At 62.4% G+C, this 112,959-nt stretch carries 111 protein-coding genes, 1 tRNA gene, 1 other RNA gene and 1 pseudogene (2 of these 114 only partly in view); 57 read left to right on the top strand and 57 right to left on the bottom strand.

Translation table 11 applies throughout. From position 1 onward, the window contains the following. The 3 genes from PHAMO_RS08550 to PHAMO_RS08540 form a co-directional block, all read right to left on the bottom strand. A protein-coding gene (locus PHAMO_RS08550; protein ID WP_002728408.1) for an efflux RND transporter periplasmic adaptor subunit crosses the window boundary here: on the bottom strand, positions 1-745 show its 5' portion. 419 nt of this gene lie to the left of the window's left edge; only the first 745 of its 1,164 coding nucleotides appear in the window; it begins with the start codon at positions 743-745; the stop codon falls past the left edge of the window. After that, positions 742-2,004: a TolC family protein gene (locus PHAMO_RS08545; protein ID WP_002728406.1), complete on the bottom strand. Its 1,263-nt coding sequence runs from the start codon at positions 2,002-2,004 to the stop codon at positions 742-744. The genes PHAMO_RS08550 and PHAMO_RS08545 overlap by 4 nt, the downstream gene beginning before the upstream one ends. Positions 2,005-2,705: 701 nt before the next feature. Beyond that, a complete protein-coding gene (locus PHAMO_RS08540; RefSeq protein ID WP_155801620.1) occupies positions 2,706-3,443 on the bottom strand; it encodes a hypothetical protein in 738 nt (245 codons plus the stop codon). Between the two features lie 319 nt (positions 3,444-3,762). On the opposite strand from PHAMO_RS08540, the gene PHAMO_RS08535 reads away from it, so the two are divergent. The 20 genes from PHAMO_RS08535 to PHAMO_RS08440 all read left to right on the top strand — a co-directional run bounded on the left by PHAMO_RS08535 (position 3,763) and on the right by PHAMO_RS08440 (position 22,589). Then, positions 3,763-4,212, top strand: a complete 450-nt coding sequence (locus PHAMO_RS08535; RefSeq protein ID WP_002728403.1) for an RrF2 family transcriptional regulator — start codon at positions 3,763-3,765, stop codon at positions 4,210-4,212. Between the two features lie 392 nt (positions 4,213-4,604). Further along, a tRNA-Asp gene (locus tag PHAMO_RS08530) sits at positions 4,605-4,681 on the top strand. Between the two features lie 172 nt (positions 4,682-4,853). Further along, complete coding sequence (locus PHAMO_RS08525; RefSeq protein WP_002728401.1) at positions 4,854-5,219, top strand: NADH-quinone oxidoreductase subunit A; 366 nt, start codon at positions 4,854-4,856, stop codon at positions 5,217-5,219. After that, positions 5,216-5,776 (top strand): NuoB/complex I 20 kDa subunit family protein, encoded by a 561-nt coding sequence (locus PHAMO_RS08520; protein ID WP_002728398.1) that lies wholly within the window; start codon positions 5,216-5,218, stop codon positions 5,774-5,776. Before PHAMO_RS08525 ends, PHAMO_RS08520 begins: the two co-directional genes overlap by 4 nt. Positions 5,777-5,801: 25 nt before the next feature. Continuing rightward, on the top strand, positions 5,802-6,410 hold the full coding sequence (locus PHAMO_RS08515) for an NADH-quinone oxidoreductase subunit C (RefSeq protein ID WP_002728396.1): 609 nt from the start codon (positions 5,802-5,804) through the stop codon (positions 6,408-6,410). A gap of 4 nt (positions 6,411-6,414) precedes the next feature. Then, positions 6,415-7,593, top strand: coding sequence for an NADH-quinone oxidoreductase subunit D (locus PHAMO_RS08510; RefSeq protein ID WP_040566477.1), 1,179 nt, complete (start codon positions 6,415-6,417; stop codon positions 7,591-7,593). Beyond that, positions 7,590-8,198 (top strand): complex I 24 kDa subunit family protein, encoded by a 609-nt coding sequence (locus PHAMO_RS08505; protein ID WP_002728392.1) that lies wholly within the window; start codon positions 7,590-7,592, stop codon positions 8,196-8,198. Before PHAMO_RS08510 ends, PHAMO_RS08505 begins: the two co-directional genes overlap by 4 nt. Further along, a complete protein-coding gene (gene nuoF / locus PHAMO_RS08500) occupies positions 8,198-9,481 on the top strand; it encodes an NADH-quinone oxidoreductase subunit NuoF (RefSeq protein ID WP_040566475.1) in 1,284 nt (427 codons plus the stop codon). The genes PHAMO_RS08505 and nuoF overlap by 1 nt, the downstream gene beginning before the upstream one ends. A 15-nt stretch (positions 9,482-9,496) precedes the next feature. Further along, positions 9,497-11,563: an NADH-quinone oxidoreductase subunit NuoG gene (gene nuoG / locus PHAMO_RS08495; RefSeq protein WP_002728387.1), complete on the top strand. Its 2,067-nt coding sequence runs from the start codon at positions 9,497-9,499 to the stop codon at positions 11,561-11,563. Beyond that, entirely contained in the window at positions 11,556-12,575 is a 1,020-nt protein-coding gene (gene nuoH / locus PHAMO_RS08490; RefSeq protein WP_040566471.1) for an NADH-quinone oxidoreductase subunit NuoH, read from the top strand. Before nuoG ends, nuoH begins: the two co-directional genes overlap by 8 nt. 15 nt (positions 12,576-12,590) lie before the next feature. Further along, entirely contained in the window at positions 12,591-13,079 is a 489-nt protein-coding gene (gene nuoI / locus PHAMO_RS08485) for an NADH-quinone oxidoreductase subunit NuoI (protein ID WP_002728384.1), read from the top strand. A gap of 16 nt (positions 13,080-13,095) precedes the next feature. Continuing rightward, the gene (locus tag PHAMO_RS08480) at positions 13,096-13,704 is read left to right on the top strand and encodes an NADH-quinone oxidoreductase subunit J (protein ID WP_002728382.1); all 609 of its coding nucleotides are present in this window, start codon (positions 13,096-13,098) and stop codon (positions 13,702-13,704) included. Positions 13,705-13,709: 5 nt separating this feature from the next. Further along, complete coding sequence (nuoK, locus tag PHAMO_RS08475) at positions 13,710-14,021, top strand: NADH-quinone oxidoreductase subunit NuoK (protein WP_002728380.1); 312 nt, start codon at positions 13,710-13,712, stop codon at positions 14,019-14,021. A gap of 7 nt (positions 14,022-14,028) precedes the next feature. Next, positions 14,029-15,960, top strand: coding sequence for an NADH-quinone oxidoreductase subunit L (nuoL, locus tag PHAMO_RS08470; RefSeq protein WP_002728378.1), 1,932 nt, complete (start codon positions 14,029-14,031; stop codon positions 15,958-15,960). 18 nt (positions 15,961-15,978) lie between these two features. Beyond that, entirely contained in the window at positions 15,979-17,493 is a 1,515-nt protein-coding gene (locus PHAMO_RS08465; protein WP_002728376.1) for an NADH-quinone oxidoreductase subunit M, read from the top strand. A gap of 12 nt (positions 17,494-17,505) precedes the next feature. Further along, positions 17,506-18,957, top strand: a complete 1,452-nt coding sequence (nuoN, locus tag PHAMO_RS08460; RefSeq protein ID WP_002728374.1) for an NADH-quinone oxidoreductase subunit NuoN — start codon at positions 17,506-17,508, stop codon at positions 18,955-18,957. After that, positions 18,954-19,724 (top strand): biotin--[acetyl-CoA-carboxylase] ligase, encoded by a 771-nt coding sequence (locus tag PHAMO_RS08455; RefSeq protein WP_002728373.1) that lies wholly within the window; start codon positions 18,954-18,956, stop codon positions 19,722-19,724. The genes nuoN and PHAMO_RS08455 overlap by 4 nt, the downstream gene beginning before the upstream one ends. Before the next feature lie 18 nt (positions 19,725-19,742). Then, positions 19,743-20,525, top strand: a complete 783-nt coding sequence (locus PHAMO_RS08450) for a type III pantothenate kinase (protein ID WP_002728372.1) — start codon at positions 19,743-19,745, stop codon at positions 20,523-20,525. After that, the gene (locus tag PHAMO_RS08445) at positions 20,522-22,183 is read left to right on the top strand and encodes a ribonuclease J (protein WP_002728371.1); all 1,662 of its coding nucleotides are present in this window, start codon (positions 20,522-20,524) and stop codon (positions 22,181-22,183) included. Before PHAMO_RS08450 ends, PHAMO_RS08445 begins: the two co-directional genes overlap by 4 nt. Positions 22,184-22,292: 109 nt before the next feature. After that, entirely contained in the window at positions 22,293-22,589 is a 297-nt protein-coding gene (locus tag PHAMO_RS08440; RefSeq protein ID WP_002728370.1) for a hypothetical protein, read from the top strand. Between the two features lie 104 nt (positions 22,590-22,693). Here PHAMO_RS08440 and PHAMO_RS08435 read toward each other — a convergent pair whose 3' ends face one another. Further along, positions 22,694-23,512 (bottom strand): hypothetical protein, encoded by an 819-nt coding sequence (locus PHAMO_RS08435; protein ID WP_002728368.1) that lies wholly within the window; start codon positions 23,510-23,512, stop codon positions 22,694-22,696. Positions 23,513-23,609: 97 nt separating this feature from the next. Between PHAMO_RS08435 and PHAMO_RS08430 the strand changes: the two genes are divergently transcribed. From PHAMO_RS08430 to PHAMO_RS08415, 4 genes are all read left to right on the top strand, one after another. After that, a complete protein-coding gene (locus PHAMO_RS08430) occupies positions 23,610-26,282 on the top strand; it encodes a bifunctional acetate--CoA ligase family protein/GNAT family N-acetyltransferase (protein ID WP_002728366.1) in 2,673 nt (890 codons plus the stop codon). Between the two features lie 126 nt (positions 26,283-26,408). Then, the gene (locus PHAMO_RS08425; protein ID WP_002728364.1) at positions 26,409-28,268 is read left to right on the top strand and encodes a thiamine pyrophosphate-dependent enzyme; all 1,860 of its coding nucleotides are present in this window, start codon (positions 26,409-26,411) and stop codon (positions 28,266-28,268) included. A gap of 13 nt (positions 28,269-28,281) precedes the next feature. Beyond that, positions 28,282-28,914, top strand: a complete 633-nt coding sequence (locus tag PHAMO_RS08420) for an indolepyruvate oxidoreductase subunit beta (protein WP_002728362.1) — start codon at positions 28,282-28,284, stop codon at positions 28,912-28,914. 109 nt (positions 28,915-29,023) lie between these two features. Further along, positions 29,024-29,422, top strand: a complete 399-nt coding sequence (locus PHAMO_RS08415) for a response regulator (protein ID WP_002728360.1) — start codon at positions 29,024-29,026, stop codon at positions 29,420-29,422. Between the two features lie 23 nt (positions 29,423-29,445). Here the strand turns inward: PHAMO_RS08415 and hemP are convergent, their stop codons facing one another. The 13 genes from hemP to PHAMO_RS08355 all read right to left on the bottom strand — a co-directional run bounded on the left by hemP (position 29,446) and on the right by PHAMO_RS08355 (position 41,388). After that, positions 29,446-29,592 carry a hemin uptake protein HemP gene (hemP, locus tag PHAMO_RS18975; protein ID WP_081504491.1) on the bottom strand — a complete coding sequence of 49 codons (147 nt, stop codon included), beginning with the start codon at positions 29,590-29,592 and terminating at the stop codon, positions 29,446-29,448. Positions 29,593-29,609: 17 nt separating this feature from the next. After that, a complete protein-coding gene (locus PHAMO_RS08410; RefSeq protein WP_155801619.1) occupies positions 29,610-29,792 on the bottom strand; it encodes a hypothetical protein in 183 nt (60 codons plus the stop codon). Positions 29,793-29,859: 67 nt separating this feature from the next. Next, the gene (locus PHAMO_RS08405) at positions 29,860-30,171 is read right to left on the bottom strand and encodes a hypothetical protein (RefSeq protein ID WP_040566469.1); all 312 of its coding nucleotides are present in this window, start codon (positions 30,169-30,171) and stop codon (positions 29,860-29,862) included. After that, positions 30,168-30,629: a hypothetical protein gene (locus tag PHAMO_RS08400; protein ID WP_002728354.1), complete on the bottom strand. Its 462-nt coding sequence runs from the start codon at positions 30,627-30,629 to the stop codon at positions 30,168-30,170. The genes PHAMO_RS08405 and PHAMO_RS08400 overlap by 4 nt, the downstream gene beginning before the upstream one ends. After that, positions 30,622-31,752: a PepSY-associated TM helix domain-containing protein gene (locus tag PHAMO_RS08395; protein ID WP_002728352.1), complete on the bottom strand. Its 1,131-nt coding sequence runs from the start codon at positions 31,750-31,752 to the stop codon at positions 30,622-30,624. Before PHAMO_RS08395 ends, PHAMO_RS08400 begins: the two co-directional genes overlap by 8 nt. Positions 31,753-31,834: 82 nt before the next feature. Further along, the gene (locus PHAMO_RS08390; RefSeq protein WP_235720817.1) at positions 31,835-34,201 is read right to left on the bottom strand and encodes a TonB-dependent siderophore receptor; all 2,367 of its coding nucleotides are present in this window, start codon (positions 34,199-34,201) and stop codon (positions 31,835-31,837) included. 137 nt (positions 34,202-34,338) lie between these two features. Beyond that, on the bottom strand, positions 34,339-35,271 hold the full coding sequence (locus PHAMO_RS08385) for a FecR family protein (RefSeq protein ID WP_002728348.1): 933 nt from the start codon (positions 35,269-35,271) through the stop codon (positions 34,339-34,341). 6 nt (positions 35,272-35,277) lie between these two features. Further along, on the bottom strand, positions 35,278-35,790 hold the full coding sequence (locus PHAMO_RS08380; RefSeq protein WP_235720816.1) for a sigma-70 family RNA polymerase sigma factor: 513 nt from the start codon (positions 35,788-35,790) through the stop codon (positions 35,278-35,280). Positions 35,791-35,909: 119 nt separating this feature from the next. After that, the gene (locus tag PHAMO_RS08375) at positions 35,910-37,922 is read right to left on the bottom strand and encodes a sensor histidine kinase (RefSeq protein ID WP_002728344.1); all 2,013 of its coding nucleotides are present in this window, start codon (positions 37,920-37,922) and stop codon (positions 35,910-35,912) included. 42 nt (positions 37,923-37,964) lie between these two features. Further along, entirely contained in the window at positions 37,965-38,489 is a 525-nt protein-coding gene (locus PHAMO_RS08370) for an adenine phosphoribosyltransferase (protein ID WP_002728342.1), read from the bottom strand. Between the two features lie 57 nt (positions 38,490-38,546). After that, complete coding sequence (locus PHAMO_RS08365) at positions 38,547-39,536, bottom strand: glycosyltransferase family 9 protein (protein ID WP_002728340.1); 990 nt, start codon at positions 39,534-39,536, stop codon at positions 38,547-38,549. After that, positions 39,533-40,165 (bottom strand): phosphoribosylglycinamide formyltransferase, encoded by a 633-nt coding sequence (gene purN, locus PHAMO_RS08360; protein ID WP_002728339.1) that lies wholly within the window; start codon positions 40,163-40,165, stop codon positions 39,533-39,535. The genes PHAMO_RS08365 and purN overlap by 4 nt, the downstream gene beginning before the upstream one ends. After that, complete coding sequence (locus PHAMO_RS08355) at positions 40,162-41,388, bottom strand: DUF1015 domain-containing protein (RefSeq protein ID WP_040566465.1); 1,227 nt, start codon at positions 41,386-41,388, stop codon at positions 40,162-40,164. The genes purN and PHAMO_RS08355 overlap by 4 nt, the downstream gene beginning before the upstream one ends. A 113-nt stretch (positions 41,389-41,501) precedes the next feature. Between PHAMO_RS08355 and ssrA the strand changes: the two genes are divergently transcribed. The 3 genes from ssrA to PHAMO_RS08345 all read left to right on the top strand — a co-directional run bounded on the left by ssrA (position 41,502) and on the right by PHAMO_RS08345 (position 44,161). Further along, positions 41,502-41,822, top strand: a transfer-messenger RNA (tmRNA) gene (gene ssrA / locus PHAMO_RS18970). Between the two features lie 65 nt (positions 41,823-41,887). Next, positions 41,888-42,394, top strand: coding sequence for an SspB family protein (locus PHAMO_RS08350; protein WP_002728337.1), 507 nt, complete (start codon positions 41,888-41,890; stop codon positions 42,392-42,394). 150 nt (positions 42,395-42,544) lie between these two features. Next, positions 42,545-44,161, top strand: a complete 1,617-nt coding sequence (locus PHAMO_RS08345; RefSeq protein ID WP_002728336.1) for a fumarate hydratase — start codon at positions 42,545-42,547, stop codon at positions 44,159-44,161. 38 nt (positions 44,162-44,199) lie between these two features. Here PHAMO_RS08345 and PHAMO_RS08340 read toward each other — a convergent pair whose 3' ends face one another. Both PHAMO_RS08340 and recA read right to left on the bottom strand, forming a co-directional pair. Beyond that, entirely contained in the window at positions 44,200-44,811 is a 612-nt protein-coding gene (locus PHAMO_RS08340) for a ribonuclease HII (RefSeq protein ID WP_002728335.1), read from the bottom strand. Positions 44,812-44,875: 64 nt separating this feature from the next. Further along, positions 44,876-45,955, bottom strand: coding sequence for a recombinase RecA (gene recA, locus PHAMO_RS08335; protein WP_002728334.1), 1,080 nt, complete (start codon positions 45,953-45,955; stop codon positions 44,876-44,878). A gap of 174 nt (positions 45,956-46,129) precedes the next feature. On the opposite strand from recA, the gene PHAMO_RS08330 reads away from it, so the two are divergent. Together PHAMO_RS08330 and PHAMO_RS08325 are read left to right on the top strand one after the other, a co-directional pair. Continuing rightward, positions 46,130-46,813 carry a TetR/AcrR family transcriptional regulator gene (locus PHAMO_RS08330; RefSeq protein ID WP_002728332.1) on the top strand — a complete coding sequence of 228 codons (684 nt, stop codon included), beginning with the start codon at positions 46,130-46,132 and terminating at the stop codon, positions 46,811-46,813. 96 nt (positions 46,814-46,909) lie between these two features. Further along, the gene (locus tag PHAMO_RS08325; protein WP_002728326.1) at positions 46,910-47,413 is read left to right on the top strand and encodes a hypothetical protein; all 504 of its coding nucleotides are present in this window, start codon (positions 46,910-46,912) and stop codon (positions 47,411-47,413) included. A 150-nt stretch (positions 47,414-47,563) separates the two neighbouring features. Here PHAMO_RS08325 and PHAMO_RS08320 read toward each other — a convergent pair whose 3' ends face one another. From PHAMO_RS08320 to epmA, 7 genes are all read right to left on the bottom strand, one after another. Continuing rightward, a complete protein-coding gene (locus PHAMO_RS08320) occupies positions 47,564-49,114 on the bottom strand; it encodes an alginate export family protein (protein WP_002728324.1) in 1,551 nt (516 codons plus the stop codon). Positions 49,115-49,509: 395 nt separating this feature from the next. Next, a complete protein-coding gene (mltG, locus tag PHAMO_RS08315; protein WP_002728322.1) occupies positions 49,510-50,487 on the bottom strand; it encodes an endolytic transglycosylase MltG in 978 nt (325 codons plus the stop codon). 78 nt (positions 50,488-50,565) lie between these two features. Then, positions 50,566-51,825: a beta-ketoacyl-ACP synthase II gene (fabF, locus tag PHAMO_RS08310; RefSeq protein WP_002728320.1), complete on the bottom strand. Its 1,260-nt coding sequence runs from the start codon at positions 51,823-51,825 to the stop codon at positions 50,566-50,568. 82 nt (positions 51,826-51,907) lie between these two features. Next, positions 51,908-52,141: an acyl carrier protein gene (locus tag PHAMO_RS08305; protein WP_002728310.1), complete on the bottom strand. Its 234-nt coding sequence runs from the start codon at positions 52,139-52,141 to the stop codon at positions 51,908-51,910. Positions 52,142-52,284: 143 nt separating this feature from the next. Further along, the gene (fabG, locus tag PHAMO_RS08300) at positions 52,285-53,022 is read right to left on the bottom strand and encodes a 3-oxoacyl-[acyl-carrier-protein] reductase (protein WP_002728308.1); all 738 of its coding nucleotides are present in this window, start codon (positions 53,020-53,022) and stop codon (positions 52,285-52,287) included. Between the two features lie 25 nt (positions 53,023-53,047). Continuing rightward, entirely contained in the window at positions 53,048-53,989 is a 942-nt protein-coding gene (fabD, locus tag PHAMO_RS08295; RefSeq protein ID WP_002728306.1) for an ACP S-malonyltransferase, read from the bottom strand. Positions 53,990-54,073: 84 nt separating this feature from the next. Beyond that, the gene (epmA, locus tag PHAMO_RS08290) at positions 54,074-55,132 is read right to left on the bottom strand and encodes an EF-P lysine aminoacylase EpmA (RefSeq protein ID WP_002728304.1); all 1,059 of its coding nucleotides are present in this window, start codon (positions 55,130-55,132) and stop codon (positions 54,074-54,076) included. A 21-nt stretch (positions 55,133-55,153) separates the two neighbouring features. On the opposite strand from epmA, the gene PHAMO_RS08285 reads away from it, so the two are divergent. Continuing rightward, positions 55,154-56,203, top strand: a complete 1,050-nt coding sequence (locus PHAMO_RS08285) for a lysine-2,3-aminomutase-like protein (protein ID WP_002728303.1) — start codon at positions 55,154-55,156, stop codon at positions 56,201-56,203. Between the two features lie 34 nt (positions 56,204-56,237). Here the strand turns inward: PHAMO_RS08285 and PHAMO_RS19390 are convergent, their stop codons facing one another. The 8 genes from PHAMO_RS19390 to bioB all read right to left on the bottom strand — a co-directional run bounded on the left by PHAMO_RS19390 (position 56,238) and on the right by bioB (position 62,547). Beyond that, positions 56,238-56,414, bottom strand: coding sequence for a FeoB-associated Cys-rich membrane protein (locus PHAMO_RS19390; RefSeq protein WP_155801618.1), 177 nt, complete (start codon positions 56,412-56,414; stop codon positions 56,238-56,240). A gap of 4 nt (positions 56,415-56,418) precedes the next feature. Further along, the gene (gene feoB / locus PHAMO_RS08280) at positions 56,419-58,335 is read right to left on the bottom strand and encodes a ferrous iron transport protein B (protein WP_002728302.1); all 1,917 of its coding nucleotides are present in this window, start codon (positions 58,333-58,335) and stop codon (positions 56,419-56,421) included. 4 nt (positions 58,336-58,339) lie between these two features. Then, a complete protein-coding gene (locus tag PHAMO_RS08275; protein WP_002728301.1) occupies positions 58,340-58,633 on the bottom strand; it encodes a FeoA family protein in 294 nt (97 codons plus the stop codon). A 93-nt stretch (positions 58,634-58,726) separates the two neighbouring features. Further along, positions 58,727-59,203, bottom strand: coding sequence for an EamA family transporter (locus PHAMO_RS08270; RefSeq protein ID WP_162136953.1), 477 nt, complete (start codon positions 59,201-59,203; stop codon positions 58,727-58,729). Between the two features lie 94 nt (positions 59,204-59,297). After that, a complete protein-coding gene (locus tag PHAMO_RS08265; protein ID WP_002728299.1) occupies positions 59,298-60,347 on the bottom strand; it encodes an enoyl-CoA hydratase/isomerase family protein in 1,050 nt (349 codons plus the stop codon). A gap of 68 nt (positions 60,348-60,415) precedes the next feature. Then, positions 60,416-61,075 (bottom strand): GntR family transcriptional regulator, encoded by a 660-nt coding sequence (locus PHAMO_RS08260; RefSeq protein WP_002728298.1) that lies wholly within the window; start codon positions 61,073-61,075, stop codon positions 60,416-60,418. A 230-nt stretch (positions 61,076-61,305) separates the two neighbouring features. Continuing rightward, positions 61,306-61,431: a type B 50S ribosomal protein L36 gene (gene ykgO / locus PHAMO_RS08255; protein ID WP_021130908.1), complete on the bottom strand. Its 126-nt coding sequence runs from the start codon at positions 61,429-61,431 to the stop codon at positions 61,306-61,308. A gap of 123 nt (positions 61,432-61,554) precedes the next feature. After that, positions 61,555-62,547 carry a biotin synthase BioB gene (gene bioB, locus PHAMO_RS08250; RefSeq protein WP_235720815.1) on the bottom strand — a complete coding sequence of 331 codons (993 nt, stop codon included), beginning with the start codon at positions 62,545-62,547 and terminating at the stop codon, positions 61,555-61,557. A 96-nt stretch (positions 62,548-62,643) separates the two neighbouring features. Between bioB and PHAMO_RS08245 the strand changes: the two genes are divergently transcribed. From PHAMO_RS08245 to PHAMO_RS08205, 9 genes are all read left to right on the top strand, one after another. After that, positions 62,644-63,822: an aminotransferase class I/II-fold pyridoxal phosphate-dependent enzyme gene (locus tag PHAMO_RS08245; RefSeq protein WP_002728295.1), complete on the top strand. Its 1,179-nt coding sequence runs from the start codon at positions 62,644-62,646 to the stop codon at positions 63,820-63,822. Then, entirely contained in the window at positions 63,819-64,451 is a 633-nt protein-coding gene (locus PHAMO_RS08240; RefSeq protein ID WP_002728293.1) for an alpha/beta fold hydrolase, read from the top strand. Before PHAMO_RS08245 ends, PHAMO_RS08240 begins: the two co-directional genes overlap by 4 nt. Further along, positions 64,448-65,230 carry a methyltransferase domain-containing protein gene (locus tag PHAMO_RS08235; RefSeq protein ID WP_002728291.1) on the top strand — a complete coding sequence of 261 codons (783 nt, stop codon included), beginning with the start codon at positions 64,448-64,450 and terminating at the stop codon, positions 65,228-65,230. The genes PHAMO_RS08240 and PHAMO_RS08235 overlap by 4 nt, the downstream gene beginning before the upstream one ends. Next, positions 65,227-65,841, top strand: a complete 615-nt coding sequence (gene bioD / locus PHAMO_RS08230; protein ID WP_002728289.1) for a dethiobiotin synthase — start codon at positions 65,227-65,229, stop codon at positions 65,839-65,841. Before PHAMO_RS08235 ends, bioD begins: the two co-directional genes overlap by 4 nt. A gap of 23 nt (positions 65,842-65,864) precedes the next feature. Next, a complete protein-coding gene (locus PHAMO_RS08225) occupies positions 65,865-67,181 on the top strand; it encodes an adenosylmethionine--8-amino-7-oxononanoate transaminase (RefSeq protein WP_002728287.1) in 1,317 nt (438 codons plus the stop codon). Positions 67,182-67,208: 27 nt separating this feature from the next. Continuing rightward, positions 67,209-68,216: an efflux RND transporter periplasmic adaptor subunit gene (locus PHAMO_RS08220; protein WP_002728285.1), complete on the top strand. Its 1,008-nt coding sequence runs from the start codon at positions 67,209-67,211 to the stop codon at positions 68,214-68,216. Between the two features lies 1 nt (position 68,217). Next, positions 68,218-69,468 carry an ABC transporter permease gene (locus PHAMO_RS08215; protein ID WP_002728283.1) on the top strand — a complete coding sequence of 417 codons (1,251 nt, stop codon included), beginning with the start codon at positions 68,218-68,220 and terminating at the stop codon, positions 69,466-69,468. Continuing rightward, entirely contained in the window at positions 69,465-70,151 is a 687-nt protein-coding gene (locus tag PHAMO_RS08210) for an ABC transporter ATP-binding protein (RefSeq protein ID WP_002728281.1), read from the top strand. Before PHAMO_RS08215 ends, PHAMO_RS08210 begins: the two co-directional genes overlap by 4 nt. A 143-nt stretch (positions 70,152-70,294) precedes the next feature. Then, positions 70,295-71,095 carry a TOBE domain-containing protein gene (locus PHAMO_RS08205; RefSeq protein WP_002728279.1) on the top strand — a complete coding sequence of 267 codons (801 nt, stop codon included), beginning with the start codon at positions 70,295-70,297 and terminating at the stop codon, positions 71,093-71,095. 67 nt (positions 71,096-71,162) lie between these two features. On the opposite strand, the gene PHAMO_RS08200 is transcribed toward PHAMO_RS08205, so the two are convergent. The 6 genes from PHAMO_RS08200 to thiE all read right to left on the bottom strand — a co-directional run bounded on the left by PHAMO_RS08200 (position 71,163) and on the right by thiE (position 75,788). Next, positions 71,163-71,951 (bottom strand): gamma-glutamylcyclotransferase family protein, encoded by a 789-nt coding sequence (locus tag PHAMO_RS08200; RefSeq protein ID WP_002728277.1) that lies wholly within the window; start codon positions 71,949-71,951, stop codon positions 71,163-71,165. Between the two features lie 66 nt (positions 71,952-72,017). Further along, on the bottom strand, positions 72,018-72,290 hold the full coding sequence (locus PHAMO_RS08195) for a DUF4236 domain-containing protein (protein WP_002728275.1): 273 nt from the start codon (positions 72,288-72,290) through the stop codon (positions 72,018-72,020). Positions 72,291-72,371: 81 nt separating this feature from the next. Then, on the bottom strand, positions 72,372-72,557 hold the full coding sequence (locus PHAMO_RS08190; protein WP_155801615.1) for a hypothetical protein: 186 nt from the start codon (positions 72,555-72,557) through the stop codon (positions 72,372-72,374). After that, entirely contained in the window at positions 72,554-74,293 is a 1,740-nt protein-coding gene (locus PHAMO_RS08185; RefSeq protein ID WP_002728273.1) for a bifunctional diguanylate cyclase/phosphodiesterase, read from the bottom strand. The genes PHAMO_RS08190 and PHAMO_RS08185 overlap by 4 nt, the downstream gene beginning before the upstream one ends. A gap of 209 nt (positions 74,294-74,502) precedes the next feature. Continuing rightward, the gene (locus PHAMO_RS08180; protein WP_040566461.1) at positions 74,503-75,084 is read right to left on the bottom strand and encodes an LOG family protein; all 582 of its coding nucleotides are present in this window, start codon (positions 75,082-75,084) and stop codon (positions 74,503-74,505) included. A 2-nt stretch (positions 75,085-75,086) separates the two neighbouring features. After that, entirely contained in the window at positions 75,087-75,788 is a 702-nt protein-coding gene (gene thiE / locus PHAMO_RS08175; protein WP_002728270.1) for a thiamine phosphate synthase, read from the bottom strand. A 123-nt stretch (positions 75,789-75,911) separates the two neighbouring features. Between thiE and PHAMO_RS08170 the strand changes: the two genes are divergently transcribed. Beyond that, positions 75,912-76,247 carry a hypothetical protein gene (locus PHAMO_RS08170; protein ID WP_002728267.1) on the top strand — a complete coding sequence of 112 codons (336 nt, stop codon included), beginning with the start codon at positions 75,912-75,914 and terminating at the stop codon, positions 76,245-76,247. Here the strand turns inward: PHAMO_RS08170 and PHAMO_RS18475 are convergent. Together PHAMO_RS18475 and PHAMO_RS08160 are read right to left on the bottom strand one after the other, a co-directional pair. After that, entirely contained in the window at positions 76,175-76,606 is a 432-nt protein-coding gene (locus PHAMO_RS18475; protein WP_002728254.1) for a hypothetical protein, read from the bottom strand. The two genes, PHAMO_RS08170 and PHAMO_RS18475, sit on opposite strands and share 73 nt — an antisense overlap. After that, the gene (locus PHAMO_RS08160; protein ID WP_002728252.1) at positions 76,603-78,147 is read right to left on the bottom strand and encodes a CYTH and CHAD domain-containing protein; all 1,545 of its coding nucleotides are present in this window, start codon (positions 78,145-78,147) and stop codon (positions 76,603-76,605) included. Before PHAMO_RS08160 ends, PHAMO_RS18475 begins: the two co-directional genes overlap by 4 nt. 387 nt (positions 78,148-78,534) lie before the next feature. On the opposite strand from PHAMO_RS08160, the gene PHAMO_RS08155 reads away from it, so the two are divergent. The 4 genes from PHAMO_RS08155 (at position 78,535) to metF (ending at position 83,402) form a co-directional block, all read left to right on the top strand. Next, a complete protein-coding gene (locus PHAMO_RS08155) occupies positions 78,535-79,881 on the top strand; it encodes an SPOR domain-containing protein (protein WP_002728250.1) in 1,347 nt (448 codons plus the stop codon). A 151-nt stretch (positions 79,882-80,032) separates the two neighbouring features. After that, on the top strand, positions 80,033-81,388 hold the full coding sequence (gene glmM / locus PHAMO_RS08150) for a phosphoglucosamine mutase (RefSeq protein ID WP_002728248.1): 1,356 nt from the start codon (positions 80,033-80,035) through the stop codon (positions 81,386-81,388). A gap of 179 nt (positions 81,389-81,567) precedes the next feature. After that, positions 81,568-82,512 (top strand): ArsR/SmtB family transcription factor, encoded by a 945-nt coding sequence (locus tag PHAMO_RS08145; protein WP_002728246.1) that lies wholly within the window; start codon positions 81,568-81,570, stop codon positions 82,510-82,512. Next, the gene (gene metF, locus PHAMO_RS08140; RefSeq protein WP_002728244.1) at positions 82,509-83,402 is read left to right on the top strand and encodes a methylenetetrahydrofolate reductase; all 894 of its coding nucleotides are present in this window, start codon (positions 82,509-82,511) and stop codon (positions 83,400-83,402) included. The genes PHAMO_RS08145 and metF overlap by 4 nt, the downstream gene beginning before the upstream one ends. A gap of 66 nt (positions 83,403-83,468) precedes the next feature. Here the strand turns inward: metF and murI are convergent, their stop codons facing one another. Next, complete coding sequence (murI, locus tag PHAMO_RS08135) at positions 83,469-84,293, bottom strand: glutamate racemase (RefSeq protein ID WP_002728241.1); 825 nt, start codon at positions 84,291-84,293, stop codon at positions 83,469-83,471. Between the two features lie 161 nt (positions 84,294-84,454). Between murI and PHAMO_RS08130 the strand changes: the two genes are divergently transcribed. Then, positions 84,455-85,468, top strand: coding sequence for a cyclic nucleotide-binding domain-containing protein (locus PHAMO_RS08130; RefSeq protein ID WP_002728239.1), 1,014 nt, complete (start codon positions 84,455-84,457; stop codon positions 85,466-85,468). Positions 85,469-85,477: 9 nt separating this feature from the next. Here the strand turns inward: PHAMO_RS08130 and PHAMO_RS08125 are convergent, their stop codons facing one another. From PHAMO_RS08125 to PHAMO_RS20450, 6 genes and pseudogenes are all read right to left on the bottom strand, one after another. Beyond that, positions 85,478-88,024, bottom strand: a complete 2,547-nt coding sequence (locus PHAMO_RS08125) for a flagellar hook-basal body complex protein (RefSeq protein WP_002728237.1) — start codon at positions 88,022-88,024, stop codon at positions 85,478-85,480. Between the two features lie 15 nt (positions 88,025-88,039). Continuing rightward, positions 88,040-88,939, bottom strand: coding sequence for a flagellar hook assembly protein FlgD (locus PHAMO_RS08120; RefSeq protein ID WP_002728235.1), 900 nt, complete (start codon positions 88,937-88,939; stop codon positions 88,040-88,042). A gap of 12 nt (positions 88,940-88,951) precedes the next feature. Further along, positions 88,952-90,727, bottom strand: a complete 1,776-nt coding sequence (locus PHAMO_RS08115; protein WP_002728234.1) for a flagellar hook-length control protein FliK — start codon at positions 90,725-90,727, stop codon at positions 88,952-88,954. 168 nt (positions 90,728-90,895) lie between these two features. Then, complete coding sequence (locus tag PHAMO_RS08110; RefSeq protein WP_002728232.1) at positions 90,896-91,633, bottom strand: competence/damage-inducible protein A; 738 nt, start codon at positions 91,631-91,633, stop codon at positions 90,896-90,898. A gap of 28 nt (positions 91,634-91,661) precedes the next feature. Then, entirely contained in the window at positions 91,662-92,096 is a 435-nt protein-coding gene (locus PHAMO_RS20455; protein ID WP_456085332.1) for a (deoxy)nucleoside triphosphate pyrophosphohydrolase, read from the bottom strand. Positions 92,097-92,174: 78 nt separating this feature from the next. Further along, positions 92,175-92,672 (bottom strand): annotated as a pseudogene (locus PHAMO_RS20450) (GNAT family N-acetyltransferase); the annotation flags it as partial. A 197-nt stretch (positions 92,673-92,869) separates the two neighbouring features. Between PHAMO_RS20450 and PHAMO_RS08100 the strand changes: the two are divergent. The 9 genes from PHAMO_RS08100 to gyrB all read left to right on the top strand — a co-directional run bounded on the left by PHAMO_RS08100 (position 92,870) and on the right by gyrB (position 104,483). Next, positions 92,870-94,495 carry a tetratricopeptide repeat protein gene (locus tag PHAMO_RS08100; RefSeq protein ID WP_002728227.1) on the top strand — a complete coding sequence of 542 codons (1,626 nt, stop codon included), beginning with the start codon at positions 92,870-92,872 and terminating at the stop codon, positions 94,493-94,495. 67 nt (positions 94,496-94,562) lie between these two features. Further along, the gene (asnB, locus tag PHAMO_RS08095) at positions 94,563-96,473 is read left to right on the top strand and encodes an asparagine synthase (glutamine-hydrolyzing) (protein ID WP_002728224.1); all 1,911 of its coding nucleotides are present in this window, start codon (positions 94,563-94,565) and stop codon (positions 96,471-96,473) included. 106 nt (positions 96,474-96,579) lie between these two features. Continuing rightward, positions 96,580-97,683 carry an LPS export ABC transporter permease LptG gene (gene lptG / locus PHAMO_RS08090; protein WP_002728222.1) on the top strand — a complete coding sequence of 368 codons (1,104 nt, stop codon included), beginning with the start codon at positions 96,580-96,582 and terminating at the stop codon, positions 97,681-97,683. Between the two features lie 2 nt (positions 97,684-97,685). Next, on the top strand, positions 97,686-98,399 hold the full coding sequence (locus PHAMO_RS08085; protein ID WP_002728220.1) for a phosphatase PAP2 family protein: 714 nt from the start codon (positions 97,686-97,688) through the stop codon (positions 98,397-98,399). A 136-nt stretch (positions 98,400-98,535) separates the two neighbouring features. Then, positions 98,536-99,156, top strand: a complete 621-nt coding sequence (locus tag PHAMO_RS20305) for a cold-shock protein (protein WP_002728218.1) — start codon at positions 98,536-98,538, stop codon at positions 99,154-99,156. A gap of 270 nt (positions 99,157-99,426) precedes the next feature. Then, entirely contained in the window at positions 99,427-99,618 is a 192-nt protein-coding gene (locus PHAMO_RS08075; RefSeq protein WP_040566458.1) for a hypothetical protein, read from the top strand. Between the two features lie 93 nt (positions 99,619-99,711). Beyond that, complete coding sequence (dnaN, locus tag PHAMO_RS08070; protein ID WP_002728216.1) at positions 99,712-100,830, top strand: DNA polymerase III subunit beta; 1,119 nt, start codon at positions 99,712-99,714, stop codon at positions 100,828-100,830. Then, the gene (gene recF, locus PHAMO_RS08065) at positions 100,827-102,011 is read left to right on the top strand and encodes a DNA replication/repair protein RecF (RefSeq protein WP_002728215.1); all 1,185 of its coding nucleotides are present in this window, start codon (positions 100,827-100,829) and stop codon (positions 102,009-102,011) included. The genes dnaN and recF overlap by 4 nt, the downstream gene beginning before the upstream one ends. A gap of 9 nt (positions 102,012-102,020) precedes the next feature. Next, positions 102,021-104,483, top strand: coding sequence for a DNA topoisomerase (ATP-hydrolyzing) subunit B (gene gyrB / locus PHAMO_RS08060; protein ID WP_002728214.1), 2,463 nt, complete (start codon positions 102,021-102,023; stop codon positions 104,481-104,483). Between the two features lie 636 nt (positions 104,484-105,119). Here the strand turns inward: gyrB and minE are convergent. From minE to minC, 3 genes are read right to left on the bottom strand one after another with little or no spacing between them, the layout of a single operon-like run. After that, positions 105,120-105,386 carry a cell division topological specificity factor MinE gene (gene minE, locus PHAMO_RS08055; protein ID WP_002728212.1) on the bottom strand — a complete coding sequence of 89 codons (267 nt, stop codon included), beginning with the start codon at positions 105,384-105,386 and terminating at the stop codon, positions 105,120-105,122. Further along, a complete protein-coding gene (gene minD, locus PHAMO_RS08050) occupies positions 105,383-106,195 on the bottom strand; it encodes a septum site-determining protein MinD (protein WP_002728211.1) in 813 nt (270 codons plus the stop codon). Before minD ends, minE begins: the two co-directional genes overlap by 4 nt. A gap of 25 nt (positions 106,196-106,220) precedes the next feature. Continuing rightward, positions 106,221-106,946, bottom strand: coding sequence for a septum site-determining protein MinC (minC, locus tag PHAMO_RS08045; protein WP_002728210.1), 726 nt, complete (start codon positions 106,944-106,946; stop codon positions 106,221-106,223). A gap of 175 nt (positions 106,947-107,121) precedes the next feature. Between minC and PHAMO_RS19385 the strand changes: the two genes are divergently transcribed. Continuing rightward, positions 107,122-107,433 (top strand): hypothetical protein, encoded by a 312-nt coding sequence (locus PHAMO_RS19385; RefSeq protein ID WP_155801614.1) that lies wholly within the window; start codon positions 107,122-107,124, stop codon positions 107,431-107,433. On the opposite strand, the gene PHAMO_RS08040 is transcribed toward PHAMO_RS19385, so the two are convergent. Further along, positions 107,412-108,185, bottom strand: a complete 774-nt coding sequence (locus tag PHAMO_RS08040; protein ID WP_002728209.1) for an alpha/beta fold hydrolase — start codon at positions 108,183-108,185, stop codon at positions 107,412-107,414. The two genes, PHAMO_RS19385 and PHAMO_RS08040, sit on opposite strands and share 22 nt — an antisense overlap. Before the next feature lie 172 nt (positions 108,186-108,357). Here PHAMO_RS08040 and PHAMO_RS08035 point away from each other — a divergent pair, with 172 nt between their 5' ends. Further along, positions 108,358-108,909: a GGDEF domain-containing protein gene (locus PHAMO_RS08035; RefSeq protein WP_002728208.1), complete on the top strand. Its 552-nt coding sequence runs from the start codon at positions 108,358-108,360 to the stop codon at positions 108,907-108,909. Beyond that, positions 108,906-109,850 carry a sensor domain-containing diguanylate cyclase gene (locus tag PHAMO_RS08030; RefSeq protein ID WP_002728207.1) on the top strand — a complete coding sequence of 315 codons (945 nt, stop codon included), beginning with the start codon at positions 108,906-108,908 and terminating at the stop codon, positions 109,848-109,850. The genes PHAMO_RS08035 and PHAMO_RS08030 overlap by 4 nt, the downstream gene beginning before the upstream one ends. Before the next feature lie 27 nt (positions 109,851-109,877). On the opposite strand, the gene PHAMO_RS08025 is transcribed toward PHAMO_RS08030, so the two are convergent. The 4 genes in view from PHAMO_RS08025 to PHAMO_RS08010 are tightly spaced (each overlapping or abutting the next) and all read right to left on the bottom strand, a layout consistent with a single transcriptional unit that may run on beyond the window. Then, the gene (locus tag PHAMO_RS08025) at positions 109,878-110,516 is read right to left on the bottom strand and encodes a PqiC family protein (RefSeq protein ID WP_002728206.1); all 639 of its coding nucleotides are present in this window, start codon (positions 110,514-110,516) and stop codon (positions 109,878-109,880) included. Continuing rightward, the gene (locus tag PHAMO_RS08020) at positions 110,513-112,138 is read right to left on the bottom strand and encodes a PqiB family protein (protein ID WP_040566457.1); all 1,626 of its coding nucleotides are present in this window, start codon (positions 112,136-112,138) and stop codon (positions 110,513-110,515) included. Before PHAMO_RS08020 ends, PHAMO_RS08025 begins: the two co-directional genes overlap by 4 nt. After that, positions 112,128-112,763: a paraquat-inducible protein A gene (locus PHAMO_RS08015; protein ID WP_002728204.1), complete on the bottom strand. Its 636-nt coding sequence runs from the start codon at positions 112,761-112,763 to the stop codon at positions 112,128-112,130. Before PHAMO_RS08015 ends, PHAMO_RS08020 begins: the two co-directional genes overlap by 11 nt. After that, positions 112,760-112,959, bottom strand: partial view of a paraquat-inducible protein A gene (locus tag PHAMO_RS08010; protein ID WP_002728203.1) — the 3' portion only. The gene runs 412 nt beyond the window's last position; 200 of the gene's 612 nt are visible here — the last part of the coding sequence; the start codon falls outside the window, past its right edge — the gene reads right to left on this strand; it ends in the stop codon at positions 112,760-112,762. The genes PHAMO_RS08015 and PHAMO_RS08010 overlap by 4 nt, the downstream gene beginning before the upstream one ends.

The following is a 112,959-nucleotide window of genomic DNA, read 5'->3' as shown; positions in this document are numbered from 1 at the left end:
GCGTTGCGGCAAGATCGGCATCAACGCGGGCCTCGACCCAAACCGTCGAGGTATCGGCCACCTCGAACAATGGCTTGCCAGCCTCGACCATTTCTCCGATGCGGAATGAATCCGCGGTGACGATTCCGGCTTGCGGTGCCGTCAGAGTGAAAATACCAGGGGTACGGTTGTGGCCGTCCCGTGCCAGCGACTCGATCTGTGCCGACGACAGGCCGTAGGTCAGGAGACGGGCGCGAGCCTGCTGGCGTCCGACCTCGGCCTCGATCCAGCGCTTGCCCGCAACGATGTCACGCCCCAGATCCTGAACCCGTCGCCATTCGCGCTCGGCGAGGAGGAAGCTGGCCTGAGCGTCGGCGACCTCGACGCTGAAGAGGGTGGCAAGAGCCTGCCCCTGGCGCACCGACTGCCCCAAAACCGCCTGCCGGTTCTGAATTACTGCGGGAACACGGCTGGAGACCAAACTGGATCGATAGCGGTTGGGTTGGACTTCACCCGGAAATGACATCTCGCTGGAAAGGGATCTGCGCTCTACTGTCGCGATCACGATTCCTGCGGCTTCACGTTGTTGGGGCGAGAGCACCAACGCGGAGGATGCCGACGCGGGAGGATTGGCGGGAGAGACAGCATCCTGATTTGACGGTAGCGCGGGTGCGGGAGACATGGCCGCCCCTGCCACTGTGATCGCCGTTCCGATCAGAGCCAACCCCAGCAATGTCGCGATCGCACGTTTGGAAACATGTTTCATGGCGCAACCCCCATAAAGGTCTCAAAGCCGTTGGACGCCTTGAGGACAGTGGCGAGAGAGGTCCAGGCCGATGTCTTGAGTTCGCTCCCCTGCTGGGCAACGCGGGCGGTTTCGCGAATTTGGATGAAGTAATCGGTGGCAGTGATTTCTCCGCCAAGCCACATCCGCTCCATCAAGGCGGCTTGCTGTTCGATCGGGGCGGTCGCTTGTTCCTGCCACATTTTCCAACCCCGGTGTGCCTCGACATAAGAGGATCGGGCCGCCGCCAGTTCTGTTTTGATCTCGCGCCGTGCCGCGGCTTCGGCCGCCTCCGCAGTCACCAAACCGCGACCGGCGGAACGGACCTTAGCCGAACCGGAATTGAGCACAGGAATCGGCACCGATACCCCGAAAGTCACGAGAGTCGCATCGCCCTCGCTCCCGCCGCCCAACCGGAACGTCGGATCGGGAATGCGCTCAGCTTCGGAGAGATGAAGTTCTGACCGTGCCATCTCGATTCGCGCCCGCAAGGCGCGAAGGGTCGGATGGCGATCCAGGATGTCATCGATATCCTCGCCCACCACGCTGTCTTCCGCAGGCAACCGAGTCGGCAATGCGGCGATTTCGTCAGGGGCGCATGCACAAAGGCCACGAACCTCCTCGCGGGCGCGGGCCAGATCGACTCTGGCGTCGGCGCGGGTCCGGGTGGTTTCCGCCAGGGCCAGACGGGCCAGCGACAGGTCTGCGGCCGAACTGTCTCCGGCCTTGCGTTGCCGCTCGGCTAATTTAACGAAACTCACCATTGCCGCTTCCTGCCGCGCGGCCAGCGCCTCCGTGTTCAGCGCACCCTGATAGCGCGCCAGACGAATAAGGGCTTCTGACACCAAGGCTAATCGTGCTTCCGCTTCCCCTGCATTGGCGACATCCACGCCGCGAACGCCGATTTCGCTCCGCCGCTGCTGTTTGACGCCGAAATCCGTGGTCAGGGACACTTCCACGACACGGGTCCACGTTGTCTCCCCCGCACCATTATTCGCACTCGCCGGTGTCTGCTTATGCTCTCCGTTGAATCCCAGCTCGGGATTATAGAGTGGTTGGGCGAGAACTTCGGCATCGGCCCGCGCTCGTTCGACTTCGCTTCGGGCTTGATACGACCGGGGATGTTCGGCCAGAACCTTCTCCAGATACGGCGTCACCACCACCAAGGACGGATCGACAGCATACGACGGTCCAGAGAAAAGCATTTGGCCGACAGCCAATCCGACCGTGCAGTACAACATCGTTCGGCCGAATCTCGTTGGCGGCTTTGCATTGACAGCCGATGGCTTCGCTCTTGATTTCATGATGACTTTCAAACGCAGGGCGATCATGTGGAGTCCAATGGACAGCACCGATCCGCAGGGATCGGTCACGCATTGTCTAACATGAACGAAGTGACCCTGGTCTGAACGCCACGTTCATTGTTCATTAATGAATGAAACAATTGAGTAAGCACAAACCCTTATGATTAAACTACATCAGGCGATCGCACTAAGATCGATTATCAATATCGATTCCATTTGAAATTTTTGAAAATTGTAATTTCAGTGTGATTTTTATTTTATCGTTCGCGCCATTAAAATCGAAAAATGGCTTCCGCTAGTAATACGAACACTTCCGGAAACAGGAGGTCATACCGGCCACCCCCCGATTTGACCCATTGGACGATTGGTATGAGATGCGAGGGTGAAATGGTTGTTCAGCCTGGGTTCCGAGATATCGAGCACCATCTCATCGGCCGACTGAAAAAGCTTTCGGCGGCGGAGCGATCCGGCGAAAGGCGACCGTCCAAGCTTCGACGTCGTGCTGAAATTTGCTGCGCAGCTGCAATCACTGCACAGTCTGGCACCACACTGGCCCGCCAGCCTTATAAAGTTATGGCAGAACGCTGAACCCGTAAAAAAGGAAGGCGGAGGCAGTCATCAACCGCCTCCGTCTCCGATCACACCTCGATATTAACCGACGTAACAGTAGAGACTTCGACGACGGTCAAAGACGCAGAGACGCTAGATGACAATGTATCGTCACCGACAGCGCTCGATTGCTGCGGAGACGATTCGGAAGACCCATCAAGCGAGATGCCGAAAGCCGATGCCGCCTTGAGAACCTCACGATTCGCCTTCTCGATTTCCTCGGACTCACGGCTACCGGGAATAACGAGCGTGCGAAGCTTTTCCAAAATCTTCTTCGCCAGCTGCAATAATTCCCGGACCTGATCTTTAATGGAATCGTCGCCTTCATTTGTGGCTGGCGACGCCACCGATACAGTCTGCGGCGAGAGTTCGGCGGGGGAAGTGTTCCCCTCCGTCGCTCCCTCGGCTGCCTGAGCGGTCGTGACGGGAGCAGTCGCAGCCACGCCGCCTGCGGCATCCCCAGAAGACGCGGAGGGATTGGCCGTGACCTGTACCATGCCGCCGCCACTCCCTGCGGCGGCGTTACCGAGGCTGCGCGCGATCTCGGCGACCTCACGGGCGATGGCCTTGATGATGCGCGGATCGGTCGTTGAACCCGCCAGCATCTTAAGAAGTTTAAGACGCTGTTTCTTGGCTTCGAGATCCTTGGTTGTGGCAAAGGTCTGGGCGTCCTTTGCTCCCTGGGCCAATTTATTCGAAATATCCAGGGCATCCTTATAGCGGCTCAACGCGTCAGGCTCCGCCCGTTCGAACACTTCGGCCTTCACCGGAGCCAGCTTTATGCTACCGAAAAGGGCGGATCCGCCAACACTCTGGGATGTAACGGGAAAACTGATATTGGGCATTCTAACCCCCATCGTTGTTCCGGGACTTCTTCCCGACCACCCAAAGATAGCAAATTCACATCGAACAAGAAACTGTCGCGTACTAAGAGCAGAAGGCCAATCGCGACACACCCCTTCGGCGGCCGTTCCAATCCGGTCTGCGTGCCTGAGTCCAGACCAAACCAATCGGTTTTGCCGATTCGGGCATTGACAGCCGCCACCCGGATCGCTTCTTCTTACGGTCTATCAACTGGGTGTAGTGATGCTGTCAAGCAAGGCGAAGTACGGGTTAAAGGCAATGGTTCATCTGGCCGAGCGCGAAGGACGGGGGCCGGTTCTCATCGCCGAAATCGCCGAGGCCGAGCGTATCCCGAAGAAATTTCTCGATACGATCCTGCTTGAACTGAAGAATCACGGCTTGCTTTCAAGCAAAAAAGGCAAGGGGGGGGGCTACACCCTGGCCCGTCCGGCCGAGCGAATCATGGCCGGTGAAGTCATCCGCATCCTAGATGGTCCGCTGGCTCCGGTGCCATGCGTCTCGCGTTCGGCTTACCGCCCATGTCCGGATTGTCAGGACGAAGCAACCTGTGCCGTCCGCGGCGTAATGCAGGATGTGCGCGATGCGATGGCCGCCATCGTCGATAACACAACCCTGATCGACATGTCGAAACGGCGCGGACGGATCGAACCTGTTCTGATGTACGATATCTGATCCTCCAGACATCGTTGCGTCACATGGCCTGGAATGCAAAGGGGGAGGCGACCCTCCACCCTTATGAGTAGGCAATCAAGGCGCATGCGATCGCTTTTCCATCCCCCCGCCCGCTCCCAACAACACTTTCTTACGCGAAAGCGACGGGATACTAAGACTTACTGCGAGATTTATCAAATTAACTCAAAATAATATTTGTGGTATTGTAGATTGAGTTATATACAGTCCAGTTAATGACCTTAGCCTGTACCGAGGATAGAAAGGTCGCTTTTCGCATGTAGGTATTTGTCACGAGTGCCGAAGCGAAATTATCACAGTGCCTGCGTTGTTTGCTTGACAGCATGCGAGCACTGCATTAGACCGACTCTTCCCGTACCGGTGTCCGGAACGGAGGGGGTGTAGCTCAGTTGGTTAGAGCGCCGGCCTGTCACGCCGGAGGTCGCGGGTTCGAGCCCCGTCACTCCCGCCACCCGGCCCCATAAAGTCCGGGGGTGGGTTCGGAGTTGAATCGGTCTCAACAGGGATCGTCATCAAGCGGTAGCGGCGGCGACGTCGGTTCTGCTTCCGCTTGTGACAAAGCGGGCGTTGGATATGTACCAGACGATCCTCGTGGTGGAGCAACATGGGCCGGGGAAGGAATGATGGACGCTTGGCTGGTCGAATATCTGCCGATCCTCGTCTTCTTCGGCATCGCGATCGTGATTGCCGGATTGTGTATCGGCGGTTCGTGGCTGGTGGCGCGGCAAAAGCCCGACGCCGAGAAGGCCACGCCCTATGAATGCGGATTCGAACCTTTTGGCGATTCACGAACCCGTTTCGACGTCCGGTTCTATCTGGTCTCGATTCTCTTTATCATTTTCGATCTTGAAATCGCGTTCCTGTTCCCCTGGGCGGTGACCCTGGGGAAAATCGGATTGTTCGGCTTCTGGTCGATGATGGTCTTCCTGGCGGTTCTGACCGTCGGGTTTATCTATGAATGGCGCAAGGGAGCCCTGGAATGGGAATGAGCGGGGAGTCACCGGCGGCCCTGCCTGCGGGCGGAGCCCGGCTTTTGCCTCCCGGTCCGCAGCAGGATGCCCTGCTGGCCGCCGTCACCGATGAAATATCCAACAAGGGATTCGTCGTTGCCAATGTCGATGCGCTTGCCGCCTGGGCCCGCACCGGCAGCCTGTGGCCGCTGACGTTCGGTCTGGCCTGCTGCGCCATCGAAATGATGCACGCCGCCTGTTCGCGCTATGACATGGATCGTTTCGGCGTGGTGTTCCGTCCCACGCCACGTCAGGCCGATGTGATGATCGTCGCCGGCACGCTGACCAACAAGATGGCTCCGGCGTTGCGCCGCGTGTACGACCAGATGGCCGAACCACGTTGGGTGATCTCGATGGGATCGTGCGCCAATGGCGGCGGCTACTACCATTACAGCTACTCCGTGGTGCGCGGCTGCGACCGCATCATCCCGGTGGACATCTATGTTCCGGGGTGTCCGCCAAGCGCCGAAGCCTTGATTTACGGCATCCTGCAATTGCAAAAAAAGATCCGTCGCACCGGCGCGATCTCCCGCTAGCGATCGAACGAAGGACCGCCGAACCATGACGCAAGCGCTGAAGGATTTGGGCGAGCTTATCGCCGCCGCTTTGCCGCAGGACGTACGCCGGGCCGAGGTCAATCGCGTCGGCGAGCTGACTCTTGACGTCACCGCCGCCTCAATCCTCTCGGTCCTGACCTTCCTGCGCGACGATCCCGCCTGTCAGTTCAAGCTGTTGCTGGACGTTTGCGGCGTCGATTGGCCCGGCCGTGACCCGCGTTTCGACGTCGTTTATCACCTGCTGTCGATGAAGCACAATCAGCGCATCCGGGTGAAGCTGGCCACCGATGACGACAGCCCGGTTCCGTCGGTCACCGGCTTGTTCAGCTCGGCCGGCTGGTTCGAGCGCGAAGTGTGGGATATGTTCGGAATCTTGTTCTCGGGCCATCCCGATTTGCGGCGGATTCTGACCGATTACGGGTTCGAGGGTCACCCGCTGCGCAAGGATTTCCCGCTGACCGGCCATGTCGAGGTCCGCTACGACGACGAACAGAAGCGCGTCGTCTACGAGCCGGTGCGGCTGGTTCAGGATTTCCGCAGCTTTGATTTTCAATCGCCGTGGGAAGGTGGTGCCCCCCTTCCCGGCGACGAGAAGGCCGGGGGGAGAGTCTGACGTCATGGCCGAGACCCGGATCGAGACCTATTCGCTGAATTTTGGACCGCAGCATCCGGCTGCGCACGGCGTGCTACGCCTGATCCTTGAAATGTCGGGCGAGGTGGTCGAACGCGCCGACCCTCATATCGGCCTGCTCCATCGCGGCACGGAAAAGCTGATCGAGCACAAAACCTACCTTCAGGCTGTGCCCTATTTCGACCGGCTGGATTACATCGGCACGATGAATCAGGAGCACGCCTTCGTCCTGGCAACGGAACGGCTGCTGGGGCTGGAACTGCCGCCGCGTGCCCAATACATCCGCACGCTCTATTGCGAAATCGGGCGGGTGCTCAACCACCTCATCAGCATCTGTTCCTATATCTTCGACGTCGGCGGCATGACGCCGATGCTGTGGGGATTCGAGGAACGCGATAAGCTGATGGAATTCTACGAGCGGGCCTGTGGCGCCCGTCTCCACGCCAATTACTTCCGCCCCGGCGGTGTTGCGGCCGATCTGCCGCAAGATCTGTTTGACGATATCGGCGCCTGGACCCAGACCTTCCCCTCGGCGCTCGACGATATCGAGTCGCTGGTGACCGAAAACCGCATCTTCAAGCAGCGCACCGTCGATATCGGCATTGTCACGCCGGAACAGGCGTTGGATTGGGGCTTCACCGGCCCCAACCTCCGTGCTTCGGGTATTGCCTGGGATCTGCGCAAGGCCCAGCCGTATGAGGTTTACGACCAGCTTGAGTTCGACATTCCAGTCGGCAGCAACGGCGATTGCTATGATCGCTTCCTGGTCCGCGTTCTGGAGATGCGCCAAAGCGTCCTGCTGATCCGTCAGTGCCTGGAGCGGATGCCCGGCGGGCCGGTCAAAGTGGATAACAACAAGGTAACGCCACCGCCGCGCGCAGAAATGAAGCGCTCGATGGAGGCGCTGATCCACCATTTCAAGCTGTTCACCGAGGGTTTCCACGTCCCTGCCGGAGAGGTTTATGCCGCCGTCGAAGCCCCCAAGGGCGAGTTCGCGGTCTATCTGATCTCCGACGGCAGCGGCAAACCTTACCGTTGCAAAATCCGGCCACCGGGGTTCGTCAACCTTCAGGCTCTCGACATGATGTCGAGAGGCCATATGCTGGCCGACGTGGTGGCCAATATCGGCTCCATCGACATTGTTTTCGGCGAGATCGACCGATGAGCGACAGTCCCGCAGAACCCGCCGCGTTCGCCTTCACCCCGGAAAGCGCCGAGCAGGCCCGCGCCTTCATCGCCCGCTATCCCGCCGGACGCCAACAGAGCGCGGTGATGCCGCTGCTCGATCTGGCCCAGCGCCAGGAAGGCTGGGTCAGCCGCGCCGCGATCGAGATGATTGCGAACATGCTGGAGATGGCCCCGATCCAGGTCGAGGAAGTCGCCACCTTCTACACGATGTATAATCGCCGTCCGGTCGGGCGTTTCCACGTCCAGATCTGCACCAACCTGCCTTGCATGCTGCGCGGGTCGGATGCCGTGATCGATACGGTGTGCGAGACGTTGGGAATTGGCGTCGGTGAGACCACGCCCGACGGATTGTTCACCGTGTCCGAAGCGGAATGCCTGGGGGCCTGCGTCAACGCCCCGGTTATCCAGATCAACGACGATTATTACGAGGATCTCGATCCCACCAGTACCCGTGCGGTGCTGGAGGCTCTCGGACGCGGCGAAACTCCGCGAACGGGGTCGCAGACCGGCCGCCAGACCTCGTGTCCCGCCGGTGGTCCGACCACCCTGATCCCCCCCGCCTCTGCGACGGAGAGTGCGTGATGCTGCGCGACCGCGACAGGATCTTCACCAATCTCTACGGCTTCCACGACTGGCGTCTGAGCGGTGCCCGTGCGCGCGGCGATTGGGACGGTACCCGTGACTTGCTGGCCAAGGGCCGCGACTGGGTGATTGAGGAAATGAAGACCTCGGGCTTGCGCGGCCGTGGCGGCGCGGGCTTCCCCACTGGAGTCAAATGGTCGTTCATGCCCAAGGTCGAGGGCAGCCGACCGCATTACCTCGTCATCAACGCCGACGAAGGCGAACCCGGTACGTGCAAGGACCGTGACATCCTGCGCCACGAGCCGCACAAGCTGGTCGAAGGCGCGTTGATCGCCGGGTTCGCGATCGGCGCTCGGGTCGGCTACGTTTACATTCGCGGCGAGTTCGTTCGCGAGGCCCAGAACCTTCAGGCTGCGATCGACGAAGCCCGCGCCGCCGGTTTGCTCGGCTCCAACGCCTGCGGATCGGGCTGGCCGTTCGAACTGTATATCCATCGTGGGGCCGGGGCCTATATCTGCGGCGAGGAATCCGCCCTGATCGAAAGCCTGGAAGGCAAAAAGGGGCAGCCACGCCTGAAACCCCCCTTCCCTGCCGGTGTCGGCCTCTATGGCTGTCCGACCACCGTCAACAACGTAGAATCGATCGCAGTAGCCCCAACGATCCTGCGGCGCGGCGGTGCGTGGTTCGCGGCGCTGGGGCGGCAGAAGAACAGCGGAACCAAGGTGTTCTGCATCTCCGGCCACGTCAACACGCCCTGCAACGTCGAAGAAGAAATGGGCATATCGCTGCGCGAGTTGATCGAGACTCACGCGGGCGGCGTGCGCGGTGGCTGGGACAATCTGCTGGCGGTGATTCCCGGCGGCTCATCGGTTCCGGTGCTGACCAAGGACATTTGCGATACCGTCCTGATGGATTTCGACAGCTTGCGCGACGTCCGTTCGGGCCTCGGCACTGCTGCCGTCATCGTGATGGACAAATCGACCGACATCGTTCGCGCCATCTCTCGGCTGTCACGCTTTTACGCGCATGAAAGCTGCGGTCAGTGCACGCCGTGCCGTGAAGGCACCGGCTGGCTGGCCCGGATCATGGCGCGGATGGTCACCGGCGATGCCGAACCGCACGAGATCGAGCGGCTAGACCAATTGACGCGCCAGATCGAAGGACACACCATCTGCGCACTTGGCGATGCTGCTGCCTGGCCGATCCAGGGACTGATTCGCGCCTTCCGCCCCGAGTTGGAGCGCCGCATTGCGGAACGCCAGGCTCGGGACAGGGCCGCTTGAGGACGGAATGAACACATGCCCAAGCTGACCATCGACGGCAGGGAAATCGACGTCGAATCCGGAACCACGATTCTCCAGGCGGCGGATCGTCTGGGCATCGAGATTCCGCGATTCTGCTACCATGAACGGCTGGCAATCGCCGGCAATTGCCGGATGTGCCTAGTCGAAGTCGAGAAAGTGCCGAAGCCGGTCGCGTCCTGCGCGATGCCTGTCGCCGATGGCATGGTGGTACGGACCAACACTCCGGTGGTGCGCAAGGCGCGTCAGGGGGTGATGGAATTCCTGTTGGTCAACCATCCGTTGGATTGCCCGATCTGCGACCAGGGTGGCGAATGCGACCTGCAAGATCAGGCGGTAGCCTATGGGTCCGACCGCAGCCGCTACGAGGAAACCAAGCGCGCCCAGCCGGACAAGGATTACGGCCCGCTGATCGCCACCCATATGACCCGATGCATCCAGTGCACCCGCTGTATCCGCTTCGCCGCCGAAGTGGCGGGAACGCCGGTGCTGGGCGGTCTGGGGCGAGGCGAGCATCTGGAAGTCACCCGCTATGTCGGGCAGACCGTATCGTCGGAACTGTCGGGCAATTTGATCGACCTGTGTCCGGTCGGGGCGCTGACCAACAAGCCCGCCGCATTTACCTACCGCTCGTGGGAGCTGCGTCAAACCGAAACCATCGATACGATGGACGGGTTGGGTGCGGCGATCCGGGTTGATTCGCGCGGCAACGAAGTGATCCGGGTGCTGCCCCGAATCAACGAAGACATCAACGAGGAATGGCTGGGCGACCGTTCGCGCTTCGCCTGCGACGGACTCAAGCGTCAGCGTCTCGACCGTCCCTATGTCCGCCGCGACGGCAAGCTGACTCCCGCGACCTGGCCCGAGGCATTCGCCGCCATCGCCGCCCGGCTCAAGGGGCTGGAAGGCAGCGCCATCGCCGCTATCGCGGGCGACCAGACCGATGCCGAGACGATGGCCGCGACCAAGGATTTGCTGACCGCCCTTGGCTCGGGCAATCTGGACTGCCGTCAGGACGGCGCGAAACTCGACCCATCGGCTCGCGCCTCGTACCTGTTCAACAGCACCATTGCCGGAATCGAGCAGGCCGACGCCCTGCTGCTGATCGGGACCAATCCCCGCATCGAGGCTCCGGTGCTGAACGCCCGCCTGCGCAAACGCTGGCTGGAACAGGGATTGAGCGCCGCCGCGATCGGGCCGAAGGCCGACCTGACCTTCGCCCACGATTGGCTGGGCGATTCGCCTGCGTTGCTGGCCGAAATCGCCGATGGTCGCCATCCCTTCCTCGCCACCTTGAAAGCAGCGAAGCATCCGGCCCTGATCCTTGGGCAGGGGGCGCTGGCTCGCACCGATGGCGCGGTTATGCTCGGTCTCGCCCGGCGGATCGCCGAAGCGGCCGGGATGATCCGAGAGGATTGGAACGGCTTCAACGTCCTTCACACCGCCGCCGCACGGGTCGGTGGACTTGACCTTGGCTTCGTGCCGGGGCCGGGCGGACGCGATCTTGCCGCAATCACGGCCGGAGCCGCCTCGGGCGCGGTGAAAGCTCTGTTCCTGCTGGGAGCGGACGAGATTGAGATGGGCGCCCTGGGCGATGCCTTCGTTGTCTATCTCGGCAGCCATGGCGATGCCGGAGCGCACCGCGCCGACGTCATCCTGCCGGGTGCCGCCTATACCGAGAAAGACGCCTCCTACGTCAATACCGAGGGCCGCCTCCAGCGCACCCGCCGGGCGGTGTTCCCCCCCGGCGAGGCCAAGGAAGATTGGCGGATAATCCGAGCATTGTCGGAAGTTCTAGGGCATACCCTGCCGTTCGATTCGCTGGAGCAGGTACGAGCGCGGCTGGTCGAGATCAACCCGATCTTCGCTCATCCGGGTAGCCTTAACCGCGCCGCATGGGAACCGTTCGGTATCGCCGGAACCCCCGAGGATCGGCCCCTGGCCTCGATCCTCGACAGCTATTACATGACCGATCCGATCAGCCGCGCCTCATCGACCATGGCCGCCTGTATTGCGGCATTCGGCGGCGGCTGCAATCACCATAGGGCGGGACACCATGCTTGACCTCGTGGCTGCGCAGTTTCCACCGCTCCTTTGGGATCTAATCGTCATCGTCGCGAAGATCATCGCGATCTTCTTGCCGGTGCTGATCGTGATGGCCTATCTGGTCTATGCCGAGCGCAAGATCATCGGCTCGATGCATCTGCGCAAAGGGCCGAACGTGGTCGGGCCGTTGGGGCTTCTCCAGCCCTTCGCCGACGGCATCAAGCTATTCTTTAAGGAAACCGTGCTGCCGAGCAGCGCGAACCGAGGAATTTACCTCCTCGCGCCAATGATCACCTTTATCGTTTCGCTGGTGGTGTGGGCGGTGATTCCCTTCGGCGACGGGATGGTGCTGGCCGATATCAATGTCGGTATCCTGTACGTTCTCGCGGTGTCGAGTATGGGCGTCTATGGCGTGGTGATGGCTGGATGGGCCTCGAACTCGCGCTATGCTTTCCTCGGCGCATTGCGGTCGGCCGCGCAGATGGTGTCCTACGAGGTCTCGATCGGGCTGATCATGGTTTCGGTGCTGCTGACCGCCGGCTCCCTGAACCTGTCGGCAATCGTCCGGGCTCAGGAAGGGATGTGGTTTGTCCTGCCGCACCTGCCTCTGTTCGTGCTGTTCATCGCCTCGGGTCTGGCAGAAACGAACCGCTCTCCGTTCGATTTGCCCGAATGCGAGTCCGAACTGGTCGCCGGATATAACGTTGAATACTCGTCCATGCCGTTCGCGCTGTTCTACCTGGGCGAATATATCAATATGCTGGTTGTCGGAGCGATGACCTCGATCCTGTTCCTGGGGGGCTGGCTGGCACCGTTTGGCTGGACCTTCCTGCCGGGGCCGGTTTGGTTCTTCGCCAAGGTCTGCCTGGTGATGTTCATTTTCATCTGGGTCCGGGCGACCTTTCCGCGCTACCGCTATGACCAGCTGATGCGGTTGGGATGGAAGGTGTTCCTCCCCTTCTCGCTGATCTGGGTCGTGTTGACCGCCGGCACGCTGACCGCCCTCGGCCAGTTGCCCGGACAGGGATAGGAGAGAGCCCGACCGATGTCGTTCATTGACCGCACCGCGCGCGCCTTCCTGCTGATCGAGCTGTTCCACGGCCTGTCGGTAACCTTCCGTTACCTGTTCAAGCCCAAGGTGACGATCAATTATCCGTATGAGAAAGGCTTTCTCAGCACCCGGTTCCGCGGCGAGCACGCTCTGCGCCGTTATCCCAACGGTGAAGAACGCTGCATCGCCTGCAAGCTCTGTGAAGCGGTGTGCCCGGCCCAGGCGATCACGATTGAGGCCGAACCCCGTGAAGACGGATCGCGGCGCACCCTGCGCTACGATATCGACATGACAAAATGCATCTATTGCGGTCTGTGCCAGGAGGCATGCCCGGTCGATGCGATCGTCGAGGGTCCAAACTTTGAATATGCCACCGAGACGCGGGCGGAACTGATGTACAACAAGGCCAAACTTCTCGCCAACGGTGATCGCTGGGAGGCTGAACTGGCCTTCCGTCTTTCCGCCGAAGCTCCCTATCGCTGAAGGGGGGAAACCCGGAATGTCGACAGCGTTGATTTTCTATCTCTTTGCAGGCCTGACGGTCGCAAGCGGCGCGATGGTCGTGTCCGCCCGCAATCCGGTTCATTCTGTTTTGTGGCTGATCCTGTGCTTCTTTAATACGGCGGGGCTGTTCCTGCTGCTGGGAGCCGAATTCCTGGCGATGGTTCTGGTCATCGTCTATGTCGGCGCGGTGGCGGTGCTGTTCCTTTTCGTGGTGATGATGCTTGACGTCAACCGGGCCGAGCTACGCGCCGGATTCCTGCACTACCTGCCGCTTGGCGGGTTGGTGGGGGCGGTGCTGTTGGGCGAACTGGTTGCGGTGGCCTTTGCCTGGAGTCCGAGTGAATCGTCCGAAGCGCTGACGCGCGCGCCTTTGCCCGACCCGTTGAAGGTAACCAACACTCAGGCGCTGGGGCATCTGCTCTATACCGATTATGTGTTCCTGTTCCAGACGGCAGGGCTGATCCTGCTGGTGGCGATGATCGGGGCGATCCTGCTCACCCATCGCCGCCGTAGCGGAGTGCGCCGCCAGTCGATCGCCGATCAGGTCGAGCGGACACCGCGTTCGGTCGAATTGCGTAAGGTCCAGTCAGGACGGGGGCTTTGACCGTGATGTTTGAAATCGGCCTCTCCCACTATCTGACCGTCGCGGCAATCCTGTTCACCTTGGGGGTGGTCGGAATCTTCCTCAACCGCAAGAACGTCATCATCATCATGATGTCGATCGAGCTGATTCTGCTCGCGGTCAACCTCAATCTGGTGGCGTTCTCGTCCGTCCTGCACGACCTTGTCGGGCAGGTTCTGGCGATGTTCGTGCTGACGGTGGCTGCCGCCGAAGCCGCCATCGGCCTTGCCATCATCGTTGTCTTCTTCCGCAGCCGCGGCACTATCGCGGTCGAGGACATCAGCCAGCTCAAGGGATAGCCGTCAGATGACCGTCATCGCCACCGTTTTCCTGCCGCTGCTGGGGGCCGTTGCCGCCGGCCTGTTCGGCCGCGTCATCGGCGCGCGGGGAGCCCAGATCGTCACCACCGGCTTGCTGGTGATGGCCGCGGTCTCGGCTGCCCTGGTGTTCGACCGGGTGGCGCTGGGCGGCCAGACCGAAACCGTGATTCTGGCCGACTGGATCCGCTCCGGCGGCCTGGATTTGTCCTGGGCCTTGAAGGTCGATACACTGACGGCGGTGATGCTGGTGGTGGTGACCTGGGTCTCGGCGGCGGTCCATCTTTATTCGATCGGCTACATGGCCCACGATCCGTCGATCCCGCGGTTCCATGCCTATCTGTCGTTATTCACCTTCGCAATGCTGATGCTGGTGACCGCCGACAATCTGGTTCAGTTGTTCTTCGGCTGGGAAGGTGTCGGTCTGGCTTCGTACCTGCTGATCGGGTTCTGGTACGAGAAGCCCTCGGCTTCGGCGGCGGCGATCAAGGCATTCATCGTTAACCGGGTCGGCGATTTCGCCTTCCTGCTGGGAATCTTCGGATTATTCGCCCTGTTCGGAACCATCGGTCTCGACGCGATCTTCGCCGCTGCCGCCGCTAAGGCAGGCGTGACCACGACCGTGCTGGGGCTGAAAGTCAACGCGATCACCGTCTGCTGCCTTCTGCTGTTCGTCGGTGCGATGGGCAAATCGGCCCAGCTTGGCCTGCACACCTGGCTGCCTGACGCGATGGAAGGACCGACCCCAGTGTCCGCCCTGATCCATGCCGCGACGATGGTGACCGCAGGCGTATTCCTGGTCGCGCGGATGAGTCCGTTGTTCGAACTGTCGGACGCCGCCCTGGCGGTGGTGACAGTGGTTGGCGCGGCAACGGCGATTTTCGCCGCCACCATCGGCTGCGTTCAGAACGATATCAAGCGGATCATCGCCTATTCGACCTGTTCCCAGTTGGGCTACATGTTCTTTGCCCTTGGGGTGTCAGCCTATCAGGCTGCAATTTTCCATCTGATGACCCACGCTTTCTTCAAGGCGCTTCTGTTCCTTGCCGCCGGATCGGTGATCCACGCGATGAGCGACGAGCAGGATATCCGCCGGATGGGCGGTATCTGGAAGCACGTCAAGGTCACCTGGGCGCTGATGTGGGTCGGCTCGCTGGCGCTGGCCGGGATTCCGTTCTTCGCCGGGTATTATTCCAAGGACATAATCCTGGAAGCCGCCTGGGCCGCAGGCACGCCGGTCGGACAGATCGCTTACTGGGTTGGAATTCTGGCGGCAGTGCTGACCGCGTTCTATTCCTGGCGTTTGCTGCTGTTGACCTTCCATGGCCGTCCGCGTGCCGATGAGCAGGTGATGGCCCATGTCCATGAAAGCCCGGCGGTGATGATCGTACCGCTGCTGTTCCTGGGCGCGGGAGCGATGTTTGCCGGGTGGATCGGCTATGATCTGTTCGTCGGTCCGGCCAGCCATGACTTCTGGGGCCGCGCCCTGACCGTTGCGGACATCCATCCGGCGCTCGACAACGCCCATCACGTCCCCGGCTGGGTGGCGCTGATGCCGACGGTCGCAGCGGCAGGAGGAATCGCGGTCGCGTACCTGCTCTATGTGTTCGCGCCCGCTTTGCCGGGCATTCTGGCGCGGACATTCCCGGCGCTACACCGCTTTCTGCTGAACAAGTGGTATTTCGACGAATTGTACGACGCCGTGCTGATCCGACCTGCTTTTCGCCTTGGGCGAGGATTATGGAAGGGCGGCGACGGAGCCTTGATCGATGGCCTTGGGCCCGACGGGGTGGCGGCGACCAGCATGAGAATGGGACGTAAAGTGGCAGCAACCGAGACCGGCTATCTGTTCCACTATGCGTTCGCCATGCTGATCGGGGTGGCGGGTCTCGTCACCTGGTACATGGCTATCAAGAATTAAGGACGGGGAAGAGGACCCATGACCGACTGGCCGCTTCTCACGCTAACGACGTTTCTGCCTTTGTTGGGCGCGTTGTTCATTCTGACCATCCGGGGTGAGACCGAGGTGGTGGCGCGCAATGCCCGCAACGTCGCTCTGCTGACGGCACTGGCCACCTTTGTGGTGTCGCTGTTCATCCTGGGGCGTTTCGACGCTGCCTCGCCCGATTTCCAGTTGAAGGAGACCGCCGCCTGGTTCCCCGGCACCACCATCGCCTATTCGCTTGGAATCGATGGGGTGTCTCTGTGGTTCGTGCTGCTGTCCACCTTCCTGACCCCACTCTGCATCCTCTCGACGTATCGGGCGGTACACGAACGGGTCAAGGAGTACATGGTCTGCTTCCTGGTCCTTGAGACCATGATGGTGGGGATGTTCTGCGCCCTTGATCTGGTGCTGTTCTACCTGTTCTTCGAAGGCGTGCTGATCCCGATGTTCATCATCATCGGGGTGTGGGGCGGACAGCGGCGCGTATACGCCGCTTTCAAATTCTTCCTCTATACCCTGCTCGGCTCGGTGCTGATGCTGGTGGCAATGCTGGTGATGTATTTCGAGGCGCAGACCACCGACATTCCCTCGCTGATGGCTCATTCCTTCCCGATTGAGATGCAGAAATGGCTCTGGATGGCCTTTTTTGCCTCGTTCGCAGTCAAGGTGCCGATGTGGCCGGTCCATACGTGGTTGCCCGACGCCCACGTCGAAGCGCCGACCGCCGGATCGGTGATCCTGGCTGGCGTGCTGCTGAAGATGGGGGCTTACGGCTTCCTGCGCTTCTCCCTCCCGATGCTGCCCGATGCCTCGGTGTTCTTCACCCCGCTGATCCAGGTTTTGTCAGTTGTGGCCGTGATCTACACCTCTTTGGTTGCGCTGGTTCAGGAGGATATCAAGAAGCTGATCGCCTACAGCTCGGTTGCCCACATGGGCTATGTCACGCTGGGCCTGTTCGCGATGACGCCGCAGGGAGTCGAGGGTGCGCTGATACAAATGCTGTCGCACGGCGTGGTCGCGGCGGCGCTGTTCCTAGGCGTCGGAGTGATTTATGATCGCCTCCACACGCGCGAGATCGCGCGGTTTGGCGGTCTGGCGACGAGAATGCCTCTTTACGCCGCTTTTTTCATGCTGTTCACCCTGGCGTCGATCGGGCTGCCCGGAACTTCCGGCTTTGTCGGTGAGTTCCTGGTCCTGATTGGAGTGTTCCAGGTTGACCGACTCGTGGCCGTTCTGACCGCGACCGGTGTGATTCTGGGAGCCGCCTACATGCTGTATCTGTACCGCCGGGTATTCTTTGGCCGGCTGGTGCACGAGGATCTGAAGATGCTGCCCGACCTCAGTGCCCGCGAGATTTTGGTCTTTCTCCCGCTGGCGGTTTTGGTGATATGGATGGGTGTGCATCCAGCAACCTTCCTCGACCCGATGCACGCCTCCGTGGCCAAGCTGATCGACAATTTCGAACTCGCCAAGGCGGCTCAGGCCGGTTTGGCGGCGGCGACACGCTAGGGGGATGGCGACGTGACCGTGACTCTCGACATTCTTCCCGTGCTGCCCGAATTATTCGTGGCGTTATGCGGCCTGATCCTGGTGCTGATCGGGGTGTTCCGCTCCGGCGATCCCACCCGCCCGATTGCGACCCTCAGCATCATGACGATGGTGACGGCGATGTTGCTGGTCTGGGCGCTTGGCCCCGACCGTCAGACCGGGTTCGGCGGTCTGTTCGTCGCTGACCGCTTCGCCGCGTTTGCCAAACAGCTGATCCTGCTCGGCTCGATCCTCTCCACTGCCCTGGCGATCCCGTTCCTTGAGCGCGAGAAGACCACCCGGTTTGAATATCCGGTGCTGGTTCTGTTCGCGACCCTGGGCATGATGGTGATGGTCTCGGCCAACGACTTCATGTCGTTGTATATGGGATTGGAGTTGTCGAGCCTGCCGCTCTATGTGCTGGCCGCATTCCATCGCGACAGTCCCCGTGCGGCCGAGGCCGGCGTGAAGTATTTCGTACTGGGAGCACTGGCCTCGGGCCTGCTGCTCTATGGCATTTCGCTGTTGTACGGTTTTTCCGGCACCACTTCGTTCCTTGGACTGGCCCGCTCGTTCGAGGATCTGTCTGGCCCGCCGGCCGTGGGGATTGTCGTCGGGCTGGTGTTCGTCGTCGCCGGTCTGGCCTTCAAAGTGTCGGCGGCCCCCTTCCACATGTGGACGCCCGACGTTTATGAAGGAGCGCCAACCCCGGTTACCGCCTTCTTCTCGGTGGCACCGAAGATCGCCGCTCTCTGTCTGCTGACCCGCGTGATGGTCGAACCGTTCGCGGCAATGACCGATCAGTGGCGGCAGGTGGTGGTGGCCCTGGCGGTGATTTCGATGCTGGTCGGTGCTTTTGCCGCCCTGACCCAAAGCAACATCAAGCGCCTGATGGCCTACAGTTCGATCGGACATGCCGGATACATCCTGGTCGGGCTGGCGGCTGGATCGGTGTTGGGGGTTCAGGCCATCCTGATCTACCTGACGATCTACCTGTTCATGAACATCGCGGTGTTCGCTGTCATCCTGTCGATGCGACGGATGGGCCGCCATGTCGAGGGGATCGCCGATCTGGCCGGACTGTCGAAGACGAATCCGGCAATGGCCTTCGTCATGGCGGTCCTGATGTTCTCAATGGCGGGCATCCCGCCATTGGCCGGATTCTGGGGCAAATTCTACGTCTTCATGGCGGCGATCGAGGCCGGACTGTACCCACTGGCCGTCGTTGGCCTCGTGACGAGCGTCGTTGCGGCCTATTACTATCTGCGTATCGTCAAAGTGATGTATTTCGACGAGCCGGTTGAATCGTTCGACCATCCCATCGGTTCGGCTCCGGTGGTGGCGATGAGCGTCGGAACCATGGTCGTTCTGGGCTTCACCTTCCTGCCTGCCCCGCTTGTTACGGGCGCCAAGGCAGCGGCGGCGGCGCTGTTTCCCACCGGATGAGCCCGTCCCTCCCCGATCTGCCGGAACCGTTCAGACTGCTGGCGCTAGAGCAGGTCGGAAGCACCAATGACGAAGCCCGCAGGCTGGCCGAACGCGGAGACGCCCGTGATCTTCTGGTCGTAACCGCAGAGTCTCAGACAGCCGGTCGCGGCCGCCGTGGCCGTACCTGGGTCAGCCCGGCAGGCAATCTTCACGCCTCGTTGCTGATCCGTCAGTCCGGCCCGCTCGGGCGATCCGCCGAATTGGGCTTTGCCGCTTCGGCCGCGCTGGCTGGTGCTTTGGCTGATCTGGTTCCAACGGCTGCGTTTCGCTGCAAATGGCCGAACGACGTGATGGTCGTCACCGACGGTTCGACGCCAAATGCCAAGATCGCCGGGATGCTGCTGGATAGTGGTGGCGATGGCTGGCTGGTGCTGGGATTCGGCGTCAACATCGCCGTGGCACCGCCGCCCGAGGTGGTGATGCAGACGGCGACGGCGCTGGCCGATCTCGGCTGGACAGGTGGACCAGAACCGATTCTGGCCGGATTTTGTCGGCGGTTCGGGCCGTTGTTGGCGGCGTGGCGAGCAGAGGGATTTGCTCCGGTGCGTCAGGCATGGCTGGACCGGGCACTGGGCTTTGGCGAAACTGCCGTGGTCCGGCTGGAGACAGAGACACTGACCGGTTGTTTTACCGCGCTTGACGACGATGGCGCGCTTGTGCTCGATCAAGGGTCGGCCGGGTGTCGCCGCATTCTGGCGGGAGACGTGTTCTTCCCTACTTCGTGAGCCCAGGAGACTGTTATCATGTTGTTGGCCATCGATTCGGGCAACACCAACATCGTTTTCGCGGTATTCGAAGGAGACCGTTTGCGCGGCGAGTGGCGAACCTCGACGAATACCGAGCGCACCGCCGACGAATTGGGCGTATGGCTGACCCAGTTGCTGACGATCGAAGGCTTGCGGCGACATGACATCGACGCAACGATCATCGCCAGTGTTGTTCCGGCGATGGTGTTTCACCTGAAGACTCTCTGCCGACGCTATTTCGGCTCCGAGCCGTTGGTGGTCGGCGATGAAGGCGTTGATCTCGGTCTGGCGATCCTGCTCGACCGTCCCGAGGAAGTCGGTGCCGACCGGCTTGTCAACGCGGTGGCGGCGCATCGCCGCTACGATGGGCCGCTGATCGTGATCGATTTCGGCACCGCCACCACCTTCGACGTTATCGACGCCGCTGGTAATTATTGCGGCGGAGCGATCGCGCCGGGCATCAACCTGTCGCTTGAGGCGCTGCACATGGCTGCGGCCAAGCTGCCGCGCGTCGCCATCGGACGGCCCCGTAATGTCATCGGTAAGGCGACGGTGCCGGCAATGCAATCTGGAATTTTTTGGGGCTATGTCAGCCTGATTGAGGGATTGGTGCGGAGAATTAAGGACGAGTTTGGAACCGAGATGATGGTGGTGGCAACCGGCGGACTCGCACCGCTGTTCGCTGACGCCACGCCGGTGATCGGGGCGCTGGACGCCGATCTGACCCTGCGGGGCCTGCTGGAGATCCATCGCCGTAATGCCAGACCGGCTGCCCGATGACCTACTTCCCCGAAGGTAACGAGCTGTATTATCTGCCGCTGGGCGGCGCGGGTGAAATCGGCATGAACCTGTCGCTGTACGGCTATGACGGACAGTGGCTGATGGTCGATCTGGGCGTCACATTCGGCGACGATTCGATGCCGATGGTCGATGTGGTGATGCCCGATCCCACCTGGATCGAAGAACGGCGTGAGGACCTGGCCGGGCTGGTGCTAACCCACGGCCACGAAGATCACCTGGGGGCTATTCAATATCTGTGGCCACGCTTGCGTTGTCCGGTCTTCGCCACCCCATTCGCGGCAGCAATCCTAAAGGGAAAGTTGCACGAGGTGGGGTTGCAGGACATCGTGCCGATTACCGTGATCCCGCCGGGTGGACGTTTTACCGCCGGGCCGTTCGCGGTCGAGATGATCCCGGTCACACACTCGATCCCCGAAGCGCAATCCCTGGCGATCACCACCCCAGCCGGAACGGTGGTGCATACCGGCGATTGGAAGTTCGATCCCGATCCCCTCGTCGGGCCGCCGACCGACTTTGAGGCATTGCGCCGTGTCGGACGCGAGGGAGTTCTGGCTCTGGTCGGCGATTCGACCAACGTCTTCACTAAGGGCCATTCCGGCTCGGAATCCGAAGTGCGCGGTAGCCTGATCGAGCTGTTCGGCCGCTATAACGGGCGGATCGCGGTCTCGTGTTTCGCCACCAATGTTGCCCGGCTGGAAAGCATCGCGATTGCCGCCGCCGCCAACGACCGGCACGTTGCCCTGGTCGGGCGTTCGTTGTGGCGGATTGAACGCGCCGCCCGCGAAACCGGGCACCTGACCGATCTGCCGCCGTTCCTGACCGAGCACGACGCAGGATACCTGCCCAAGGATAAGGTGCTCTATCTCTGTACCGGCAGCCAGGGAGAACCGCGTGCCGCGCTGGCCCGTATCGCCGCCGGGGACCATCCCCATGTCGTGCTGGGTAAAGGCGATGTCGCGATCTTCTCGTCAAGAATCATCCCCGGCAACGAGAAGGGAATTTTCCGACTCCAGAACGACCTGATCCGTCTGGGTGTCGAGGTGGTGACGGACAAGGAAGCCTTTGTGCACGTCTCGGGCCATCCCGGCCGCGAGGAAGTCGAAGAGATGTACCGGCTGTTGCGGCCGCGCATCGCGGTTCCCGTTCATGGCGAAGCCCGCCATCAGCAGGAACACGCCCGTCTGGCACTCGAAATGGGAGCGGAGCAGACCGTCGAGCTGTCCGACGGCGCGCTGTTGCGATTGGCTCCCGGACCAGCCGAAGTGATCGACAACATTCCAACCGGCCGTCTGTGCCTGGACGGGCCGCGTCTGGTGTCGCTCGATTCGGAGATTCTGCGCAATCGCCGCCGGATGGTATTCAACGGATCGGCGGTGGTGACGGTGGTGATCGACAAGACAGGTCGTTTGCTGGGCGATCCTCAACTCACCGCGCTCGGTCTGCTTGACGCGGCCCACGAAGCCGAAGAACACGCTGCCGTAATCGAAGCGGTGATCGCCGGAATCGAAGCCTTACCAGTCAAGGCCCGCCGTGACGATGCGGTGGTGCGCGAGGCGGCGCGGCTGGGTGTCCGGCGGTCGTTGCGCGACAGTCACGGCAAGAAGCCGATCACCGAGGTTCATCTGGTCCGGGTGTAACCCCACGCGAGGGCGGCGGCGTCTTGATCTTTCGGACCTGCCGCCCCCGTGCTAAACAGGCAATCGTGATCGACGACGACGCACGCCCGACCTTGGCGGAGACCTCTTCATGACTCGTGCCGGATATGCCCTGCCCCGCCGCTGGGCCGCCGCCTTGTTTGCCCTGACGGCGGTGGCCGGACTGTCGGCTTGTGCCGAGATCACTCGCTTCGAGCATAGTGACGGCACTACGCTTTATCACGTCAATTGCCGGGACGGGATGAACCTGTTCGAAAGCTGCCAGGATGCAGCGTTGCGGGTCTGCCCGAACGGTTATACCAAGGCCGACGTCGAGCTTACCTTGGGCTGGAACCAGGAACGCAACCGGAAACTGCACAACGCCGACAATTTTTTCGTCTGTAAATAATGAACTGCCCCTCGCCGGGCGGCTGCATCCGCACATGGGGCGCACGCGCCAAGCACCAACCGGGAAGACCGGCTCCCGGTGGTGCAAGCGACTTTTATTAAGCCTCAGCCGAGTCCCTTCAGCCCCAGCAACAGCTTATCGACACCTCGGAAGGCGGCCGCCAGTTCGACGTGAGCCTCGCGCATTGCCCCTGCGTCGGGGCAGGGGTGACCGCCGATACGGTTGGCCTGGAGCATCCTGAGGGCTGCGGCGAAGGATTGTCCCTTAACAAAAGCGGCGACATGATGGACCGCGCCGTAATGCACCGACAGATGGCCGGCCAACTTGTCGGGCAGCAGATAGAGCGAGCCTTGGGCCGACCGCCAGCCGCAATCGAAATCAGCCAGCGCCGCAACCGCAGAAACGAACGACACCCCGGCGTCTGCATTCGGCGGCGACGGCACCGCCGCGAAAGCCTGACGCCGCGCCTCAAGTTCGATTGCCAGGGTCGCAGCAATGGCGCGGCGGCGGCGGGACAGGTCGCGGCCTTGAAGCGTCACCGCAACCGCCATTCCGATCAAACCGGCAATCACCGCGCCAACAAGCAGCATCAGAGCCTGAACCCACGCCGCCAGCGGAGACGCAACGTCGGCGGCGGCAACGACAACCGGCTCAGGCGGCGACTCAAGCGGAGCGGACGAAGCGGCAGGAAGCGGCTTGACCGACTGCGGTGTCGGCTGCGGGATCGGGGCCGATGGCACGGCGGCGGGTTGCGGCGAGACGGGGCGCACCATCGGCGGAATCACAGTGCTATTGCCCTCGGACGGCGGCGCAGCGGCCGGAACAGTCAGAGGCTGAGACAGCACTGGCCCACCCCCGTCTTCCGCCATAGCGGCGAAGGGAAGTAGGGAAAAGGCCAGAGCAAGGACAGCCACATTGCGCATTAGAACACCATCTAGCAGACTGGGACGGACGGCCCGAGCAGCACCATAGACGATGGCGGCGCGGGCGTGAAGGCCGGAAGAAAAGGGTTTTCAGGACATGAGCATACGCAATTTGTCCCACCTGTTCGAGCCCTCCTCGGTGGCGGTGATCGGGGCCTCCGACCGCCCCCTGTCGGCCGGAGCGGTTGTTATGCGCAACTTGCTGACCGGCGGGTTCAAAGGGCCGATCATGCCGGTCAATCCCCATCAGCAGGCGGTGGCCGGAGTCCTGGCCTATCCTCGGGTCGAAGCCTTGCCCATCGTCCCCGATCTGGCGGTGCTGTGCACTCCGGGCGCCAGCGTGCCCGAATTGGTCGGACAATTGGGGCGGATCGGCACCCGCGCCGCCGTGGTCATCGCCACCGACGTTGATCGTCCGGCGATGCTGGCCGCCGCCCGCCAACACGGAGTCCGGATTCTCGGCACCGGCAGCCTGGGAGTTCTGGTGCCGCGCATCGGATTGATGGCCAGCTTCTCGCACCTTCAGGCGCTGCCGGGCAAAGTGGCGCTGGTCTCGCAATCGGGCGAGCTGTGCGGTGCGGTGCTGGATTGGGCGCGTCCGCACGGAATCGGCTTTTCCCATTTCATCAGCCTGGGCAACGGCGACGATATCGATTTTGCCGACGTGCTCGATTACCTCGCCAACGACGACCAAACCCGCGCGATTCTGCTTTATATCGAGCAAATCCGACGCCGGGGCGATCTGGTCGCCGCCGCCCGCGCCGCCGCCCGCAACAAGCCGCTATTGCTGGTGCGGGTGCCGGATCATCTTGAGATCCGCCGCCCCGGCGCGTTTTTGTCCGAGGCTCTGGCCACCCCCGAGGAATGCTTCGATGCGACAGTCCGCCGTTCTGGCGCACTGCGGGTCGGCGATGTCGATGAATTGTTCGGCGCGGTCGAGACCCTGGCGCGGGCGCGGGCCGTTCCCGGCAACCGGCTGGCGGTCGTGTCAAACGGCGGCGGCATGGCGATGATGGCCCAGGCCGAGATGGACGAACCGGGCGGCCCTCGACTTGCCGTACTGTCGGACCAGACTCGTCAGAAGCTCACCACGCTGCTGCCTGCGGGAACACCGATAGGCAATCCGCTTGATCTTGGTCTTGATGCCGACGCCAAGCGCTATGGCGAGGCGGTGCGAACCTTGACCGAAGCCGAGGAAATCAACGCGGTTCTGGTCGTGCACGCCCCCAACGCGATGGCCGACCCTGTCGCCGCCGCCCAGGCAGTGATCGAGACGCAAAAGCGTCAGCATGGTGCGGTGCTGACCGCCTGGGTTGGCGAAGAAGCCGTAGCCCCAGCGCGGCGACTGTTCGCCGAAGCCGGGTTACCGACTTATGCCACCCCTGGACAGGCAGTCCGAGCCTTCCGCCATCTGGTCCATTACCGCCGGAACCAGACGATGCTGATGGAAACGCCGCCATCGCAATGGGAGGGGTTTGCCGAGGCGCGGGTTCTCGCCCGTCCGATCGTTGAACGCGGTCTGTTAGCCCCCGAGGGGATGCTGATCGATTCCGAGGCTCGCGCCCTGCTTGCCGCCTATGGCATTCCGATCCAGGCGGCAGAGCGCGCCGCCTCCCCCGAAGAGGCAGCCGCTGCCGCCGAACGGTTGGGCTTTCCGGTCTCGCTGACGCTTGATCGACCGGACCTTGCCCGCAAGACCGAGGCCGGAGCCATCGCCCTGGGGCTGGATACCGCCGAGGCGGTCCGAACCGCCGCGTTGGGCATTCGCCGCCGCGTTGCCGCCGACAATCCCGAAGCCAACAACGCCGGCTTTACCGTCCAGCGCTCGCTGTATCGCCCCGAGGCCCGACTGCTGATCGCCGGAATTGCCTGCGACCCACTGTTCGGACCCGTGATCGTGTTCGGCGAGGGGGGACGCGCCGTCGAAGTCCCGCGCGACCATACGGTTGGCCTGCCGCCGCTGAACCTGCCGCTCGCCCGCAGCATGATCGGACGAACCCGCATCGCCCGGTTGCTGAAGGCCAGCGAGACCCGCCCCGCCGCCGACCGCGATGCTGTCGCCGAGGTTCTGGTGCGGCTGTCGCGGATGCTGGCCGACAATCCCGAAATCGTTGCCTGCGACATCAACCCGCTCTTCGCCGACGATGAAGGCGTGGTGGCTCTGGACGCGCGGGTTCGGGTCCGGTCGTGGGAAGACAGCGACCGCCGCCGTTTCGCCATTCTGCCCTACCCGGCCGAGTTGGAAGAAAACGCGACGATGAAGGATGGAACCCCGATCCAATTGCGGCCGATCCGCCCCGAGGACGAACCGGCCCATGCCGATCTGATCGCGAAGATGACGCCACAAGATTTGCGAATGCGCTTCTTCGGGCTGGTGCGCGAGGTCCAGCATTTCCAGTTGGCCCGGATGACTCAGATCGATTACGAACGCGAGATGGCCTTTATCGCCACCCGCTACGATGCCGAGGGAAATCAGGAAACCCTTGGGGTGGTGCGCACGGTGGTCGATCCCGACAACCAACGCGCCGAACTAGGCATTCTGGTGCGGTCGGATCTGAAAGGCACCGGGCTGGGCCATACCTTGCTCGATAAGATCATCCGCTATCAGCGGGTCCGGGGGACCGGCCAGATCTTCGCTCAGATCATGAGTGAGAATATGGCGATGCTGCGTCTGGCCCGCCGCGCAGGATTCCGACCCCACCCGTCCGGGGAGCATGAAGTCATCGAACTGGTGCTCGACCTTCAGAACGGCCCGCCCGAGGCGAGTTGAACGCGATGACACCCGGCGCTCATTCCGCTTCCGGTTATAAGAGCGCCGGTGTAGGCTCCGAACCCTCCCGGCTCCGGCCATCGCCCGATCCGGACTTCTAGGGGACGTCTCGAAGGAGCTTTCTGCATGTCCGCCGCCGTCCAGGCACAGCCGCACACCCGCCTTCTTTTGTCGGGGAACGACGCCATCGCCCGAGGCGTCTGGGAAGCTGGAGCAAAGATCGCTTCCGCTTATCCTGGTACCCCCTCGACCGAAATTCTTGAAAGTCTGGCGCTTTACCCCGACCTCTACGCCGAATGGTCGGTCAACGAGAAAGTCGCGCTGGAAGTCGCGATCGGCGGCTCGATGTCCGGGGCGCGGTCGTTCTGCGCCATGAAACATGTCGGCCTGAACGTCGCGTCGGATGCGCTGATGACGATCACTGTCGCCGGCGTGGTCGGCGGTCTGGTGATCGCCGTGGCCGACGATGTGGGAATGAGTTCGTCGCAGAACGAGCAGGATTCCCGCTATTGGGGCCGCTTCGCTCATCTGCCGATTCTAGAGCCTGCGGATTCCCAAGAAGCCTATGAGATGGTCAAGTACGCCTTCGAATTGTCCGAGGCGTGCAATACCCCCGTCCTGCTGCGTCTGACCACGCGCGTCTGTCATGTCAAGGCGGTGGTTGAGATCGGCGAACGGGTGGTCCACGACATCACCGGGTTCGCGTCCGATCCGCGCCGCTGGGTGATGACCCCGGCCAACGCCAAGGGGCAGATCCCCGCCCAGATCGCCCGCGAGACCAAGCTGTTGGCCTTGGCCGAATCCTCGCCGCTGAACCGGCTGGAAGACGGCAAAGACCGCCGCATCGGCTTCGTCACCTCGGGGCCGGCTTATATGCATGTCCGCGAGTGTTTTCCCGACTCTCCGATCCTGAAGCTTGGCTTCACCTATCCGGTACCTGTTGGTCTGGTGGAAAAGATGGCCTCGGGCGTTGCTCATCTGGTGGTGGTCGAAGAAACCGAACCGCTGATGGAAAACGATCTGAAGGCCGCCGGTCTGTCGCGCATCCATGGCAAGGATCTGCTGCCCCGCCTGGGCGAGCTGACTCCCAACGTGCTGGTGCCCGCGATCAACGGACTGGTCGGCGAGCCGCTGCCCAAGGGCAGCGTCTATCCGAAGATCGATCCGTTCCCCCGCCCGCCGACGATGTGCCCGGCCTGTCCGCACATGGGCGTCTACTACTCGCTGTCGCGGCTGCGTAAGCAGGTGCAGATTTCAGGCGATATCGGCTGTTACACCCTGGGGGCCGGGCATCCGTGGAACGCGCTCGACACCACGATCTCGATGGGCGCGTCGATGGGCATTGCCCTCGGCATGGACAAAGCCCGTTCTGCGGAAACCAAGGACAAGGGCGTGGTCGCGGTGATCGGCGATTCGACCTTCCTGCACATGGGCATGCAGGGCCTGCTGGATATCGTCTATAACCGTGGCAACGTCACCACGATCATCCTCGACAACCGCACCACGGGAATGACCGGCGGCCAGAACCACCCCGGAACCGGCAAAAGCCTCACCGGCGAGGACGCGCCCAGGATCGATTTCGCCAAGCTGGTCGAGGCTTTGGGCGTCGCGCCCGAACGCATCCGCACCGTCGATCCCTATCTTCTGCCGGTGGTGTTCAAAACCATCAAGGAAGAGATCGCCGTTACGGCCCCGTCGGTTATCATCACCACCCGCCCCTGCGTGCTGTCGGAATTCTATGATCGCCAGCCGCCGTTCCGGGTCATCGACGAGACCTGCACCGGCTGCGGCAACTGTATTAAGGTCGGCTGTCCGGCGATCACGGTCAAGCGTACCGAGACCCGGAACCGCGCCGACGGCACCAGCCACGAGCTGAAATTCACCACCATCGATACCGCGATGTGCACCGGTTGCCGGATGTGCGTCGAGTCGTGCGGGCCAAAGGCGATTGTGCCGGCTCAACCGACCGCGGTCGCGCAGCAATAAGGGCGCTTCAGGCATGAATGACGTGATCACTAATATTCTGATCTGCGGCATCGGTGGCCAGGGCGTGATGACCGCCGCCGAGATTTTGGCTCAGGCGGCGATGGCCCAGGGATTCGACTGCAAGAAATCCGAAATCGCCGGCATGGCCCAGCGGGGCGGCGTCGTCACCAGCCACGTCCGGTTCGGCCGCAAGGTGTGGTCGCCGGTCATCACTCCGGGCACCGCCGATCTGTTGGTGGCGTTCGAAGTGGCCGAAGGCTCGCGCTGGGCCGACCATCTCCGACCCGGCGGCACCGCAATGGTCAACACCATCCGACTTGCCCCGCCGATCGTATCGTCCGGGCTGTACAAGTATCCGGCCGATCCGGTGGCGCAAATGCGCGCCGCCGGGGTTCCGGTGATCGAGGTCGATGCAGGAACCATCGCCCGCGATCTGGGCAATCTGCGGCTGGTCAACACGATCATGCTGGGAGCGATCGCCGACCACCTGCCCTTCCCCGCCACCGAGTTGGAAGAACAGATCGTCGGCCGCTTCCGTGAGCGCAAGCCCGCGATGGTCGAAGTCAACCAACGCGCGTTCGAGGCGGGACGACAGGCGTCGCAGCGCGGCAATGCCGACGTGACGGCACGGGCGGTCAATTGCTGACCACCTGCTAGGGCTTCCGTCCGACCTGTTTCCGTCCATACCGAGACAGGTCGGGCGCAACCCCTCCGGTTTGCTTGGTCGCCCGCTCAATCGCCGTGAGGAAATCGTGGTGTCAGCCGCCATCGCCCTCGATCGTCTGAAGATTCTGATCATCGACGATCAGGACTTTATCCGCGCCATCCTCCGCAAGATGCTGGGCCAGATCGGCATTGCCACCGTGCTCGAAGCCCGCGATGGGATCTCGGGCCTCGACGCCACCAACCGCGACCGCCCGGATCTGGTGATCTGCGACGTGCGGATGCGTCCGCTTGACGGGTTCGGCTTTGTCCGTGCACTGCGCACCCAGACAGAGAACGCGACGATTCCGGTGATCCTGCTGACCGCCCACACCGATGAAGCCACTCAAGCTCTCGCCCAAGAGATCGGCGTCGATGCCTTTCTGGCAAAGCCGGTGCTCATCCCCGCTCTCAAGGACACGATTACCCAGGTCCTTAGCCAGCGGGGATGAAACAACATCAAGAACACACAGACTTATTTTGTAAGGATTAGCTTGTTCTGCCTGGTAACCCTGAGAACATAATCAGAGCCATCGTGTTCGATAATGATGTCCCGACGATTCAACAACAGGATATCGCAGCGAATTCGCTGACGATCAGCGTTCCCCAGGAGGCAGCTCATATTTGCTCCTCCTTATGTCAGGGCATGACCAACCCCTGGGTTTGAAGTTTGGTCTGGTCGCGGCGATACGCGCTCTTGCGGTCTTCCTCGATGGAAAGATTGGTCTGGTGCAAGGTGGCGTGGACATCCATCCACTTCATATCGGTCGGGGCCAACGCCCAGTTCAGCGCGATAGTGTCTTCGGCGGTTTTGCGCTTCACCAATGGGTTCGACATCGTGACGTCGGTGTCCGTTAAGGGCTGCGGCCCATATCGGCACTGGCGCGGCCTACTTGATCGAGTCGTGTTCGATCTCGACGGTCTGACCTGGCCCCGCATCGAACAAGACATAGAAATCCTGGTCGGGACGCGGAAAAGACAGGGTTGAATCCGAGCCTAACCGGCCCTTGACCAGCACCTGCTCGTCATAGGAAATCACGTCCAACACGACACCGGGTGCCTTGGACCCGTCAGAAAAACCACCGGTACATTTCACGATACCGGCATCGATCATTCTGCATTTGCAAACGGGATAATGCGCCTCGGCGGCGGGTGCGAACAGAAAGACGGCGACTGTCAGCAACAAGACACGGCAGATCATTTGCCGGAGCCTCCCAAAATTTCCCTTAACGGAACGACGGCCTGATGCAGCGTTCCATTCCATGTCTCGACCGTCAGCCACAGATCCTCGGAACCGGACAGTTCATCCGGCAGCATGACGTCGGCATGCTGTTCGTAGGCGCCGCCTTCGGCCAGGGCACCCAGGGTGCGAAGACTGCGCGGCTTGCCCACGCGCAAGAACACGCCACGGATGGTATCCATGTCGCCGGGACGAAACGTCACGGTGTATTCCTTGATACGCTCCCCCCAGGCGCCTCGATCAGGCGGCTGATCCTCGGTAACCAGCCCCAAAGAGAATGGACCGGCGACCACCTGACGGTGAATCTCCGCGACATGCGGCAAAGGTTTGTCCGCGAAATACGCGGGCAAGAACGGAAGCGGCACCAGTATAACCAGAGCGCTGAGATGGAACTTGCCACGGAGCCAGAGGTTACGCATGAGACGTTTCCTTGGCGGCCCGCGTCCGCCGCCATTCGGCAGTGGCCCGAAGCGTGCGCTTGGTCCAGATCATCATGCCGCTGAACACCAGCAGGGTCAGCAGCAAGCCGAAGGCGAACCACACCAGCTTGACCGGCAGACCGCCAAAATCGCCAGTGTGCAGGGCTCGCATAACGATACTGGTCAGGTGTACCGGCGAACGGTCAAAACCACCGGAAACGTCCATCACCTGATAGGTCAGAGGATTGACCTGGATCGTATCGGGCAGCAGCGGCGCTTGGCCGCTTGATCCGCTGACCTCTGCCGGAACAAAGGCGACGGCAGGCAAAATCACCCGGCGCAGCCGCATGTCGGGCACGGCAGCGAACGCGGCCGCCAGGATGGCGTCGAGGTCGGAGCGAGGTGCGGTCTCGACCACCGGCAGATCGGCGCGCGCGACCAGTACCGGCGGCTTTCCTCCACCCAGCGGCATGCCAAGATCCCACAGCACCACAGTGACAAGGAACCACAGACCGGTGACCGACATCAGAGCCAGGAACCAGATCGACCACGTGCCGCCAACACGGTGCAGATCGCCCCACATCACCCGAGCGCCTTGGCTGAAACGGATACGGGGACGGTAAAACGAACGCCAGAAACGCTTATACACCACCAACCCGGTGATCAGCGCCCCCAGCAGGGGAATGCCGAGCAACGATACCGCGTACCAGCCGATCGGATAGATCAGCAACCAGCCATGCAAGGCGCGGAAGAATCTCTGGAACGACGCACCGGAAGAGATCCCTTGCACCACGCCACGGACAGGATCGACCCAGGCGGAAACAGAGGTCCCATCGGGAACGTCCATACGGATTTCGACCGCGATATGGGAGCCTCCCCAGGATACCGAGCTGACCCGCCCATCCGGCACCGCCGCCTCGGCTGCCGCCACCAGTGCCTTGACCGGCATTGCCGGGCCGTCGCCGCTGGCCCGCATGGCCGGATTGAACAACCACATGATCTCGTGACTGAACACGGCGATCGACCCGGTCAGACAGACGAAAAATAGAAACGCCCAGATCGGCATCGCCAACCAGGAATGCCACAGGAACCACAGGCGTGTCCGCGATTTGGCATCGCTCATGGAATTACCCTGAGCTTAAATTCGGTCATGTTGATTTTCCACACGAAAAGTCCGGGGTGACATCGCCACCCCGGCATCTGCATCAGAATTTCCGCGCCAACCGGGCAGTGACGGTTAACGGCTCGTTCAGATAACAACTCTCTCCGTTAGTATCTTTGCTGCAACTATATTCAACCTGCCTGTCAAACAAGTTCTTTACATTCATCGATACGCGCCAATCCTCGACGTCATAGCGAACCATGGCTTCGTCGATAAGCTGCGGCGCGGTTGACATGTCTCCTGCCGAACTTGTGGTCCGGCCGACAAAGCGTAGGCCACCACCAAATCCCAAACCGGCAAGATGCCCCTCCTGGACCGTGTAATCCGTCCACAACGACGCGGTATGAATGGGGGTATCGGCCTGCTGACGTCCGACTGCACCGGGAACGGTGCTTTTGGTGATCTCAACCGGATTATAGCTGTAAGAGGCGATGGCCTTCAGCCCATCGGCCAACCCCATGGTCAAGCCGACCTCAACCCCGCGCGAGGTCACTTCACCAGTTTGCACATCGCATCGGCTGCCGTTGCAGAAGTGGCTCGCATCCGGGTCCTGGGTCAGAACATTCTGCTTAACCAGATCGAACAGCGCCACGGTTGCCATAAGATTCGTGCCCGGCGGCTCGTACTTCACACCGATCTCGTACTGGCGTCCGGTGGTGGGTTCGAATTTTGCGCCACCCCAGCCACTGCCGGATTGCGGCTCGAAGGATTCGGCGTAACTGGCATAAGGCACCAGCCCAAACCCCGTCTTATAAGCCACGCCCAACCGGCCGGTGAACGTGTCCTGGTAGCCACTGCCGCCGGAGGTTCCAGCCAGATCCTGGCGTCCGCCGATCTGGAACACCCATTTCTCTCCGACCTCGATCTGATCCTGGGCATAAAGACCGGGCGAGCGGATATCGCCTTTACTGAAAGAGTTCGCGGTCGCCACGCTGTGATTGCCGTAGACCGGATTGAACAGGCTGATTCCATTGTCGCTCGCCGAGCCGAATAGTTCGTCCCGATCCTGATACAGGTAATCGACACCCCCCAACAGGGTATGCTTGGTCGAAAATAGAGACAGCTTCTTCTCGACACGGGTATCCAGCGTATAAACGTTAGCATCCTGTTTATAGGCATAATTGCCGCGACTGATCGTCTTGCCATCGGCCTGAACGCTGCCGGGCCATGTCTGGCGATAATCCAGTTCGAGGTTGGAATAGCGTGCGGCCACGCTGAACTTAAGCGTCTCATCGACCGCGTGTTCAGCCTGAACGGTCAGATGTTTTTGTTCCTGGTGATAGCTGTCGTAATCCGGTTCGCCCAGATAGGTGGACGGATTGGACCGTCCCGCCGCCGTGCGATAGCTCATGCGCGGCCACCACCCCCGACTGTCGTCTTCCTGATAGACGGCGGACAGGGTGACGAAGCTGCCCTCCACCGGCTTCCAGGTCAACGAGGGCGCGAACAGCTTGCGGTCGTTCCGGTCGTGATCGATCCCATTCAAGCCGTCGCTATCCTGCATCGCCGCGTTGAGCCGATACAGCCACTGCTTCTTCGCGTCCAACGGCCCAGTGATATCGGCATCGGCCCGCTTCCAATCGAAAGAGCCGTATTCGACCGACGCTTCGCCCGCCTGGGTTTCCTGCGGACGCTTGCTGACGGCATTGACGAGGCCGCCGGGTTCGTTCTGCCCATAAAGAACCGAGGCGGGACCGCGCAGGACCTCGACACGCTCCAGCAGGGCTGAGTCGATTTTCTGCCAGCTTTGACCGCTGACTTTCATGCCGTCGCGGTAGAACGTGGTGGTGACGGGGAAGCCCCTCATGCTGTACCAGGAGCTTCGCGTATCGCCGGTCGCTCCATAGCTCAGATTGACGCCCGGAGTGTATTTGATGGCGTCTTCCAAGGTCTGGACATTGCGCGTCCGCATCTCTTCCGCGCCAATCACGCTGATGCTCTGTGGCGTTTCGAGAATGGGCGTGTCGGTCTTGGTGGCGGTGGCCGTGCGTTTGGCGACATAGCCCTGAATCGGACCATACGCATTTTCGGCCGTCTGGGTCGCGCCTTCCACCGTCACCGGGTCCAAGGTCATGGCTCCGTCAGAGGACGTGCTCTCCAGCACCGCCGTCCGGCTGTCGGTCATCCGCCAGACCACGCCCGTCCCGCTCAACAACCGGACCAACGCTTGCTTGGCCGTCATGCGCCCGGACACGCCGGGACTGGAACGCCCGGCCAAAGTGGCCTGATCGACCGATATTTGCCAGCCGGACTGGCGGCCAAAAGCCATCACGGCGGCGTCAAGGGACTGGGCTGCGATATTGAAATCCACACTCTCGCTCGCCTGGGCGATCTGCTGCCGTCCCCCCGCCTCCGCCGCGTATGCGGCGCTAACATTCAGGACCGCCAGCGCCGTACTGGCCATTAACATGCCCCGAAACATTCCCTGAATCACCTGAACCACGCTCGGTCCCCTCTCCTGCCGCAGTCGATAGTGCGAAGCAATCGCATTGTTCGAGGAGGTGACGAAGCTGAGGCCGCTTTCGTTTCATGGCAGAGAAAATTATTTCAGGAGGCAGACACCATCAGCAGATAAGGAGTCAGCCGCCGGACGGTGCCGCCATAGGGACTGACCAGGGCACGCAACGCCCGCTCGGGATTGCCAAGATCGTAGATGCCGGTGACGCGATGACCGCCCAGAGCGGAATCGGTGAGGAGAATGAAGCCGGAATAGTGGCGACGGATCGAATCGACCACGGCCGACAATGTCTGATCGCCGACGACCAGACGGCCCCGCCGCCACGCCGCCACGTCGGCGGGATCGATCGGGCGATGCCGAACCTCCCCTGACACCAGATCGATTGCAACTTTCTGACCGGGAACCAGCCGGATTTCCTCCCCGTGGTAACCGACGATCACAGATCCTTGGGCCACCGCGACCGATGTCGTTTCTTTCCCTAAATCCACCCCAAAAGCGGTTCCGGTAACGGTCACCGTCACCCCATCCCCGCGAACCACGAACGGACGGGTTCGATCCGGCGTTACCTCGAAAAAGGCTTCTCCGCGCAACAGCGAAACAGAACGATCATTGGCGGAAAACTGGTGACTGACCGCACTGTCTCCTCCCAGAACGACACGAGAGCCGTCATCGAATCGCACTTGTTCGCTCTGCCCCGCCATGGTCACGAGATCCGACCGCAATCGAAGATATAGGGATGGGAGCAGCGCGACCGCCGCCAGACAGGCAGCGAGAGCCAAAGCGGCATAACGCAGCCGCCTGGGACATCGGGGGGAGGCGGCGACATCCGGGGAGATGGTCTCGACCGCTTTCCAGGCTTGGCAGGCCAGACGCCATGCGACCTGATGACGAGGATCGGCCGCCAACCAGACCTGCAACGCGGCTTTTGTTCCCTCGTCTCCATCGGCATCCTGGATACGGAACAGCCAGTCGGAAGCCTGCTCGAAAATGCTGTCGGGAATGGAATGATCGGTGCTGCTCATGACAGTTCAGTCCTGGGCATCGTGCAAACGGCGCATCATATGGACCATGGCATCACGCACCAATCGGTGAGCCGTTGCGGCAGAGACCTCCAGACGCTGCCCGATTTGCAGGAAGGACAACCCGTCGAACCGGTGCAGTTCAAAGGCTTTGCGCGTGCGTTCGGGTAGTTCGGACAGCGCGGCCTCGACCCGGCGCAGATGGTCGCGTCCCACTGCCACCTCTTCCGGCGACGGAGCCAGGGGTTCAAAGCCACAAACGACCGCCTGGGCCTCGTCGCGTCGGGCCTCGGCCGACACCCGGCGCACGCAATCCAAAGCGGTGTTGCGGACAACCCGGTACAGATAAGCGAGAGGCTGGCGCAACGCGCCATCCTCCGGCTCGCATCTCGAAAAGCGCAGAAAAGAATCCTGCACGACATCTTCGGCCCGCGCACGGCAGCCAACGATGGGAGTAGCGTAATCCACCAAAGCCGAGCGATGACTCACGTAAAGGTCGAGTTTTACTTTATCGTACTTCACATTAGTGTCCATCCAGGCGCCAAACAACGGCTGCCCGCCGTCCAGAACAGGGACGTGACCCTAACAACATTGAGATTGATTATCAACATCGACGCCTGCCGCAGAACGGCAGGCCGATATCAGAGAGTGGCGCTGTCCGATGCGACGATACGCGCGGCGGGAAAGACAACGGTGGCGACAGTCCCCCGACCGGATTCGCTGTCCAGTGTCAGCAAACCGCCATGGGCTTCGACCAAGGCCTTGGTCAAGGGCAGGCCAAGACCGCTGCCCTCATACTTACGCGACAGGCGGGCATCGGCCTGAACGAACGGCTCCATCACCCGCTCCAGTTCGTCCGGGGTCATCCCGATCCCGGAATCGCTCACCTCGATAATAAAGCCGTCCGTGCCCGTCCGCGCCGAGATGGTGACGCGCCCGCCGTCATCGGTGAATTTGACCGCATTCGATAGCAGGTTAAGGACGATCTGGCGCATTCGTCGCTCGTCGGCCAGCAGCAGCGGCAGGCGCTCGGGCAAATCGGGGGTGATCGTCAGCCCGGCATTCGCCGCCCGTCGCGCCAACATCCGCACCGAGCCGCGCACAATACCACCGACATCGACCAGGGTTTCGGCCAGATCGGTCATTCCGGCCTCGGCCTTTGACAGGTCGAGAATATCGTTGATCAGTTCCAGCAAATGCATGCCGCTGTCGTGGATGTCGTCGAGATATGGGCGATAGCTGGCCGGTTCCAACGGGCCGAAAATCTCGTGCTTCATCATCTCGGAAAAGCCGATGATCGCGTTCAATGGCGTGCGCAATTCATGGCTGATATTGGCCAGAAATGTATTCTTAGCCCGATTGCCGCGCTCAGCCGCTTCCTTGGCCTCGCGCAGGGTCTGCTCGGTCCGTTTACGGTCGGTGATGTCGGTGAAACTGAGGATCAGACCGCCGCCCGGCATCGGCGACGAACGCACTTCCATCACCGTTCCCTGTTCGCTGACATGTTCGAACACCAAATCCGACCGCTGGCGGATGTTATTGGTCAAATCAGTCGTCAGGCGGACGACCTCTTCTGAATCGCCATGCGGATCGGGTACCGCCAGCAGCGCCAGGAACAACGAGATGTCGATGCTGCCGGGCATGATCTGGGCCGAGGGCAGCGCCAGCATCCGCCGTGCCGCCTCGTTCAGCGCGATCAGGGTATCGTCCGATGCAAACACCGCAACACCCTGGGCCATATTGTCGATGATTGCCTGCAAACGGGTGGCCTGGGCACGGAAACGGGCCTCGCCATCGATCAGAGCGGTCTCGAACCGCTTGCGCTGGGTAATGTCGCGCAACACGCCGATGAAGGTCACCATGTCGCCCTGACGCATCTCGGTAACGCTGATATCGAGAGGAAAGATCGAGCCATCGCGGCGCATGCCTCGGACTTCACGCCCGGCACCGATGATCCGACGCACGCCGGTTCGCATATAAGTTGAAATGTGGTTTTGATGCGTAGCGTTGAACGGTGCCGGCATCAGCATCGACAGGCCGCGCCCAACCACCTCGTCGGCATTGAAGCCGAAAATCCGCTCGGCAGCGGAGTTGAACGACAGCACGGTTCCCGACTCGTCTATGGCGATGATGCCATCACCCACCGTGTCCATCACCCCCTTCAGCCAAGCGACCGTGCTTTCCAGGGAATCCTGAACCTGACGACGCTGGGTAATGTCGCGCAAAACCCGCAGTTGAGCGCCGTCCTGGAGGGGGTAGGTGTGAACACCGACCCAATGGCCGTCGGCAACCTCGTCCTCATGACCGCTGATGCCGGAATGCCAACTCTCCTGTTTGCCTTCCAGCCACGATTCGTCACGGCCCAAACCACGGGCCATAATCGCCATCAGGTCGTCGAAACGAATGCCGGGCTTGATCTGATCGGCGATCGGCCGGAAAAAGACACGATAGGCTCTGTTACAGAGCACCAGACGCGACCGGCCATCGAACAGGGCCACGCCATCGACAAGATTTTCAATGGCAGCCGTCATATCCTGAACCAGCCGACGGGCGGCGACACGACGCCGCATCGCCCCCCAGGCCAAGCTCCCCCCAACACCGGCTGCCAAGCCCCCCGACGCCGCCACGATCGCCGTCACAAGCGCGAAGTCCATCAAACCAGTCCTTGGGGAAGCCGTTCGGGCCGTACTGCCCGCTTACTCGTCGTAAGATGCCAAAGATGTAAAGGGGACACCCAGTTCCTTCAAGCGCTGACGTCCGGGCAGGAACGCAAGTTCGACGATGCTGGCAGCCCCGGTGACCTCTGCCCCGATCTTGCGCAACAATTCGATACCAGCGGTCATCGTGCCGCCGGTGGCGAGGAGATCGTCGAGAACAACAACCCGCTGCCCTTCGGCGATGGCGTCCTGCTGGATCTCGATTGAGTCGGTTCCGTATTCCAGAGCGTAATCGTGCCGGATCGTCTTACCCGGCAGCTTGCCCTTCTTACGCAACATCACGAAGCCACAGCCCAGCTTCATCGCCAACGGCGCGGCAACCAGAAAGCCTCGGGATTCGATGCCGGCCAACACGTCGGGCTGATAGCGCCGGACATCGCGGGCCAGACGGCCCATCGCGACCTGCCAAGCATCGGCATGAGCCAGCAGGGTAGATATATCATAGAAAAGGATGCCCGGTTTTGGGAAATCGGGGACACCGCGAATGTGGTCCTTGATGTTCATGTCCGCGCTCGGAAGTGAGATATGGGGCGGCCATCGTAACGACAGCCCCCCCTCCGGTCAAAAGCAAACCTGAGTATTGTCCACCAGGGCGCGACGCAGGGCTTGGGTCACGGCGACAACCGGAATGGCCTCCATCGCCGCAGCCCCGAAATCCTGGGCTTGCAGCACGAAAGGCTTCGCGGTAACGGGGGCGAATTTGTCCGCCGGAGTCGGCCCAAACAGCGACAGCAGCGGGATATCGGCGGCGGCCAGCATGTGGCCGGTCCCGCTGTCATTGGCAACTGCCGCCGCCAGCCGCCGCCCCAAGGCAATCGTCAGCATCGGCGTCGGGCGATCGGTCTCTTGCAACGGCAACCGTGCGGCGGGCAAGGCGGCGCGAATCGATCCCGCCCAATCGTCGCTTTCGGCCGGGCCAAGCAAGATCACAGGGACCATCCCTTCGTTCGCCATCTCTGCCGCGACGGCCAGATAACGATCGAGCGGCCAGCATTTGTGACGCCCACCGGCACCGGGGGCGAAACCGACATAGCGCGGTCCTGGCGGCAGCAGCCGATCGGCCTCGGCCTCGATGGCGGGATCGATGGGGAGCGGCGCGGTTTTCCCAGGTGGGCGGCCCGAAGCCAGCTCGACCAACCGAGCCAGTTGCGCGGCCATCGAGAGCGGCTTGGCCGTCTCGGCCGGGCGAACATCGGAAAAGCAATACCCAGCGGCGGCGGAGATGAAACGGCGGTGGCGTATCCGTTTCAAAATCAGGGTGGTCAGACCCCGGCGCTGGGTATCGAGGATCAGATCGAAGCCGCGCCCTCCCAGCGGACGGCTCAGCAACTCGACCGGGCGGCTACCGATCCCGGCATGGTCGATCACCTCGTCGATTAACCCGGTCACCAGCGGGGCCAGAATACCCGCATAAACGCTCCCTCCCTTACCGGCAACCCAGGTGATGCGGGCATCGGGATAAGCGGCACGAAGGGCGCGGACAAATGGCAGCTTGATCAGGCCGTCGCCAACCGCATCGGTACCGACATAGACCAGGATCGAAGCGGTCATTCGCGGATCCGGGCGCGGTTTCCATCGACCGTCACCCGCCCCTCGGCCAGCAGCCGCAGTGCAAAAGGATAAGCCCGGTGCTCCTGCTCCAGCACACGAGCCGCCAGACAACATTCGTCATCGTCGTCGCGGACCGGCACCGCTGCCTGAACCAGGATCGGCCCGTCATCCAGATCGGGCGTCACCAGATGGACGGTGCAGCCATGCAGCTTGACACCAGCCTCAAGGGCTTGGCGATGCGTGTGCAACCCCTTGAACAAAGGCAACAATGACGGGTGGATGTTGAGCATCGCCCCCCGCCACCCCGCCACGAAGTCCGACGATAACAGCCGCATGAACCCGGCCAGACAGACGATTTCGACCCCAGCGGCGCGCAGGACCCGATCCATCGCGGCATCGAACGCTTCGCGCGTCGGATAGTCGCGATGCGGAATCACGGCGGTCGCCACCCTAGCGGCCGCCGCCCGCTCCAGCGCCAGGACGCCGGGGACATTCGAGATCACCAAGGCAATTTCAGCCGGAAATGCTGGATCGGCACAGGCATCGAGCAGAGCCTGAAGGTTGCTGCCCCGCCCCGAGACCAGAACGCCGACTTTTTTACGCGGAGCCACCGCCGTTCCCGCGCTCATTCTCCGTCCAGGGGATAGCTGACCAGCCCATCGGCCAGTTTTGGCTCGAACCAAGTCGATTTTGGCGGCATCACCTGACCAGACTCCGCCACCGCGATCAAATCGGCCATCGAGGTCGGGAACAGGGCGAAAGCCGCCGCCATCTCGCCGCTCTCAACCCGGCGTTCCAACTCGTCCAGGCCGCGCCGTCCGCCGACGAAATCAATCCGCTTGTCCTTGCGCAAATCGTGAATGCCGAGAACCGGACCGAGCAGGCGATCGGACAACAGGCTGACGTCAAGCCGCGCCACCGGATCGTCGGGCGGTGGGGCCTTGGGAGACAACAGATACCACTGCCCCGCCAGATACAAACCGAACTGCCGGGCGGCGCCAGGACGGGCTTGTCCCTTGACCGCCTCGACGACGAAGGCATCGCTCACCGCCGCCAGAAAACCATCGCGGTCCAACCCGTTCAGGTCGGTTACCACTCGGTTGTAATCGAGAATCCGCATCTCGGCGATTGGAAAGCTGACCACCAGGAACGACTGTGCAGCATCGCTGTCGGGACGGGCGGCGGCAATCCGGGCGGCGGCGGCCGAACGGTGATGGCCATCGGCGATATAGACCGCCCGCATCGTCTGAAACGCCCGCGTCACGGCAGCGATCCGGCCAGGATCGCTCATCACCCACACGGTATGACCGACTCCATCGGGAGTGACCGCCTCGGCATCGGGGGCGCGGAGGACGGTAGCGGCGATCGCGGCGGCGACAGCGGGATGGTCGGGATGGGCCAGCAGCACCGGCCCGGTCTGAGCCTCGCAGGCCTCGATCTGGCGGACACGATCATCTTCCTTGTCCGGCCGGGTGAATTCATGACGACGGATACGATTGGCCCGGTAATCGGCGACCGAGCCGCCGCCAACAATGCCGGTCTGAACATGATCGCCCATCCGCAGGCGATAGACGTAGTAGCGCGGTCCCGGATCGCGGATCAGCGCCCCCGCCTCGATCATCGTCCGCAGATTGGCTGCCGCCCGCGCATACACTGCGGGATCATGCGGATCGGTGTCGGGGGGCAGATCGATCTCGGCCTTCGAGACATGAAGAAAGCTGTGCGGGTGCCCCTCGGCCAGCCCGCGCGCCTCATCCGAAGTCAGCACGTCATAAGGCGGGGCGGCCATCTCGGCGGCATAAGCGGCGGCGGGACGCAAACCGGGGAAGGGGCGAAGCAGCGGCACGGACACGGGCGCGGACCTTTCGGAAAGCGGCTGATGATATATCGTCCCGGTCTTAGCCCGAATCGCCGCGTCTGTCATCAGCAGGGACAGCGTGTTTATTGCGACTTTGACGTCGAAGTGGGCTAGCGAAATGATTCTGCATGGATTATAGTGATCATGTCGGGAAACCGACTATGACGCTAAACGCTTTGCGGAATAGACGTTGCGGACCCGGGGGCGGTACCCGGCGCCTCCACCATTTCGACCCGGCCGAATCGGTCGGGCCCTCAGGGGGCGAAATAGGATCGACGCGCGCAGTAAAGGCAGAGTCTGTGTTCGGCATGATACCACCGTCATCGGGTCAATCCTAACAAGTGCCAACGACAACGTTGCTCTTGCCGCTGCGGCTTAACCCGTAAGCGCGGTTCGGGGGGACACCGGGCAACAGAAGTCCCCCCACTCTCTTTCTTTACCGGAAGCCGACCTGCCGGCCGGTCTCCGAAGTGGCCGATGGGGACTGGAACGGATGGGTTTGGAAGAATTGCGCTACGACAAGATGGTGGAAGAAGCGTTGCGGGGCGTCGTGCGCGAGTCACTGGCCTTTGCCGCTGAACACGGTCTGCCCGGCGACCATCACTTCTACATCACGTTCCGTACCCACCTGCCCGGCGTCGCGGTTCCCGATTACGCCCGCGCCCGTCACCCCGATGAAATGACCATCGTCCTCCAGCATCAATATTGGGATCTGGACGTTGACGATACCGGCTTCGCCGTCACCCTCTCCTTCTCCGGCAAGTCAGAACGGCTGGTGATTCCCTTCACCGCCGTCACCGGCTTCGCCGACCCGTCGGCCAAGTTCGGCCTTCAGTTCCAGGGGATTCCCGGCCAGAACGACGAGGATGACGAGTTCGACGACCAGGACGAAGATGAGGCCAGAACACCGGCCGAAACCGGAACCGCCCCGACGACGACCACCACGGGCGACGACAGCGACGGCAAGGTGGTGACACTCGACCGCTTCCGTAAGAAATAACCACTCCCGGCGGTCATCGCCCCGGCCGAACCGCGGCGGGGGCGGTGCCTCTTGACGTTGTTGCGAAAAGGTGTTTTGACCGTGGCATGCGCGCCACCCGCCCCATTCGGGGCGGTGACACCCCACCCTTCGCAGCCGAGGCCGCCAATCATGTCCGATTTCTCTTTCCACGAGATTTTCCCTCTGGGGGCTGACAACACCCCCTATCGCCCGCTCGGCACCGACGGGATCGGAACGGCGACCCTGAACGGCCAGTCGATCCTGACTGTCGAGCCAGCGGCGATCACCCGCCTGATCAAGGCAGCGATCCGCGACACCTCGCACCTGCTGCGCCCGGCCCATCTGGGCCAGTTGCGCACGATCCTCGACGATCCCGAGGCATCCGACAACGACCGCTTCGTCGCTTACGATCTGCTGAAGAACGCCTGCATCGCTGCGGGCGGCGTGCTGCCGATGTGCCAGGATACCGGCACCGCGATCGTGATGGGCAAAAAGGGCCAGCAGGTCTGGACCGGCGGCAATGACGAAGCGGCAATTTCCCAAGGCGTCCAGGAAGCCTACACCGAACTCAATCTGCGTTATTCGCAGACCGCGCCGTTATCGATGTACGAAGAGGTCAATACCGGCACCAACCTGCCAGCACAGATCGACCTCTACGCGACCGAGGGTGCCGCCTATAAATTCATGGTGATGGCGAAGGGCGGCGGATCGGCCAACAAAACCTTCCTTTATCAGCAGACCAAGGCGCTGCTGAACCCGGCATCGTTACTGAAATTCCTTGATGCCCAGATCCGCACGCTGGGCACTTCGGCCTGTCCGCCCTATCACCTTGCCATCGTCATTGGGGGCCTGTCCGCCGAAATGACGCTGAAAACGGTGAAGCTGGCCTCGGCCAAATATCTCGACTCGCTACCGTCGCGCGGCACCCGCTACGGCAGCGCTTTCCGTGATCACGAACTGGAGCAGGTGGTGTTGCAGATGACCCGCGACATGGGCATCGGCGCGCAGTTCGGCGGCAAATATTTCTGTCATGACGTCCGGGTTATCCGCCTGCCGCGCCACGGCGCCTCGTGTCCGGTGGCGATCGGAGTGTCTTGCTCGGCCGATCGTCAGATCCTCGGCAAGATCACCAAGGATGGCGTCTTCCTTGAAGCGATGGAAGCCGATCCCGCACGCTTCCTGCCCGATATCGATGAGGCGACCCTGGGCGGCGAGGTCGTCAAGATCGACCTGACCCGGCCGATGGATGAAATCCGCCGCACCCTGTCGCAATACCCCGTCCGCACCCGCGTCTCGCTGACCGGCCCGATGGTGGTCGCCCGCGATATCGCCCACGCAAAATTGAAGGAACGGTTGGACCGTGGCGAAAGCCTGCCCGACTACTTCAAGCAGATGGGCGTCTATTACGCCGGACCGGCCAAGACTCCAGCCAATTATGCCTCCGGCTCGTTTGGCCCGACTACGGCGGGACGGATGGATTCTTATGTCGATCAGTTCCAGGCCGCTGGCGGATCGATGGTGATGATCGCCAAGGGTAACCGTTCAAAGGCTGTCACCGAAGCCTGCAAGGCTCATGGCGGCTTCTATCTCGGCTCGGTTGGCGGTGCCGCCGCCCGCCTCGCTCGCGACTGCATCAAAAAGGTCGAAGTGCTGGAATATCCCGAACTGGGCATGGAAGCCATCTGGCGGATCGACGTCGTTGATTTCCCCGCCTTCATCGTTGTCGATGACAAGGGCAACGACTTCTTCGCCGAGTTTGCTCACTGAGCAACTGGATACTTTAGGGTGTGGGCACGCCCCACACCCTATTCATCCCGTGCGCACAACCGCGCTACCGGCGCGAAGGAACGGCGGTGGTGCGGAGTCGGCCCCAACCGATTAAGTCCATCAAGATGAGCGGCGGTGCCGTAACCGGCATTGCGTTCCCAGCCAAAACCGGGAAACTCGGCCGCCAGAGTGGCCATCAAGGCATCACGGTGGACCTTGGCGACCACCGAAGCCGCAGCAATCGAGAGCGATCGCCCGTCACCACCAACCACCGGATGCGCCAGACACGGCAGCTTCGGACAATGCGGCCCGTCGATCAGGGCATGATCGACGGGGTGACCGGCACGGAGGACCAGGGCGTCAAAGGCACGACGCATCGCCAGAAACGTTGCCTGAAGGATATTTATGCGGTCAATTTCCTCGACTTCGGCCCGCCCCAACCCGATCAGGGCGGTTTGCTCCAGTCGAGCCGCCAGAGCTTCGCGCCGTTTTGCGGTCAGGCGCTTGGAATCATCCAGCCCGTCATACCTGAGCGCCGGATCGAGATAGACCGCAGCCGCAATCACTGGACCAGCCAGAGGACCGCGACCGACTTCATCGATACCGACAACGAAGCCCTCCAATGCGGCTTCGAGAGCGAAATCGGGCATTGTTCTCTTTCATGGATCGTCAACACCGGGACGGAACCGTTACGGGTCCCGCCCCGGTCTGCCATCACTCTTCGGCTGGCGTTCCGTCGAGATCGCCGGGGGTGGCAACCATCGCCTCCGAGATCAACCCGGCATTCTGGCGGATAGCGCCTTCGATTTCGGCGGCGACATCGGCATGCTCGCGCAGCCAGTTTTTTGCATTCTCGCGTCCCTGACCGATGCGAATCGAATTGTACGAGAACCACGCGCCCGACTTCTCGACAACGCCAGCCTTGACGCCCAGATCGATCAGTTCGCCTAATTTCGACACGCCTTCGCCATACATGATGTCGAAATCGACAACCTTGAACGGCGGGGCCAGCTTATTCTTAACCACCTTGACGCGAGTCTGGTTACCCACCACCTCGTCCCGGTCCTTGATGGCACCGACACGACGGATTTCCATCCGCACCGACGCATAGAACTTCAGCGCGTTGCCGCCGGTGGTGGTTTCCGGATTGCCGAACATCACGCCGATCTTCATCCGTATCTGGTTGATGAAGATAACGATGGTCTTCGACTTCGACACCGAACCCGTCAGCTTACGCAGCGCCTGGCTCATCAACCGGGCATGGAGGCCGACATGGGCATCGCCCATCTCGCCTTCCAGTTCGGCACGCGGCACCAGCGCAGCCACTGAATCGACCACCAGAACATCGATGGCACCGGAACGGACCAGGGTATCGACGATTTCCAATGCCTGTTCACCGGCATCGGGCTGACTGATCAACAATTCGTCGAGCACGACACCAAGCTTGCGGGCATAGCCGGGGTCGAGCGCATGTTCGGCGTCGATGAAGGCGCAAGCGCCGCCTTTCTTCTGCGCCTCCGCGATGATGTGAAGGGCCAGGGTGGTCTTACCCGAGCTTTCCGGCCCATAAACTTCGATGATGCGACCGCGCGGCACGCCGCCGATCCCGAGCGCCACGTCAAGGCCAAGCGAACCGGTCGAGATCACTTCGGTTTCAACCACCTGATCTTTTTGGCCCAGCTTCATGATCGAACCTTTGCCGAAGGCCCGTTCGATTTGGCTGACAGCAGCTTCAAGCGCCTTTTGTCTGTCCATCGTATCCTTGTCCACGAGACGCAACGCAGCCTGCGACATGGCCGTCCTCCTCCTGTATCCCGAACCGGGTCGCCGTGCAATGCTGATCATTGTACCCTATGCGTTCCAGCGCACAACAACAAATGTTCACGTATTGTATACGTTACCCCTGATTGACGGAGAAAAATAACTTTGCGATCATTAATTGTTGCGCATGAAATCAGGAGGTTTGGGATGGCCGAACCAGTCTACAGTCCCCCAGCGAACGCTCACTCACATCGCCCTGGCATGATCCAGACCAAACGAGGATACACCCGCCTCCCCCGCGATGAACGCGAGCGAATGATCGTCGCCGAAGCAATCCGCTTCTTTGCCGAAGTCGGATTCGAGGGGCAGACCCGAATTCTGGCCGAGCGTCTGGGGGTAACCCAGCCACTGCTTTATCGCTACTTCCCGGACAAGAACGCCCTGATCGACAGAGTGTGCCACGAGATATTCGAGATATGGCAGACGGACTGGAACACGATTCTAACCGACCGCACCCGCCGACTGGAAGACCGGATCACCGGACTTTACCGCACCTATGTCCGTGCCGGGTACAGCCACGAACGGGCGCGATTGTTCCTGTTCGCTACCCTACGCGATCCGGTGTTGGCCGCCCGCCACCTTGCACACTTGCGCACCGTCCTGTTTCTACCGCTGTGTCGTGAAGTCCGGCACGAGTTTGGCGACGAAGGCGAGGTGCCACCCCGCGACATCGATCTGGCGGCCAGCCTGCACGGAGCGGTCGGATACGCCATTCTATGCCGCCACACCCTTCCCAACTCGGCATGGGACGATCTCGATACCGCCATCACAACGCTGGTAACGACGTTTCTCGGCGCTTTCCGCGCCGATCTATCCGTTGCGGCACAATGAACCGGCTGACGATATCGTCTTGCCTCGGTTGCGGTTTTTCACGAATCAGACCGCACGAGGATTGCCTTTGCGCCGCCCTGGTGCCATTTATACTTCATGGCAAAGAAAAAAATATCGGCGGTCGAACAGGCCAAAGCGGCCGCAGCCGCGAAAAAAGGCGGTAAGCCTAAAGGCATCAACAAGGGCGTGGTCCTGGTGATCCTGGCCGCGCTGGTGCCCTTCTCGCTGCCGACCGTGGTGCTGGTGTTCTTCACCATGCTACCAACCCTGGTCGCCTGGGTCGCCGAGAAAGGCCCAAACCGCTACGCTTTTCTCTGCGTCGGCGGGCTGAATTTTGCCGGCGTATTTCCCTATCTGTTTTCGCTGTGGTTTGGCGTCCATACCTTGGACGAATCCTTCCGCATGGTCACCGACCCGGTCATGCTGTCCGTGGCCTATGGATGCGCCGGGATCGGTTGGGGGCTGTACGGGATAATGCCGCCACTTGTCGCCAGCTATCTGGCCAGCAGCAGCCAACGCAGGGTCGTTAATCTCAAAGCCGCCCAGGCCAAACTGGTTGAGGAATGGGGCGAAAACGTCGTCAGAAAGCAGCCGTCCTGACCTCGTTTTCTGATCGCGTTCTTGCCGCCGCCCAGAGCTGAAACGAGAACCGGCCGGAAGGTTTTACCCTTCCGGCCGGTTCCAACTTCGGTCCTTTTGAGCGCCTCGCTTCAGATTTAAAGCTCGGCGCTCCTGGACCCATCGGAGGATTTAGAACTTCACGACAACCGAGGCTTCGCCCAGGAGCCACGTGTCATCGTCGTTACCAAGATTGCCGTTCGTGGTTTTCTGGTACTGACGATACCCACCGCCCGACTGAGCCGCAGCGACAGCACCCGCCAACGAAACATTGTCGGTGATCGTCCATTCGGCAACGAAGTCGATTTCGCGCGCCAGACTGTTGGACGTCATGGTGTCACCGTACTGGCTCTTCTTGTCGTAATTGTACAGATAGCCAAGAACCGACAACTTCAGGTCATCCCGAGGATTGACCGAGAAGTTGAGCATGTTCACGTTGACGTTGCTGTTCGAGATGACGTAGTTGCCGACGATCTCGCCCATGAACCAAGTGCCGTAGCCACGGCTAGCCGAGTTGTAGAAGAACGGATCGTAGGCGGTCTTCTTGTTGTCATTGGGATTGCCGTCACCGCTGAAATGCGCATAACGGTAGGACAGCTTCGGGGTCCACAGCACGTCGGACAACTGATAGCCCGGCTCGATATACCAAGCGCTGGCATCGACCTTGCTGTGGGCCCGGTCGTTGCTTTCGTAGACATAATTGCCATACAGCGAGAAGTCAGGAACAGCCGGGATGAAGTTACCACCCAGATGCAGGGAGACGACGTTCATGCCTTCGCGGTTCGACGTCACGGTATTGGTGACAAGCGAGTTGGCGTTGCCATGGCCAAAGCTGAAGGGGCCATCGTTGGTAGCGTTGACGACGTTGAAATAGGTTATACCGGCATACCATTTGCGGTCGGCATAGGTGGTCGCGCCATTGCGGACCGGGCCACCCTCAACCTGATCGGCATTGCCGAACACTTCGAAATTGGCACCAACAACCTTGGCCTTGGCCTGATCGAGGTTGACCTGAACCTTCTGCTGCGACGAATCGTTCTGTAGATAGAAGACGTCAGCACGGAACGGCCCCTGCGCAATCTTGGCAATGCCGGTCTGGGCGAAGGCGGTACGCGACTGGTTCCACCAACCACCGCGTTTACCGGCGTTGTTGACGCCGTTGCTGATCAGGAAGCCATCGCCAACGCGGAAGCTCTGACGACCACCGGAGAGGTCAAGGGCATCTTCATCGAGGCCGAAACTGGTCAGAGTCTTACCCGAACGCCACCCGGCATAGGCGTTTTCGATGTCGATCAACACCGGATGACCATAGGTGGTCGAGTACAGACTGGCATCGCCGTCGCCACCAGTCGCGGTCAGCTGGCCGCTGACATCACCATAGAAGGTGCCCGCGAACTCGGTCTCATACGAAGCCTTCAATTCGGGATGAAGGAACAACTCGCTCCACGACGGACGGCGGCTGATACGGTTGCTGGCCGACCCCGCCGTATAGGTACCCGCGCCGAACTGGGCACCGGGGGACGTGAACAGCGACAGGCCGCCGGTGAACGCGCCATCAACCTTCAGACCGCCCTGCTCGTACAGCGACACATCGGCAACCGCCGGGACAGCTGTACAGCCGAGAACGACCGACAGGATCGCCCCCGTGATCAGACCGCGGTTGCGGAGATCGTGTCGAACCATAAGATACCCCCTACTGAATCTGCCAAGACTATTCCGGCGTTTTGCAAGGCACATGCCATCCGGGTGTCGCCGATCATCCCCAAATTGTTACGGCACGGTGACTCATCCTGCCGCTTTGCTGTGCAAGGACGATTCATACATGGTTGATTGTTGGGCAGGCAATCTGGAAACGCCTAAAGTCAAGGCGGCTCACGCGGAATGCCTAAGACCGTTGCCGATTAGCAACGGTCCTGCATGCCTATTTTTCCCGTAAAAGTCTAGTCTGGTGGGGATTTAGGTATCAGCATGATTTCCCGCATCGAGTATCATGCTGCAAGACGTCTAGCCCTTCTAGACGGAACGACCGATGATTGCTACCAAAAGCTAAGAACGGCCGCCCCAATCCAGGGACAGGATCACGGCGCGGGCGCGTTTCTGCTCCGCTCGATCTGACGCCAACGGGTGACGTTAGCGTTATGCGCGTCGAGCGTGGCCGCAAAGGCATGGCCACCGCTGCCGTCGGCGACGAAATACAGATCGTCGGTGCGGATAGGATGCAGCACAGCCTCCAGCGAGGCGCGGCCGGGATTAGCGATCGGCGTGCGCGGCAGTCCGTCGATAGCGTAAGTATTCCACGGATGCGCCGTGTTGAGATCGGCACGGGTCAAGGGACGGTCGAGCACCCCCATTCCGTCCGAGACGCCGTAGATCACGGTGGGATCGGATTGCAACCGCATCCCCCGCGCCATCCGATTATAAAATACGGCGGCAATCCGGGGCCTCTCCGCGGCAATCGCGGTCTCGCGCTCGACAATCGAAGCCAGAATCAGCGCTTCTTCAGGGCTGCGCAACGCAACACCGAGATCGCGCCCGGCCCACAGCGTTTCGAGATTGCGCCGCATCGACTTTTCCATCCGCGCCAGCACCTCGTCACGCGGCTCGTCGCGGACAGCGTGCCACGTCTCGGGCAAGAGCCAGCCCTCGGACAGAGACCGGGTGATCGAACCGGACAAGAAGTCGGCCTCTTCGACCAGAGCCGCGACCTGACGCACGGTCAACCCCTCGGCCACAGTCAGCTTGTGGACCACCACCCGCCCATCGGCAACGATTCGCATCGCGTCCTCGGCTGAAACACGGGCGGGAAAAGCATATTCACCGGCCTTCAGGGTCGCGCGACGCAGTTTGGTCCCGACAATGAAGACAAAACGATCGGAGATCACCCCGGCCTGCTCCAGCAAAGTGGCGGCGGCCTCGGTCCCCGCTCCCTTGGGAATGATCACGGTGATGGGGGCCTGGGCCGGGCCGGGACTGGTAAAGGCGACATGCCCACGCCATGCCGCCACCCCTGCCAGCAGAACCAGTGCCAGTAGAACACCCAACGCTTTGGCCTTCATGCGACCCCCTGAAAGCAACGAAGGCCCCCGCAATATGCGGGGGCCTTGTTTAGTATCAATACGCAGACCCGAACCGCGTCACGGTCCCTTACGGAACACCAGCGAAGCGTTTGTACCGCCAAAGCCGAATGAATTCGACAAGACGATATCAACCTTGCGCTCCTTAGCTTTCAACGGCACCAAATCGATGTCGCAGCCTTCGGACGGGTTATGCAGATTGAGGGTCGGCGGTACGATCTGATCGCGGATAGCCAGCAGCGAGAAGATCGCTTCGACCGCACCGGCAGCACCGAGCAGATGCCCGACCGCAGACTTGGTCGAGGACATGCTGAGCTTATAGGCATGCTCGCGGAACAGACGCTTAATCGCCGACAATTCGATTTCATCGCCCAGCGGAGTCGAGGTGCCGTGAGCGTTGATGTAATCGATGTCATCAATCGTCACCTGAGCCCGCTTCAACGCGGCAACCATGGCGCGATAGCCACCATTACCGTCATCAGCCGGAGCGGTGATGTGATGAGCATCGCCGGACATGCCATAGCCAATCACTTCGCCATAGATCTTGGCGCCGCGCTTCTTGGCATGCTCCAGTTCTTCCAGGACGACGATGCCAGCACCTTCGCCCATCACGAACCCGTCACGTTCCTTGTCCCACGGCCGCGACGCTTCGGTCGGACGGTCGTTGAACCCGGTCGAAAGAGCACGGGCAGCAGCGAAACCGGCGAGACCAAGGCGATGGACCGCAGCTTCGGCACCACCGGCAACCATCACGTCGGCGTCGTCGAACATAATCAGCCGGGCAGCATCGCCGATAGCGTGCGCCCCGGTGGCGCAGGCCGTCACAACCGCATGATTGGGGCCTTTGAAGCCGTAGCGGATCGAGACATGGCCCGAGACCAGATTGATCAGGGCGGCGGGGATGAAGAACGGACTGATCCGGCGCGGACCGGATTTTTCAAGCGTCAGAGCGCCGTCGGCGATATTGGGCAAACCGCCAATACCGGAACCGATCATCACACCGGTGCGTTCGCGCGATTCATCGTCCTCGGGCAACCAGCCCGAATCGAGAACCGCCTCGGTCGCGGCGGCGAGGCCATAGACGATGAAATCGTCCATGCGCCGACGATCCCTGGCCGAAGCCACGGAATCGAGATCGAGTTCGCCTGGATTGGTGCCTCTCGGCACGACCCCGGCGATCTGAGCGGGCAGATCGGAGACATCAAAGCTCTCGACACGGCGGATACCGGACTGGGCGGCGAGAAGCCGTTCCCAGTTGGTCTTCACTCCGCTGCCCAGCGGAGTGACGAGGCCGAGGCCGGTGACGACGACACGTCTCATGAAACCCTGGCTTTCGGAAGTCACGGGAAAAGGATAAGGGCGCCGCCCCCGAAAGAGCGGCGGCCGGCGCCCGGAGTCCGGATCAGGAATTCTTGCTGATGAAGTCGATCGCGTCCTTCACCGTCAAAATCTTCTCAGCCGCATCGTCCGGAATCTCGACGGAGAATTCCTCCTCGAAAGCCATCACCAGCTCGACGGTGTCGAGGCTGTCGGCGCCCAGGTCGTCGATGAAGCTGGCGTTCTCGGTCACCTTGGACTCTTCGACGCCCAGATGCTCGACGACAATCTTCTTAACCCGTTCGGCCACGTCACTCATGTGTGATCCCTCAAAAGTCTTGTCCGTTGAAAAACTGGCTTATGCGCCGAGACGGCGCATCCCCCTGTCAGGCGAAAAGTGCCCGTTCCTAGCACACTTTTCCCCCCTTGACCAGCCTCGGGCAGATCCCTATCGCACCAACCTCAGATCATTGCCATGCCGCCATTGACATGGAGGGTCTGGCCGGTAACGTAGGCGGCTTCTGCCGAGGCGAGATAGACCACGGCGGCGGCGATTTCCTCGACGCTGCCCATCCGGCCGACGGGAATGCCGCTCAGCAGCTTACCCTTCTGATCGTCGTTCAGCACGTCAGTCATTGCCGAAGTGATAAAGCCGGGCGCGACGCAATTGACGGTAATACCCCGGCTGGCGACTTCCTGAGCCAGCGACTTGCTAAGGCCGATCAGACCCGCCTTCGAGGCTGCGTAATTGACCTGTCCCGGATTGCCGGTAACACCGACGATCGAGGTGATGTTGACGATGCGGCCGAAACGACGCTTCATCTGCCCCTTGAGCGCGGCGCGACACAGGCGGAAAGCGGCGGTGAGGTTGACGTCCAGCACCGTCTGCCAATCCTCGTCCTTCATTCGCAGCACCAGACCGTCGCGGGTCAGGCCGGCATTATTGACCAGAATATCGAGCGACCCGAGCGCGGCCTCGGCATCCTTGGCCAGTTGCTCAACCGCCGCCGGGTCGGACAGATTGGCAGGCAGGACATGAACCCGCTCGCCCAGTTCAGCCGCCAGCGTATCCAGCGCCTCGCGCCGGGTGCCATGCAAGCCGACCACCGCGCCCTGAGCATGCAGAGCGCGGGCGATGGCACCGCCGATACCGCCCGAGGCACCGGTCACCAGCGCCGTCTTTCCGGAAAGATCGAACATCGGACTCCCCCCTTTTCCGATCGGTTTACAGAGACTTCAGGAACGTCTCGACGTCGGCGGGGGTGCCCACCGAACTGCCGGTCAGTTCCTTGTCGATACGCCGGGCCAGCCCGCCCAGCACCTTGCCCGAACCAAGCTCGACCAGCGTGGTCACCCCTTGGGCCTTCATGAACAGAACGCTTTCGCGCCAGCGCACGGTGCCGGTAACCTGACGGACCAGCAAATCGCGGATTTCATCCGGCGCGGTGACCCGTCCGGCGGTGACGTTGGCGACCAGCGGCACGCGCGGCGCGGCCATCGCCACATTCGCCAGGGCCTCGGCCATCGCATCGGCGGCGGGCTGCATCAGCGAACAGTGGAACGGAGCAGACACCGGCAGCAGAACCGCCCGCTTGACCCCTCTCTCACCGGCGATCTTCATCGCCCGCTCGACCGCGGCCTTGTGGCCCGACACCACGACCTGCGCACCACCGTTATCGTTGGCGGCCTCGCACACCTCTCCTTCGGCGGCGGCGGCGGCGATCTCGTGCGCCAGTTCCAACTCGGCACCCAGCAAGGCGGCCATCGCGCCGACACCAACCGGCACCGCCTTTTGCATCGCCTGCCCGCGAATCTTCAGCAGGCGAGCCGTATCGGCGATCGAAAAGGTTCCGGCGGCAGCCAGCGCCGAATACTCACCCAGCGAATGACCGGCGACGAACGACGCGGCCTGAGCAAGGTCCAGCCCACCTTCGGTTTCCAACACGCGCACCACCGCCAGCGACACCGCCATCAGTGCGGGCTGGGCATTTTCGGTCAGAGTCAGATCGGCTTCCGGCCCTTCGGCCATGAGAACCGACAGCTTCTGCGACAGAGCGTCGTCAACTTCCTCGAACACCTGACGGGCGACCGGAAAGGCTTCGGCCAGCTCACGGCCCATGCCGACTGCCTGCGAGCCTTGGCCGGGAAAGACGAACGCACGGGTCATAATCTGCTAACTCCCCTCGGATTCCTTAGGACCGCGAAGGAAAGGGAAAGCCTCTCCCCTGTCAAGAAAAGATATAGATGCCGCTCAGACGGGTGCCCACAGCACGTCGTCAATCCGTGTCGCTCCGGTCAACAGCATCACCAACCGATCGAAGCCAAGCGCGATCCCGGCCGAATCGGGCATGCCGTATTCCAGTGCCGCCAGGAAATCCTCGTCGGCGGGGGGCGCGGCCCCGTACAGCGACCGGGCCAGCGCCTGATCCTCGGCAAAACGGCGGCGCTGCTCGGCGGCATCGGTCAACTCGCCGAACGCATTGGCCAACTCGACCCCCAGGACATAGACCTCGAACCGCTCGGCAACGCGGTTGTCGGCAACGGAGGGCCGGGCCAGCGCCGCCATCGACAGCGGCCAGGAATGGAGAAACACCGGAGCGTCAAAGCCAAGATGCGGTTCGATCCGGTCCATCATGATCCGAAAGACGATATCGTCCCATCGATCCGAAGCACTGAAGGAAATCCCGATCCGGGCCGCTTCGGCGGCAATCAGGTCACGCTGAGGCACCAATGGGTCGGGCGCGGTGGCCAGAAGGTCGATCCCGGCATAATCGCGAAACGCCTGAGCCACTGACAACCGACGCCAGGGCTGGAACGGATCGCAGACACGATCCAGACGCGACAGCCTGGTAACTCCGATGGCTTCGGCGCTGGCGGCAACCAGCGCTTCGGTATCGTCCATCAGCGCGTCCAACGGTGCGCCGGTTCGGTACCACTCCAACATGGTGAATTCGGGATGGTGGGTGTCCGACCGCTCGGCATTGCGGAACACCCGCGCCATTTGGTAGATCTTTGGCATCCCCGCCACCAAAAGCTTCTTCATCGCGAATTCGGGACTGGTATGCAGGCCCATCGTCCGATCCGGGCCGCCATAGGGATCGGTCAAAGCGGTGGAGAACCATTTCAGATGCGGTTCCATCCCCGGCGAAACCTGAAGACAGGGCGTCTCGACCTCGGTAAAACAGCGCACGGCGAAAAACGCTCTAACCGCCTCGACAATCTTGGCGCGGGCCTCCAGCCGCTCGCGGCGCAAGGCGAAGCGCTCGGGCCGCCACCATTGTTCTTCCACCCCGACCTTGCCTGCGCTCATCTTTTCCCCTATCCCGTCCCGATGTCCCAGTCCCATCTCCCCTACCGCCGTCCGGCCGAACTGGTCGAAGCCGGTCTGATCGACGCCGCCGCTCTGGCTGCGGTCGAACAGGCGGCAACCGCGTTTCCGCTGCTGCTGCCGCGTCAGCTGGCCGCGCTGATCGATCCCGCCGACCCCGCCGATCCGATTGCCCGTCAGTTCGTCCCCCAGGCGGAAGAGATGGAAATTCGCCCCGAGGATCGCGCCGATCCGATTGGAGACCAAACCTACAGCCCGCAGGCGGGGATCGTCCACCGCTACCCCGACCGGGTTCTACTGACCCCGCTCCTGACCTGCGCCGCCCATTGCCGGTTCTGCTTCCGCCGCACCCGAGTCGGCGACACCGCCGCCGCGATGAGTCCAGCCGAGATCGACGCCGCGCTGGCCTATATCGCCGCACGGCCCGAGGTGCGCGAAGTGGTGATCACAGGCGGAGACCCGCTGATGCTGGGGCCGCGCCGGATCGGCCTGTTGCTGGCTGCGCTGGCCGGGATTGCCCACCTCGACGTGGTACGCTTTCACACCCGCCTGCCGGTGGTGGCGCCCGATCGGATCGACGCGGCGATGGTCGCGGCCTTGTGCCCACCGCCTCAAGCAGGGTTCTCGGTGTGGCTGGCGGTTCAGATCAACCACGCCCGCGAACTTGCCCCCGCGACCGCTCAAGCCCTGGCCCGTCTGACTGACACCGGGCTACCGCTGCTGGCTCAGACGGTTCTGCTGAAGGGGGTGAACGATTCGGCCGCGACGCTGGAAGCGCTGTTCCGCGCACTGGTGCGGCAACGGGTGCGGCCTTATTACCTGCACCATCCCGACCTTGCCCCCGGCACCGGCCATTTCCGCCCCAGTCTGGCCGAGGGCCGCGCCCTGATGCGGACTCTGCGCGGCCGCCTCAGCGGAATCGCCCTGCCGACCTATGTGCTGGACATCCCCGGCGGCTTCGGCAAGGTGCCGGTCGGGCCGGATTACTGGGACGAGGACAGCCTCACCGTCACCGATCCAAGCGGCCGCCGCCACTCCCGGCCCCAGGGATAGTCGAGACCGCTCGACACGGCGTCGGAAAAAATGTTCAGCGGGGTGGATGGACCTTCCCAGGTTCAGCGGAACCGCCGCCACACCCACCGCAGCCCGGACAGCCGCCGGAACGCTTGCGTCCCAGCAATGCAGAGGCCCAGCGCCACATCCGCCAGCCGATCCAACCGGCGGCGGCGGCGACCAAAACGACGACCAGGATCGTTTGCACCATCGGGTCAGCTCCCGATCAGCGACGAAGCCACCCGGAACGTGACGAACGACGCCCCATAAGCCAGCGTGGTCAGACCAAAGAACATCGCCATCGGCCACCAGTAGGAATTCAGTTCGCGCCGCACCACGCTCAACGTGGCGATACATTGCGGGGCGAAGACATACCAGGTCAGGAAGGACAAGGCGGTGGGCAAACTCCAGGAATGGGCGAGCAGCCCGGCCAGGGAATTGCGCATCGAATCGCCGCTATCGCTCAGGGCATAGACCGTTCCCAACACGCCGACCGCCACCTCGCGCGCCGCCATTCCAGGCACCAGAGCCACCGCGATCTCCCAATTGAAGCCAATCGGAGCCAGCAGCGGTTCGAGGAAATGGCCAATCATTCCGGCAATCGAATAATCGATCGCGGGCAGGGTTGCCCCCTCCGGCGCAGCGGGAAAACTGGCCAAGGCCCAGATCACAACCATCAGCGCGAAGATCGTCGTTCCGGCGCGGACCAGAAACGCCCGCGCCCGCTCGTAAAGGCCAAGCAGGACGTTATGCGGACGCGGCAGGCGATAGGCGGGAAGCTCCATCAGCAACGGCTCGCGCGCGCCGGACAGCAAGGTCCGCTTCAACACGAAGGCAATCAGCAGCCCGGACAAAATCCCGGCGGCATAAAGAGCGAACAGCACCAGTCCAGGCAGACCGACCCAGCCGTTCAGCACCTGTCGTTGCGGCACGAACGCGGCGATGATCAGGGTATAGACCGGCAGCCGGGCCGAACAGGTCATCAGCGGCGCGATCATGATGGTGGCGATACGGTCGGTGCGATTTTCAATCGTCCGCGCCGCCATGATCCCCGGCACGGCACAGGCAAAGCTGGACAATAACGGGATGAAGGCGCGGCCATGCAGGCCGACGCCGCCCATCATTTTGTCGAGCAGAAAGGCCGCGCGGGCCATGTAGCCTGAATCCTCCAGAATCTGGATGAACAGGAACAGCACCAGAATTTGGGGAAGGAAAATCACCACGCTGCCGACGCCGCCGATAATACCATCGGTGATCAAGCTTTTCAGCGGGCCGTCGGCCATACCGGCATCGATCAGACCCTTGACCGTCGACAGACCGCCGTCAATCAGCTCCATCGGCAGACGCGCCCACGAGAACACCGCCTGAAACATCAGGAACAGCAGCGCCAGCAGGATAAACAGCCCCGTGGCGGGCTGGAGCAGAACCCGGTCGATACGGCGGGTGGCGAGGTGGGGACGCGACGGCCGCCCAATCGCCTGGGCCATAATCGCTTCGACTTGGGCATGATAGTCGCGCAAATCGCGTGCACTGGGTTCTGTCCAGCCGCAAGGCGCGCTTGTCGGAGTCATCCCCTCGCTGTTGGCGACCTGAATCGTGCGGTCGATTTGATCGAGCAAGGGCTGAATACCGTCCTTGCGAATCGCCACCGTTGGCACCACCGGGATCCCCAACGCCGCCGATAGTTCGGCGGCATCGACGGCAATGCCCTGGCTCTCGGCCTCATCCATCATGTTGAGGGCCAGGATCACCGGGCGGCCCAACTTCTTCATCTCCAGCACCAGCCGCAGATTGAGCCGCAGCCGAGTCGCGTCAACGACACAGACAATCGCCTCGGGCACCGCTTCGTCGGCGCGACGCCCCAACACGACGTCGCGCGTGACCTCTTCGTCGGGCGAGCGGGCGCGCAAGCTATACGTACCGGGCAGATCGATGACCTTGACGCGGGTTCCGGCGGGGCTGACGAACATCCCCTCCTTACGCTCGACCGTGACCCCGGCATAGTTGGCGACCTTCTGCCGCGCTCCGGTTAGCGCGTTGAACAGAGCGGTCTTGCCACAATTGGGATTTCCGACCAGGGCAATACGGGGCGGCCCGTCGCTGCGGGCGGAAACGCTGTCGTCCTTGGGCATGCCCCTAGTCCTTCAGCCGCCGGACCATTACCGCGCTGGCCTCGACCCGGCGCAACGCGATTGTGCTGTCGCCGACCAGAACCGCGATCGGATCGCGACGGGGAAAGCCTTCGTGAAGGATCTCGATCCGGGCGCCTTCTACTAGTCCCATCTCGATCAGACGACGTTCTAACTCGCCCGTTTTCAGGGTAGAGAGAGCCGCGGATTCGTCCAGCGCAATAATCTCGGCCTGCGCTCCTTTGCGGAGCGCGCCCAGGGACACCCCCGCCGCAATCGCCTGCCCCGGTTCCACTTGCATGATCGTTCCCTGCTCCACCCCAAGCGAAGGATTCTGCTCCGCATTCTCAAAATGTGTCAATCGATTTCCTCGAAACATCATCATCTTGCGGCTTCAGGACCGGGCTTGGCCCAACGTAAAAAGAACCACCGCCGCGATAGCCAGCACGATCGCGACGAAATGGTAAATGTTCATCGGCTCCCTTAAAATCAACCCACCAACGACCAGCGTGGTCGTTAAGATCGATAAGGCGGCATACAGCACATAGTGTGATGCACCGAACCGCGTATAAAGCAGATTGAAGCCAAGATAGGTCAGAAACAGTCCAGCACCACCAATAAGAATTGGGCGCAGATCGGACTTTATCAGCGATATGGGATCGAAACGGCCAAGCAGCGGCGAGGCGGCAACCGATAACAGCACCGCGACAAGAGCGCTCGCACCGACAAACAGAAGACCGTTGGCTTCGCCGGACGATTGCTTCTGACCATAAGCGAAAATGGCATTCCCCACAGCCGCGATCAGAGCGAACAGGACAGGCAGAATAAGGGACATAGCCGGTCTCTCTTCACGGCTCGGGAACAGCTCCATTGTGCGTCTGGCGAGACGGGGAGAAAACCGCTCTCTCGGCATGGGCCGGTCGCGTTTACACACGACCGGCCAAGCTCAATCGTCGAGTAAATGCTTAGAACGTCAGATCGCCCACTGCCGGAACAGTATCGAACGGGGCGGCAACCTGTTCTGGCGAGACCTCAGCCAGGGTCGAGGGAGTCCAGACCGGACGGTTATCGCGGTCGATCAACAGAGCGCGGACGCCTTCGACGAAATCGGGCGCACGGGCGACAATTTGGGACAAACGATATTCCATCGTCAGGCATTCGTCGAACGACAGAGAGGCGGCGCGGCGAATCATCTCGAAGGTAATCGCCACCAGAAGCGGCGAATGCCGCCGGAGCGTCGCCAGAGTTTCGGCGGCGAAGGGGTCGGTTTCGGCGGCCAACGCCGCCAGCACGTCGTCCAACTGGTCATGGCCGAAGCAGCGGTCGATCAGGGCACGCTCGCCATCCAAAGCGGTCGGGCCGGGATCGCTGGAGAAGCGAGCGACGATCGCGGCGACGGCTTCATCGTCCCTGGCCTCGGACAACGCCTCGCGCAGCGCATCGATCTTTCCACTTTCAACATAATGGGTGGCGATACCGACATGCAGGGTATCGGCCGGTCCGAGCCGGGCCCCGGTCAGGCCGAGATAGCGTCCGATCGCCCCCGGAAGGCGCGACAGCACAAAGCTGCACCCGACGTCAGGATAAAAGCCGATCCCGGTTTCGGGCATTGCAAACAGAGTGCGTTCGGTGGCGATACGATAGCGACCATGGACCGAGACACCGACTCCGCCCCCCATCGTGATGCCATCCAGCAGCGCGACATAGGGCTTGGGCAGGGTCTTGATGCGGCGATTGAAGCGGTATTCGTCACGATAAAAAGCGGTGAGATAGTCGGTGTCGCCATCGGCGGCGGCACGATGCAGCCGCTTGATATCGCCTCCGGCGCAGAACGCCCGCTCGCCTTCGCCTTCGATCACCACCAGGGCGACGTCCGGGTCGGCGGCCCAACGGTCCAATTGCGGATGCATTGCGTGAACCTGATCCAGGGTCAGAGCGTTCAGAGCCTTGGGCCGGTCGAGGACAATCCGGCCGATCCGGCCCAGGCGTTCGAAGCGGATAGTGGTCTCAGTCACGGAACGGGTCTCCCTGTCGTCACTATGGGGCGGGCTGTATCCGATACGGGGGTATCGGATGTAGAAAATCAGGTCATGATGGATACGAATTCGGCGAAAATATCGGCCTGAATGGTGACGTGGCGGCGCATCGCCGCTTGTGCGCCATCCGGGTCGGAGCGGACCAGCGCGGCCAGGATGTCACGATGCTCGGCCATGCTGGCCTCGACACGGCCGGGATGGTTCAGTTGATAACGGCGATAAGGAGCCAGTCGCGCAAACAGCGAATGGGTCATCTCGCGCAAGATTTCATTGTGGCTGCCATCGTGGATCGCATCATGAAAGGTGCGATTGATGGCATAATAATTATCGAGATCGCCAGCGGCGGCCGACGCTTGCGCCTGATCGTGCAGTGCGGCCAGCCGACTCTTTTCCTCTGCGGACATCCGGCGGGCGGCGAAGCGGGCGCACAATCCCTCGATTTCGCTCATCACTTCGAACATCTGCACCATCCGGTGCAGGTCGAGCGGCGCGACCATCGCGCCCTGGTGCGGTTTCTTTTCGACCAGACCGGAATGAACCAATTGCAGAATCGCTTCGCGTACCGGCGTTCGCGACAGGCCGAAGCGGGTGGCCAGCCCCTCTTCGTCCAGACGAGAACCGGGCCGAAGCCGACCCTGGAAAATATCCCCCTCGATCGCCTGACGGATTTCCTCCGCCCGCGTCGCCGGTCGTTTCGGATCGCTCATCCTGTGCGCTTCCCTGTTTGATGGTCACGAGATCTCCCGCAACCGGATGCGTCCGATCTTTGCGCCGGACTGCACACATATTCGTCTATTTCGTATACATGACAGGGAGCGGGTGCGTCCAGAGCGCACGATTAGGTTGATTGAAACCAGCCCTAAAACGACAAAAACCGCGCTTCCATGGGAAGCGCGGCGACTGTCGGCCAGCACGAAGCTGGCAGGCGCGAAGACCTTTAGCCCTGACGCGCCTTGAAGCGCGGGTTGGTCTTGTTGATGATGTAGACGCGGCCCTTGCGACGAACGACACGGCAGTTCTTGTCGCGCAGCTTGGCCGACTTCAGGGAGTTGCGGATCTTCATGGCTCAGATTTCCTAAACAACGAATGGTCGCCCTAAACGGCGTCACCGGGGTGCGCGACCGGAGGGTCGGGACAATACGTAAAGCGACCCGGCCTGTCAACAGGGACAGGCCAAGTTTTTTGCTTACATCGGCTTGAGGCCGAGACGGTCGAACAATCCCCGATCCTGGCCGGGCGAGGCGTTCTTCGCGGTCAAAAGTTTATAGCCGCAAAACACTGAATTGGCACCGGCAAAGAAACACAAAGCCTGCATTTCCGCGCTCATCCCCTCGCGCCCGGCCGACAGGCGGACATAGGATTTCGGCATCATCACGCGGGCCACCGCGATGACCCGGATAAAATCGAACGGATCTGGACGTTCGACCGCCGCCTCGGCCAGCGGCGTGCCGGGAATCGGGATCAGCAGGTTGATCGGCACGCTGTCGGGCTGATGCGGCAGGTTGGCGAGCGTCACCAGCATGCTGGCGCGGTCGGTCTGACTCTCGCCCAGGCCGACGATACCGCCGGAACAGACATGCAGACCGGCATCGTGAACATGTTCCAGCGTCTCCAGCCGATCCTCGAAGGTCCGGGTGGTGACGATTTCCTTATAATGCTCGGGGCTGGTGTCGATGTTGTGGTTGTAATAATCGAGGCCGGCCTCTTTCAACTGACGGGCCTGTTCCCGCGACAGCACACCGAAGCTGGCGCAGGTCTCAAGCCCCAAAGCCTTGACCCCCTCGATCATCGTCAGAGCCACGGCGAAGTCATCGCCATGCGGCCCGCGCCAGGCCGCGCCCATGCAGAAACGAGAGGCGCCATCGGCCTTGGCCTTGGCCGCGGCCGCGATCACCTCCTCGACCGCCAGAAGCTTTTCGCGCTCCAGGTCGGTGTTGTGGTGGGCGCTTTGGGCGCAATAGGTGCAATCCTCGGGACAGGCCCCGGTCTTAATCGACAGCAGGCTGCTGATCTGGATGCGGTTAGGGTCGAAATGAGCGCGATGGACGGTCTGCGCCTGAAACAGGAGATCGTTGAAGGGAAGCGCGAACAGAGCCTCGACCTCTTCGACCGTCCAGTCGTGGCGGACCGTATCGCCGCCCGTCGTCGCCGGTGCCGTTTGCAATGCTTGGAGGGTCACGACGATCACCTTATTCCATGTCTCACGGGGGGCGAACTGTAGTGCGGCGCATGATGGCTTTGCAACAGGCGAGAAAACCATCTATGACCACCGGCGATGCAGGAATTAGATGACATTCTCGCGGGCGCATTGGCAGGGCTTCAGTCCGCCGGGCGCAAACGCGCCCTGATCCCGGTCGAACGTCTTGAAGGCGGCCGGATCCGGCGGCATGGGCGTGAGTTAGTCGATTTTTCCTCAAACGACTATCTCGGCCTGTCGCGGCACCCGGCGCTGATCGAGCGGGCGCGACACTGGGCGGCCGAATTTGGCACTGGATCGGGAGCGTCCCGGCTGGTCACCGGCCATCTTGCCGCCTATGAAGCCGTCGAGACCAAGATCGCCCGTGCCAAAGGCTCCGAGGCGGCAATGGTGCTGGTCAGCGGCTGGCAGACCAACGCTTCGGTGCTTCCCGCCCTGCTCGACCGCACCCTGTGGGAGGCCGAGCCGGTGGTGTTCGCCGACCGGCTGATCCATGCCAGCCTGTATGCTGGGCTGACCCTGGCGGGAGCGCGGGCACAACGCTATCGCCACGACGACCTTGGCCATCTTGAGGAATTGCTGGCGAAATACGCTGACCGGCCCGGCCCTCGGGTGATTGTCTCAGAGACCGTGTTCAGCATGGATGGCGACGTGATCGACGCCGCCGCCCTGGCTGCGCTGGCGAAAAAGTGGAACGCCCTGCTCTATCTCGACGAGGCCCACGCCACCGGCGTCATGGGAGAAACCGGCTTTGGCCTGACTCCCGGATTGGGAATCGATCTGGCGATGGGGACGTTCTCAAAAGGGATGGGATCGTTCGGCGCTTACGTCGGCTGCTCGGCAACGGTGCGGGACTATCTGGTCAACCGCGCCTCGGGGCTGATCTACGCCACGGCGCTACCGCCGCCAGTGCTGGGGGCAATCGACGCCGCCATCGATCTGGTCCCGACCCTGGCTGACGACCGGGCACGACTGGCCCGCAATGCGGCCCGGCTGCGAGCCGGGCTTGCCGAAGCCGGGCTTGACACCGGCCGCTCGGCCAGCCAGATCGTTCCGGTAATTCTGGGGTGCGAGCATCGCACCCTGCGAGTGGCGACCCGGCTGGAGGAGTGGGGTGTGTTGGGCATCGCGATCCGGCCGCCGACGGTGCCGCCGGGAACCAGCCGTATCCGTTTCGCCCTGTCGGCGGTTCATTCCGACGCCGACATCGACCGATTGATCACGCTGGTGCCCCAGGCCGTGAAGGAGACGACGTGATTCCCCTGCTGTTCGTTCATGGCTGGGCCTTCGATGCCGGGTTCTGGGAACCCTTGCGCGAACGCCTGACCGATTTCCCGGTGCGCAGCGTCGATCTCGGCTTTAGCGGCCGTGCCGACCGCCCTACCCTGCGCCGACCGCTGGTGGTGGCCCACTCGATGGGGCTGGCCTGGGCCTTGGCCAATATACCGCGCCCATGGGCCGGAGTGTTGGCGGTCAACGCCTTTCCCTGTTTCACCCGTTCCGCCGCCTTCGTCGATGGGGTGTCGCCCAGAATGGTTAGCCGGATGCTGACCCGCTTCGGCGAGGAACCTCACGCCGTCACCGCCGAATTCCTAAATCGTTGCGGTATCGCCGACGCCGATCTGTCGGGATTGCAGCCGGGACCGCTGGGCGATGCGCTGGACTGGCTGGCGACCTGCGATGAGCGTCCGGCACTGGCCGCGCTCGATTGTCCGGTGATGGCACTGGCTGGAACCGCCGACGTGATCGTACCGGAATCGATGAGTCGCGCCGTGTTCGCCGCCCACGAGCTGATCCTGGCCGAACGCGGCGGCCATCTTTTGCCGCTGACTCATCCAGACTGGGTTGCCACCCATCTCAGGCAGTTCGCGGCCCGCCTGCAATGACATCCCGCAAACAGCGGATTCAGGATTCTTTTTCCGCCGCGGCCTCCGGTTATGAATCCGCCGCTGGATTCCAGGACCGGATCGCCGCCGGTCTGGCGGCGCGACTGGCCGCCCTGCCCTCGCTACCGGACGGGGCCAGGGTCCTGGAAGTGGGCTGCGGCACCGGCCTGTTGACCCGACGGTTACGGGCGGCGGTGGGCGAGCAGGCCGACATTCTTGCCACCGATCTCAGCCCGGCGATGGTCGCCCACGCCCGCGATGCATTGGCGGCGGATCGTCGCATCGCCTTTGCCGCGATGGACGCCGAAGCCCCGACGATGGCCCAACAGAGCCTTGACCTGATCGTCTCGTCGCTGGCGGCGCAATGGTTTTCCGATCTGCCCACCGCCCTGGCCGATCTGGCGCAGCGGCTAGCCCCCGGTGGGCGACTGATCCTGACCCTGCCCGGCGCGGGCAGCTTTGCCGAATGGCGGGCGGCACATCGCGCCCTGGGGCTGGAACCGGGAACCCCGGCCTTTCCCGACGCGACGGCGTTGTGGGCCATGATGCCGCCCGATGGCGATAGCCGGATCGATAGCGAGACCGTGGTCGAAACCCACCGCGACGGGCTGGCCTTCGCCCGCACCCTGGCGGCACTGGGAGCGGCAGTGCCCCGCCCCGGCCACCGACCACTTGCCCCCGGACAGTTGCGCCGGGTGATCGCCGCTCTCGGCGCACCCTGCACCATGACCTGGACAATTCACACCCTGAGTTTTACCAGAAACGGGATTCAGTCATGACACGCGGCGTATTCGTCACCGGCACCGATACCGGCATCGGCAAGACCCTGGTCTCGGCGTGGCTGGCGCAAGGGTGGAACGCCGCCTATTGGAAACCGATCCAGTCCGGCATGACCGAGGGAACCGACCCCGCTTGGGTGGCGCGCATGGCACCGGACGTCGAGATTCTGCCCTCGGCGGTCGAGTTGCAAGCCCCACTGTCGCCCCACGAGGCGGCACGGCGGGAACGCCGCCGGATCGACCTGTCGGCGCTGGTCCTGCCCGAGACCGACCGGCCGCTGGTGGTCGAAGGCGCGGGCGGGGCGATGGTGCCAATCAACGAAACCGCGCTGATGGTCGATCTGATGGCAAGGCTCGGCCTGCCGGTGCTGGTCGTGGCGCGGTCCTGCCTTGGCACGATCAACCATACCCTGCTGACGCTGGAAGTGTTGCGCCGCCGCCGGGTGCCGGTGCTGGGCGTGGTGCTGAACGGTCAGCGCAACCCGGCCAATCGTCAGGCGATCGAACAGTTCGGCGGAGTCCCGGTGCTGGCCGAGATTCAACCCCTGCCCGCAGTAACGCGGGCGATGCTGGAAAGCCTGCCACCGCCCGCTTTTTCCTGTCCTTCCTGACCACTTCCCCCGAGGTGCCGCAGATGAATCCCGAAGAGCTTCTGGCGCTTGACGCCCGCCATGTCTGGCATCCCTTCACCCAGGCCGCCGCAGCCAAGCCGCCGATGCTGGCGGTTTCGGCGCAGGGAGCGACCATCACCGCCGCCGATGGGCGGCGCTTTCTCGATCTGGTGTCGTCGTGGTGGGTCAATCTACACGGCCACGGTCATCCGGCGGTCGCCGCCGCGATCGCCCGGCAGGCGGCGGAAATGGAACAGGTGATCTTCGCCGATTTCACCCACGCCCCCGCCGCGCAGTTGGCGGCTCGGGTGGCGGGTCTGCTGCCCGGCGATCTCGACCGGGTTTTCTATTCCGATGACGGCTCGACAGCGGTCGAGGTCGCGATGAAGCTGTCGCTGCAATATTGGCGCAACCGTGGCATCGCGGAGCGCGATCAGTTCGTCTGTTTCGAAGGCGGGTATCACGGCGACACTGTCGGCGCGATGTCGGCGGGGCACTCGTCGGGCTTCTTTTCCGCGTGGAAGGGAATGCTGTTCCCGGTCGAGACGGTACCGTTCCCCGCCACCTGGGACGGCGACGATTCCGTCGCGACCAAGGAAGCCGAAGCCCTGGACGCGCTCGACCGGCTGTTCGCGGCGAAGCCCGGCCGGGTCTCGGCCGTTCTGATCGAGCCGTTGATCCAAGGGGCGAGCGGAATGCGGATGTGCCGCCCGGCCTTCCTGACCGCCCTGGCCGAACGGGTGCGGGCCGAGGGTGCGTTGCTGATCTTTGACGAAGTGATGACCGGCTTTGGCCGCACCGGGCCGATCTTCGCCTGCCTGAAGGCTGGAATCGTGCCCGATCTGGTCTGTCTGTCGAAAGGACTGACCGGCGGTTTTCTGCCGATGGCGATGACCGTGGCGCGCGAGGGGATCTATCGCGAATTCCTCGGCCCCGATCTCGACCGTGCGTTCCTGCACGGCCATTCCTACACCGCCAATCCGCTCGGCTGCGCCGCTGGTCTGGCCTCGCTCGACTTGCTGCTCGACGACGCATGCACCGCCCGTCGCGCTGCGATCGAGGCGATTCATCGGGTCCGGCTCGACGATCTGGCGACCCGCGCCGATACAACCCGGACCCGGATTTGCGGTACCATCGCCGCTTTTGACGTCGGGGGCGGCGGCACCGGCTATGGTGCCGGGATCGGTCCGCGCCTCAAGGCCGCCGCACTGGATCGCGGGCTTCTGTTGCGGCCGCTGGGCAATGTGCTTTACCTTTTGCCGCCCTATTGCCTCAGCGACGACGAGCTACACCACGCCTGGGACGGGATTGCCGAAATTCTCGCTGAACTGGCCGGGTAAAACACGACCGCATAGACTGGATTCTCGATGTCGCGCCGCATCCTTTCACGCCTGCCCGCGCTTCTGTTGTTGCTTGCCCTCGCCGGCGGGGGAACCTGGGCATGGCAGCGCGGCGGCGGCATCGAGGTCGAGACCGTTCATCTGCGACGGGGCGCGGCGGTCGAAGCAATCTATGCCACCGGCACGGTCGAACCCGAAAAATGGGCGAGGATCGCCCCGGTAATGCCGGGACGGATCGCTGAAATCCTGGTGCGCGAGGGGGACCGGGTGCGCGAGGGCCAACCGCTGGCCCGACTTGACGACCGCGAGGCACGGGCCAAAATCGCCGAGTTGGAAGCCAAGGCCGCCTATTGGCGCGAGGAGATGGAGCGGGCCGCCACCTTGGCCAACAGCGGCATCCGCCCCAGGGAATCCGCTCAGAAATCGCGTAGCGAATACGAACAGGTGGTGGCGACGATCAACGCCGCCCGTCAACGCCGATCCGATTTGATGGTGACCGCGCCCATCGACGGAATCGTGCTGCGCCGCGACGGCGAAATCGGCGAGTTGGCGGAAGTCAAGGATGCCCTGTTCTGGGTCGGCGCACCGAAGCCGCTGCGGGTCACCGCCGAGGTCGATGAAGAGGATATCGCCCGCGTCCATATCGGACAGAAGGTTCTGATCAAGGCCGATGCTTTTATCAACCAAGTCCTCGAAGCCCGCGTCGATCGCATCACCCCCAAAGGCGATCCGGTCAACAAGACCTTCCGCGTCCGGGTGATCCTGCCCGACGACAGCCCACTGCTGATCGGGATGACCACCGAAATCAACATCATCATCGCCGAACGGAGCGACGCTCTGCTTCTGCCCGCCACCGCCCTGCTCGACGGCAAGGTGATGGTCATCGAGGACGGCGTGGCCCGGCTTCGTCCGGTCAGTCTCGGCATTCGCGGACGCACCGTTGCCGAAATCACCGGAGGGCTGGGACCAGACGATGTGATCGTCGCCGCGCCGCCGCCGGGGCTCAAGGCGGGCGACCGGGTTCGGACGAAATAAGATGGCCCTGCCGCTCGCGCTCGACATCGCGCTTCGGCATCTGCTGCACCGCCGTCGCCAGACCCTGGTGTCGTTACTGGGGGTGACGCTGGGGGTGGCGTTCTTCATTGCGATCTCGGCAATGTTGCAGGGCTTCCAGCGCGATTTCATCTCGCGCATCATCGACATCCAGCCCCATATCATCGTGATGGACGAGGTGCGCGAGCCGCCCCGACAACCTGTCGAGCGCGCGTTTCCCGATGCCGCGATCCTGCTGCACGGCCTGAAGCCGCGCGAGGAAACCCGTGGCCTGCGCGGTGCCCGCAACATGCTGGCAACGCTGGAGGAAGCTTCGGGCCTGCATGTCGCTCCCGCCTTGTCCGGCAATGTGTTGATCCATTTCGGCGGCAAGGACATCTCGGTCAATATCACCGGGATCACGCCTGACCAGGAACGCAAGGTCACCCATATCGAAAAGGATCTGCTGTCCGGCACCCTCGACGCGCTCTACACCACCTCGAACGCGATCATTCTGGGCGAAGGGGTGGCGAAGAAGGCCGGTATCCGCAAGGACGACCTCATCACCGTGGTCTCTCCCGCCGGTGTGATGATGAAGATGAAGGTGGTGGCGCTGTTTTCCAGCGGCATCACCGTGCTCGATAATTTCGACACCTACGTCCTGTTAAAAAAGGCGCAGGTGCTGCAAAACCGCCCCAACGTCATCAACCGGCTGAAAATCCGCCTCGACGACGTAGAACAGGCGGCACCGCTGGCTGCCCGCATCGAGCGGCAGTTCGGCTACCGCGCCGAACCGTGGCAGGAGCAATCGCGTAATGTGCTTGGCATCTATGTCATCCAGAATGCGATCATGTATCCAACCGTCAGCGCGATCCTGATTGTCGCCTGCTTTGGCATCTTCAATGTGATCTCGACCGTGGTGTTCGAAAAGACCCGCGACATCGGCATCATGAAGTCGATGGGCTTTCGCGACAGCGATGTCCGGCTGGTTTTTGTGATGGAAGGACTGATCGTCGGAATCGTCGGCACCCTGATCGGCTGGCTGATCGGCTGGTTGCTGATCGAATTCATGGCATCGCTGAAATTCGAGATGGAAGGCTTCGTCAAGGCCCAGGGCTTCGTGCTCTACCGCACGCCGCGCCACTACCTGATCAGCGGGGGAATGGCGGTACTGTCGGCAACGCTGGCTGCGTGGTTACCGGCCCGACGTGCCAGTCGTCTCAATCCCGTCGATATCGTCCGGGGAGCAGGATGAGCGAGGCCAGCCCCCCCGCGTTGGAGGCGCGCGCATTAACCCGCGAGTTGCCCGGCCCGGTGCCGGTGACCCTGGTGCGGGGAATCGATCTGACGATTGCGCCGGGCGAGTTCGTCGCCATCACCGGGCCGTCGGGATCGGGCAAATCCTCGCTGCTCTATCTGCTGGGATTGCTCGACCGCCCCACCGCCGGGACGGTGTTGCTTTCGGGTGAGGACACGATCGGGTCAAGCCCCGACCGACTCGCCGACCTGCGACTGGCGCGAATCGGTTTCGTTTTCCAGTTCCACTTTCTGCTGCCGGAATTCTCCTGCCTTGCCAATGTCGAGATTCCGATCCGCAAGTTAGGGCGTCTCGGCGGCACCGCCGCCCGCCGCCGTGCCAGCGATCTGCTGGAGCAGTTGGAGTTGGGCGAGCATCGCCAAAAACTGCCAGAGCAGTTATCGGGGGGTCAACGCCAGCGCGTTGCCATCGCCCGCGCCCTGGCCAACGATCCGCCGCTGATCCTGGCCGACGAACCGACCGGCAATCTGGATTCGCGCACTGCGGCCCTGGTGTTCGACATCTTTCGCGACCTTGCCCACACCCAGGGCCGCAGCGTGGTCGTCGTAACCCATGACGCCGCGCTGGCCCGCACCGCCGACCGCCGGATTCATCTGGTCGATGGCCGAATCGAAGGGTAATTTCATCTCGATTGTGGAACAATCCGGCTTCGCATCGTCTTCTTTAACTACATTGGCAGATGAATTCGGCACAGCCCCTTTGACGGATGCATTCATCAGCCCACCGTCATATAGTCAGAACCCATGACGAACGGAGAAAACCAGTGAGCGAAGGTAAGGTCGAAGCCCTGCTGTCCCTGGGCGGCGGCCGCCGTTCTCTGGTCGGGCGCGACCGCATCGCCCTGCTGGAAGCGGTCGGCACTCATGGCAGTATCACCAAGGCGGCACAGGCCGTTGGCCTCAGCTACAAGGCCGCCTGGGATGCTCTGGACGCTGTAAACAACCTGATGCCGCGCCCGGCTGTTCTTGGGCGCACCGGCGGACGCAAGGGCGGCGGCGCAACCTTGACCGAGGACGGCCAGGCCCTGATCGTCGCCTTCCGCCTGTTGGAGGACAAGCTGTCCCTGGCGGCGGGAATGCTGACAACCGGCGATATCGGTGGCCTGACCGACCCGTTTACCTTGCTGTGGAGTCTTGGGATGAAGACCAGTGCCCGCAATGCCTATCGCTGCCGTGTCGAGGAAATCCGGCAGGGAACGGTTAGCACCGAAGTCGTGCTTGCTCTGACCGACTCAACACCGCTGACGGCGGTGGTGACCCGTGAAAGCGTCGAGGATCTGGGGCTGGAACCGGGTCGCGAGGTTATGGCCCTGATCAAGGCGTCGTTCGTGATCCTGGCAGCGGGCGAGACCTGTCCGAACGTCTCGGCCCGTAACCGGATCAAAGGCACCGTCGTCAGCCGCGAGGACGGCCCGGTCAGCACGGAAATCACCCTGAACGTCGGCGGCGGGCGTTCGCTGACGGCGGTCATCACCCGCGACGGCGCCGACGAACTGGCCCTGGCACCGGGGCAACCCGCCTGGGCACTGATCAAGGCCAGCCACGTTATCCTGCTGGTCGATTAGACGGTTCCAGCACAATACATTCCCGATACGGAACGATCCGAAGTCGGAACGATGGCGCTTTTTCGCCCTATTCCAGGCGAATAGCCTCGAACTGGGTCGGCACGGTGTCCTTGAGGAGGCGGTCGATGCGCCCGGCTTCCGACTGTTCGGCAAATGGCCGCCTTGGATAAACGCGGTCGTTAACCCAGTTGGTGGACCAGTCGGTCGTCGTGGCGATACAGCGCCGGGCGAAGCCGGGCGTGGCGAGCGCATCCTCGGCCTCCAGACATCCCGACAAAAAGAGATCGACATAGGACTGCACCAGGGGACGCTCAGGAGTAGCCAGAGCGATACTGGAACCGATGTTCAGATAGATCCAATAGCGCCCCGGCGGCAATCGTTTCCCTCCCGGAACGGATTGAAGATTCTCTGGCTCGACGCTCCTGCGGCAGTATTGCGCTTCCCGTCGATCCATCGCCGCGATCTCCGCCGCATTGGCAGAGAAGGCTACCGCATTCATCACCGCCCCCTCCTGCGCGACCGCGCCGAGAAAGGTCGTGGTAAAGCCAATGTCGCTCCCCTTGGCAAACCATCCCCGCCGCATTCCCGAAACCTCAACCGGAATCGCCGGACCGGCGGTTGGAGCGGTGCGCAGCCGCGACCCTTCCTGCATCAGGCTGCCATATCCGATCACAAAGTTCTGGCGGCCATCCTCGACCGGAGAATTACACGGGCCGGACAAAGAACGGTTGGCGGCGAAACGAAGGGGGTCGTCGGCGGAAGAGAGGTCGCGTGCACACCCAGCCAACAACAGCGCCACGCCAAGCCACAGCGGCAACACGAAAGCCCGAATGGCCCGATAAGAAGCCCATGCCATATTGTTCCCCCGTTGCCCCGATCAGGCTTTCATGCTGGCCCGATCGGGGATCATGGCAAAAAGGCTCTATTTAAAGAACAGCGTCGCCCCCGCCAACCCAAGGGCGAGAACGAAGATAGCGATCGAGATCCAGGACGGCCGCGCCGCTCCCCGGCGCAGGGAAATCCGGTCGGAATAAGACAGACCACTCCCCGGCACGCCCAGCGTGCTACGCACCCCGTCGCGGCCGATATTGAGGGTTGCCCCCTTGCCACCGACCGACAAGCTACCGCCACTCTTGCTGAGGTTGATCCACAGACCGGGAGCGATTTTAATAATCTTACGGAACCTCAAACCCATCTTGGCTATCCCTTGCGGTCACGATGATCGCAATAGGATAGCGGCCCTCTGCGCCGCCGTCATCTATCGCAACGTCAGGCGTCACAACAGCACAGCGACCGGGCGGGTAAGGATTGAGCGGACGGCAAAAGCAGGTGGATCGGAACCGCATAGCAGCGCATCGAACTCGCCGACCGGAAGCGGGCGCGAGACGTAAAATCCCAGGACCAGCGCGCTAACGATTGGCAACCACCGCGTCTTCGCGCCCCGACCGTCGGCCGCCATCATACCGGCTCCGTTGCCGCAGGGTGAGCCAGCACAATCGAGACCAGCTTTTCCGGCGCGCTCTTTGCCGCCTTCTTGTGCAGTGCGATCGCCGCGGAAATTTCGTCGGTGCTGACGGTACGACATCCGGGCGGCAGCACAGCCAGAACCGCGCTGGCCGAGAGCAGCGGAAACCGCTTGATGTTGCCGTCGCGATCCTGGGCGACGATACCGCAAGCGACGCGGGCGTCGTGGTCATAGAAGCTTTCCGCGTCCGAGGCGAAGCGAGCAATCAGCCCCCCAACCGCCTCGGATGCCTCAACTTCATCGGCTCCCTGAATCGCGATAAAGAAATCGTCACCGCCAATATGGCCGATAAACCAGCGCCCCAGCACGGCGGTCTTGCGGCACAATTCGGCGAACAGCAGGATGGCGCGATCACCCTGACGAAAACCGTAGGTATCATTAAACGGCTTGAAATTATCGAAATCGATATAGGCCAACACAGCCCCTTCGCCCGAAGTGGTGCAATCGGCGACATATTCCTCGATCAAGACATTGCCGGGCAGCTTGGTCAGCGGATTTTCATCACGGGCACGGGCCAGGGTCTTCTCGTGCATGGCCCGGATCAGCGACCGGGCGGTCAAAAAGCCGTGATAGATCATGTGCTCGGTGATCAGGATTCCCTCGGCGTCCTCGACCGCCGCATAGATCGCCAGCATCTGGTCGAGTGGAGTCGCGATGTCGGCCATCGGGCAGCGCACCACGAAATCCTGCAATTTGCGCCCCAAGGCTTTGTTGGCGATCAGATCCTTGCCAAAAGCCGAATAGGCGTAGTTCTTGAGGTCGCTTTCCCGCACGATCCCCAACGGCCGTCCGACACGATCGACCACCGGAATATAGCTGGTGTTACGGTCGCGGGCGAAGCGTTCGAACATATCGCGGATCGGCGCATCGTTGATGATCGCGGGCACCTGATCCATCTGCTGGGATACCCAGCGCTGATCGATCTGACGGCGGCGACGATCTTGTTGCGCTAATCCGTCAAGGCGATGATAAAGCCCCAACAACGCGGCCGGGTCGGTTTCGGGCGGGGCGATATAAAAGCCCTGGACCAGATCAAGCCCCAATTCACGGCATACCGTCAGCTCGCGCCCGGTCTCGACGCCCACCGCGATCACCTCGATCCCCAAGGTATGGGCCATCCCGATCAATTGGGCCAGCACCACCCGCTTACGCGCCTCGGTCTCAATGCCGCGAATAAAGGCGCGGTCGATCTTGATGAAATCGGGATCGCAATTGATCAGTAGATTGAACGAATCCGCCGAACAGCCAAATCGGTCAACCGCCACCATGCCTCCCCGGCGGCGCATCGTCGCGGGAGGATAAAAGGCGGGGCCGCTGCCTTCGGGAAGACCAGAAATCTCGGTCACGATATGGGCGAATCCGGGCTGCAACAGGGTTCGGGTCGCGTCCATCACCGCGTCCAGATCCGCCGCGGCACGGGGGTCGAGATTGAGGAACAGCGCAGCCCCGGTCAGCACTGGATACCCAACGGCGCGATCGGCGACCAGGGCGCGGATCGCGATCTCCAACTCGGTCAGACGCCCGTCCGCCGCCGCCGCCGACAACAGATCCTGCGCCGAATCGACTCCGTGCCGCTCCCACCCGCGCACCAGCACTTCGTGTCCGAAGCACTGGCCGGAGTGAATGTTAACGATGGCCTGGAACGCTACGTCGAGATTGGAATACGTGCCCATCTACCAAGCAATCAACCATCCTGCCGGAATGGCCCGCCGGACCCGACACGGAAAGGTGCCCGGTCCGTCCGGTCAGGCGGGCGATATTATAACTGGCTCGACACGCGATAACACCGCAACCGATATGAGTAACAAATGAATCACATCCGGGGCTGTGCAGTGGCTCTTAATTAAAACTATTCGTCCTGTAAAAAGCGGGACAAACCCGTCTATCGTTTACCGACCTCGCGATCCCAAATAGGTTCGGGCGCTTCGAACCCACCCATCGCGGCAAGCAGACCGACCGGATCGGGTTCGACCGCGACCATTGCACGGTGCCGTTCGCGCATGAAGCCTTCGGTGGCAACGTGATCGAGGAACACCTGAAGGTGGCTGTAATAGCCATCGACATCGAGAAAACCCAGCGGCTTGGCATGAATGCCAAGCTGACTCCAGGTCCATATCTCGAACAATTCGTCCAACGTGCCGATACCGCCCGGCATCGCGATGAAGCCGTCGGCCAGATCGGCCATCATCGCCTTGCGCGCATGCATCGATTCGACGACATGCAATTCGGTCAGCCCTTGATGGGAAACCTCACGCGTTACCATTGCATCGGGAATCACCCCGATCGCGCGGCCACCGGCGGCGAGAACCGCATCGGCGATCACCCCCATCAATCCGACATTGCCGCCGCCATAGACCAGTTCGAGATCGCGCGCCACCAGCAGGCGCCCCAGATCGCGCGCCGCCTCGGCATAGGCCGGACGAGCGCCGAAACTGGAGCCGCAGAAAACACAGACCCGCCGCATTATCATCTCCCCGTTAAAATCCGGTCGAATGCCGCGACCGCCGCCGCCGGGCCGTCGGGATGGGTCCACACCCCGGACGACACCGCCAGGAAGTCGGTCCCGGCCTCGACCAACGGGCGGCAATTATCGACAGTGATGCCGCCGATCGCCACGCACGGAACGGTAAACAGCTCGCTCCACCAATACAGCAGGTCAAGATCGGCACGGGCTGGCGCGTCCTTGGTCTCGGTGGGGAAAAAGGCACCGAAGGCGACATAATCGGCTCCGGCCTCGCCCGCTTCCATCGCCAGATGGCGCGAATCATGGCAGGTCACGCCGATGATGCCGTCCGGGCCAACTGCCTCGCGCGCCTGGGCATAGGGCATGTCACCCTGACCGATATGAACGCCATCGCAGCCGGTTTCAAAAGCCAGATCGGGACGGTCGTTAAGCAGGACGGCAACGCCACGACGCTGGGCGGGCGGGCGCAGAATATCGACCAGCCGGGCCAGGGAATCGTCGTCCAGCCCCTTGGCGCGGATTTGCAGACAAGCAACGTCGCCAGCATCCAGCGCCTGCTCAAGGGTATGGACCCATTGGGCCGGAGTTTCGATGACCGGGGGCGTGATGAGATAGAGACGGCTGTGGCGGGGAGGAATGGTGGACCTCGTGGGGGTTCGGGGAGGGAATTGCCACTTGAAGCACGGATGGCGGCATCGTGGCAACCCGCCGCCCTGAAAGGATCACAATTTGTCCCTTTTGTTGCCACGAGCAAGAGCGACAGTCTTTCTCACCGAACGGCCACTACGGTCTTCGGTCCAAACACTAAGGACGAAGGATTTACCGCCATGAACGCCACCCGTTTCGTCGCCGCCGCCTTCATCGCCGCCTCGTTGCTGCCGGTCGCGGCCATGGCACAGCCCGCCACCCCGGCCACCGATGCCCCGGCTGCGGCACAGCCCGGCAAAGCTGACGCGGCAAAACCCGAGCATGCTATGAAGGAAAAGGGTAAGGCGGACACGGCCAAGGACGAACACTCCAAGGGCAAGGCGCACAAGGAAGACAAGAAGGGTCACGAAGGCGACAAGGCGACCGAGACCGGCGCCAAGCCTCAGCCCAAGGCTGAGACCAGCGCTCCGGCCGCTCCGGCGACCCCTGCCACTCCGGCTCCCGCCGCGAACTGATCGCGATCCGGCCAGGGGGGCAGCACCTTGCCCCCCAGTTCGGCGGCGATGGCGGTAACGGCCGCTGTCGCCGCTGGGCCGGATTCAAGCCGCACGGCACGGCATCCGGCCCGTAACGCGGCCAACGCCAGACCGGGAGCGGTCCCACAATCGAGCACCGCCTCGACCCGAACATCGTCGGCTTCGGCAATGATCTGTTCCACCACCCCATGCCACCAGCCGATACCGTGCCAACCAGCCGCGGCTGCGGGGCTTTCCAGACAGAGCGCCCAACCAACAACCCGCGCCGTCGCCAACGCGGCCCGCGCCTCGGCCAGCGACCCGACTTCGACCCGAAGCAACGGCCGGACTCTGTTCATTCCTCGCTCCACGGCAGATCGCGGGATCGGACCCGTTTCCAGGCGCGCTCGGCCTCGACCAACAGCGCCGCCTGCCGGGCAGTGTGCCACCCGGCGACCAGACCGGCGGCACGGGCATGGCGACCGCCCCCATTCGAACCGGCAGCCAGTTTAGGCGCGGCAACGGCGATATCGTTAAGATGCCCCAGCGCATCCTGGACCTCGGTCAGTTCGCCCAGAAACACCTTCATCTGCTTGCGCGGCACCAAAGCGGCAAAAAACTCAGCGGTATAGCGAGTCTGCTTGCACAGGATACGAACGGCGTGACGTTCTTCGGGCGACAAACGGGTCAGACTGTCGCCGCCCTGGCGCAGCATTCGCCGGGAGGTCTTGCCCAACCGATGCAGAGCAAACGGCGTGATCGGCGACTCCAGCTTGCGGCGGGGGGCCTCGCCCGGAGAACCCAACCAGTCACCAGCCTCGACCCAGGCGGTGAGGTCAAGAACCAGCGCGGCAAAGCGGCGGTCGCGCACCGCGCTGATTGCCGCTTCCAACCGGGTGTCACGATCGCTTTGCCAATAATCGCGCAAGGCGGCCAGACCAGCATCGCCGGGATAATCGTGAACGACGGGATCGATGATCTCAGACAGGAACACATCGGCATCACGGGCTGGTCCCAACCGTTCCAACAGCCAACGCAGATCGCCTTTGACTTCGGCAAGACGGGGGGAAACGACCAGGGGACGGAACACCTTGATTGCCGAACGCAGCCGTCGGAGCGCCACCCGCATCTGATGAATCGCCTCGGCATCGCCGGTCGCCAACAAGCACCGCTCGTTGACCAGGAGGTGATCGAGGCAGGATCGGGCAATGGTTTGGAATGCGGCCGCCGCCGTCAGGTTCGGCCCGATCAGCGGAATTCGCGCTTTGACGGGGCGGTTGGTATCTCCGGTCGCCAATTTGACCCCCCTTTCCGACTTGCTGATCGACAGCGGCCGCGCCGGAACGGTGTCCAGCACTTGTCTGGCCAACCGAAACAGCCGGTCGGGCGTGCCCCGCAGCAACTCCAACTCGACTTCGCAAATCGGCTCGGACAAAGGACCGGCCACCACTTCACCCAAATCGAGCGCGGCCTCGATCTCCCATCCGTCATCGACACCGCCCAGACGAAAGACGGTGCGGCTGATTTGGGTCGAGAACATCGGCGACAGCCGCCCCACCACAAAATCGTCGGCAAAAACGGCAAGGCCGGTCGAACGCAAATGACCGGGATCGGGAACCGGGCGCTCGACCTGCTGTTCCCACTCGGGACGGTCGAACAGCCCGGCACTTCCGCCGCCGGCTGCCTTCACAGTCTGGACCAGTCCCTCGCCGGTCCACCGCACCCGAAGCGATATGCCAGAGGCCGCCAGAGTGAAGTCAGGGGTATCGAAATAGATTGAGGCCATCCGACGCGGTGGAGGTGGAACTTCACCCTCCAACGACAAAGGCGGTCTCAGCGACAACAGGGCGATGTCGTCCGGCGACACCCCCAGCTTTAATTCAATCTCGCGTCCGTCCATCGGAATCCCGTCGGCTGGTCGGAGGGGATGATAACAGTCCCCCACCTTCGCGCCAACGCCCGGACGCGCCTTCGACGCATGAACTTTCGCTGACACTCGGATTAGGGCATATTGACATTTAGCACATGGCCGCGACGCGAGGGATTTTGCTCCCCAGGCAGACACGCGTCCCTCCGGGTTGCGTCGAAAGCCTCGACCGTAGCGCCGCTACGCTCATCGTTTTTCTCCTATCATTCGAACAATTTCGACTGCAACGCGGTTCATGCGGTAAGTTTTAACCCGCCCTAAGGAGGCCCGTCAGGGACTTGAGTGACCCGGCGATGTATGGGAGGATTGAGTCCACATCGATAATGATGGCCGAATAATTGGCTTGCGAGGTTGAGAACCATGAAAACGGGACGCATCGTCCTCGCCGTACTGGCGGCTGGGGCTCTGGTGGCCTGTGGCGCTATCAACCAGCCGCACCAAGTTGCCGAAGACATTCGCGTTCTTGCGGATGACGGCGACCATACCTCGCAGGCGCTGAACGCCCTGACCCGCAGCGAGATGACTGAGGCCGAACGCCACGCCCTAGAGGCGCTTCGGCTTAATCCGCGCGACCCCTATGCGCTGTACGTCGCGGGAATGGTCTATCAATTGACTGGCCGCTACGACCTTGCCCGCCAATATTACGAAGCGCTGCTGGCGAATCGCCCCCAGGTCACCCTGACCACCACGGTCCAAGGGATGCCTCAGGTCCGCAGTCTGGCCGATATCGCCCAGGCGAACCTGACCGTCGTCGATCGCCTGACCGGACGCTATATCCCGCGCACCGCAGCACAATCGGGGCGTATGCCCGACCTCAATACCTTGGCCGGAGAGCCGCAGACCCCGGTCGTCGGTCAGCGCGGCCCAATCCAGGCCCAGCCGCTTGACGTAACCGGCGCCCCCGGTCCCGCAATCGGACCGACCGATGGCGACACCAACGTCGCCAGCCGTTTCCGTCTGTTGAAGCATCTGCTCGACGAGGGGCTGATTACTCCCGACGAATATTCCCGCCGCCGCGCCGCCAATCTGGGGGCGCTGCTGCCCTATGCCGTTCCGACGCCTCCGGCACAGGGGCTGAACCGCCCTGCCCCGGACGATTCCCAGGTGATTGACCGACTAAAAGCCCTGACCCGAACGCTGGAAACCCGCGCCATCAGCCCGGACGAACACGCCGCCGAGCGGACGACGATCCTTGATGCCCTGCTGCCCGCGACGCCACGTCAGGTCGAAATGCCGCCCCTGCCGGTCAAGGGCGTCATGGAAGGAGCCGCCGCTGTCGGTCGCGCCGAACGACTGCGCGCCTCTGGACTGATCTCTGCCGAGGAAGCCCGTTCCGAACGTAGCGCGGTCGAACGGCAACTCGACGGGTTGGGAGGGGCCGCCCCGGCCTCGGTCCTGCGTCAGGCCCCAGACAGCGGCCGCGCCAGACCCGCAGCCACAGCAGCAGCAGCAGCAGCACCGACCGGAATCGGCGTGATCCTCGCCACACTCAAAAGCGAAGAGGCCGCCCGGACCGGCTGGGCGCGGATCAAGGCCAAGTTCCCCGAGGAAGTGGGCGGAATGGAAGCCAGCATCTTCAAGGTCGAACTGCCGAAAAAGGGCACCCGCTGGCAGGTGGTCGCCGGACCGATCAAAAGCCGCGAAGAGGCCCGCAAGCTGTGCAAGACGCTGCGGCTCTATCGTCAACCGTGCGATGTTAACGGCTAATCCAACATTCCACCCCACGGCGAGCTAAGCCTGCCGCGCCATCGTCGATTTCGTCACACCAAAAGCGGAGGGGAATCGCAGTCCCCGCTTCCCTTCCGCTGCCGTGCGCGCTAATCAATGCGCCTTTACAATCTCGAAGGAACGCATCCCCATGACGCGCAAGCTGTTCGGCACCGACGGGGTGCGGGGAACCGCCAATACCGAACCGATGACGGCCGAGACCGCCCTGCGGCTGGGCATGGCCGCCGGAAGCCATTTCACCCGAGGCGATCACCGCCACATCGTGGTGATCGGCAAGGACACCCGGTTGTCAGGCTATCTTCTTGAACCGGCACTGACTGCTGGCTTCGTTTCGGTGGGCATGGACGTCATTCTGGTGGGGCCGCTGCCGACTCCGGCAGTGGCGATGCTGACCCGCTCGTTGCGCGCCGATCTGGGCGTGATGATCTCTGCCTCTCACAATCCCTATCACGATAACGGGATCAAGCTGTTCGGCCCCGACGGGTTCAAATTGTCCGACGAGGACGAGCGCACGATCGAAGAGCGGATGGACAACGGGTCCGAAAAGTTCCGCGTTGCTCCCGATCTGCTCGGCCGGGTTCGTCGCCTTGACGATGCCGGCGGACGCTACATCGAATATGCCAAGACGACTTTCCCACGCGGGTTGCGCCTCGACGGGCTGAAAATCGTTGTCGATTGCGCCAACGGTGCCGCCTACAAGGTCGCTCCCACCGTGTTGTGGGAATTGGGTGCCGAAGTGGTGCCGATGGCGGTAACCCCCGATGGCTTTAACATCAACCGCGCTTGCGGCTCGCTGCACACCACCGCATTGGGCGAGCAGGTCGTCGCCCACGGGGCCGACCTTGGCATCGCGCTTGACGGCGACGCCGACCGGGTTGTGCTGTGCGACGAAACCGGGCGTGAGGTCGATGGCGACCAGTTGATGGCGCTGATCGGCGATCTTTGGCACAATTCGGGCCAGTTGCGGGGCGGCGGCGTCGTCGCCACCGTCATGTCGAACCTGGGGCTGGAACGCTTCCTGACGTCACGCGGACTGATCCTGGCTCGCACCCAGGTCGGCGACCGTTACGTCCTCGAACAGATGCGCCGCGACGGCTTTAATGTTGGCGGCGAGCAATCCGGCCACATCATCCTGTCCGATCATTCCACCACCGGCGATGGATTGGTGGCGGCGTTGCAGGTCCTGGCGGCATTGGTTCGCTCGGGCCGCCTGGCCAGCGAAATGCTGCGACTGTTCGAACCGCTGCCGCAATTGCTCCGCAACGTCCGGGTCGAGGGACGGGTCGCCGCAGACATTCTGGCCCAGGATGCGGTCAAAGCGGCGATCGCGGCGGGCGAGGCCAAACTGGTCGGTCAGGGCCGGTTGCTGATCCGCAAGTCGGGAACCGAACCGCTGATCCGGGTGATGGCCGAGGGCGAAGACCCTGCTTTGATCGATACGGTCACCGCCGATATCGTCGACTCGATCCGCCACGCGGCGGCATAGACCGCATCCTCTACGGCGGATTATAACGGTAAAGCCGGGTCGTTCCCCTGTTTCGGAACGTCCCGGCTTTTGTTTGTCCGCCCCCACTCATCCGCGACCGCCACCCGCATAAGCCTGGACGGCAGCGACTCAATCGTATAAAGATATGTTTATATGTTTCTGAATGAGGGGGAGGTGGGGTGGACACGTTGCTAACCGGATTGCGCGCCGCCGCCGAACCGACCCGGTTGCGATTATTGCATGTCCTGGCCGAAGGCGACCTGACCGTTACCGAACTGACCCGCATTCTCGGTCAAAGCCAGCCTCGGGTATCGCGTCACCTCAAACTGATGTGCGATGCCGGTCTGGTTGACCGCTTCCCCGAAGGTGCCTGGGTCTTTCATCGGCTGGCGGCACGGGGGGCGGGAGCGGCTTTGGCCCACCATCTGCTTGATCTGCTGCCATCCGACGATCCGATCCTGGCGTTGGATCGTCAAAGGCTGACAGAAACCCGCACCGCCCGTGCTGAAAAAGCCCAAAGCTACTTCAGTGCCAACGCCTCGCGCTGGGACCGGATGCGTTCGCTCCACGTCGATGAAGCCGAGGTCGAAGCGGCGTTGCTGGCCGCGTTCGGCGACCGCCACCCCCACGAGTTGGTCGATCTCGGCACCGGCACCGGACGAGTTCTGGAACTGCTCGCCTCTCGGGTCGATCATGCCGTCGGCATCGATATGTCGCGTGAAATGCTGGCGGTGGCCCGTGCCAATCTCGACCGCGCCGCTCTCAGCCATTGCATGGTCCGCCAAGGCGACATCACTCAATTACCGCTTCCCGATCTTTCCGCCGACGCCGTAACCATCCATCAAGTGCTGCACTATGCCGCCGAACCCGCCCGTGTGGTGGCCGAAGCCGCCCGCATCCTGGCTCCCGGCGGCCTGATGGTCATCGTCGATTTCGCCCCGCACGAATTAGAAGTCCTGCGCGACCAGCACGCTCACCGTCGCCTTGGCTTCTCCGATTCCGAGGTCGCAGGGTGGCTTGCCGCCGCCAACCTTGAACCCGGCCTGATCACCCACCTGCCGGGCCAATCGCTGACGGTAACGGTCTGGACCGCCGGCAAACACCATCGAGGAGTATCCGCGTGAATCCCGTATCCTCTGTCGAACTGCCGATCGTCGCCGCGCACCGCCCGGTCAGTGTTTCGTTCGAGTTCTTTCCGCCGAAGACCGACAAGATGCTGGAATCGCTGTGGGACGCCGTGCGTCGGTTGGAACCGCTGTCTCCCGCGTTCGTCTCGGTGACGTATGGCGCCGGGGGCGGTACCCGCGACCGCACCCACGAGATCGTCTCGCGCATTGCCCACGAGACCAGCCTGAAGCCAGCCGCTCACCTGACCTGCGTCGGCCATTCTCGGGGCGAGGTGGACGATATTGCCCGACGCTATTGGGATGAGGGAATCCGCCACATCGTCGCCCTGCGCGGCGACATGCCCGATGGCCAGCCCTATCAGCCGCACCCCCAAGGGTACGACTATGCCGTGGATATGGTGGCGGGTCTGAAGCGCATCGCTGATTTCGAAATCTCGGTTGCGGCCTATCCCGAAGCTCATCCAGATGCGCCCTCGCCCGATTTCGACATCGAAAACCTGAAGCGCAAGATCGATGCTGGGGCAACTCGCGCCATCAGCCAGTATTTCTTCGATCCCGCCGTGTTCCTGCGCTTCCGCGACCGCTGCGCCGCCGCCGGAATTTCAGTGCCGATCGCGCCCGGCATCCTGCCGGTGACCAATTTTGCCCAGGTCCAGCGTTTCTCCGCCGCCTGTGGCACCACGGTACCGGATTGGCTGGCGGACCTGTTCGAGGGACTCGACGACGATCCAGAAACCCGCCATCTGGTCGCCGCCACCGTCGCCGCTCAACAATGCCGCATCCTTTCGGCCGCCGGCGTGGATTTGTTCCACTTCTACACGCTGAACCGCGCCGATCTGGTCTATGCGATTTGTCGTGTTCTGGGCGTGCGGCCCCAAACCGCCTGAATAAGACACGCCAGTACCGGGCATCGCCTTTAGATGAGGGGCCAAGCATGATCCAATCGGATCATGCTACCCCAGTTCGATCGTCTCGACCTCGGCAACGTCGATCTCCCACGGGACGAAGACCCGCGACACTCGGGCGAAACGCTCCGGCGCGTCGGTAACCAGGGTACGGATGGTGCCGGGCTGGCCTGACGGATTAGCCAGATGACGGAGCGCCAGCAGATCCTCGACCACCATCGCAGTGGTCGAGGCGGAATCGACCACCGCGACCTCAGGCCCAAGCAGGCGGTGAAACAACGGTGCCAGCGCCGGAAAATGGGTACAGCCCGACAGCAGACAATCCGCGGCGTCGGGACCGGTAAACAGCGGGTCGAGGTAATGGCGGGCGATCTGCTCGGCGATCGGACCGTCGGTCAGCCCCTCTTCGACCATTGAAACAAATAGCGGACAGGGCAGCGCCGTCACCTGCGCGTTGGGACGGGAATGGAGAATGGCGCGGGGATAGACCCCGGCCTGGACGGTGCTTTCGGTCGCGGCAACAACGATCCGTCCCCGCGCCGAAGCGGCAGCGGCAGCGGCAGCCCCCGGCTCGACCACACCGATTACCGGCAAACCGGGAAATTCGGCCCGAAGTGCGTCGAGGGCATGGGCCGACGAGGTATTATCGGCGACCAGCAGCAGCTTAATTCCGAACGACACCAACCGTCGCGATGCCTCCAAGGCATACGCGGAAACGGTCTGGGCGCTTTTGGTGCCATAGGGCAGCCGGGCGGTATCGCCCAAATAGATCAGCGATTCGTCGGGCAGACGCTCGCGCACCGCTTTCAGCACGGTCAGGCCGCCGACTCCGGAATCGAAAATACCGATCGGCAAGCGGGAAAAGTCGTCCATGACCGGGCTCCTGTGTTTTCTGTGGGGGCATTCATATCCGCCCCGGCAGCGCTCCGGCAACCTTGGCGCCCCGATAAGGCCACGACTTTTTCTGGCCTTGGCGCGGAACAGTGGCGGAGGTACCCTTGCCTCCCGCCGGATCAAGGTCGGAGGACCCACTTTTGGACATCGACATCGATATCGACCTTGGCCAGATCACTGCGTTGGTGATCGACGACAACCGCTATGCCCGGTCCTTCATCAAGACAGCCCTAAACTCCTTTGGGCTGCGCACGATCCTTGAAGCCGAGGACGGCCCCACCGGACTCGATCTGCTGGGACGCGAAACGGTCCACTTCGTGATCGTCGCCCAGGATCTCAGCCCGATGAACGGCATCGACTTCACCCGCCAATTGCGCAGTGGCGACATCGTGAGCTGCATCGATATCGCGGTCATCATGATATCGACCGAATCCTCGCGCGAGATGGTGGTCGAGGCCCGGAATTCCGGCGTCACCGAGTTCCTGGTCAAGCCGCTTTCGACCGAGTCTCTGTTCCGCCGCGTGCGCAACGTCCTGGTCAACCCTCGCGCTTTCGTCCAGAGCCAGGACTTCACCGGACCGGATCGGCGATCGCTGACCCTGCCGCCGCCCGACCAAATCGAACGCCGGGTCGCCCCTCCCCTGCCCCGTCCGGTGCCGCTGGTCCAACCCGCAGGTGGACCGATCCGCCTTGTCTCGTCCCCATCGTCGGAACCGCGCCGCGCCCAGCCCACCGTTGACAGCAAAGGCCGCCGCCGCTTCGTGCCGGGCGAGATGATCTTCGCCGAGGGCGAACCGGGCGATGTCGCCTATGTCGTCGAAAGCGGCGTGGTCTCGATCTTTAAACAGGTCGAGGAACACGAGGTCGAATTGGGCCGTATCCGCACGAACGGCGTCTTCGGCGAGATGGCCCTGATCGACGGCGAACCCCGGATGGCTGCCGCCCGCGCCGTCGAGGATACCGTTTGTCTGGTGATCCCGATGGCGGCGCTACGAACCCAGTTGGGCAAGACTCCTGAACTGGTGATCCTGGTGATGGAAACCTTGCTGCATGATATCCGCCGGATGGGCCGCGAGTTGGGCCAGATCCGCGCCATCCTGGAACGAAAACGCGCCGAGGAGACAGTCTCCCCGGCGCGCAACGACCCATCCTGATCCCAGGCTCTAACGCTTGATCTGGATCAGTTCGTCAAGCATCTGGTCGGCGGTGGTGATGATCTTCGCCGCCGCCGAATAAGCCCGCTGGGTCACGATCATCGTCGTGAACTCGGTACCGATATCGACGGTCGAGGATTCCAGCGACGAAGCGCTAACTGCCGCCGCCCCAGCGTCCTGAGCCGAACGCAGGGTATAGGTTCCCGACGTATTGGTCTCGATCCAGGAATTGCCGCTTTTTGCTTCCAACCCGTTGGGATTGGTAAAGGTCGCGACCGGGATCTGGAACACCGGACGCCGCACACCATTGTCGAACAACGCCGTCACCACACCATCGGCCCCGACCGAAACACCGGTAAAGTTACCGAACTTGGCTCCATCGGCCGTCGTGAAGGCGGTGGTGTATTTATCGCCCAACTGGGTCAGGCCGTCGCTGACCGACGTGTTGCCGAGGAACAGAGTGATCTGGTGGTTAGCGCTGGTACCGTTCGGAACGGCCGTCATGCTCTGAGCACCGTTAGCCCAAGCGATCGAGATCTTCGGCTGCGGCGCGATCCGGCCAGAGGTGCCGGAGGTGCTACCTGCCCCCATGATATTCTTGGGGGTACCGTCGCCGTTGAACGTCACCGCCGGAGATGACGTCACCGTAATTCCGCGCAAGGTGAATGCCCCGGTGACATCATCGGAAGAGGGGATCGAGGTGCTCCACTGATGCGTCTCGGACTGGCTGCAATATGTCTTCAATGTCTGACCGCCTGACCTGACGGCAAGACCGTTTAGATTAAAGACAATGTTGCTGGCGACGTTCTTGTCCTGAACGATCTCAACGGTTGCGCCGTTGCCACGGAACAAAGGCCGCGCGCCGGGCTTCGGAATAACCGATGTCACGTTCCAATTATCGGCATTGTTCAGCGCGGACGCGATCCGCGTCGAGAGTGTGGCACCGTAATCCGAAGTGATGTTGTCGAGTTTGACCGTGATGTCGCTTCCAACCACAGGCCCCTGGCCGTTCAGGCTGAACCCGATCGTCATCGAGTTCGGCGGGATGGAGATGGAAAAACTCCGATTGACCATATCCGCCAGATCGGCCGCGTTGTTGATATTGAAATCCATCCGCCCCTGGGAGGCATAGACCCCGGTCCCGGACGGATCGAACACATCAAGCGTCGCCGCTCCCGCAGGCGGAGTGATGCCGCGCTGTTCCTCGAACGGAGTCGTATTCACCACCAGAACGTCGCACGGAGTGAGCGTTGCACTCATCGTCGTGGCGGGAAGAGGATCGGCCGCGTAGCCGGTAACCTGATAGTATCCCGTGTTGCCTGCGGCATCGCTGACCTGGATGATGGAATTGCTCAACGAAGCCACTGTCGGCGCGGTCGCCCCCGGAAAGGTGAGCGTGTTGGCAGAGAAGGTGCACCCGGCGAATTGCTTGGTCGATCCGTTCAGATTAATGCTGATCGTCGATCCCACCGCAGGCCAAGACGAGTTGAAGGCGGGCGAGGTCGTGCCACCCGACCCGGCCAGATAGGTCTGGTTGTTGGCGGCATCTTCGGCTGCACTGACGGTAAAAGATGTGCCGGCGGGAACCTGATTATAGATTGTGGTGGCGGGCGTCGCGGCGGGAGGCGTTGCGATCACACCGGCCGAGGCAAAAAACGCGACCTTGCCGCCAAAGGCAACCGGGGTGGCGGAACCATTGGCTCCACCTGGGATCGCGATCGCGGCCGATGTATCCGGGCTATTGGTCGTATCGACAAGAACGCGAGCCGAATTCAAATAATTCGTTTTGGTCTGGATGTCCCACTGGTTGGCGTTGGTCTTGGACCAATTGACGATCAGACTGTGGGTTGATCCCAACGAATCGTAAATCTGCACATTGGTCTGACGCAGCCCACCCGAGCCTGCGACCGCCGGATTGAACACTCCATCGCTGGCAGGCAGATTCAGGCCAAGCTTGATCTGGGTGGTCGGATCGGCAGTTCCGCCAATCGTCTTCAGGTTAAGCGATTTCAGTTCCGACGGATTGACGATGTTCTGATTGATGTAATGGAACGCGCCAGTTTGATCCTTATAGGCCTTCATATAGGTCAGGCCATCGATCTGGGTCTCGGCCGGGCGGGCTTCGGCGCTGTTATCGGTGGGAGTCAGCGGCCAGCCCTGAAGGTAATAGCCCGACACGTTTTGCAGATAGCCCTGCTTGTCGGTCTTGAACGACCCGGCGCGGGTGTACTGGAAGCTACCATTGCCGGAACTGGCCGGATCGGGATCTGTGTTGACCACGAACATCCCGCCCCCGGCCAGAGCCAGATCGGTAGTGCTGGAAGTCGCCTGCAACAATCCCTGGGTATCGATGCCAGCGCGAGGCTTAGACATCACACCACCCGGAGAATATTCGGTCAGACCGGCATTGTTGGTCACCAGGGTCTGGAAATTGACCTGAGTTCCCTTGTAACCAATCGTATTAACGTTTGAAATGTTGTCGGAGATCGCCCCCATCGCACTTGACTGCGAGGAGAGGCCCGAGACACCCGAGTACAGCGCGCCATACAAACTCATGACTTCCTCCTCACATTACGGGGTAGTGGTCGAACCCGAGCCGGACGATCCCGAACCTGAACCAGTGGAACCCGAACCAGACCCCGTCGATCCTGAACCTGTCGATCCTGAACCTGTCGCTGCTTTCTGGGCCTCTAACAGGGCCTGATATTGCGCCATCGACGCCTGATATTGCGCCTGGGCGGCGGCAAGCTGGGTAGACTTCAACGTGCTGTCGGCATTGACGCCGAGTATCTTATCCACGGTCACGGTCACCTTGGCCCCGGCGGTTCCCGCGCCCATTTCCAGGGTGGTGCCGTTGGTCACGTCGTTGGTGACTTTGGTCACCTGACCGAACGAGGTGATTGTCGGCGTGATGTCCGCGCCGTTCTTATCCTTGGCCGCGACGGTAACGGTATAGATGCCGTCATCCTGGGTCTTGCCGCTGCTATCGACACCGTTCCAGGTCAGATCGTGACGACCGGCTGTCATATCGCCCGTTGTCTTGTAGACCACGGTTCCCGCGGAATTCTTGATCTGGATATCGCACGAACTGGCAACCTGCGGCAGAGTATACGAGAAGGTTCCAGAATGCCCCTGAACCGGAAGCTGGTTCCCCGACACTTCAACCAACTCGCCCAGATAATTGACCGCCTGCGCCGTCTGGGATGACTGTTGAAAGGTCAGCATCTTTTCAAGATTGCTGTTGGTATTGATCTGCTGTTCGACGCCCGCATACTGAACCAGCTGGCTGGTGAACTGCGTCGAGTCCATCGGCGACAACGGATCCTGATGCTTCAGCTGGGTCGTCAGCATGGTCAGGAAGGTGTTGAAGTTCGTCGTGAGTGAAGTCCGACCCGCATTGCTTTTGCTGGTGCTGCTGTTCGCCGTCCCTGTGGAGGAGGTCGAGGCGGCGGCTGTTGCGTCAACGGCCATGACGGCTACTCCTTAGACCGAGATATCGACGCCGGAGCGTCCATTGGTTGCGCGCGCTGCGTTCGCCTGAGCCTGAGCGGCGGCGAGAAGATCGGCTTCGGTTCCAAAACCGCCCCCGCCCTCTCCCTGTCCACGGTTGTGGCCCGAACGCGCCTGCTGTTCCGCATTACGATTGGCGGCCTGTTGCTGTTGCTGATCGCCGCCACGCAGATTGAAGCTGGTGGTCGAAGAATCCGGTTTCAGACCGGCATCCTCCAGTGCCTTTTCCAGCCCACGAGAGTCCTTTTGCAGCATTGCCAGAGTCTCGGGCTTATCGGCGGTGACGGTCGCCGTCACCTTTCCATCGGTACCGACATCAAGCTTGATCTCGATTCGGCCGAGATCGAGCGGACGCAGTTGAATCTTGACGGTATCGGAGCCTTCCTTAACCGCCTTATCGATCTGAACGTTGATCTGATCCTGCACCTGAGCAGGCATCGGCACGCGGGGGACGCGAAGAGCCTGCGTGGCAACGGTCGGGGTGCTTTTGTCGGCGGCTTGGGCACCGGCAAGCGCGGTCAGACTGGCAACGGGGCGAGTCGTCTCGGGCGCTGCGGCAGTCGCGCCGCTTGCCTCGCTCTGGGCCGCCAGGATCGCGGCGAAGGCGTCGGCGGGTTGTTTGGCTGTTTGCTGGGCGGGGGCGCCCTCGCCTTCGGCAGGAGACGCCGAAGCGTTGACGTTCTGAGGCTGCGTTTGCGCCTGAGCACCAAAGCGTGCGTTAGGATCTTGCCCACCCTGACCAGCACCCGGCTGGCCGTTGCCCTGCCCGGCAAGTGCGGCAAGGTCGGGCTGCGCGGCATTATCGGCCACGGCGGCAGCCTGGGACACGGCGGCATCGGAACCGCCCGTGGTCTGAACCTTGACCTGGATCGCGGCGCCGGTATCAGGCAACCGCGCAGCCAGATCCGCGGCCTGATCGCGAACCGCATCGGAATGGGCTGCCTTGGCGCTGTCGGACGCGATGGCAGATTGGGCTGATTTCGCCTGCTGGGCCGTCAGATCGGCAACCAGGGATCCGGCATCGGCGGCATCGGCGGCGGCCTGTTCCGCAGCCGAACCGGCAGAGGGCTGCGGCGAACGCGGAGCCGACGTAGAACCGTTGGCTTGAGCGAGCTGATCGGGCCGGGACTGACCGGCCTGAGCGGTCTCGGCCTGGGTCGTGGCAGCATCCTCCGCGACCTGAGCGGCCTGAGGCTGGACCGGAGCGACAACCAATTCGGCATTCACCACCGGAGCCTCGGGCGGCGGAGCGACATTGGCAACGACAGCCTGAGGCTGATCGTCATCGGTCTTCTTGCTGGAACGGGTATCGGCCTTATCGGCCACACGCGGGCTATCGTCGGAAGCGGTGCTGCTGGCACGTGCCGGAACGGAATCGGCAGAAGAATCGTCATTGGCTCGGTCGGACTGAACGGCCCGATCACTGCGCGAAGACGTCGCCGCGCTCTGGTCCTGGCGTGAGGACCGGTCAGCCTTGGCCGAATTCTTGTCCGTCCGGGCGGGCGTATCGGTATCGCGAGTCGAACGCGGCTCGTCTGCCCTGGTATCGGCACGGACCGAGTTGAAATGAGCGGCGAGAGCCGAATTGGCCGACATCACCGTCGGCTGGGAGCCAAAACGCTGCGACGCCTGCCGCAGCACGGCAACGAACGCATCGTCGGCCGTCACAGCCGATCCCTGGCGGTCCTGGGCCGTCGGGGTCGTTGAGCTATCAGCCGCCGTCCGTTTGTCGATCGATTGCACGGTCATGGTTACGTCCCCGCACTGGGTTAGTCGCCACCGCAACCCAGCAAGAGACGGGCCAATTAACTGGAATAAATTAACGCCTTGATTTTATTTTATTTTTACCCAGGCACATCCTTCCGATAGCGGCGGAAAGGCAAAAAGTGCCGGGCGGCGAGGAAAAGCCTGCCGGTATCAATCGGTCGCGATCACCGCCGCCTCCAAACGTGTCGCCAGAGCGTGAACTTCGTCCACCACCTGCTCCAGCACTGCGGCTTGTGAACCGCGTGCCACGATTGAGACGCGAGGGCCGTCCTCGGCGAAGGTTGGATAGCTGCCGATCTCAACCTCGGGGTGACGGGATTGAATCTCAGTCAGCTGATCGGCAAGGTCGCCTTCGCGCGCCACCATCGTCACCGAGCGCGATTGCAACGGCGCACCAGCGGCCAGACTTGGTTTCAACGAGTGGAACATCGCCTGAAGGATGCTGGGCACTCCGGCCAGGACAAAGACATTACCGATCCGAAATCCCGGCGCCTGACTGACCGGATTGTCGATCAGGCTGGCTCCGGCGGGAATGTCAGCCATTTTCAGCCGAGCGGCGTTGAGATCCTCGCCACGATGACGCAGGGCGAGACGCCGCACCGCTTCGGGATCGCGGACCAGCGCGACGCCGAAGGCGGCGGCAACGGCGTCCGAAGTGATGTCGTCGTGAGTCGGTCCAATGCCACCGCTGGTAAAGACATAGGTATAGCGGGAGCGGAGCGCATCCAGCCCGGCAATAATATCGGCGGTGTCATCGCGGACGACGCGGACCTCGGCCAGCGGAATGCCAAGTGCCCCCAGTTCCGTGGCAAGAAACTGGATATTGGCGTCGCGAGTACGCCCCGATAAAATTTCGTTGCCGATTACCAATATCGCCGCGTCGGTCATCGCGTCCTCCCGTTTCTCCCTGGTGACATCATACCCATTCCCGCAGGATTGCCACCAGCGGGATATCCGCGGGCGGCATCGGCAGATCGGCCAGCCGGGCGGCACGAACCCAGCGTAGCGACTGCCCCTCGCGGGGGGTGGGCGTGCCCTGCCACACCCGCACCACGTAAAGCGGCATCAGCAGATGAAAGGTGTCATAATCGTGCGAGGCAAATGCCACCGGCGCCAGACAGCTCTCCGTGACGTCAAGCCCTAGCTCCTCATTCAACTCGCGGACCAGGGCTTGTTCCGGCGTTTCGGATGGGGCGACCTTGCCGCCAGGAAATTCCCACAAACCCGCCATCGTCTTGCCGGGGGGCCGGGTCGTCATCAACACCCGTCCGTCGCCATCGACCAACGCCGCCGCAACCACCAGAACGTGCGGCCGGGCGACATGGGCGGCCGTCCACTCGAGCCGCTCCAGCGCAAAGCGCGGCGATACCACGCTCTCGCCGCGCTCGGGCATGGCGCACGGACCGCATCCATCGGCAACAAAGCCCAGTTTGGCCAGCACCCGCTTCGACGCCGCATTGTCGGGATGAACCTGAGCCCACACCTTGGCAAAGCCCAACGTTTCGAACAGATGGCGGATCAGACGGCGCAACGCCTCGACGACATAGCCCCGCCCCCAATGCGCACGGCCGATCCAATAGCCCAGTTCGGGCGTTCCGTCGGCCTCCAGCCCGAAACCAACACAGCCAATCACCGCTCCGTCCAGCGTCCGTTCTAGCACCAGGGCAACCCCCTGCCCGCTTTGGCGACGACGCTCCTGCTCGGCGACAAAGGCAACGGCATCAGCTTGCCCATAAGGATGCGGAATCCGCGCCGTCAGCCGCACCACCTCCCAATCATCCAGAAGCGGCGGCAGGCTCTCGGCATCGGCGGCAGTGGGAAGGCGCAGCAACAGCCGGGCGGTACGCAGCCGGTGCCCTGCCCAGACACTGCCCGCTTGGCGGCAACCCGCTTCGTTCGTCAAGAGAGGAGGCTCCTTCTCGTCCATCATCGGTTCAAGACCGACAGGATGGCACGCCCATCCGCCCCGTCAAGCGAACCGAAGCGCAGCGACTGGCGCATTGAGCGCCCGCGACTGAGGCGATGAACCGAAGCGCAGCGACTGAAGTTATAAAACAAACGACTACGGTTCGTGACAGGGCGCGCATTCCCGGATACTCTGCGTCCCCTCTTGGATCTAAAATAATGAAGACAGGTAGCGATCGCTCCACGATGACCGTCGGCGAGGAATTCGCCATCGCAATGAAAGCCTGGGAAGCCGGCGACCGTGCCGAGGCGCGACGGCTGGGGAGACGGCTTGCCACCCGGCACCCCGAATTTGGCGGCGCTCATTATCTCCTTGGTCTGATTGCTCAACAACAAGGACAGATCGCCAAGGCGGTCGAACACCTGATGCGGGCCGTTGCCGCCGATCCCCGCCAGCCGGTGCCGCGTCTGGCTCTGGGCCGGGCGCTGGAAGCGCAGGGAAATTTGGATGCCGCTGGCCTGCACTATCGCGCCGTATTGGACGCCATTCCCACCCACGCCGAAGCCCATGCCCGACTGGGCGAAATTCTGGGGCGAAGCGGGCAGCGCGACGAAGCGATCGACCATTGCCGCCGCGCCGTCGCCGCCAACCCCCGCCACGCCGAAGCACTGTGCTGTCTTGGCTCGCTGTTACATGAAGCCGGTCAGTCGGACGAAGCTGCCGTGTTTCTTGAGCGCGCCCTGGAATTACGTCCAAGTTGGGCAACGGCACTTTATAACTATGGATTGGTGCTGATCGCCCGCGACCGTCTGTCGGCGGCTCTGACCATTCTGACCGGCGCCGCAGAGTTGCGGCCCAACCATGCGGCCACCGCCGCCGCCTTGGCCGGGGCGTTGCGACGGCTGAACCGGCTGGACGAAGCCCGCAGTGAGGCCGAGCGCGCCACCCAGCTGGCGGCGCAGGACAGCGCGGGTTGGCTGGAACTGGGGCTGATCCGGGTGGCCCAGAACAGCCATGACGGCGCAGCGGCCGCGTTCGAGCGGGTCGTATCGATCGAACCGAAGTCAGTTCAGGCGCATTGGTGTCTGGCCGAGAGCCGCCGGGCGCTGGGACAGATCGACCGGGCGGCAATTCACTACGACATCTGTCTGCGGCTTGACCCCGCCGACCGGGTCGGTGCGGCGCTGGGACTGGCCCAAGTCGGAGCCGCCGCCCCGCCCGAGCGAGCGCCCGACGCCTATGTCCGCCAGTTGTTCGACGATTACGCCAGCCATTTCGAATCCGCTCTGGTCGATGGCCTGGGCTATTGCGGCCCCGAGCAGGTGGGCGAGATTCTGTCCCGTGTGCTGGAGCGCCGCGAGGGATTGGAGATACTCGACGCCGGTTGTGGCACCGGACTGGCCGCGCCAGTGCTGCGACCACTGGCGGCACGGTTGGACGGGCTGGACATCTCGTCGGGGATGGTCGATCGAGCCAGACGACGCGGCTTGTACGACAGCCTGGAGGTCGGCGAACTGATCGCCGGACTGTCGGCGCGGCAGGCGCGTTACGACGTGGTCGCCGCCGCCGATGTGCTGGTCTATTTCGGCGCGTTGGGGCCATTGCTGGCGGCGGCGGCGCAGGCACTGAAGCCCGGTGGCGTATTCGCCTGTACCCTGGAACGCTGTGACGATCAAGACTACCGCTTAGGGGCTGGCAATCGTTATGCTCACAGCGCGGGCTATGTCGAGGCACAGGCCAAGGCGTGCGGGTTTGCGGTGGTGCTGTTCGAGCCGGCGGTCAGCCGCCGCGAAGCGGGACTCGACGTTCCCGGATGGGTGGCAGCCCTACGTCTGACCGCGTGAAATCTCTAGCCGCGCCGGACTCCCGCAGCTACTTTGCGGCTTTCATGCCCCTGATGGATTCCCCCCGATGTGCGGTTTCGCCGGTTTTTTCGACCTGTCCGCCCGGACTCCAGACCCCGCCGCCACGGCGGGAGCGATGGCCGCGACCCTGATCCATCGCGGCCCGGACGATCACGGCACCTGGAACGACGACGAGGCCGGACTGGCGCTCGGCTTTCGCCGCCTGTCGATTCTCGACCTGTCGCCGCAGGGACACCAGCCGATGGTCTCGCACGATGGCCGTTGGGTCGTGGTCTTCAATGGCGAGATCTATAACCATGCCGAACTGCGCGCACGGTTGGGCCGCGATACGGCTTGGCGCGGCCGTTCCGATACCGAAGTCCTGCTCGAAGCGGTGGCTGCGTGGGGACCCGAGCGCGCGGTCGAGCGCTTCGACGGCATGTTCGCCTTCGCCGTATGGGACCGGGCCGAACGACGGCTGACCCTGGGCCGCGACCGCTTCGGCGAAAAGCCGCTTTATTGGGCTTTGTCCGACGGAGTGATGCTGTTCGGTTCGGAACTGCGCGCGCTCGCGGTTCATCCCGCCTGGAACGGAGCGATCGACCGCGACGCACTGGCCCTTTATCTGCGGATGGGCTGGATTCCGGCCCCGCACACAATCCATCGCCGTGCGCGCAAGCTGGAACCCGGCACGTTGATGACCGTCACCGCAGACGGCAACGTCACCACCACCCGCTACTGGTCGGCGCAAGAGCGCGCCGCCGAGATGGCCGGGCGCTTCACCGGCAGCCGCGACGACGCCGTGCATCAGCTTGAAGAGTTGCTGCGCCGCTCGGTCGCCTTGCGGATGCAGGCCGACGTGCCGGTGGGCGTGTTCCTGTCGGGTGGAATCGATTCGTCGCTGACGGCTGCGCTGATGAGCCGCCTGAGCGACCGCCCGGTTCACTCTTTCACGGTCGGGTTTGATCAAGCTGGTCTCGACGAAAGCGCCCATGCGCGGGCCGTCGCCAAACATCTGGGCACCATCCACACCGAACTTCGGGTCGGCGAAGATGAAGCCCTGACGATGGTTCCAGACCTGCCACGGCTGTTCGACGAGCCGTTTGCCGACCCGGCGGCTCTGCCCACTGCCCTGCTGGCCCGAATTACCCGCAAACATGTGACGGTGGCTCTGTCCGGCGATGGTGCCGACGAATTGTTCGGCGGCTATGGGATCTATCGCTCTCTGCCCGCCGACTGGACCCGTCTGAGCCGGATTCCCGCGCCGCTGCGTCGCGGACTGGCGACCGGAGCACGGCTCCTGGCCGGGCCGGCGGAGAGCCTGGCTCGTGTCGGTGCCGCCTTCCGCCGTCGCCGCAGCCATCCGGGCTATCGCCTGGGCCGTGCCGCTGAAGCATTCAGTGCCGGAAGCCTGGCCGAATTGCTGTCGCTGCATTACACCCGCTGGCGTGGCATGCCCTCCCCGGTTCCGCTGGCGCAGACGCTGGAACCGTTTGGCACGGCGGCCCCGCTGGCCGACCCGGCGCTGGCGGTAATGCTGCTGGATGTCGGCCTGTATCTGGCCGACGATTTGTGCGTCAAGACCGACCGGACGACGATGGCTTCGTCGCTGGAAGCGCGGTTGCCGTTCCTCGGTAACGAGATCGCCGATTTCGCATGGAGCCTGCCGTCCGACTTCAAGATCAACGGCGGCACCGGCAAGGCGGTGTTGCGCGACGTGCTGTTCCGGCATGTTCCGCGCGCCCTGGTCGATCGTCCCAAGATGGGATTCGAGGTGCCGGTCGGAAAATGGTTGAGGGGGCGGTTGCGCCCTTGGGCCGACGACATGCTGTCCGAGGCCCGGCTGTCGCGCCAGGGCTGGTTGAACGCCCCCTTAGTGGCGCAATGCTGGCGCGAGCACCGCTCGGGGGCCAAATCCTGGCAGACCGAGCTGTGGCACGTTCTGATGTTCCAGGCCTGGCTGGAGGGACGGGAATGATGCCGTTCACAACGCTTGAAACCGAACGGACGATCATGCGCATTCTGTGCTGCGAATTGCGGTCCAGATCCGCTATCACCCCCGATCAGTTGCGGAACCGGATACTATGCGCCTGTCGCCCCTGTTAAGCGGCTATATCGCCCGCCAGTTCATCGTCTCCTTCGCTGCCGTGCTGGCGGTGATTCTGGGGATGATTCTGCTGTTCGACGTGATCGAGCTGATTCGTCGCGCCGCCGGTCGGCCCGATCTCGGGATGGGGCTGATTCTGCTGATGGCGGTGCTGAAGCTGCCACAAATGCTCCATACCATCCTGCCCTTCGCGGTGATGATCGGATCGATGATCTGTTTCTGGCGGCTGACCCGCTCGCATGAACTGGTGGTAGCGCGGGCCGCCGGGGTGTCGGTGTGGCAGTTCATCGCTCCGGTCATGGGAGTGGTGGTGCTGTTTGGCGCGATTGAAATCACCATCTTCAACCCACTGGCGGCCGCGATGTTCGACCGCTATGACCGCCTGCAAGACGAGATGTTGCGCGGTAACAAGACCGCGTTCGATTTGTCCGAGGTCGGGCTGTGGTTGCGGGAACCCCATAATGATGGGGAGATGGTCGTCCATTCGCTTGAAGTGCGGCAGGAGGGGCTGACCCTGCTGATGCGCGACGCCCAGTTCTTCCTGTACGATCGTCCAGATCATTTCTCGCGCCGGATCAGTGCTGAAACCGCCACTCTGGCCGATGGCGCGTTCGATGTCCGCCGCGCCTGGGTGATGGAAGCAGGGCGGCCATCGGAATTCGTCGAGACGATGCGGATTCCGACTCAACTGACCCTTGAACGCATCCACGATAATTTCGCCTCGCCCGAAACTCTGTCGTTCTGGCAGTTGCCCGGCTTCATCCACTTCTTCGAGCGGGCGGGCTTCACCGCCAACAAGCACCGGCTTTACCTGAACTCGCTGCTGGCCTCGCCGCCGCTCTATGGTGGCATGGTGTTGATGGCCGCTCTGTTCTCTCTCAATCCCAACCTGCGCTCGGGTGGATTGACGGCGCGGGTCGGCGGCGGGGTGGCAACTGGATTCGCCGTCTATTTCTTCTCGCGGGTCGTCTATGCCCTGGGCCTGTCGGCGACCTTGCCGCAATTTCTGGCCGCCTGGTCGCCCGCTGTGCTCGCCGGTCTGGTCGGGATGGCCGGGCTGTTTCACCTTGAGGACGGCTGAACATGGGGGATCGAACTCAGCGGGTGCTTAGGATCGCCGTATGGGGACTCCCGCTGGCGCTGCTGCTGGCGGTGATCCTGTTTCCCCAGATCGAGATCGGGCTGACTCGCAGCTTCTTCGATGCGGAACAGAGCTATTTCCCCTTCCGCGTCGCCCCGTTGGGCGATTTCGTCCGCAAGATCCTACCGATTTTCCTGTTCGCACTGGCGGCAGCGGTTGCAATCCTTGGCGTGATCGCTGCGATCAGGCACCGGCCGATACTGGGGGTCGGGCCGCGCGTTGCGCTATATCTGCTGGCGACCCTGGCGCTGGGGCCGGGGTTGGTGGTCAATGTCGTCCTCAAGGATCATTGGGGCCGTCCCCGTCCATCGACGATCGCCGAATTCTCCGGCCCCAACACCTATGTCCTGCCGTTCGTTCCCTCTAATCAGTGCGACGATAATTGCTCGTTCCCGTCCGGGCATGCCGCCTTAGGCTTCTGGACCGTCGCATTCGCGCTACTGTCACCGCCACGACGGCGACACCTTTCGGTAGCTTCTGCGTTGATTTTTGGATCAATGGTTGGGCTGGCGCGGATCGCTCAAGGCGGCCATTTTCTGTCGGATGTGCTGGTTTCGGGACTGCTGGTCAGCGGTCTTTGCCTGTGGCTGCACCAAACCTTGATCAAACGAGAGGTTTTCTGGCCAGCAAAAAAACTTGGTTCGACGTCACTTTGATCGCCGTAATCCCCTAGGCGACGAGGCTTTCTTCAGGTAATTATATTTGATCAGGCTGACCTGGGCGCGAAAATCCGGGCGGAATGCCTCCGCATGGGTGCGGAGGACTTGTGTAGCTTACGACGAGAACGACACAATGGCATGGAACCGAGATAATCATGGCAGCCGCTCCAGGGATCGGGGGCGGCGGGACGACTTTGGCGAGCCGGCATACGAGCCGCGCACGCCGCGCGCTGTCGGACCCAGCTCCTTCGACCGTCAATTGGTCAATCAGGCCAATGTCACCGCCACGGTGAAATGGTTCAACGCGTCCAAGGGGTTTGGCTTTGTCGCCCCCGCGGACGGCTCGCCGGATGCCTTCCTGCACATTTCCGCGCTGGAACGGGCCGGTCTCAGCCAGGTGGCCGAGGGCACTACCCTGCTTTGCGATCTGGGCGCTGGACAGCGTGGCCCTCAGGTGGTGTTCGTGCACGAGGTCGATGTCTCGACCGCGACCGAGACCCCCCGGGCGAGTGCTGGCGGACCCCGCCGCGAAGAGCGTGGCCCGACCCAGACCGTTGAAGGCGTGGTCAAGTTCTTCTCCGCCGAGAAGGGCTTTGGCTTCGTCGCGGTTGACGAAGGCGGGAAGGACGTGTTCGTCCATGCCAAGGCGCTGGAGCGCTCGGGCATCCCGACCCTGGAATCGGGGCAGCGCGTCCGCGTCACCACGACCCTCGGCCTGAAGGGGCCGCAGGCCGATTCGGTGGCGTTGATCTAAACATCGCTCCCGTCTGGGAACGATGGAGCGCCCCATGACGGCTTTGGGACTCCCGAAGCCGAGAGGGATGCTCTTATGGGTATGGGAGCGCGGATGGAAACATCCGCGCTTCTGCCCCGCTTCCCGAAAGAGATAAACGGCACGGTTGAAAACCACCCGTCACTGCCCCACCAAAGAATCAATTTGTGCGGCGCACAAAAAACTGTCGCCTTCGCGACCCGGTTGGCGCACAGTAGATCCGCCTTTAAAGCCAAGCGGAGCAGCCTATCAATGCTGGGACCGGCGGAACTGCGTGAGATTCATGAAGCCCTGGCCTTGGCTGGCGAAGATCCGGCTCCGCATGGGCGCGGCCCTTATCTTTCCGCTGCTTTTGCCGCCGGAATGGCTCTAACCCGAGCCCTGCGCGGCGCGACGGCTGCGCCGCCCTCGTCTGTCGAGACCGCGCCCCCTGACCAGCCCTGAAAAGACTTTTTGACATCACAGCCTGTGATATACTGCCCGCCCCTGTCAGAGGGGAGCAGGTTTGCATCACTTTTGGGGTGTCGGCAAAGCATCATGAAACTGACCATAGAGCGTGCGGCTCTGTTGAAGTCGCTGGCCCATGTACAAAGCGTGGTCGAGCGCCGCACCACTATTCCGATTCTGTCGAACGTTAAGCTTGAGGGCCGCTCAGGGCGACTTTCGCTGAACGCCACAGACATGGATCTTGACATCGCTGAAACGGTTCCGGCCGACATCAGCCAGCCCGGAGCGACCACCGCACCGGCCCACACCTTCTATGATATCGTCCGCAAGTTGCCCGAGGGCAGCCAGGTCGAGATCGAGTTCAAACCCGACGATGGTCAGATGACCCTGCGCTCGGGCCGCTCGAAATTTTCGCTCTCCTGTCTGCCGGTCGAGGATTTTCCGGTGTTGTCGGGGGGCGAGTTCCCCTTCAGTTTCACGCTGACGTCGTCCGAACTGAAGGCGCTGATCGACCGCACCCGCTTTGCGATCTCGACCGAAGAGACACGCTACTACCTGAACGGCATCTATCTCCACGCCGCCACCGGCAGCGATGGAGCGATGTTGCGGGCGGTTGCGACCGATGGCCATCGTCTGGCCCGAGCCGAGGTCACCATGCCTGAAGGCGCATCGGGCATGCCGGGCATCATCATCCCGCGCAAGACCGTCGCCGAAGTGCGCAAGCTGATCGATGAGACCGACGGTGAAATCACCGTTTCGCTCTCCGAGACCAAGCTGAAATTCGCTTTCGCCGATGCTGAACTGACCTCGAAGTTGATCGACGGAACCTTCCCCGATTATGAACGGGTCATTCCGACCGATAACGACAAGGTTCTCGACGTCGATTGCAAAAGCTTTGCCCAGGCGGTTGATCGCGTCTCGGCCATTTCGACCGAAAAGTCTCGGGCGATTAAGCTCAGTATCGAGCGGGGCACCGCGACTCTCTCGGCCTCCAGCCCCGAAAGCGGCAGCGCGGTCGAGGAGATCGAGGCCACTTACGACTCGACCCCGCTGGAAATCGGCTTCAACTCGCGTTACCTGCTCGACATCCTGTCCCAAGTCGAAGGCGAGACCGCTCGCTTTGCGATGGCCGATGCCGCGTCCCCGACCGTGGTAAGGGAAGTTGCCGATAGCAGCGCGATTTACGTCCTGATGCCGATGAGGGTGTGACCGACGCCGATACGATCATGCCTGCGGGTCCGCCCGGTCGGTTGGCGGTGCGGCGGCTGTCTTTGTCCGACTTCCGCTGTTACAGTCAGTTGCGGCTTGAGGTCGATCCCCGTCCGGTGGTTCTCACCGGCCCCAACGGAGCCGGAAAGACCAACCTGTTGGAGGCGCTGTCCTTCCTTGTCCCCGGCCGGGGATTACGGCGGGCGGTTCTGGCTGACATCGCCCGGATCGGCACCCCAACGGGGACGCCCTGGGCGGTTTCAGCCCAGGTCGAAAGCGGACCCGGCGGTCCGGTCGAAATCGGCACTGGACGCGAGGCGGGAAGCGAACGGCGGGTAGTGCGGATCGACGGACGCACGACCCGCGCGGCAGATTTGGCCGAACGGGTCACGGCACTGTGGCTGACTCCGGCAATGGACCGGCTGTTCTCCGAGGGTGCTGGCGGCCGACGCCGATTCCTCGACCGGCTGGCGTTCGGAGTGATGCCCGGCCACGCGGCCGAGGCTGGAGCCTATGAGCATGCGATGCGCGAACGCGCCCGCCTGCTCCGCACCGCTCGCGACGGCGGCCCCCGACCGGACCCGTCCTGGCTGACGGCTCTGGAAGAGGGGATGGCCCGCCACGGCATCGCCGTCGCGAGCGCCCGACGGGAAACGGCCGCAACCCTGGACCGGGCTTGCCGCCAGGGTCTGGGGCCATTTCCGGCGGCCCGGCTGGCGGTGACCGGCGATGTCGAGGGTTGGTTGGCCGAAGGGCTAGCACGGCCCGAGGCCGAGGACAAGTTACGGGCGGCTCTCAAAGCGGCCCGACCGCGCGATCAGGCGGCGGGAACCACCACCATCGGGCCGCACCGCAGCGACTTGTTGGTCCGCCACGCCGCCCACGACATTGACGCCGGACGCTGTTCGACCGGCGAACAAAAGGCGGTTCTGGTGTCGATTGTTCTGGCGCAATGCCGGGTACAATCGGAAACCGGCGGCAGGGTTCCCCTGCTGCTGCTCGACGAAGTAGTGGCGCATCTGGACGAAATCCGGCGCGCCGCTTTGTTCGACGAACTTTGCGCCCTGGGGGCGCAGAGTTGGATGACTGGGACCGACGCCCCGCTGTTCGGCGGATTTGGCGACAGAGCCCAGTTTTTCCGGGTGGCGGAGGCGTCCGTCCATCCGGGCAACGGAGTGTAAGGTGACACGATGACGACCCCCCAGCCCCCCCTGCCCCACCCCGCAGAGCAGACCCTTGCTCAGGCCGGCGCCGAAGAATACGGTGCCGATTCCATCAAGGTACTGCGTGGCCTGGAGGCGGTGCGCAAGCGTCCGGGAATGTATATCGGCGACACCGACGATGGTTCGGGCCTGCACCATATGGTGTATGAGGTGGTCGATAACGCTATCGACGAGACCCTGGCCGGTTATGCCGACCGGGTCGAAGTCACCCTGAACGGCGACGGGTCGTGCACCGTCAACGACAACGGACGCGGCATCCCCACCGACATCCACGACGAAGAGGGCATCTCCGCCGCCGAGGTGGTGATGACCCAGCTTCACGCAGGTGGCAAGTTCAACCAAAACTCCTACAAGGTCTCTGGCGGCCTGCACGGCGTCGGCGTCTCGGTCGTCAACGCATTGTCCGAAGTGCTGGACCTGCGGGTGTGGCGCGCGGGCAAAGAGCATGCGATGCGCTTTCGCATGGGCGAATCCGAAGCGCCGTTGCGGGTGGTCGCCGAGTGCGGGGACCATACCGGCACCGAGGTTACGTTCCTGCCCAGCCCGACAATTTTTACCAAGACTGAATTCGACTTCGTTACCCTGGAACACCGCCTGCGCGAGTTGGCCTTCCTCAATTCCGGGGTGCGGCTGCGGCTGACCGATCTTCGCCACGGCGAACACAAAGTCAGCGACCTCCACTACGAAGGCGGATTAGAGGAATTCGTCCGCTATCTCGACCGCTCGAAGACCTCGCTGCACACGCCTCCGATCGTGGTGAGGGGCGAGCGCGACGGCATGACGGTCGAAGTCGCGATGGAGTGGACCGACAGCTATCACGAGACTCAGCTCTGCTTTACCAATAACATCCCGCAGCGTGACGGCGGCACCCATCTGGCCGGCTTCCGCGCCGCGCTGACCCGCACCGTCAATGCCTATGCCACGGAATCGGGCATTTCGAAGCGAGAGAAAGTTGCGCTATCCGGCGACGACATGCGCGAGGGACTGACCTGCGTCCTATCGGTCAAGGTGCCCGACCCGAAATTCAGCTCCCAGACCAAGGACAAGCTGGTTAGTTCCGAAGTCCGCCCCGTGGTCGAGAACGTCGTCGGCGAGAAACTGGCGGAGTGGTTCGAAGAGCACCCGTCCGAGGCGCGCAAAGTGGTCGGCAAGGTGGTCGAAGCCGCCGCCGCCCGCGAGGCCGCCCGCAAGGCCCGCGAACTGACCCGGCGCAAGGGCGTGCTCGACATCGCCACCCTGCCCGGAAAACTGGCCGACTGCCAGGAGCGCGATCCGGCTCTGTCCGAACTCTTCATCGTCGAGGGCGATTCCGCGGGCGGATCGGCCAAGCAGGGACGCAACCGCGCCAGTCAGGCAATCCTGCCGTTGCGGGGCAAGATCCTGAACGTCGAACGCGCCCGCTTTGACAAGATGCTGTCTTCGGCCGAAATCGGCACTCTGATCGCCGCGCTCGGTACCGGAATCGGGCGCGAGGATTTCGACGTCAACAAGACGCGCTATCACAAGATCATCATTATGACTGACGCCGACGTTGACGGCAGCCATATCCGCACCCTGCTGTTGACGTTCTTCTACCGCCAGATGCCGGCCCTGATCGAGCGCGGCTACCTCTATATCGCCCAGCCGCCGCTGTATCGCGCCAAGCGGGGCCAGAGCGAGGTTTATCTGAAGGACGACCGCGCGCTTGAGGATTACCTGATCGACGCCGGTCTGTCGGACGGAGTGCTCCGCCTTGCCGATGGCATTCAGTTAGGCGGTGCCGATCTGCGCGCGCTGACCGAACAAGCCCGCACCATCCGCCATCTGCTTACCCCGCTGGCCCGCCGGGTTCCGATGGCGCTGGCCGAGCAAGCCACAATCGCCGGAGCGTTCAACCCCGCATTGTTGACCGATCCGGTTGGCGGCGCGGCGATGGCCAACATTCTGGCCGCCCGCCTCGACATGCTGGAAACGCCGCTGGAACGCGGCTGGCAGGGAAGCTGGCACGAAGGCGACGGCTATGTGATGGCTCGTACCCTGCGCGGCGTTACAGAAACTCACGCCCTGGACGCCTCGATCATCCGGTCGGCCGAGGCGCGGCGACTGCTCGACCTCGCCCCCCGTCTGCGCGAAAGCTTTGCCGCCGCCGCAACCCTGATCGCAAAAGACCGTGAAACCGCGTTGCCCGGTCCGGTCGCCCTGGTGTCGGCGATCATGGAACAGGGCCGCAAGGGCGTCGCGATCCAGCGCTATAAAGGACTGGGCGAAATGAACCCCGAGCAATTGTGGGAAACCACGCTGGACCCCCAGGCACGGTCCCTGCTCCAGGTCCGGGTCTCCCAAGCCGACGAGGCCGAACAGGTGTTCTCGACCCTGATGGGCGATATCGTCAAGCCGCGTTACGACTTTATCCAGTCCAACGCCCTGAAGGTCTCGAACCTCGACGTATAGCCAGTTTTTTGGCGATATCTTCGTTGATTCTTCTCAAGAAGAACGGGGGCCGATTCCGGCCCCCGGCCGAGCCTGGAGTCTTTTCCATTCAAATGGAATCGACTCTAGGATTCTGCCCAAGGCCGTAGATCCTTCAGGGCTGTCGCGGCTCAATCGCCCGCTTGGCCGCCGCCGCAATGGCGGCCAGGTCCCGACCGATGGGTCAAATCGAGGGTTGGCCGGCATAAAATCCCGGAAAAGAAGAGTGGGATAGCTTCACCCCCCAACCAAACGATCACGCCAACATTACAAAAGCCTCACCTCGCCGAAATGCTGCTGTAATCCTGACGCTGCCATGATCTTCACATGATGTTCGGTCATACGGTCACCTGACAGCAGAAATAGACCTCTTTCTTGATCCTCGGCGGCTTTGAACTCCCCGCCTCCGGTTTGTGTCCTTGCCCCCCAGGAGACACAGATCACAGCGCCAAGAACGTGCCCCACCCCGCGTTCAGGCGAGTAGAAATAGCCCCCGCTTTTCCCCCCGGAAGCGGGGGTTTTTCATGGTGGATGCACCGATGCCCCCAACGAAAAAGCCCCAGCCGGTCACCCGGCGGGGCTTTTGTCGTTCTGAACACCCTCGATCCGAGGACAGGTTCAGTTATTACGCTCAGAAGGTGTGGGAAGCTCGATGTTGACCTCCAGCACCGACAAATGCTGTTCGCGCTCCAGCTTGACCTGGACCCGATCCTCATCGACCGAAACGTATTTGCGGATAACCTCGATCAGCTCACGCTGAAGCTGGGGCAGGAAGTCAGCGCCGGACAGACCGGCGCGCTCGTGAGCCAGTAAAATTTGTAACCGTTCACGAGCGGCTTCAGCGGTTTTCTTGGGCCGACGGCTGAAAATGCCGAGGACGCTCATGCAGTCCTCCTCAGCAAACGGTCGATCAGGCCACGCTTGGACCCACGCGGAACCGTCACTGGAACATCATCGCCAAGGAGACGGCCCACAGCCTCGGCATAGGCCCGTCCGGCCAGCGACTTCTCATCCAGGATCACCGGGGTGCCGACATTCGACGCCTGAAGCACCGAGGGGCATTCAGGAATGATGCCAAGCAGCGGCACGGCCAGGATGTCCTGCACATCCTCGACTTTCAACATCTCGCCTTTCTCGACCCGCTCGACGTCATAGCGGGTCAGCAGCAGATTCTGGATAATCGGCTCGCCCTGCTCGGCTCGGCGCGACTTACTGGTCAACAGGCCGATCATTCGGTCGGCGTCGCGCACCGACGAAACTTCGGGGTTCGACACCACGATCGCCTCGTCCGCGAAATACATCGCAAGAAACGCACCGCGCTCGATCCCGGCGGGGCTGTCGCAAATGATATAGTCGAACTCTTCGCGCAGTTCGCCGATCACCCGCTCGACCCCGTCCTGGGTCAGCGCGTCCTTGTCGCGAGTCTGCGACGTCGGCAGCACGAACAGATTTTCCAGCCGCTTGTCCTTGATCAGAGCCTGATGCAGCTTGGCGTCACCATTGATGACATTGATAAAATCGTACACCACCCGACGCTCACAGCCCATGATGAGGTCGAGATTCCGCAGGCCGACGTCGAAATCGATGACGGCGGTCTTGAACCCGCGCAAGGCAAGACCGGCAGACAACGCCGCCGCAGAAGTCGTCTTACCGACTCCGCCCTTGCCTGAGGTGACGACGATGACTTTTGCCAACGGTTTTCCCCTATCTTAAAAACGATTACAGGGCCTGCTGAACCAGTGCCTCGCCATCGACGCAAATCTGGACGGGCTTGCCGATTAGAGTCGGCTCCAATTGCTCGCTGACCATGTAGAGACCGGCTACCGACACTAATTCGGCATCGAAGGCACGACAAAAAATACGGGCGGACTTGTCGCCGCTCATCCCCGCCAGGGCACGGCCCCGCAATGGACCATAAACATGTATGTGTCCATCAGCCAGCAATTCAGCGCCATGACTGACCGCGCCCAGTACAATCAGATCGCCTTTATGGGCGTAGACCTGCTGGCCAGAGCGCACCGGCTCGGCCAGAATGCGGGTGCCGCTGGCAGCCTTGGACGGCTCCTTGGCTATCGGTTGAGCGTCTGTGGCCCGGCCGGTGGGAAAAGGCGGCAGCCCGGCCAGAGCAGCGGCGCGTTCCCACGCAGCATTGGCGCGCTGAATCCCGACAGGAACGATTCCCAGTTCCTTGATTCGGACGCAGAACTCGACCAGATCGCATGGAGGTCTAAGCCCAGTACCCGACAGATCGAGCACGATCGGCGCGTTGCGGTAGAATCCTGGTGCGAGCGAGAGCATAGTGGCCAACCGGGGGAAAAATTCGGGATCGGCCGGATTGACCACCTTCAAAGTCAACAGCGTCAGAGACGCGGCACGCAGTTGGAACGGCGCAGCCTCTTCGGTGATGCTGGTGATTGGCCGCACACCCTGTTCGTCGATGCCCATGATTTATCCTCACCCTGAAGCGGGACCATGCCGCACGGAAACGGCGAGGTCAAGAATCAGAAGCATCTCGGGCGGCCAAAGCAGTGCTTTTCTTCGGTCACCCGGTGACAATTTCTTATATTGCTGATATATTGCCTGATGAAATTGTATTTAGCGAGCGGATTGGGAGGATAGTATGTCCATCTCAGCCTTGGCAGCAACAACAGCCCAAACCAATTACCCAATTTTGGTCAATGGCTTACTCTGCTATAGCTCTGCCGACGTCCTGGCAGCCAGAAGCGGCGGGAAGTTACAAAAAAATACCGACGATACCACCGGGACGGAAACGACGACGAAAACAGCGTCGAACACCGTAACGGCGCAAGCTCGTGCTGTCGCATCGGCAGCACAAACCGCCGACGCTGTGGGGTCGGCAACGCAGTCCACGACCACAGACAAGACCAAAGACCCAACCCGACGCGGACTTCAGGTCGATCTTTTCGTCTGATCCGACAAAGCATCCAACACGGCGTCAGGCTGCTCCGACATCAGCATGTGGCCGGCACCGGGGATGATCCGTGTGTGCGCTCCAGGAATAAGGGCGGCCAGGGCCATCCCGGCTTTAGCTGGACTCATCTTATCGGCTTCGCCCAGGATAAGCGTGGTGGGGACGCCAACCCGAGATGCGGCCCACGAGCCGTCATAGGCATCACAGGCGGCAAGTCCAGCCGCCAGCACGCCGGGAACCGACCGTTCAAGCAGAAGACGGGTCGCTTCCGCCGCATCCGTCCCCTCGATTGCATGCCCCCACCCCGCGATCATGGCAGCGGCGCGGGGTAAATCGTCATGGGCGGCAGCGAGCAAAGCGGGGTGAACCGGCATTCGCGCCGCCACACCGAGCAACGCCAGCCCGGTGAGCCGGCCAGGATAGCGCGCGGCAAAGTCGAGGGCGGCCAGCGCTCCCATCGAATGACCGACGACCAGCCCCGGCGGCAGCCCCGCCGCATCCAGTAAAGCGGCCAGGGCATCAGCCAAAGCAGGGATCGAATCGGGCGCGGCTCCATTGGAACGGCCATGACCGGGCAGATCGACCGCCAACACACGCCACCCCAGCCGAGCCAGCCCTGCCCCCTGATAGGTCCAGACTCCATGATCGGACCCGGCACCGTGCACCAGCACCGCCACGGGACCATCGGATCGGTCCTCGGTCACTTCGATGAACTGGCGTCCTGCCGCGAGATCAATCCACAGCGCGCTCATTGGATCAGGTTCCGGAAAGGGGAAAAGGAGGATGAAATCCTTCCCTGAATACCGACGAAAGTCCAGCGGCGACGAAAGCCCTGGTAAATTACCTATAAATCTACTATTTAAGTTACCTGTTGTCGCGCCTCCGGTGGGTTCTGGGCACCGACGCGGCCTGGGAGGAGAAACGATGATGGGATCAGCAACGGAGGTCTCTCTTCTTGACGAAGATCCGGCGATAACCGGGGCGCTGTTCGCCGACATTCGTGCCGCGATCGGGCGCGGACGCGACCGTCTGGAGCCATCATGCCTGCTGGTTCTCGACATCGATCATTACCGCGCCTTGGTCGAGGATCGCGGTGACGAGAGCGCTCATCACGCTTTAATCCGGGTGGCGCACACGATTGTCGGAATGCTGCCGCCCGGAACGCCTGCGGCACGACTGGGCAGCGACAAATTCGCCGCATTGCTGAATGCAACCGGGTTGCGGGATGCCCTGCGTCTGGCCGAAACCATACGCGCGACCCTGGCTGGAGTCGGGCCGAGGCCCGAGACCGCGACAGACCCGTTTTCGGTCAGCATCGGCGTGGCCGACGCCGTAGGTCTGCATGGCGAGACTCCCGCCGCCGCGCTGGAACGCGCCGGGGAAGCCCTATTCCGCGCCAAGCGCGAGGGTCGCAACCGCACCAAGGTCGCGCACCCGCCCCGCCCAATCCTGACCGAGATAAGATCACAACCATGAATGCCAGACCCGGCATCACCACCGAAGTGCCCGCCTTGCCCCTCGAGTCCGATCCGTCCTTCGAATCGCTGCTGCTGACCGATGAACGCCTACGCGCTTTCAACGAGACAGTTCCGGCTGGAATCCTGATCGTTGCGGTCGAGGATGGGAGGGTGTTGTTTTCCAATCGGTTCTTCAACGAAGTGCTGGGGTTTGAAGGAGCCGGAATCCTCGGCCACGGCTGGCGCGAATTATTTGTCGATCACGACGACCGCGAACGGATGCTGGTGACATTCATCGAACAGGGCGAGGTACGCAATTTCGAACTGCGACTGCGCCGTCCCGATGGACGGTTGGTGTGGGGGCTGGTGTCGTTGTCGGAAATCCCCATACGGGGCGAGGATCTGCTGCTGTTCGCGTTCGTCGATATTTCCGCGCTGAAAGAAGCTGAAGAAGAAATTCGCCGCTTGGCCAATCACGACGCCTTGACCGGGCTGAGGACTCTGCGCAGTTTCCGCGATCTGGTCGAGGAGGCGCTGGTCCGTGCACAGAGGGAACAGAGCGAATTCGCGATTTTGTTCGTCGATCTCGACCGCTTCAAACCAGTCAACGACACGTTCGGTCACGAAGCGGGCGATTTTGTGCTAAAGGAAGTCGCGCGACGGCTCCATTCCTGTGTCCGCGCCACTGACGCAATCGGGCGCATCGGTGGCGATGAGTTCGTCGTTCTGGCTGAAAATATCTCTGTACGGCTGGCACGGCGTATCGCCACCCGGATTGTCGCCGAGATGGAGCGCCCGTTCGCTTTGCCCAGTGGTGAAGTCCGCATCGGAGCCAGCCTGGGAATCGCCCTTTATCCCCGTCACGGCAATGGACTGGACACTCTGATGAAGGCCGCGGACGACGCGATGTACCGCGTCAAGCGCACCACCCGCGGCGCACTGGCGATCGCCGGACGATAGGCCCGGAGGGACGACAGACCCACGCGGTTATTTGGTCTCGGACGCCGCGCACGGATCGGCCTCGCCACGATGCAACCGCTCCACGCTGGCGGCGATCGTCCGGGCCAGCCGGGTCGAGCCATCGGCCAAGGCGGCGACGGCATCGTCGGGCGAGGTTCCCGGCAACGGAATGACAAACCCGGCGCGGCAAACCGCCGGACCGCCCTGAGGCAGGCGACGAACGGTCCACGATCCCTCGACCAACGCCTGATGGCCAGGAGAGGCATCGAAACGCTCGATCCGCAACGCCAAACGATATTGCGGCAACGGACTGGCCGACAGTGCCACCGGCGCACGATACGTGTCGGCGGCACGCAAACGACGCCACAGGGCATCGGCGACGATCTGGCGCATCTCATCGGCCAGCGGCGCGGCCCAACGGTCGCCATCGCGAACCTCGACCGGACGCCCATCTCCCCCGCTCAACACCAGATCCTGGCGGTTCAGTCGCTCGGGAAGAGCGGGCGGCAAGAGTTCGACCAGCATTGCCGCACTGCCCACCCCAGCCAGATCGACCGGAACCGCCCCTCCCGACAAAGCGTGGTAACGCGGTGGCGGGGATGATCCGCAGCCAGCCAGACTCAGCAGCGCCGCGACGCCCACGGCGGTTAGAGCGATGTGTCTCATCTGTTCTGGTCCTTCTTGCCGCGCAGCAGGGATTCCGGCTGACGGTCCAACGTGTCGGTCAAGGTCTTCAGCGAGCGGGCCGCCTCGGCCAGCCCTTGCAGCGCTTGGCGGGTGTCCTGCTGCAACGGCGAATCCGCCGCCGCCTGAGTCTGGAGCGATTCGACCGTCTTACGCATTTCCTTCAGGCTATCGCGAATCTCGGGCAGAACATCACGGTCGGTCTGGCGCAGCACGGCGTCAAGGCTCTTCAGGCTGGCATCGAGTCCGACCATCACCTTGTGGGTGTCCTGCCCCAACGTATCGAACGGCACCTTGTCGAGCTTGCGCAGGATTCCCTGGACCTGCTGATACAATTCCTGGAAGTCACCGGCGACAGTGGGAAGTTCCATCGGATCGGCCGAGGAATCGAACCGAACCGGCGGCGCGTCGGGGAAGAAATCAAGCGCGACGAACAATTGCCCAGTCAGCAGGCTCCCGGTTCGCAACTGAGCACGCAGCCCCCGCCGCACCAAATCGGCAATGCCTTTCGCCCGTGCGGCGGCGGCGTCCTTACCGCTCCGGACATGGGCACCGATCGCCAGCCGTTCGGGGAAGACATCGACCATCACCACCGGCGAGAAATCGCCGGTCTGCCGATCGTAGATCAGGTCGATTGAGCGTACCCGTCCCATTTCGACGCCACGAAAATCGACCGGCGCCCCGACGGTCAGGCCGCGCACAGTCTGGTGAAAGCGCAGCAGCACGGTAAAGGCATTACCTTCTGGATTCTTCAACGCCTCACCATGGTCGGCAGCCAGGGGGAATTCGGCCCCATTCTGAGCCGGTTCCGCTTCAGCCGACCCGGCCGGAGTCTCAAACGCAATGCCGCCCATCAGAATCGAAGCCAGCGACTGAGTATCGACCTTGACCCCATTGGCATCGATCTTCAGATCGATACCGCTGGCATGCCAGAAACGGGCGCTGGTGGTGACAAAACGGTCGTAAGGAGCCTTAACGAAAATCCGAAGCGACAGGCTGCGGCCATCCTGGGCCAACTCGGTGCTCTCGATATGACCGACCGGGATGCGGCGAAAGAACACCGGCGAGCCGACATCAAGCGAACCGATATCTTCTGAATTCAAAACGAAACGACGGCCCGGCACATCGGACGACACCACCGGCGGGCTTTCCAGGCCGGTGAAATTATCGCGCGTCTCGTCCGAATAACCAGCATCGACGCCGATATACGATCCCGACAGTAAAGTATCGAGTCCCGAGACTCCGCTACCGGCGAGACGGGGGCGTACCACCCAGAACCGGCTGTCGGCGACGGCGAATTTGCTCGCCTCCTTGACCAGATTGATCGTCACCAACACCTGCGAGCGATCTTCGGCCAGATGCAGGGCGGTGACCTCGCCGATATCGACCGCCTTGAATTTCACCTTGGTCTTGCCGGGTTCGATGCCCTCAGCGGTGGCGAAGCTGACAGTGATGGTCGGCCCCTTCTCCCGCAATGCCTGGATCACCAGGGACGCCCCGATCAGCGCCGCCAGCAGCGGCACCAGCCAGACCATCGACGGCACCCAGCGCCGGGGCGGGTGAACATCCGGCTCGGGGACAGACTGCACCAGATCATCGCTCATCGCATCTCTCGTCATTGTCCCAGATCAGGCGGGAATCGAAACTGAAGGAAGCCAACATCGTCAGTACCACCACCGCACCAAAGGCGGCGGCACCCGGTCCGGCCTCGACCATCGCCAGCGAATGGAAACGGACCAAACCGGCCATCAGGGCGACCACGAACACATCCAGCATCGACCAGCGACCGACGAATTCGACGATGCGGAACAGCACCATGCGCTGGCGCCGGGTCCGGGCCGAGCCATGACGCACCGAAACCACCAGGAAGCCAAGGGCTCCCATCTTCAGGATTGGAATCAAGATGCTGAAGGAAAAAATCAGCACCGCCAACCCAACCGATCCCGTGTTCCAGAAATAGACCACGCCACTGATGATAGTGTCGTGAGTCTTATGGAACAGCGAGGTCGTTACCATCACCGGCAAAAGGTTGGCGGGCAGGTACAGGATGATTGCCGCCACCAACAAGGCCCAGGTGCGGTTAAGGCTGTCGGGCTTGCGGCGGTGAAGGACGCCGCCGCATCTGGGGCAGGTCATCCGACCAGGATGGCGGGGGGAGAGAGCGCCGCAATGGTCGCAAGCCACCAACCCGACTCGATCCGCCGTCACCATCGGGGGAAGCACAGTCATGATCCGTTCTCATCCCACAAGGACCGCAGATCGAAGGTCAGGATCGCCGCCAACAGGATCGTCAGGGCACCGAATGCCCACAACGCCACGCCCGGCAGGATGTGAGCCATGTTCGACAGCTTGACCAGGGCGACCAGGACTCCCAGCATGAACACTTCGGTCATTCCCCACGGGCGCATCGACTGGAGAAAACGCA

Source organism: Magnetospirillum molischianum DSM 120, from assembly GCF_000294655.1.
Taxonomy (GTDB): domain Bacteria; phylum Pseudomonadota; class Alphaproteobacteria; order Rhodospirillales; family Magnetospirillaceae; genus Phaeospirillum; species Phaeospirillum molischianum.
The sequence above is the reverse complement of the archived record's forward strand: the minus strand, read 5'-3'. Positions and strand labels throughout refer to the sequence as shown.

Bases quoted from the DNA above. Each gene is read 5' to 3' on its own strand.
- PHAMO_RS08030 (WP_002728207.1), top strand. From the start codon at position 108,906: ATGAATGCCAGACCCGGCATCACCACCGAAGTGCCCGCCTTGCCCCTC.
- PHAMO_RS08125 (WP_002728237.1), bottom strand. From the start codon at position 88,024: ATGAGTTTGTATGGCGCGCTGTACTCGGGTGTCTCGGGCCTCTCCTCG.
- fabF (WP_002728320.1), bottom strand. From the start codon at position 51,825: ATGAGACGTGTCGTCGTCACCGGCCTCGGCCTCGTCACTCCGCTGGGC.
- PHAMO_RS08505 (WP_002728392.1), top strand. From the start codon at position 7,590: ATGAGCGACAGTCCCGCAGAACCCGCCGCGTTCGCCTTCACCCCGGAA.
- PHAMO_RS08430 (WP_002728366.1), top strand. From the start codon at position 23,610: ATGAGCATACGCAATTTGTCCCACCTGTTCGAGCCCTCCTCGGTGGCG.
- asnB (WP_002728224.1), top strand. From the start codon at position 94,563: ATGTGCGGTTTCGCCGGTTTTTTCGACCTGTCCGCCCGGACTCCAGAC.
- PHAMO_RS08420 (WP_002728362.1), top strand. From the start codon at position 28,282: ATGAATGACGTGATCACTAATATTCTGATCTGCGGCATCGGTGGCCAG.
- PHAMO_RS08345 (WP_002728336.1), top strand. From the start codon at position 42,545: ATGTCCGATTTCTCTTTCCACGAGATTTTCCCTCTGGGGGCTGACAAC.
- nuoF (WP_040566475.1), top strand. From the start codon at position 8,198: ATGCTGCGCGACCGCGACAGGATCTTCACCAATCTCTACGGCTTCCAC.
- PHAMO_RS08400 (WP_002728354.1), bottom strand. From the start codon at position 30,629: ATGCGTAACCTCTGGCTCCGTGGCAAGTTCCATCTCAGCGCTCTGGTT.
- PHAMO_RS19385 (WP_155801614.1), top strand. From the start codon at position 107,122: ATGTCCATCTCAGCCTTGGCAGCAACAACAGCCCAAACCAATTACCCA.
- PHAMO_RS08350 (WP_002728337.1), top strand. From the start codon at position 41,888: ATGGGTTTGGAAGAATTGCGCTACGACAAGATGGTGGAAGAAGCGTTG.
- fabG (WP_002728308.1), bottom strand. From the start codon at position 53,022: ATGTTCGATCTTTCCGGAAAGACGGCGCTGGTGACCGGTGCCTCGGGC.
- minE (WP_002728212.1), bottom strand. From the start codon at position 105,386: ATGAGCGTCCTCGGCATTTTCAGCCGTCGGCCCAAGAAAACCGCTGAA.
- PHAMO_RS08365 (WP_002728340.1), bottom strand. From the start codon at position 39,536: ATGACCGCTTCGATCCTGGTCTATGTCGGTACCGATGCGGTTGGCGAC.
- PHAMO_RS08235 (WP_002728291.1), top strand. From the start codon at position 64,448: ATGACATCCCGCAAACAGCGGATTCAGGATTCTTTTTCCGCCGCGGCC.
- PHAMO_RS08320 (WP_002728324.1), bottom strand. From the start codon at position 49,114: ATGGTTCGACACGATCTCCGCAACCGCGGTCTGATCACGGGGGCGATC.
- PHAMO_RS08515 (WP_002728396.1), top strand. From the start codon at position 5,802: ATGACGCAAGCGCTGAAGGATTTGGGCGAGCTTATCGCCGCCGCTTTG.
- mltG (WP_002728322.1), bottom strand. From the start codon at position 50,487: ATGAAGGCCAAAGCGTTGGGTGTTCTACTGGCACTGGTTCTGCTGGCA.
- PHAMO_RS08015 (WP_002728204.1), bottom strand. From the start codon at position 112,763: ATGACTGTGCTTCCCCCGATGGTGACGGCGGATCGAGTCGGGTTGGTG.
- purN (WP_002728339.1), bottom strand. From the start codon at position 40,165: ATGAGCGCGGGAACGGCGGTGGCTCCGCGTAAAAAAGTCGGCGTTCTG.
- PHAMO_RS08180 (WP_040566461.1), bottom strand. From the start codon at position 75,084: ATGCGGCGGGTCTGTGTTTTCTGCGGCTCCAGTTTCGGCGCTCGTCCG.
- PHAMO_RS08260 (WP_002728298.1), bottom strand. From the start codon at position 61,075: ATGAGCGATCCGAAACGACCGGCGACGCGGGCGGAGGAAATCCGTCAG.
- PHAMO_RS08200 (WP_002728277.1), bottom strand. From the start codon at position 71,951: ATGGCATGGGCTTCTTATCGGGCCATTCGGGCTTTCGTGTTGCCGCTG.
- PHAMO_RS08210 (WP_002728281.1), top strand. From the start codon at position 69,465: ATGAGCGAGGCCAGCCCCCCCGCGTTGGAGGCGCGCGCATTAACCCGC.
- PHAMO_RS08450 (WP_002728372.1), top strand. From the start codon at position 19,743: ATGTTGTTGGCCATCGATTCGGGCAACACCAACATCGTTTTCGCGGTA.
- PHAMO_RS08170 (WP_002728267.1), top strand. From the start codon at position 75,912: ATGAACGCCACCCGTTTCGTCGCCGCCGCCTTCATCGCCGCCTCGTTG.
- minC (WP_002728210.1), bottom strand. From the start codon at position 106,946: ATGGGCATCGACGAACAGGGTGTGCGGCCAATCACCAGCATCACCGAA.
- nuoI (WP_002728384.1), top strand. From the start codon at position 12,591: ATGTCGTTCATTGACCGCACCGCGCGCGCCTTCCTGCTGATCGAGCTG.
- PHAMO_RS08390 (WP_235720817.1), bottom strand. From the start codon at position 34,201: ATGTTAATGGCCAGTACGGCGCTGGCGGTCCTGAATGTTAGCGCCGCA.
- PHAMO_RS08375 (WP_002728344.1), bottom strand. From the start codon at position 37,922: ATGGACTTCGCGCTTGTGACGGCGATCGTGGCGGCGTCGGGGGGCTTG.
- PHAMO_RS08220 (WP_002728285.1), top strand. From the start codon at position 67,209: ATGTCGCGCCGCATCCTTTCACGCCTGCCCGCGCTTCTGTTGTTGCTT.
- PHAMO_RS08545 (WP_002728406.1), bottom strand. From the start codon at position 2,004: ATGTTGTACTGCACGGTCGGATTGGCTGTCGGCCAAATGCTTTTCTCT.
- PHAMO_RS08020 (WP_040566457.1), bottom strand. From the start codon at position 112,138: ATGAGCGATGATCTGGTGCAGTCTGTCCCCGAGCCGGATGTTCACCCG.
- nuoK (WP_002728380.1), top strand. From the start codon at position 13,710: ATGTTTGAAATCGGCCTCTCCCACTATCTGACCGTCGCGGCAATCCTG.
- PHAMO_RS08305 (WP_002728310.1), bottom strand. From the start codon at position 52,141: ATGAGTGACGTGGCCGAACGGGTTAAGAAGATTGTCGTCGAGCATCTG.
- PHAMO_RS08405 (WP_040566469.1), bottom strand. From the start codon at position 30,171: ATGATCTGCCGTGTCTTGTTGCTGACAGTCGCCGTCTTTCTGTTCGCA.
- PHAMO_RS08445 (WP_002728371.1), top strand. From the start codon at position 20,522: ATGACCTACTTCCCCGAAGGTAACGAGCTGTATTATCTGCCGCTGGGC.
- PHAMO_RS08440 (WP_002728370.1), top strand. From the start codon at position 22,293: ATGACTCGTGCCGGATATGCCCTGCCCCGCCGCTGGGCCGCCGCCTTG.
- PHAMO_RS08465 (WP_002728376.1), top strand. From the start codon at position 15,979: ATGACCGACTGGCCGCTTCTCACGCTAACGACGTTTCTGCCTTTGTTG.
- gyrB (WP_002728214.1), top strand. From the start codon at position 102,021: ATGACGACCCCCCAGCCCCCCCTGCCCCACCCCGCAGAGCAGACCCTT.
- PHAMO_RS08270 (WP_162136953.1), bottom strand. From the start codon at position 59,203: ATGGAGCTGTTCCCGAGCCGTGAAGAGAGACCGGCTATGTCCCTTATT.
- PHAMO_RS08190 (WP_155801615.1), bottom strand. From the start codon at position 72,557: ATGATGGCGGCCGACGGTCGGGGCGCGAAGACGCGGTGGTTGCCAATC.
- PHAMO_RS08215 (WP_002728283.1), top strand. From the start codon at position 68,218: ATGGCCCTGCCGCTCGCGCTCGACATCGCGCTTCGGCATCTGCTGCAC.
- PHAMO_RS08195 (WP_002728275.1), bottom strand. From the start codon at position 72,290: ATGGGTTTGAGGTTCCGTAAGATTATTAAAATCGCTCCCGGTCTGTGG.
- PHAMO_RS08435 (WP_002728368.1), bottom strand. From the start codon at position 23,512: ATGCGCAATGTGGCTGTCCTTGCTCTGGCCTTTTCCCTACTTCCCTTC.
- PHAMO_RS08040 (WP_002728209.1), bottom strand. From the start codon at position 108,185: ATGAGCGCGCTGTGGATTGATCTCGCGGCAGGACGCCAGTTCATCGAA.
- feoB (WP_002728302.1), bottom strand. From the start codon at position 58,335: ATGCCCAAGGACGACAGCGTTTCCGCCCGCAGCGACGGGCCGCCCCGT.
- PHAMO_RS08330 (WP_002728332.1), top strand. From the start codon at position 46,130: ATGGCCGAACCAGTCTACAGTCCCCCAGCGAACGCTCACTCACATCGC.
- PHAMO_RS08115 (WP_002728234.1), bottom strand. From the start codon at position 90,727: ATGACCGTGCAATCGATCGACAAACGGACGGCGGCTGATAGCTCAACG.
- PHAMO_RS08120 (WP_002728235.1), bottom strand. From the start codon at position 88,939: ATGGCCGTTGACGCAACAGCCGCCGCCTCGACCTCCTCCACAGGGACG.
- lptG (WP_002728222.1), top strand. From the start codon at position 96,580: ATGCGCCTGTCGCCCCTGTTAAGCGGCTATATCGCCCGCCAGTTCATC.
- PHAMO_RS08535 (WP_002728403.1), top strand. From the start codon at position 3,763: ATGCTGTCAAGCAAGGCGAAGTACGGGTTAAAGGCAATGGTTCATCTG.
- murI (WP_002728241.1), bottom strand. From the start codon at position 84,293: ATGGACGACTTTTCCCGCTTGCCGATCGGTATTTTCGATTCCGGAGTC.
- PHAMO_RS20305 (WP_002728218.1), top strand. From the start codon at position 98,536: ATGGCATGGAACCGAGATAATCATGGCAGCCGCTCCAGGGATCGGGGG.
- nuoH (WP_040566471.1), top strand. From the start codon at position 11,556: ATGCTTGACCTCGTGGCTGCGCAGTTTCCACCGCTCCTTTGGGATCTA.
- ykgO (WP_021130908.1), bottom strand. From the start codon at position 61,431: ATGAAGATCCGCAACTCCCTGAAGTCGGCCAAGCTGCGCGACAAGAAC.
- dnaN (WP_002728216.1), top strand. From the start codon at position 99,712: ATGAAACTGACCATAGAGCGTGCGGCTCTGTTGAAGTCGCTGGCCCAT.
- recA (WP_002728334.1), bottom strand. From the start codon at position 45,955: ATGTCGCAGGCTGCGTTGCGTCTCGTGGACAAGGATACGATGGACAGA.
- PHAMO_RS08245 (WP_002728295.1), top strand. From the start codon at position 62,644: ATGCAGGAATTAGATGACATTCTCGCGGGCGCATTGGCAGGGCTTCAG.
- nuoG (WP_002728387.1), top strand. From the start codon at position 9,497: ATGCCCAAGCTGACCATCGACGGCAGGGAAATCGACGTCGAATCCGGA.
- PHAMO_RS08160 (WP_002728252.1), bottom strand. From the start codon at position 78,147: ATGGACGGACGCGAGATTGAATTAAAGCTGGGGGTGTCGCCGGACGAC.
- PHAMO_RS08525 (WP_002728401.1), top strand. From the start codon at position 4,854: ATGGACGCTTGGCTGGTCGAATATCTGCCGATCCTCGTCTTCTTCGGC.
- PHAMO_RS08025 (WP_002728206.1), bottom strand. From the start codon at position 110,516: ATGAGACACATCGCTCTAACCGCCGTGGGCGTCGCGGCGCTGCTGAGT.
- PHAMO_RS08285 (WP_002728303.1), top strand. From the start codon at position 55,154: ATGTCCCAGTCCCATCTCCCCTACCGCCGTCCGGCCGAACTGGTCGAA.
- epmA (WP_002728304.1), bottom strand. From the start codon at position 55,132: ATGAGCGCAGGCAAGGTCGGGGTGGAAGAACAATGGTGGCGGCCCGAG.
- PHAMO_RS08155 (WP_002728250.1), top strand. From the start codon at position 78,535: ATGAAAACGGGACGCATCGTCCTCGCCGTACTGGCGGCTGGGGCTCTG.
- PHAMO_RS08185 (WP_002728273.1), bottom strand. From the start codon at position 74,293: ATGGGCACGTATTCCAATCTCGACGTAGCGTTCCAGGCCATCGTTAAC.
- glmM (WP_002728248.1), top strand. From the start codon at position 80,033: ATGACGCGCAAGCTGTTCGGCACCGACGGGGTGCGGGGAACCGCCAAT.
- PHAMO_RS08035 (WP_002728208.1), top strand. From the start codon at position 108,358: ATGATGGGATCAGCAACGGAGGTCTCTCTTCTTGACGAAGATCCGGCG.
- PHAMO_RS08225 (WP_002728287.1), top strand. From the start codon at position 65,865: ATGAATCCCGAAGAGCTTCTGGCGCTTGACGCCCGCCATGTCTGGCAT.
- PHAMO_RS19390 (WP_155801618.1), bottom strand. From the start codon at position 56,414: ATGGTGCAAACGATCCTGGTCGTCGTTTTGGTCGCCGCCGCCGCCGGT.
- PHAMO_RS08275 (WP_002728301.1), bottom strand. From the start codon at position 58,633: ATGCAAGTGGAACCGGGGCAGGCGATTGCGGCGGGGGTGTCCCTGGGC.
- PHAMO_RS08370 (WP_002728342.1), bottom strand. From the start codon at position 38,489: ATGAACATCAAGGACCACATTCGCGGTGTCCCCGATTTCCCAAAACCG.
- PHAMO_RS08075 (WP_040566458.1), top strand. From the start codon at position 99,427: ATGCTGGGACCGGCGGAACTGCGTGAGATTCATGAAGCCCTGGCCTTG.
- PHAMO_RS08085 (WP_002728220.1), top strand. From the start codon at position 97,686: ATGGGGGATCGAACTCAGCGGGTGCTTAGGATCGCCGTATGGGGACTC.
- fabD (WP_002728306.1), bottom strand. From the start codon at position 53,989: ATGACCCGTGCGTTCGTCTTTCCCGGCCAAGGCTCGCAGGCAGTCGGC.
- PHAMO_RS08110 (WP_002728232.1), bottom strand. From the start codon at position 91,633: ATGACCGACGCGGCGATATTGGTAATCGGCAACGAAATTTTATCGGGG.
- nuoL (WP_002728378.1), top strand. From the start codon at position 14,029: ATGACCGTCATCGCCACCGTTTTCCTGCCGCTGCTGGGGGCCGTTGCC.
- PHAMO_RS08510 (WP_040566477.1), top strand. From the start codon at position 6,415: ATGGCCGAGACCCGGATCGAGACCTATTCGCTGAATTTTGGACCGCAG.
- PHAMO_RS08325 (WP_002728326.1), top strand. From the start codon at position 46,910: ATGGCAAAGAAAAAAATATCGGCGGTCGAACAGGCCAAAGCGGCCGCA.
- PHAMO_RS08100 (WP_002728227.1), top strand. From the start codon at position 92,870: ATGAAGACAGGTAGCGATCGCTCCACGATGACCGTCGGCGAGGAATTC.
- PHAMO_RS08455 (WP_002728373.1), top strand. From the start codon at position 18,954: ATGAGCCCGTCCCTCCCCGATCTGCCGGAACCGTTCAGACTGCTGGCG.
- bioD (WP_002728289.1), top strand. From the start codon at position 65,227: ATGACACGCGGCGTATTCGTCACCGGCACCGATACCGGCATCGGCAAG.
- PHAMO_RS08395 (WP_002728352.1), bottom strand. From the start codon at position 31,752: ATGAGCGATGCCAAATCGCGGACACGCCTGTGGTTCCTGTGGCATTCC.
- PHAMO_RS08425 (WP_002728364.1), top strand. From the start codon at position 26,409: ATGTCCGCCGCCGTCCAGGCACAGCCGCACACCCGCCTTCTTTTGTCG.
- hemP (WP_081504491.1), bottom strand. From the start codon at position 29,592: ATGAGCTGCCTCCTGGGGAACGCTGATCGTCAGCGAATTCGCTGCGAT.
- PHAMO_RS08385 (WP_002728348.1), bottom strand. From the start codon at position 35,271: ATGAGCAGCACCGATCATTCCATTCCCGACAGCATTTTCGAGCAGGCT.
- PHAMO_RS18475 (WP_002728254.1), bottom strand. From the start codon at position 76,606: ATGAACAGAGTCCGGCCGTTGCTTCGGGTCGAAGTCGGGTCGCTGGCC.
- PHAMO_RS08340 (WP_002728335.1), bottom strand. From the start codon at position 44,811: ATGCCCGATTTCGCTCTCGAAGCCGCATTGGAGGGCTTCGTTGTCGGT.
- PHAMO_RS08480 (WP_002728382.1), top strand. From the start codon at position 13,096: ATGTCGACAGCGTTGATTTTCTATCTCTTTGCAGGCCTGACGGTCGCA.
- PHAMO_RS08520 (WP_002728398.1), top strand. From the start codon at position 5,216: ATGAGCGGGGAGTCACCGGCGGCCCTGCCTGCGGGCGGAGCCCGGCTT.